General features: G+C 70.5%; 95 protein-coding genes and 2 pseudogenes (2 of these 97 only partly in view). 35 read left to right on the forward strand and 62 right to left on the reverse strand.

The genetic code is table 11. The annotated features are described in order from the left end of the window. The 3 genes from OG246_RS37360 to sucC form a co-directional block, all read right to left on the reverse strand. A protein-coding gene (locus tag OG246_RS37360) for an aldehyde dehydrogenase family protein (RefSeq protein WP_266473307.1) crosses the window boundary here: on the reverse strand, positions 1–569 show its 5' end (the start). The gene continues 988 nt to the left of window position 1, outside the view; 569 of the gene's 1,557 nt are visible here — the first part of the coding sequence; the start codon lies at positions 567–569; its stop codon lies off the left edge, out of view. A gap of 271 nt (positions 570–840) precedes the next feature. Then, complete coding sequence (sucD, locus tag OG246_RS37365) at positions 841–1,740, reverse strand: succinate--CoA ligase subunit alpha (protein WP_266473308.1); 900 nt, start codon at positions 1,738–1,740, stop codon at positions 841–843. A gap of 11 nt (positions 1,741–1,751) precedes the next feature. Further along, positions 1,752–2,882, reverse strand: a complete 1,131-nt coding sequence (gene sucC / locus OG246_RS37370; RefSeq protein ID WP_266474979.1) for an ADP-forming succinate--CoA ligase subunit beta — start codon at positions 2,880–2,882, stop codon at positions 1,752–1,754. 165 nt (positions 2,883–3,047) lie between these two features. Between sucC and frc the strand changes: the two genes are divergently transcribed. The 4 genes from frc to OG246_RS37390 all read left to right on the forward strand — a co-directional run bounded on the left by frc (position 3,048) and on the right by OG246_RS37390 (position 7,371). Then, positions 3,048–4,280 carry a formyl-CoA transferase gene (gene frc / locus OG246_RS37375; RefSeq protein ID WP_266473310.1) on the forward strand — a complete coding sequence of 411 codons (1,233 nt, stop codon included), beginning with the start codon at positions 3,048–3,050 and terminating at the stop codon, positions 4,278–4,280. Position 4,281: 1 nt separating this feature from the next. Beyond that, entirely contained in the window at positions 4,282–4,452 is a 171-nt protein-coding gene (locus OG246_RS37380; protein ID WP_266473311.1) for a hypothetical protein, read from the forward strand. Positions 4,453–4,570: 118 nt separating this feature from the next. Further along, positions 4,571–5,962 carry an OFA family MFS transporter gene (locus OG246_RS37385; RefSeq protein WP_266473313.1) on the forward strand — a complete coding sequence of 464 codons (1,392 nt, stop codon included), beginning with the start codon at positions 4,571–4,573 and terminating at the stop codon, positions 5,960–5,962. Further along, positions 5,962–7,371 carry an OFA family MFS transporter gene (locus OG246_RS37390; RefSeq protein WP_266473314.1) on the forward strand — a complete coding sequence of 470 codons (1,410 nt, stop codon included), beginning with the start codon at positions 5,962–5,964 and terminating at the stop codon, positions 7,369–7,371. Before OG246_RS37385 ends, OG246_RS37390 begins: the two co-directional genes overlap by 1 nt. Before the next feature lie 129 nt (positions 7,372–7,500). Here the strand turns inward: OG246_RS37390 and OG246_RS37395 are convergent, their stop codons facing one another. The 20 genes from OG246_RS37395 to OG246_RS37490 form a co-directional block, all read right to left on the reverse strand. Then, positions 7,501–8,679 carry a sugar phosphate isomerase/epimerase gene (locus tag OG246_RS37395; protein ID WP_266473316.1) on the reverse strand — a complete coding sequence of 393 codons (1,179 nt, stop codon included), beginning with the start codon at positions 8,677–8,679 and terminating at the stop codon, positions 7,501–7,503. Between the two features lie 106 nt (positions 8,680–8,785). After that, positions 8,786–10,210, reverse strand: coding sequence for a nucleotide pyrophosphatase/phosphodiesterase family protein (locus OG246_RS37400; protein WP_266473319.1), 1,425 nt, complete (start codon positions 10,208–10,210; stop codon positions 8,786–8,788). Continuing rightward, complete coding sequence (gene eboE / locus OG246_RS37405; protein WP_266473321.1) at positions 10,207–11,376, reverse strand: metabolite traffic protein EboE; 1,170 nt, start codon at positions 11,374–11,376, stop codon at positions 10,207–10,209. The genes OG246_RS37400 and eboE overlap by 4 nt, the downstream gene beginning before the upstream one ends. A gap of 3 nt (positions 11,377–11,379) precedes the next feature. Continuing rightward, positions 11,380–12,228, reverse strand: coding sequence for a TatD family hydrolase (locus tag OG246_RS37410; RefSeq protein ID WP_266473323.1), 849 nt, complete (start codon positions 12,226–12,228; stop codon positions 11,380–11,382). Further along, positions 12,228–12,914, reverse strand: coding sequence for an EboA domain-containing protein (locus OG246_RS37415; protein ID WP_266474981.1), 687 nt, complete (start codon positions 12,912–12,914; stop codon positions 12,228–12,230). The genes OG246_RS37410 and OG246_RS37415 overlap by 1 nt, the downstream gene beginning before the upstream one ends. A 29-nt stretch (positions 12,915–12,943) precedes the next feature. Continuing rightward, positions 12,944–13,876, reverse strand: a complete 933-nt coding sequence (locus OG246_RS37420) for a sugar phosphate isomerase/epimerase (protein WP_266473325.1) — start codon at positions 13,874–13,876, stop codon at positions 12,944–12,946. Next, positions 13,873–15,288 carry a UbiA family prenyltransferase gene (locus OG246_RS37425; protein ID WP_266473327.1) on the reverse strand — a complete coding sequence of 472 codons (1,416 nt, stop codon included), beginning with the start codon at positions 15,286–15,288 and terminating at the stop codon, positions 13,873–13,875. The genes OG246_RS37420 and OG246_RS37425 overlap by 4 nt, the downstream gene beginning before the upstream one ends. A 317-nt stretch (positions 15,289–15,605) precedes the next feature. Beyond that, positions 15,606–16,739, reverse strand: coding sequence for an inositol-3-phosphate synthase (locus OG246_RS37430; protein WP_266473329.1), 1,134 nt, complete (start codon positions 16,737–16,739; stop codon positions 15,606–15,608). A gap of 127 nt (positions 16,740–16,866) precedes the next feature. Continuing rightward, a complete protein-coding gene (locus OG246_RS37435; protein WP_266473332.1) occupies positions 16,867–18,219 on the reverse strand; it encodes a ThuA domain-containing protein in 1,353 nt (450 codons plus the stop codon). Between the two features lie 15 nt (positions 18,220–18,234). Next, on the reverse strand, positions 18,235–20,739 hold the full coding sequence (locus tag OG246_RS37440) for a PQQ-dependent sugar dehydrogenase (protein WP_266473334.1): 2,505 nt from the start codon (positions 20,737–20,739) through the stop codon (positions 18,235–18,237). Positions 20,740–20,912: 173 nt separating this feature from the next. Continuing rightward, entirely contained in the window at positions 20,913–21,917 is a 1,005-nt protein-coding gene (locus OG246_RS37445) for a sugar phosphate isomerase/epimerase (protein WP_266473337.1), read from the reverse strand. Between the two features lie 3 nt (positions 21,918–21,920). Then, positions 21,921–23,189: a Gfo/Idh/MocA family protein gene (locus OG246_RS37450; protein WP_266473339.1), complete on the reverse strand. Its 1,269-nt coding sequence runs from the start codon at positions 23,187–23,189 to the stop codon at positions 21,921–21,923. 79 nt (positions 23,190–23,268) lie between these two features. After that, a complete protein-coding gene (locus OG246_RS37455; RefSeq protein ID WP_266473342.1) occupies positions 23,269–24,309 on the reverse strand; it encodes a substrate-binding domain-containing protein in 1,041 nt (346 codons plus the stop codon). A gap of 17 nt (positions 24,310–24,326) precedes the next feature. Further along, positions 24,327–25,349, reverse strand: a complete 1,023-nt coding sequence (locus OG246_RS37460) for an ABC transporter permease (RefSeq protein ID WP_266473344.1) — start codon at positions 25,347–25,349, stop codon at positions 24,327–24,329. Further along, positions 25,346–26,863, reverse strand: a complete 1,518-nt coding sequence (locus tag OG246_RS37465; protein ID WP_266473346.1) for a sugar ABC transporter ATP-binding protein — start codon at positions 26,861–26,863, stop codon at positions 25,346–25,348. Before OG246_RS37465 ends, OG246_RS37460 begins: the two co-directional genes overlap by 4 nt. Before the next feature lie 98 nt (positions 26,864–26,961). Continuing rightward, positions 26,962–28,143 (reverse strand): ROK family transcriptional regulator, encoded by a 1,182-nt coding sequence (locus tag OG246_RS37470; RefSeq protein ID WP_266474984.1) that lies wholly within the window; start codon positions 28,141–28,143, stop codon positions 26,962–26,964. A gap of 233 nt (positions 28,144–28,376) precedes the next feature. Then, positions 28,377–29,051, reverse strand: coding sequence for a GntR family transcriptional regulator (locus OG246_RS37475; protein ID WP_266474985.1), 675 nt, complete (start codon positions 29,049–29,051; stop codon positions 28,377–28,379). Between the two features lie 135 nt (positions 29,052–29,186). Next, positions 29,187–30,125: a beta-ketoacyl-ACP synthase III gene (locus tag OG246_RS37480; protein ID WP_266473349.1), complete on the reverse strand. Its 939-nt coding sequence runs from the start codon at positions 30,123–30,125 to the stop codon at positions 29,187–29,189. A gap of 135 nt (positions 30,126–30,260) precedes the next feature. After that, on the reverse strand, positions 30,261–30,398 hold the full coding sequence (locus OG246_RS37485; protein WP_266473351.1) for a hypothetical protein: 138 nt from the start codon (positions 30,396–30,398) through the stop codon (positions 30,261–30,263). Further along, the gene (locus OG246_RS37490) at positions 30,373–31,698 is read right to left on the reverse strand and encodes an OFA family MFS transporter (protein ID WP_266473354.1); all 1,326 of its coding nucleotides are present in this window, start codon (positions 31,696–31,698) and stop codon (positions 30,373–30,375) included. The genes OG246_RS37485 and OG246_RS37490 overlap by 26 nt, the downstream gene beginning before the upstream one ends. 387 nt (positions 31,699–32,085) lie before the next feature. Between OG246_RS37490 and OG246_RS37495 the strand changes: the two genes are divergently transcribed. The 4 genes and pseudogenes from OG246_RS37495 to fdhD all read left to right on the forward strand — a co-directional run bounded on the left by OG246_RS37495 (position 32,086) and on the right by fdhD (position 34,842). After that, a complete protein-coding gene (locus tag OG246_RS37495) occupies positions 32,086–33,057 on the forward strand; it encodes a 2-dehydropantoate 2-reductase (RefSeq protein WP_266473356.1) in 972 nt (323 codons plus the stop codon). A 47-nt stretch (positions 33,058–33,104) separates the two neighbouring features. Continuing rightward, positions 33,105–33,866: pseudogene (locus OG246_RS37500) on the forward strand (molybdopterin dinucleotide binding domain-containing protein); the annotation flags it as partial. Then, positions 33,848–33,988, forward strand: a pseudogene (locus OG246_RS37505) (Fe-S-binding domain-containing protein); the annotation flags it as partial. The pseudogenes OG246_RS37500 and OG246_RS37505, both read left to right, overlap by 19 nt. A gap of 5 nt (positions 33,989–33,993) precedes the next feature. Further along, the gene (gene fdhD / locus OG246_RS37510) at positions 33,994–34,842 is read left to right on the forward strand and encodes a formate dehydrogenase accessory sulfurtransferase FdhD (protein ID WP_266473358.1); all 849 of its coding nucleotides are present in this window, start codon (positions 33,994–33,996) and stop codon (positions 34,840–34,842) included. Positions 34,843–34,935: 93 nt separating this feature from the next. On the opposite strand, the gene OG246_RS37515 is transcribed toward fdhD, so the two are convergent. Continuing rightward, positions 34,936–35,478, reverse strand: a complete 543-nt coding sequence (locus OG246_RS37515) for an isochorismatase family protein (RefSeq protein WP_266473359.1) — start codon at positions 35,476–35,478, stop codon at positions 34,936–34,938. A 19-nt stretch (positions 35,479–35,497) separates the two neighbouring features. Next, positions 35,498–35,932 carry a MarR family winged helix-turn-helix transcriptional regulator gene (locus OG246_RS37520; RefSeq protein WP_266473360.1) on the reverse strand — a complete coding sequence of 145 codons (435 nt, stop codon included), beginning with the start codon at positions 35,930–35,932 and terminating at the stop codon, positions 35,498–35,500. A gap of 186 nt (positions 35,933–36,118) precedes the next feature. Here OG246_RS37520 and OG246_RS37525 point away from each other — a divergent pair, with 186 nt between their 5' ends. Together OG246_RS37525 and OG246_RS37530 are read left to right on the forward strand one after the other, a co-directional pair. Continuing rightward, positions 36,119–37,999: a sialidase family protein gene (locus tag OG246_RS37525; RefSeq protein ID WP_266473361.1), complete on the forward strand. Its 1,881-nt coding sequence runs from the start codon at positions 36,119–36,121 to the stop codon at positions 37,997–37,999. Positions 38,000–38,009: 10 nt separating this feature from the next. Next, positions 38,010–39,245, forward strand: coding sequence for a DUF4185 domain-containing protein (locus OG246_RS37530; RefSeq protein ID WP_266473364.1), 1,236 nt, complete (start codon positions 38,010–38,012; stop codon positions 39,243–39,245). Here OG246_RS37530 and OG246_RS37535 read toward each other — a convergent pair. Beyond that, the gene (locus OG246_RS37535) at positions 39,181–40,218 is read right to left on the reverse strand and encodes a bile acid:sodium symporter family protein (protein WP_266473366.1); all 1,038 of its coding nucleotides are present in this window, start codon (positions 40,216–40,218) and stop codon (positions 39,181–39,183) included. The genes OG246_RS37530 and OG246_RS37535 overlap by 65 nt on opposite strands. Before the next feature lie 148 nt (positions 40,219–40,366). Between OG246_RS37535 and OG246_RS37540 the strand changes: the two genes are divergently transcribed. Next, on the forward strand, positions 40,367–41,236 hold the full coding sequence (locus OG246_RS37540; protein ID WP_266473369.1) for a LysR substrate-binding domain-containing protein: 870 nt from the start codon (positions 40,367–40,369) through the stop codon (positions 41,234–41,236). Between the two features lie 162 nt (positions 41,237–41,398). Here the strand turns inward: OG246_RS37540 and OG246_RS37545 are convergent, their stop codons facing one another. Then, entirely contained in the window at positions 41,399–42,379 is a 981-nt protein-coding gene (locus OG246_RS37545; protein WP_266473371.1) for an Lrp/AsnC family transcriptional regulator, read from the reverse strand. 113 nt (positions 42,380–42,492) lie between these two features. Between OG246_RS37545 and OG246_RS37550 the strand changes: the two genes are divergently transcribed. From OG246_RS37550 to OG246_RS37575, 6 genes are all read left to right on the forward strand, one after another. Next, positions 42,493–43,980, forward strand: coding sequence for an MFS transporter (locus OG246_RS37550; RefSeq protein ID WP_266473373.1), 1,488 nt, complete (start codon positions 42,493–42,495; stop codon positions 43,978–43,980). Positions 43,981–44,276: 296 nt separating this feature from the next. Beyond that, a complete protein-coding gene (locus tag OG246_RS37555; protein WP_266473376.1) occupies positions 44,277–46,103 on the forward strand; it encodes a long-chain fatty acid--CoA ligase in 1,827 nt (608 codons plus the stop codon). A gap of 208 nt (positions 46,104–46,311) precedes the next feature. Then, positions 46,312–47,568: an ABC transporter substrate-binding protein gene (locus tag OG246_RS37560; protein WP_266473379.1), complete on the forward strand. Its 1,257-nt coding sequence runs from the start codon at positions 46,312–46,314 to the stop codon at positions 47,566–47,568. Positions 47,569–47,590: 22 nt separating this feature from the next. Next, positions 47,591–50,317 (forward strand): ATP-binding cassette domain-containing protein, encoded by a 2,727-nt coding sequence (locus OG246_RS37565; protein WP_266473381.1) that lies wholly within the window; start codon positions 47,591–47,593, stop codon positions 50,315–50,317. Positions 50,318–50,352: 35 nt separating this feature from the next. Next, positions 50,353–51,228 (forward strand): ABC transporter ATP-binding protein, encoded by an 876-nt coding sequence (locus tag OG246_RS37570; RefSeq protein WP_266474986.1) that lies wholly within the window; start codon positions 50,353–50,355, stop codon positions 51,226–51,228. Positions 51,229–51,310: 82 nt separating this feature from the next. Then, positions 51,311–52,102 (forward strand): aldo/keto reductase, encoded by a 792-nt coding sequence (locus OG246_RS37575; RefSeq protein ID WP_266474987.1) that lies wholly within the window; start codon positions 51,311–51,313, stop codon positions 52,100–52,102. A gap of 72 nt (positions 52,103–52,174) precedes the next feature. Here OG246_RS37575 and OG246_RS37580 read toward each other — a convergent pair whose 3' ends face one another. Beyond that, a complete protein-coding gene (locus OG246_RS37580; RefSeq protein ID WP_266473384.1) occupies positions 52,175–52,876 on the reverse strand; it encodes an SDR family oxidoreductase in 702 nt (233 codons plus the stop codon). A 152-nt stretch (positions 52,877–53,028) separates the two neighbouring features. On the opposite strand from OG246_RS37580, the gene OG246_RS37585 reads away from it, so the two are divergent. Then, positions 53,029–53,979, forward strand: coding sequence for a GNAT family N-acetyltransferase (locus OG246_RS37585; RefSeq protein ID WP_266473385.1), 951 nt, complete (start codon positions 53,029–53,031; stop codon positions 53,977–53,979). Between the two features lie 65 nt (positions 53,980–54,044). Here OG246_RS37585 and OG246_RS37590 read toward each other — a convergent pair whose 3' ends face one another. The 3 genes from OG246_RS37590 to OG246_RS37600 form a co-directional block, all read right to left on the reverse strand. Further along, positions 54,045–54,944, reverse strand: a complete 900-nt coding sequence (locus tag OG246_RS37590; RefSeq protein WP_266473387.1) for a trans-aconitate 2-methyltransferase — start codon at positions 54,942–54,944, stop codon at positions 54,045–54,047. Positions 54,945–55,122: 178 nt separating this feature from the next. After that, complete coding sequence (locus tag OG246_RS37595) at positions 55,123–56,832, reverse strand: glycoside hydrolase family 6 protein (RefSeq protein WP_266473390.1); 1,710 nt, start codon at positions 56,830–56,832, stop codon at positions 55,123–55,125. 54 nt (positions 56,833–56,886) lie between these two features. Continuing rightward, positions 56,887–58,365 (reverse strand): cellulose binding domain-containing protein, encoded by a 1,479-nt coding sequence (locus OG246_RS37600; RefSeq protein WP_266473391.1) that lies wholly within the window; start codon positions 58,363–58,365, stop codon positions 56,887–56,889. A 253-nt stretch (positions 58,366–58,618) separates the two neighbouring features. On the opposite strand from OG246_RS37600, the gene OG246_RS37605 reads away from it, so the two are divergent. Then, positions 58,619–61,534, forward strand: coding sequence for a glycoside hydrolase family 48 protein (locus tag OG246_RS37605; RefSeq protein WP_266473393.1), 2,916 nt, complete (start codon positions 58,619–58,621; stop codon positions 61,532–61,534). 260 nt (positions 61,535–61,794) lie between these two features. Beyond that, positions 61,795–64,443, forward strand: a complete 2,649-nt coding sequence (locus OG246_RS37610) for a cellulose binding domain-containing protein (protein ID WP_266473395.1) — start codon at positions 61,795–61,797, stop codon at positions 64,441–64,443. Positions 64,444–64,494: 51 nt separating this feature from the next. On the opposite strand, the gene OG246_RS37615 is transcribed toward OG246_RS37610, so the two are convergent. Both OG246_RS37615 and OG246_RS37620 read right to left on the reverse strand, forming a co-directional pair. Next, positions 64,495–66,366: a rhamnogalacturonan lyase gene (locus OG246_RS37615; RefSeq protein WP_266473397.1), complete on the reverse strand. Its 1,872-nt coding sequence runs from the start codon at positions 66,364–66,366 to the stop codon at positions 64,495–64,497. A 39-nt stretch (positions 66,367–66,405) separates the two neighbouring features. Beyond that, positions 66,406–67,374 (reverse strand): YafY family protein, encoded by a 969-nt coding sequence (locus tag OG246_RS37620; protein ID WP_266473399.1) that lies wholly within the window; start codon positions 67,372–67,374, stop codon positions 66,406–66,408. 62 nt (positions 67,375–67,436) lie between these two features. Between OG246_RS37620 and OG246_RS37625 the strand changes: the two genes are divergently transcribed. Then, positions 67,437–67,916 carry a hypothetical protein gene (locus tag OG246_RS37625; protein ID WP_266473400.1) on the forward strand — a complete coding sequence of 160 codons (480 nt, stop codon included), beginning with the start codon at positions 67,437–67,439 and terminating at the stop codon, positions 67,914–67,916. Further along, positions 67,913–68,386, forward strand: a complete 474-nt coding sequence (locus OG246_RS37630) for a hypothetical protein (RefSeq protein WP_266473401.1) — start codon at positions 67,913–67,915, stop codon at positions 68,384–68,386. Before OG246_RS37625 ends, OG246_RS37630 begins: the two co-directional genes overlap by 4 nt. Here the strand turns inward: OG246_RS37630 and OG246_RS37635 are convergent. The 4 genes from OG246_RS37635 to OG246_RS37650 form a co-directional block, all read right to left on the reverse strand. Beyond that, positions 68,361–69,113: a class I SAM-dependent methyltransferase gene (locus tag OG246_RS37635; RefSeq protein ID WP_266473402.1), complete on the reverse strand. Its 753-nt coding sequence runs from the start codon at positions 69,111–69,113 to the stop codon at positions 68,361–68,363. The genes OG246_RS37630 and OG246_RS37635 overlap by 26 nt on opposite strands. Before the next feature lie 5 nt (positions 69,114–69,118). Then, a complete protein-coding gene (locus tag OG246_RS37640) occupies positions 69,119–69,424 on the reverse strand; it encodes a 4a-hydroxytetrahydrobiopterin dehydratase (protein ID WP_266473403.1) in 306 nt (101 codons plus the stop codon). 126 nt (positions 69,425–69,550) lie between these two features. After that, positions 69,551–70,729, reverse strand: a complete 1,179-nt coding sequence (locus tag OG246_RS37645) for a serine hydrolase (protein ID WP_266473404.1) — start codon at positions 70,727–70,729, stop codon at positions 69,551–69,553. 128 nt (positions 70,730–70,857) lie between these two features. Next, positions 70,858–71,925 carry an ADP-ribosylglycohydrolase family protein gene (locus OG246_RS37650; RefSeq protein ID WP_266474988.1) on the reverse strand — a complete coding sequence of 356 codons (1,068 nt, stop codon included), beginning with the start codon at positions 71,923–71,925 and terminating at the stop codon, positions 70,858–70,860. Positions 71,926–71,961: 36 nt separating this feature from the next. Between OG246_RS37650 and OG246_RS37655 the strand changes: the two genes are divergently transcribed. From OG246_RS37655 to OG246_RS37675, 5 genes are all read left to right on the forward strand, one after another. After that, the gene (locus OG246_RS37655; RefSeq protein WP_266473406.1) at positions 71,962–72,792 is read left to right on the forward strand and encodes a helix-turn-helix domain-containing protein; all 831 of its coding nucleotides are present in this window, start codon (positions 71,962–71,964) and stop codon (positions 72,790–72,792) included. A 91-nt stretch (positions 72,793–72,883) separates the two neighbouring features. Continuing rightward, entirely contained in the window at positions 72,884–73,207 is a 324-nt protein-coding gene (locus tag OG246_RS37660; protein WP_266473408.1) for a CU044_2847 family protein, read from the forward strand. Positions 73,208–73,216: 9 nt separating this feature from the next. After that, positions 73,217–77,815, forward strand: coding sequence for a serine protease (locus tag OG246_RS37665; RefSeq protein WP_266473410.1), 4,599 nt, complete (start codon positions 73,217–73,219; stop codon positions 77,813–77,815). A 72-nt stretch (positions 77,816–77,887) separates the two neighbouring features. Continuing rightward, a complete protein-coding gene (locus OG246_RS37670) occupies positions 77,888–78,751 on the forward strand; it encodes a helix-turn-helix transcriptional regulator (RefSeq protein WP_266473412.1) in 864 nt (287 codons plus the stop codon). A 92-nt stretch (positions 78,752–78,843) separates the two neighbouring features. Then, positions 78,844–79,659: an SAM-dependent methyltransferase gene (locus OG246_RS37675; RefSeq protein WP_266473415.1), complete on the forward strand. Its 816-nt coding sequence runs from the start codon at positions 78,844–78,846 to the stop codon at positions 79,657–79,659. Positions 79,660–79,723: 64 nt separating this feature from the next. Here the strand turns inward: OG246_RS37675 and OG246_RS37680 are convergent, their stop codons facing one another. From OG246_RS37680 to OG246_RS37710, 7 genes are all read right to left on the reverse strand, one after another. Next, the gene (locus tag OG246_RS37680; protein ID WP_266473417.1) at positions 79,724–80,938 is read right to left on the reverse strand and encodes an esterase-like activity of phytase family protein; all 1,215 of its coding nucleotides are present in this window, start codon (positions 80,936–80,938) and stop codon (positions 79,724–79,726) included. 66 nt (positions 80,939–81,004) lie between these two features. Continuing rightward, entirely contained in the window at positions 81,005–82,909 is a 1,905-nt protein-coding gene (dnaK, locus tag OG246_RS37685; RefSeq protein ID WP_266473418.1) for a molecular chaperone DnaK, read from the reverse strand. A gap of 180 nt (positions 82,910–83,089) precedes the next feature. After that, positions 83,090–83,518, reverse strand: coding sequence for an OsmC family protein (locus OG246_RS37690; protein ID WP_266473420.1), 429 nt, complete (start codon positions 83,516–83,518; stop codon positions 83,090–83,092). Positions 83,519–83,616: 98 nt separating this feature from the next. Next, on the reverse strand, positions 83,617–85,422 hold the full coding sequence (locus tag OG246_RS37695) for a hypothetical protein (RefSeq protein WP_266473421.1): 1,806 nt from the start codon (positions 85,420–85,422) through the stop codon (positions 83,617–83,619). Positions 85,423–85,450: 28 nt separating this feature from the next. Beyond that, positions 85,451–86,512, reverse strand: a complete 1,062-nt coding sequence (locus tag OG246_RS37700; protein ID WP_266473425.1) for an ATP-binding protein — start codon at positions 86,510–86,512, stop codon at positions 85,451–85,453. Between the two features lie 129 nt (positions 86,513–86,641). Beyond that, complete coding sequence (locus OG246_RS37705) at positions 86,642–88,726, reverse strand: phage holin family protein (protein WP_266473427.1); 2,085 nt, start codon at positions 88,724–88,726, stop codon at positions 86,642–86,644. A gap of 111 nt (positions 88,727–88,837) precedes the next feature. Beyond that, positions 88,838–89,305 carry a hypothetical protein gene (locus OG246_RS37710; RefSeq protein WP_266473428.1) on the reverse strand — a complete coding sequence of 156 codons (468 nt, stop codon included), beginning with the start codon at positions 89,303–89,305 and terminating at the stop codon, positions 88,838–88,840. An 86-nt stretch (positions 89,306–89,391) separates the two neighbouring features. On the opposite strand from OG246_RS37710, the gene OG246_RS37715 reads away from it, so the two are divergent. Both OG246_RS37715 and OG246_RS37720 read left to right on the forward strand, forming a co-directional pair. Continuing rightward, the gene (locus OG246_RS37715; RefSeq protein ID WP_266473430.1) at positions 89,392–90,165 is read left to right on the forward strand and encodes an MBL fold metallo-hydrolase; all 774 of its coding nucleotides are present in this window, start codon (positions 89,392–89,394) and stop codon (positions 90,163–90,165) included. Positions 90,166–90,226: 61 nt separating this feature from the next. Continuing rightward, the gene (locus tag OG246_RS37720; protein ID WP_266473433.1) at positions 90,227–90,850 is read left to right on the forward strand and encodes a DedA family protein; all 624 of its coding nucleotides are present in this window, start codon (positions 90,227–90,229) and stop codon (positions 90,848–90,850) included. A gap of 73 nt (positions 90,851–90,923) precedes the next feature. Here OG246_RS37720 and OG246_RS37725 read toward each other — a convergent pair whose 3' ends face one another. The 4 genes from OG246_RS37725 to OG246_RS37740 all read right to left on the reverse strand — a co-directional run bounded on the left by OG246_RS37725 (position 90,924) and on the right by OG246_RS37740 (position 95,116). Further along, on the reverse strand, positions 90,924–92,012 hold the full coding sequence (locus OG246_RS37725; RefSeq protein ID WP_266473436.1) for an MBL fold metallo-hydrolase: 1,089 nt from the start codon (positions 92,010–92,012) through the stop codon (positions 90,924–90,926). Further along, positions 92,009–93,256, reverse strand: coding sequence for an aminotransferase class I/II-fold pyridoxal phosphate-dependent enzyme (locus OG246_RS37730; RefSeq protein WP_266473438.1), 1,248 nt, complete (start codon positions 93,254–93,256; stop codon positions 92,009–92,011). Before OG246_RS37730 ends, OG246_RS37725 begins: the two co-directional genes overlap by 4 nt. 284 nt (positions 93,257–93,540) lie before the next feature. Next, positions 93,541–94,254 carry a hypothetical protein gene (locus OG246_RS37735; protein WP_266473440.1) on the reverse strand — a complete coding sequence of 238 codons (714 nt, stop codon included), beginning with the start codon at positions 94,252–94,254 and terminating at the stop codon, positions 93,541–93,543. Between the two features lie 145 nt (positions 94,255–94,399). After that, on the reverse strand, positions 94,400–95,116 hold the full coding sequence (locus OG246_RS37740; protein WP_266473441.1) for an ANTAR domain-containing response regulator: 717 nt from the start codon (positions 95,114–95,116) through the stop codon (positions 94,400–94,402). Between the two features lie 113 nt (positions 95,117–95,229). Between OG246_RS37740 and OG246_RS37745 the strand changes: the two genes are divergently transcribed. Beyond that, positions 95,230–96,444: a PAS domain-containing protein gene (locus tag OG246_RS37745; RefSeq protein ID WP_266473443.1), complete on the forward strand. Its 1,215-nt coding sequence runs from the start codon at positions 95,230–95,232 to the stop codon at positions 96,442–96,444. A 26-nt stretch (positions 96,445–96,470) separates the two neighbouring features. Here the strand turns inward: OG246_RS37745 and OG246_RS37750 are convergent, their stop codons facing one another. Next, the gene (locus OG246_RS37750) at positions 96,471–97,265 is read right to left on the reverse strand and encodes an RNA polymerase sigma factor SigF (protein ID WP_266473446.1); all 795 of its coding nucleotides are present in this window, start codon (positions 97,263–97,265) and stop codon (positions 96,471–96,473) included. A gap of 295 nt (positions 97,266–97,560) precedes the next feature. Between OG246_RS37750 and OG246_RS37755 the strand changes: the two genes are divergently transcribed. Further along, positions 97,561–98,004, forward strand: coding sequence for a CBS domain-containing protein (locus OG246_RS37755; protein WP_266473448.1), 444 nt, complete (start codon positions 97,561–97,563; stop codon positions 98,002–98,004). A gap of 29 nt (positions 98,005–98,033) precedes the next feature. On the opposite strand, the gene OG246_RS37760 is transcribed toward OG246_RS37755, so the two are convergent. Together OG246_RS37760 and OG246_RS37765 are read right to left on the reverse strand one after the other, a co-directional pair. Then, positions 98,034–98,267, reverse strand: coding sequence for a DUF6158 family protein (locus OG246_RS37760; RefSeq protein WP_266473450.1), 234 nt, complete (start codon positions 98,265–98,267; stop codon positions 98,034–98,036). 162 nt (positions 98,268–98,429) lie between these two features. Continuing rightward, entirely contained in the window at positions 98,430–100,049 is a 1,620-nt protein-coding gene (locus OG246_RS37765; protein WP_266473452.1) for an ATP-binding cassette domain-containing protein, read from the reverse strand. 327 nt (positions 100,050–100,376) lie between these two features. Between OG246_RS37765 and OG246_RS37770 the strand changes: the two genes are divergently transcribed. From OG246_RS37770 to OG246_RS37785, 4 genes are all read left to right on the forward strand, one after another. Beyond that, complete coding sequence (locus OG246_RS37770; protein ID WP_266473455.1) at positions 100,377–101,870, forward strand: bifunctional phosphatase PAP2/diacylglycerol kinase family protein; 1,494 nt, start codon at positions 100,377–100,379, stop codon at positions 101,868–101,870. Positions 101,871–101,974: 104 nt separating this feature from the next. Then, positions 101,975–102,796, forward strand: coding sequence for a class I SAM-dependent methyltransferase (locus OG246_RS37775; RefSeq protein WP_266473456.1), 822 nt, complete (start codon positions 101,975–101,977; stop codon positions 102,794–102,796). A 44-nt stretch (positions 102,797–102,840) separates the two neighbouring features. Beyond that, the gene (locus tag OG246_RS37780; protein ID WP_266473458.1) at positions 102,841–103,011 is read left to right on the forward strand and encodes a hydrophobic protein; all 171 of its coding nucleotides are present in this window, start codon (positions 102,841–102,843) and stop codon (positions 103,009–103,011) included. A gap of 70 nt (positions 103,012–103,081) precedes the next feature. Next, positions 103,082–103,435: a VOC family protein gene (locus OG246_RS37785; protein WP_266473459.1), complete on the forward strand. Its 354-nt coding sequence runs from the start codon at positions 103,082–103,084 to the stop codon at positions 103,433–103,435. A 149-nt stretch (positions 103,436–103,584) separates the two neighbouring features. On the opposite strand, the gene OG246_RS37790 is transcribed toward OG246_RS37785, so the two are convergent. The 11 genes from OG246_RS37790 to OG246_RS37840 form a co-directional block, all read right to left on the reverse strand. Next, positions 103,585–104,481 (reverse strand): arginase family protein, encoded by an 897-nt coding sequence (locus tag OG246_RS37790; RefSeq protein WP_266473461.1) that lies wholly within the window; start codon positions 104,479–104,481, stop codon positions 103,585–103,587. A gap of 33 nt (positions 104,482–104,514) precedes the next feature. Then, on the reverse strand, positions 104,515–105,066 hold the full coding sequence (locus tag OG246_RS37795) for a GNAT family N-acetyltransferase (protein ID WP_266473463.1): 552 nt from the start codon (positions 105,064–105,066) through the stop codon (positions 104,515–104,517). Positions 105,067–105,106: 40 nt separating this feature from the next. Further along, positions 105,107–105,355 carry a DUF1049 domain-containing protein gene (locus OG246_RS37800; RefSeq protein ID WP_266473465.1) on the reverse strand — a complete coding sequence of 83 codons (249 nt, stop codon included), beginning with the start codon at positions 105,353–105,355 and terminating at the stop codon, positions 105,107–105,109. Positions 105,356–105,432: 77 nt separating this feature from the next. Next, entirely contained in the window at positions 105,433–107,205 is a 1,773-nt protein-coding gene (locus OG246_RS37805; protein WP_266473466.1) for a CocE/NonD family hydrolase, read from the reverse strand. A 153-nt stretch (positions 107,206–107,358) separates the two neighbouring features. After that, complete coding sequence (locus tag OG246_RS37810; protein ID WP_266473467.1) at positions 107,359–108,288, reverse strand: LD-carboxypeptidase; 930 nt, start codon at positions 108,286–108,288, stop codon at positions 107,359–107,361. Positions 108,289–108,319: 31 nt separating this feature from the next. Then, positions 108,320–110,281 (reverse strand): prolyl oligopeptidase family serine peptidase, encoded by a 1,962-nt coding sequence (locus tag OG246_RS37815; protein ID WP_266473468.1) that lies wholly within the window; start codon positions 110,279–110,281, stop codon positions 108,320–108,322. A gap of 30 nt (positions 110,282–110,311) precedes the next feature. Next, on the reverse strand, positions 110,312–111,616 hold the full coding sequence (locus tag OG246_RS37820) for a M20/M25/M40 family metallo-hydrolase (protein WP_266473470.1): 1,305 nt from the start codon (positions 111,614–111,616) through the stop codon (positions 110,312–110,314). Further along, positions 111,609–112,442, reverse strand: coding sequence for a M55 family metallopeptidase (locus tag OG246_RS37825; RefSeq protein WP_266473471.1), 834 nt, complete (start codon positions 112,440–112,442; stop codon positions 111,609–111,611). Before OG246_RS37825 ends, OG246_RS37820 begins: the two co-directional genes overlap by 8 nt. Before the next feature lie 65 nt (positions 112,443–112,507). Then, the gene (locus OG246_RS37830) at positions 112,508–113,947 is read right to left on the reverse strand and encodes a gamma-aminobutyraldehyde dehydrogenase (protein ID WP_266473472.1); all 1,440 of its coding nucleotides are present in this window, start codon (positions 113,945–113,947) and stop codon (positions 112,508–112,510) included. A gap of 16 nt (positions 113,948–113,963) precedes the next feature. Further along, entirely contained in the window at positions 113,964–114,365 is a 402-nt protein-coding gene (locus OG246_RS37835; RefSeq protein WP_266473474.1) for a nuclear transport factor 2 family protein, read from the reverse strand. Positions 114,366–114,420: 55 nt separating this feature from the next. Continuing rightward, positions 114,421–115,343: the 3' portion of a cytosine permease gene (locus tag OG246_RS37840; RefSeq protein ID WP_266473476.1), read on the reverse strand. Its footprint extends 613 nt past the window's final position; only the last 923 of its 1,536 coding nucleotides appear in the window; its start codon lies off the right edge, out of view — the gene reads right to left on this strand; its stop codon occupies positions 114,421–114,423.

Consider the following 115,343-nt stretch of genomic DNA (forward strand, 5'->3'; position numbering starts at 1 on the left):
ATGACCGCGTTGCCTGCCAGTGCCTGTACCAGCATTGCGTGAACGAGCACGCTCATGGGGTAGTTCCAGCTCGCGATGTTGGACACGGGCCCATCGAGCGGGGTCCGGCCCTCCACCATGGGCTCGATGCCGTCGACGTACCAGCGCACGCCGTCGATCGCCCGGTCCACATCGGCCTGGGCGAGCCGCCAGGGCTTGCCGATCTCCCAGACCAGCAGGAGCGCGAGCAGTTCGCGGTGCTCGGTCAGCGCGTCGAGGGTCGCCGCGACGCGGGCCCGGCGCTCCGCGAGTGGCACATGGCGCCAGGCGCGGTGCTGGTCGAGTGAGGCGCGTACGGCCTGCTGGGCGGTCGCGCCGTCCAGGCGCGGCGGGCCCGCGATGGGGCTGCCGTCGACGGGGCTGGTGGCGGGCAGTGCCCGGCCGTCCGCCTGCCAGGCGGAGCCCCAGAGGTTGAGGACGCGGTCGTCGCGGAACGCCTCGGGCGCGACCTGGAGGCAGCGCTGCCAGGCATCGGCCCAGGTCGTACCGGACTTCACGACCAGGTTGGTGGTGTTGAGGGTGGTTGTCATTCGGTGTCTCCGCTCTCGGTGCACAGTCGGGGGCGGGGGGCCCGGCTTCTGCCGAACCGCAGGAAGCACGGGCCCGCGCGAGCAGTAGTCGCGTATGTACGGAGGAACGTGTGGACTGCTGAGTCCGTACGGAGGAACGTTTGGGGACTGCTCTGTCCGTACGGAGGGGCCTTGTGAGGCCGTTGCGTCCGCGCAGAGGAACCTTGTGAGGCTGCTTTGTCCGTACGGACGAACGTAGTGAGGCTGCGATGTCTCCGGCAGTCACCTCACGTCAACTATGAGTGACGTCACGTTCCGTTTCCAGCTGGGCCAGTACCAGCCGCGCCGTCTCGGTCGGGGTGCCGCCCACGCGCACTCCGACTGCCTCCAGGGCCTTCTTCTTCGCCTGGGCGGTGCCCGACGAGCCGGAGACGATGGCGCCCGCGTGCCCCATGGTCTTTCCTTCGGGGGCGGTGAATCCGGCGATGTAGCCGACGACGGGCTTGGAGATGTGGTCGCGGATGAACGCGGCCGCCCGTTCTTCGGCGTCGCCGCCTATCTCCCCGATGAGAACGATCAGTTCGGTGTCGGGGTCGTCCTGGAAGGCCGCCAGGCAGTCGATGTGGGTGGTGCCGACGACGGGGTCGCCGCCGATGCCGACACAGGTCGAGAAGCCGATGTCCCTCAGCTCGTACATGAGCTGGTAGGTGAGGGTGCCGGACTTGGAGACCAGGCCGATGCGGCCGGGTTTCGTGATGTCGGCGGGGATGATGCCCGCGTTCGACTCGCCGGGGCTGATCAGACCGGGGCAGTTGGGGCCGATGACGCGCGTGCCCTTGGTGGCGGCGTACGCGTGGAAGGCCACGGAGTCGTGGACCGGGATGCCCTCGGTGATGACGACGGCGAGCCCGATTCCGGCGTCGGCGGCCTCCCATACGGCCGCTTTGGCGAAGGCCGGCGGGACGAAGACGACGCTCACGTCCGCTCCGGTCGCCTCGATGCCTTCGCGCACCGATCCGAACACGGGCACGACGCGGTCGTCGAAGTCGACGCTCTGGCCCGCCTTGCGCGGGTTGACGCCGCCGACGACGTCCGTGCCGGCCGCGAGCATCCGCCGCGTGTGTTTCATGCCCTCGCCGCCCGTCATGCCCTGGACGAGGACCTTGGACTCCTTGGTGAGAAAGATGGCCATGTCCTCTTCCTTCAGCCGGTGTTCGCGAGTTGGGCGGCACGGAGCGCGGCGCCGTCCATGGTGGTGGCCTGCTGCACCAGGGGGTGCGCGTGGTCGTCGAGGATGGCGCGGCCGCGGACGGCGTTGTTGCCGTCGAGGCGGACCACGAGCGGCTTGGTCAGCCGGACGGTGTCCAGGGCCTGCACGATTCCGTCGGCGACCGCGTCGCAGGCGGTGATCCCGCCGAAGACGTTGACGAAGACGGACTTCACGTCCGGGTCGGAAAGGATGACGGACAGGCCGTCGGCCATGATCTGGGCGGACGCTCCGCCGCCGATGTCGAGGAAGTTGGCCGGGCGGGCGCCGCAGCCCGCGACCACGTCGAGTGTGGACATGACCAGGCCCGCGCCGTTGCCGATGACGCCGACCTCGCCGTCCAGCTTGACGTAGTTGAGGCCCTTGGCGGCGGCCGCCGCCTCCAGCGGGTCGTCGTGCGCGGCATCCTGCTCTCCCCAGCGCGCCTGCCGGAAGCGGGCGTTGTCGTCGAGGGTGACCTTGCCGTCCAGGGCCAGGATCTGCCCCTGGGCCGTGCGGACGAGGGGGTTCACCTCGACGAGGACGGCGTCCTCACGGGTCAGCACCTCCCAGAGTCGTACGAGCACGTCGACCGTCTGCGGTGGCAGGCCCGCGGCCTCGGCGATCTCGGTGGCCTTGGCCGAGGTGACGCCCACCGCGGGGTCTATGGGGATGCGTGCCACGGCCTCCGGCCTGCTCGCCGCCACCTCCTCGATGTCCATGCCCCCTTCAGCGGAGGCGATCGCGAGGAAGCGTCCGGCGGCGCGGTCGAGGACGTACGAGACGTAGAACTCGCTCTCGATGTCAACGGGTTGGGCCAGCATCACCGTGCGGACCGTGTGGCCCTTGATGTCCATGCCGAGGATCTGACGTGCCGTCAGTTCAGCGGCGGCCGGGTCGGCGGCAAACTTCACTCCGCCCGCCTTGCCGCGCCCCCCGGTCTTCACCTGGGCCTTTACGACGACGCGGCCACCGAGCCGGCGGGCGATCTCGCGCGCCGCCTTGGGTGAATCCGCGACTTCGGCCCGCGGCACCACGATGCCGTGCTCCTCGAAGAGTGCCCGTGCCTGGTGCTCATACAGGTCCATCATGAGGCTCCTGTCTTAAAAGTGCTGCACGCCCCCTGGACATCACCCACCGGATGCGGGATAACAATCTTCATACAGTATCCGTCGACTGTATGCAATGTGCCGAGCAGGCTCCACGCCCTGCGACGCCCGGGCGCTGGAAGCAACGGACAAGTGAGGTGACCTGTGACGACGAAGGCTCTCGAAGGCATCCGAGTCCTCGACATGACACATGTGCAGTCCGGTCCCTCAGCGACCCAGCTGCTGGCCTGGCTGGGCGCGGACGTCCTCAAGCTGGAGGCGCCGACCGGTGACATCACGCGCAAGCAACTGCGCGACATCCCGGACGTCGACTCCCTCTACTTCACGATGCTCAACAGCAACAAGCGCAGCATCACCCTCAACACCAAGACCGAACGCGGCAAGCAGCTCCTCACCGAACTGATCCGCAGCTCCGACGTGATGGTCGAGAACTTCGGACCCGGCGCCGTCGACCGCATGGGCTTCACCTGGGACCGCATCCGCGAGATCAACCCCCGCATCGTCTACGCCTCCATCAAGGGCTTCGGCGAAGGCCCGTACACCAACTACAAGGCGTACGAGGTCGTCGCCCAGGCCATGGGCGGAGCCATGGCGACCACCGGCTTCGAGGACGGCCCGCCCCTGGCGACCGGCGCCCAGATAGGAGACTCGGGCACCGGAATCCACGCTGTGGCGGGGATCCTCGCGGCGCTGTTCCAGCGGGAGAACACCGGCCGCGGCCAGCGGGTCAATGTGGCCATGCAGCATGCTGTGCTCAACCTCTGCCGGGTGAAGCTGCGCGATCAGCAGCGCCTGGCCCATGGTCCACTCGCCGAATATCCCAACGAGGACTTCGGCGACGAGGTTCCCAGGTCCGGGAACGCCTCCGGCGGCGGGCAGCCGGGCTGGGCGGTCAAGTGCGCCCCCGGCGGCCCCAACGACTACGTGTACGTGATCGTCCAGCCCGTCGGCTGGAAACCGATCACCGCGCTCCTGGGCCGGCCCGAGCTCGCGGACGACCCCGAGTGGGCCACCCCCGAAGCCCGGCTGCCCAAGCTCGGGAAGATGTTCCAGCTCATCGAGGAATGGACCAGCACCCTCCCCAAGATGGAGGTACTGGAGAGGCTCAACGCCCACCACATCCCTTGCGGCCCGATCCTCTCCACCAAGGAGATCATCGAGGACGAGTCGCTGGTCGCCAACGAGATGGTCGTACGGGTGCCGCACCCCGAACGGGGCGAGTTCGTGACCGTGGGCAGCCCTCTGAAGCTCTCCGACTCCCCCGTCGACGTGACCAGTCCGCCGCTGCTCGGCGAACACAACGAAGAGGTCTACGTCGGCGAACTCGGTCTCGGGGACGAGGAGCTGCGCCTCCTCAAGTCGAGCGGGGTGATCTGACGTGATCACCGACGCGTACGGGATCGCGGTCACCCACGAGGTGACCGTCCCGGACCACCAGCAGGAGGCCGCGGCCTCCCCGTACACGGCCGAGAGGCCCGTGGACGCACCCGGCGCACAGTGCCGCCGAGTGCGGGCCGCCCGGCTGTTGGGAGGCGGGTTCATGACCTAAGTCCGCGCGGGGGCTCCCAACGGTGCGCGTTGGCCGCCCCCGGGACCCGAGAGCGCACGAAAGGCATTTGGCAGGGGGCGCTGTCCAGATCTTTCGACGCAAGGGGTGTTTGACAAAGATGACAACCACCGACTTCACAACGTCCGTTCCCTATCGGGAGGTGACGGATGCCAACGGCCGCAAGTACCGCATCGGCGAGACCGATCGCGACATCATGGGCCGACCACGATGGACGATGGTGCTCTTCCCATGGATGGGCATGCTGGGCATCAGCTCCTCGGAGTACGCGTTCACCTCGGCCGAGGACACTCTGCACGAGGCCCACCTCTGGAGCAGCGGCCACATCTTCTGGCTGCTGGGTGTCTGGGTGTTCTTCCAGGCAGCAGTGGCCTTCCCTGCCGGGCAGCTGCGCGAGAGCGGAAAACTGCCCGCGCGGTACGCCATGTTCCTCGGCGCGCTCGGCACGATTCTCGGCTATCTCTCGCTGGCGTACGCGCCGCACGTGATCGTCGCGTACATCGGGTTCGGCATGTTCAGCGGCATCGGAGCCGGCCTCGTCTACGCAACCTGCGTGAACATGGTCGGTAAGTGGTATCCGGAGCGCAAGGGCGGCAAGACCGGCATGGTCAACGGCGGTTTCGCCTACGGCTCGGTGCCCTTCGTCTTCCTCTTCACCTCGTACATGGACATCAGCAACTACAAGACCGTCCTCGTGATGGTCGGTCTGATCTGCTGCGCCGTCGTCGCCTTCGCCGGGTGGTTCTTCAAGGACCCGCCCAAGGGCTGGTGGCCTGCGCACGCGGACCCGCTGAAGGTGTCGGACGACCCCAGGGTCCGGCGGGCGCTGGAGAAGAACCCGCCGGCGGTGAAGCAGTACACCCCCAAGGAAGCAGCACGCACACCCGTTCTCTGGATGATGTGGTTCTGTCTGCTCTGCACGGCCGGGATCAACATCTTCGGTATTTCCTTCCAGGTGCCGTTCGGCAAGGACATGGGCTTCGCAGGCGGGATCGTGGCCACGGCGATGTCCCTCAAGGCCATCGTCAACGGCACCGGACGCGGCGTCATCGGCTGGATATCCGACAAGTTCGGGCGCCGCAACACACTGATCATCGTGTGTCTGGTGCTGGGCACCGCGCAGTTCGGCGTGCTGGTCTCCGGCCAGATGGGCAGCATGCCGTTCTTCCTGTTCTGCTCCATGGTTTCCGGATTCGGCGGCGGGGCGATCTTCCCGCTGTTCGCGGCCATGACGGCGGACTACTTCGGCGAGAACAACAACGCCTCCAACTACGGAATGGTCTACAGCTCGAAACTGATCTCAGGCCTCGTGGGCGCCGGTATCGGCTCCGTCGTCGTCAATGCCTGGGACTACGAGGGAGCCTTCGTGATCGCGGGCTGCATCGGGTTGGGATCGGCTGTTCTCGCTGTGTTCCTCAAGGCCCCCGGTAGGCCGCAGGCCTCCCGGCTCATCAGTCCCAACCCGCAACCGCTTGGCGAGGAGATGGCGTAATGACGGCGGAACCTATCGCCGCGAAAGACTCGTCGGACAACCCCGACGCCTCGAACCGCGCATACCGTGAAGTCACCGATTCCCGGGGCCGTGTCTACCGGGTCGGCGAAACGGACCGGGACATCCTGGGCCACTCACGCAAGTTCATGGTGTATCTGCCATGGATAGCCATGATGGCCATCAGTGTCTTCGAGTACGCGTTCGGGTCGGCCGAGGACACCTTGTCCCACGCGCACGGCTGGACACAGAGCAACACCTTCTGGATTCTCAGCGTCTGGGTCTTCTTCCAGGCCGGTATCGCCTTCCCCGCGGGCTGGATGCGGGAGAAGGGGATACTGACCGCCCGAAACGCCATGTACATAGGGTCGGTCATGTGTCTCCTGGGCTTCCTCGCCCTCTCGCACATGGGCAACGTGGTGCTGGCGATCCTCGGCTTCGGTGTCATCGGAGGCATCGGGTCCGGGCTGGTGTACGCCACCTGCATCAACATGGTCGGCAAGTGGTTCCCCGAACGACGTGGTGCGAAGACCGGATTCGTCAACGGCGGATTCGCGTACGGCTCCCTGCCGTTCATCTTCATCTTCAACTACGCGTTCGACACGGCCAACTACCACCGCGTACTGGACCTCATCGGCCTCTACATCGTGGTCGTGGTGCTTGCCACCGCGTTCTTCTTCAAGGACCCGCCGAAGAACTGGTGGCCGGCGGACATCGACCCGCTGACCTACGGCGGTACGGAAAAGGGCGCGGCCAGCCTCGCCAAGAACCCTCCCGCGGTGAAGCAGTACACACCCAAGGAGGCCATCAGGACCGGAATGCTCCCTCTGATGTGGATCGCACTCGTCATGACCGCGGGCGTGTCCATCTTCGGTATCTCGTTCCAGGTCGACTTCGCCAAGGAGGTGGGCTTCGGCCCCCTCGTGGCGGCGTCGTCCATGGGCGTCATGGCCGTAATCAACGGCATCGGCCGGGGAGTGGTGGGCTGGCTGTCGGACATACTGGGCCGCAAACAGACCCTGGTGTTCGTCATCGTCGTGCTGGGTCTCGCCCAGTTCGGCATCATCTGGGCCGGCGACATCCACAGCGAGGCGCTGTTCCTGTTCTTCGCCTTCCTCTCCGGGTTCGGAGGTGGAGCCTTCTATCCGATGTTCGCGGCTCTGACTCCGGACTACTTCGGCGAGAACTACAACGCCTCCAACTACGGGCTGGTGTACAGCGGCAAGCTGATCAGCGGCCTGTTCGGTGGTGGCCTCGGCTCGATGGTGGTCGCAGCCTGGGGTTACAACGGCGCCTACGCGCTGGCCGGCGGCATCTCCATGGTGGCTGCGGCAATAGCGCTGTTCCTGCGGCAGCCCGGGCAGAACAGCAAGGTGAACACCTCTGTCCCACAGCCGCAACCAGTGGGCTGAGCAAGGAAGTTCCGGTCGGCTGAGCAAGCGATGAGCGATGCCGACCGGCTGAGCCAGAAGTCCGGACAACGGGCGGCCCTCCCCACGGTTCCAATCGCGGGGAGGGCCGCCCGTCTGTGCGGGTGGGGGCTACTTGCGCTTCTTGCGCAGGGCCGCGAGGTTGTCGTAGCCGATCTTCGCGTAGGTGAGCGACTGCGCGAGGTCGGTTGAGCTCGGGGCGTTGTCCTGCTCGACCATCGGGTTGTGGTAGTTCCTTTCGCCGACGCGCGAGAAGAACGTGGTGTAGTCGATGACGCCTGTACCGAACGGCACCATGTCGTACCCCATGCCGTTGGTCGTGTTGACCGTGCCGTCCTTCGCGTGGAACAGCGGGTAGCGCTTGTTGTTGCGGACGACGAGACCGGCGGGGTCGAAGACCTTCTCCCGAGTGGAGCCGTCGTGGGCGGTGTAGGTGTGGAACTTGTACTGGGCCACGTGCGCCCAGAAGATGTCCATCTCGAGCCAGACGAGTTTCGGGTCCGTGATCTTCAGGAAGTACTCGAGCTTACGGATGCCGGAGCTGCGGGTGGGGCGTCCCTGGGCGTCGAGCGGGCCTCCGTCGAGCAGGAATCCGTACGCCGCGTCGTGGTTGTGGGTGTACAGCTTGACGCCCTCGCGGCGGGCGATCGCGCCCAGCGCGTTCCACTTGTCGGCCGCCACGTCCCAGTCGGCCCGGTAGTTGCTGCCGGTGGGGTCGCCGCCGGTGCCCATGTGCGCGAGGCCCAGGATGTTGGCGATCTCCAGGTTGCGCTTGAAGTTGTCGAGGTCGGGTGTCGTGAGCGGCCAGGAAGGCGGTATGAAGCCGTGGTTGCCCTGCGCCCGCAGACCGTAGTCGTCGAGCCAGGAGCGCAGCAGTTTGGCGCCCGTCACGGACTCCAGATTCGCACCGCCCGGGGCGTTGGCGTGCTGGCCGTATCCCGCGAACTCCACCTGCCGGTAGCCGTATCGCGAGAGCTGCTTGAAGACCTCGCGGAAACCGGAGGGCAGATCGGTGGTGAGCGGGTCACGGCCGGTGGCGTCACGGACGGTGTAGAGGATGATGCCGCGCCTGTTGGCGGGTACGAGTACCTCGCCGCCGTGGTCGCCGCCTCTTCCCCCGTCCTGGGCCAGGGCGGGCGAGGCGCCGAGGACGGGTGCGGCGATCGCCGCGGTCGCGGCGGCGGTGCAGGTGCTCAGGAAACGGCGGCGGTTGACGCCCAGAGTGCGGCGCAGGGCCTCGTCGGTGCCGTCGACTCCGTCGGTTCTGGGGGTCTGCTGAAGGTCGGTCACGGGTGCCTCTCTTCGTGTCATTGCAGGTCAGACGCGTGCTGATCGTTCGCGGCACGCGTTGTCAGTGGCGCATGCTTCACTTTCCGTAGTTGCTCGTCACGGCTTGTCACGTCTCGTCAGGGAGGCCGGCCAGCGTGAGGAGCAGGGATTTCACTTCGGTGGCCGCGACGCGGCCGGTGACTGTGCGGGGGGTGGAGCAGATGATGAGCGGACCGTCTTCGTCGCTCAGAGGGAGGCGGCCGTGGCTGCCTCGAATAGGTGAGGGATCCAGGGGCACGACCGCCATGCGGTAGCGCATGCCGAGCTTCTTACGGGCCAGCGCGCCCGCGGCCTTGACCTTCACGTAGGGGTCGAGCGGGTCCATGAAGAGTTCGACCGGGTCGTAGCCGGGTTTGCGGTGGATCTCGACGAGCTGCGCGAAGTCGGGGGCGTGTGCGTCGTCGAGCCAGTAGTAGTACGTGAACCAGGCGTCCGGCTCTGCGACGGCGACGAGTTCGCCGGAGCGCGGATGGTCGAGGTGATGGGCCTTCTTGCCCTCGTCGTCGAGGAGTTGCTCGATGCCGGGCAGATCGGCGAGCGCCTCTTTGGTGGCCTCCAGGTCCTCGGGGCGGCGCACGTAGACATGGGCGATCTGGTGGTCGGCGACCGCGAAGGCGCGGGAGGCCATCGGGTCGAGGTACTCCATGCCGTCCTGCGTGTGCACTTCGAGGAGTCCGGCGCGGCGCAGGGCGCGGTTGATGTCGACGGGGCGGTTCACGCGGGTGATGCCGTACTCGGAGAGCGCGACGACGGTGCGGCCTTCGGCCTTCGCGTCGTCGAGGAGGGGGGCCATGGCCGCGTCGAGGTCGGCGGCTGCTTTGAGAGAGCGCGGGTCGTCGGGGCCGAAGCGCTGAAGGTCGTAGTCGAGGTGAGGGAGGTAGCAGAGGGTCAGGTCGGGGTGGCGGGTGCGGTTGATGTGGCGGGTCGCGTCGATGATCCAGCGGCTGGAGACGAGGTCGGCGCCGGGACCCCAGAAGTGGAACAGCGGGAACACGCCGAATTTCTCGGTGAGTTCGTCGTGCAGGGCCGGGGGCCGGGTGTAGCAGTCGGGTTCTTTGCGGCCGTCGGCGTAGTAGACGGGACGGGGAGTGACAGTGATGTCGGTGTCGGCGCCCATGGCGTACCACCAGCAGATATTGGCGACCGTGTAGCCGGGGTACGCGCGGCGGGCGGCGTCCCAGAGCTTGTCGCCGGACACCAGGCCGTTGTGCTGACGCCACAGGAGTACGTCGCCGAGCTCGCGGAAGTACCAGCCGTTGCCGACGATTCCGTGCTCGGCGGGGTGGGTGCCGGTCAGGAAGGTGGACTGGGCGGCGCAGGTGACGGCGGGCAGGACGGTGCCGAGGTGGGCACGGGAGCCGGACTGGCCGAGGGCCTTGAGGTGGGGCATGTGGTCGAGGAGACGAGGGGTGAGGCCTACGACGTCCAGGACGAGGAGAGGGGTGGGGCGGCCGGTGTGCTCCGGTGATGGGCTCGCGGGTGTTGTGCTCACGGCAGCTCCTTGAGGCCGAGGTCGGTCAACAGGTCGCGGGCGAGGGTGAGTTCGGCGGCGATGCCGTCGGCGAGCTGGGCGCGGGCACGGGGGCGCAGTTCGGGTGGGAGTGCCTGCCAGGTGTAGGTCTCGACCTCCAGGTGGCGGGTGAGCGGGTGCGGGCCGCCGACGAGGTGGGTCAGGGCGGTTCGGAGTACGGGGAGTGTGGAGGTGAGGGGCGCGGCGGGGGCCGCGTGCAGCGGGACGTGGAAGTGGGCGCGCCAGGGGGAGGCGTCGGGCAGGACTTCGCCGGCGAGGGCCTCGCCCAGGTCGTCGGTGCCGCGCAGGCCCATGGACGTCCGGGTGCGGGTCTGGTGCAGGAAGCGGGGTTCGTCGAAGGCGGCGAGGGCCCTGCGGACTTCGGGGAGATGGGGGTGTTCGGCGTGCAGGGCAGCTGAGAGCTGGGACTTGACGACGGGGACGCGGGCCTGGGTGAGCGCGTCCAGGGCGGTGTGCGGGTCTTCGAAGGAGGTGGCGAGGTGGCAGGTGTCGACGCAGATGCCGATGCGGTGGTGGCCGATGGCGGTGAGCGGGGCGATCGCGTCGTGCGTCGTCTCGACGGTGCAGCCGGGTTCCGGTTCCAGGCCGATGCGGATGGAGCGGCCGGTGAGTTCGTCGAGGGCGTCGAGGCGTTCGGCGAGCGTGGTCAGTGCGGTGTGGGCCGTCGCCGCCCGCTTGTCGTCGTACGCGGTGCGCCAGGCCAGCGGCAGCGTGGAGATGGTGCCTTCGGTGACGTCGTCGGGGAGGAGTTGGGCGAGGACGCGGGCCAGGTCGGTGGTGTGGGCGAGGCGTTCCGGGTCGGCCCAGTCGGGCTGGTAGACGCGGTACTTGACCTCTTCGGCGCCGAAGCCCTCGTAGGGGAAGCCGTTGAGGGTGACTACTTCGAGGCCGCGGCGGTCGAGTTCGGTGCGCAGGCCGCGCAGTGCGGACGGGTCGGTGACCAGGGCGTGTGCGGCGTCCTTGGCGAGCCACAGGCCGATGCCGAGGCGGTCGCGGCCGAGGCGTCGGCGGACGGGTTCGCAGTGGTCGCGGAGTTGGGCGAGGACACCGTCGAGGGTTTCGGCCGGGTGGACGTTGGTGCAGTAGGCGAGGTGGACGGTGGAGCCGTCGGGGTGGCGGAAGCGCATCCTTCACTCCCCGCCGCGGAGGATGGAGTTGCCTTCGTGGGTGGCGTCCGGGGACGTGATGTCGAGGTTCAACCGGCCGCTGAGTCCGTAGAAGGCCACGGGGTTGCGCCACAGCACCCGGTCGACCTCGTCGTCGGTGAACCCGGCAGCCAGCAGGGCGTCGCCGACCAGGCGGGTCTTGAGGGGATCGCTTCTCCCCCAGTCCGCGGCCGAGTTGACCAGCACCTTCTCCGGTCCGTACGCCCGCAGGATCGCGACCATCCGTTCCTCGTCCATCTTGGTGTCCGGATAGACGGAGAAGCCCAGCCAGCAGCCGCTGTCCTTGGCCTCTTTGACGGTGGTCTCGTTGAGGTGGTCGACCAGGACGTGGTCCGGGGGCAGTGCGGACTCCCGGACCACGTCGAGGGTGCGGCGCAGGCCGGCCAGTTTGTCCCGGTGCGGGGTGTGGACGAGCGCGGGCAGCTCGTGGTCGGCGGCGAGCTGGAGCTGGGCGGCCAGGGCGGTGTCCTCGGCGGGGGTCATCGAGTCGTAGCCGATCTCGCCGACGGCCACGACCTGGTCCTTGACCAGATAGCGGGGCAGTTCGTCGAGGACGGGGACGCAGCGGGGGTCGTTCGCCTCCTTGGGGTTGAGGGCGAGTGTGCAGTGGTGGGCGATGCCGTACTGGGCGGCGCGGAAGGGCTCCCAGCCGAGGAGCGAGTCGAAGTAGTCGAGGAAGGAGGCGGGTGAGGTGCGGGGCTGGCCGAGCCAGAAGGAGGGTTCGACGACGGCGCGGACGCCGGCCGCGTACATGGCCTCGTAGTCGTCGGTGGTCCGTGACGTCATGTGGATGTGGGGGTCGAAGATGCGCATCAGGACTCCTTGCCGGACGTACCGGAGGTCCCGGGTCGGCCAGGGCTGCCGGACGTGCCAGTGGGGGGGGCGGTGGGCTCGGTCAGGGTCAGGACGCGGTGGAGGTCCTCGGGTACGGGACGGCCCGCGGCGGTGCGTTCGTCGGCGTAGTCGGCGAGCATGCGGGCGAGTTCGGCGTCGGCGTGGGCACGCCGGGGCAGCTCGGCCACCTCGTCGACGGGCACACCGGTGAACAGGCACTTCAGTACGGCGTGGCGCCAGCTGTGGGGGTCGAGGTGGCGGGCCGCGTACGGGCCGACGGCGGCGGCGACGAGCCGGGTGTCGTTGGTGCGCAGGGCGTCCTCGATCAGAGGCAGGGCGTCGGGGCCTGCCACCAGGTGGGGCAGCGCGTGCAGGACGGCTCGGCGTTCGGCGGCGGTGCCCTGGCGGTAGACGCGGGCGAGGGCGTCCGGATCGGCGCGGGCGGCGTGCAGGAGGAGGACACGGGCGGCATCGGCGTGTTCGGGACCGCACCGGCGGCCGGCCTCGGCGATCCGCAGTTCCCAGACGGAGATGGGGCCGTGGATGCCGGGGTGGGCCCTGGCCTCGTCGAGGGCCTGGTCGAGCCAGGCGCGGGCGGCTCCGCCGAGTTGGGTGTTCAGGCGGGCGTGCAGTTCGGCGAGTGCGGGACGGGTGGTCTCGCTCACCGGTGCGTGGTGGGTGGGGTGCGGGTGGTTCACGAGATTCTCCCTTCGTGGCCGTTGGGGGTCGCCCGGGCCGCGCGGTGGAGGAACTGGAGGGACTGTTCGGCGAAGTGGGGGCCCGCGTGGGAGTGGCGGGGCAGTTCGACGACGGTGAGGGCCTGGTAGCCGGTGGCGGCCAGGGCTTCGAGTACGGGCGGGAAGTCGATCTCCCCGTCCCCGAACGGGAGGTGTTCGTGGACGCCGCGGCGCATGTCCTCGATCTGGACGTGGCGCAGCCAGGGAGCGGCGGCGCGTACGCAGTCGGCGGGTGAGAGGGGTTCCAGGCACTGGCAGTGACCGATGTCGAGGGTGAGACCGAGGGCGGCCGGGTCGCCGAGTGCTCGGCGGAGGTGGTGGAAATCGGCGAGGGAGGAGAGCAGATGGCCGGGTTCGGGTTCGACGGCGAGGGGGACGCCGGCACGGGTGGCGGCGTCCAGCACGGGGGCGAGCGCCTCGGCCAAGCGCTTCCAGGCCGTGTCCTCGTCCGTGCCGGCCGGGGTGACTCCGCTGAAGCAGTGCACGGCGTGCGCACCGAGGTCCGCGGCCACCCGCACGGCGCGGGTGAGCAGGTCGACACGGCGGGCACGGTCCTCCGGATCCGGGTCGAGGAGCGACGGACCGTGTTTGCGCCGTGGGTCGAGTACATAGCGGGCGCCTGTCTCCACGGTGACGCCGAGGCCCAGCGCCTGCAGTCTGCGGGCCACCTTGCCGGTACGAGCGGCGAGGTCCGGTGCCAGTGGATCGAGGTGCATGTGGTCGAGGGTCAGGCCGACGCCGTCATAGCCGAGGTCGGCGAGGAGGGTGAGGGCGTCGTCGAGACGGAGGTCGGCGAGGCCGTTGGTGCCGTAGCCGAAGCGGAGGGGGGCCGTAGGAGGCGAGGTCGGGTCGGCTCCCGTCCGCACGGTCCGGTGGGGGCTCGGGGTCATGTGACGCTCACCTTCCTCGCGAACTTGCGGGCCGCTGGGGCGAGTGCGGCGGTCAGGAGGGCGGTCACGGGGGCTCCCGCGCGGGCGGCGAGGGCGGCCTGGAGGGGGATCATGGCGCGGATTCCGCCGCCGACGGCTCGCTGGGTGAGGGGTGGTGAGGGGTTCAGAACGGCGTGGAAGAGGGGGCGGGCGAACGTCATGGCGTAGCCGAGGGCGAGGGCTCCGCGTAGGGCGGCTTCGGTGGAGTTCCGGGATGCGCCGAGGCCAGGGGCTCGGTTGAGCCACGCCCGGGGTACAGCCACGGGAACTCGGCCGCGCTGCGGGATCGATGCCTCGAATCGACCTCGGTCGGATGCCGGCCTCGATGCTTCAACAGGTCCTGGGTGAGGGGGTGTTGAGGTGAGGTCAGCAGGCTGTGGTGATACGGCCATGGGGCTGGCCCCCGGCTGCCCTGCGACCGTCGGCGCGCTCATCAGCCTCCAGGCCAGCGCGGCGGTCGTGGCCAGGGCGGCCAGCGGTGCGGCCGACGAACCGCCTTGCGTCTCTCTCCGGGACACCGCGGTCACCGCGAGGGTGTGGCCGGCCATGGTGAGGGCGGTGGGAAGGGCGTGACGGACGGAGGTGCGGCGGGGGGCGTTCGGGCCGGGGAGCGGGGGCGCGCCTCGGGGGGCACGGCTGGTGGTCGTCGCATCGAGGAGGACGTCCAGGCCTCGGGCGGCGGTACGACGTAGGGCGTTCGGGTCGGAGAGCGGGGGCGCGCCTCGGGGAGCGCGGCCGGTGGTCGTCGCATCGAGGAGGACGTCCAGGCCTCGGGCGGCGGTACGACGTAGGGGGCCGGGGAGCGGGGGCGCGCCCCGGGGAGCGCGGCCGGTGGTCGTCGCGCCGAGGAGGACGTCCAGGCCTCGGGCGGTGGCCATGGCCGCCGGGCCCGCGGGGGTTCGTTTGAGCACGAGGTCGTACGCCCAGACGGTGGCCGCGAGGGGTGCGGCGACCGCGAGGGAGGGGCCGCCCGCGCGGGCTGCCAGGGCGAGGCCCGCCGCCGTCAGGGCTCCGGCCGCCGCGAGCGCCGCGGCCGGGTGGATGCGGCCGGAGGGCAGCGGGCGGTGCGGGCGGTCCACGGCGTCCTCGGCACGGTCGGCCCAGTCGTTGAGGGCCATGCCGGCCTCGTACAGGCAGAGGGAGGAGCCGATGGCGAGGAGGGTGCGGGAGTTGGGGCGGGCACCGACCGCGGCGGCGCCCGCGAGGGCGTCTCCGGGGACGGTGAACAGGGCGGGCAGGCGCAGCAGTTCGGCCCAGGCCTTGCCCTTGGCCCTGGCCTTGGCCCTGGAGGCAGTCTCGGCACCGGCCTTGGCCCAGGTCTCGGACCCAGCCTCGACGCCAGCCTCACCACCGGCCTCGGACCTGGCTTGCACCCCCGTCCTGGCACCAGCCCTCCCCCACTGGCCAGTTCGCGGCGCATCAAACACGTCCGAGGGCCCCGACACATCGGAGGGACTCGACACGCTCGAGGGACCCGCCGCCTCGGAGCCGAGCGCCCCGCCCGATCCCCCGGCCCCCTCGCCCGTCCCGTCCGCCCTGAGCCGATCACTTGACCCGCCCGAGCTCAGCTGTCCGCGCGCCCCCAACGACTCGCCCGCCCTCGACGACCCGCCCGACCCCAGCCAGTCACCCATCCCCACCGAGCCCACCGCCCCCCACAACCTCGCAAACCGAGCCGACCGTCGCCCCCTCACAGCGCCTCCCCCGAGGACTCGGCAAGTCGCCCCGCCAGAGTCGCCAGAGCCGCGTACTGCTCCCCGAGTCCCGCGGGTGCCTCCCCCACCGGATCCTTGAAGTAGAAGGCCAGGTCGCTCAGCGGGCCGGAGAGGCCGGCGTCGTGGGCGCGGGTGACGATGCGGGCGAGGTCGAGGATCAGTGGGGCGGCGAGGGCGGAGTCGCAGCCCTGCCAGGTGGTCTGGAGGATCATGCGGGTGCCGAGGAAGCCGTCGAAGGCGATGTGGTCCCAGGCGGTCTTCCAGTCGCCGAGGGCGGGGACGTCGTCGATGTGGACCTCGCCCTCCGGTGCGGCGCCCAGGGTGTCCGCCAGCACCCGTTCCTTGCCGGCGTTCTTGGCCGCGGCGGCGGCAGGGTCGGCGAGGGACGCGCCGTCGCCACCACCGAGGAGATTCGTGCCGGACCAGGCCCGGACCGTCAGGGCCCGCTGGGCGAACATCGGGCCCAGCACGGAGCGGAGCAGCGTCTGGCCGGTCTTGCCGTCGCGACCCGCGTAGGGCAGGCCGCTGGATCGGGCCAGGGACGCCAGCGCCGGGTGGTGCAGTCCGGTGGAGGGGGTGAAGTTCACGTACGGGCAGCCGGCGCGCAAGGCCGCGGCGGCGTACAGCGAACTCGGCGGAAGTGCGGACCCGGTGGCCGCGGGCTCCGTGGAGGCCACGTTCACCACGACCGCGCGGGCCAGCCCGGATCGCCGTACGAAATCCCGTATGTCCGCCGCGAAGGCTTCGACGAGCTCGGCCGGGTCCCGGGTGTCGCCGGGGGCGGGGCCGCCCGGGCGGATCTCCCGGTCGGCGGCGGCCAGTTCGGCTTCCACCGCGGACGGGAGGCCGTAGGGCAGGACGCGCTCGGCGGCCAGCGTCTCCGCACGCTTGGGCAGCGGGCAGTCGACCGTGTCGTGGCCGCCGAAGACGAGGGAGGACAACGATGGCAGGCCGCAGTCGGAGAAGAGGGCGGTCTCGGTGACCATGCCCGTCGGGGCGTGCAGACCCGCGGTGACGGCCGCGCAGCCCGCGACGACGGTGGTGGCGACGGAGCCGCGTGCTCCGATCAGCCACACCCCCACCCGGGATTCGGAAAGGGACGCGGACATGGGCAGCCTCCTTGTCGTACGTCAACCACGGAGAACAGGAGTGAGGAATCAGCAATCAGCAGCGAGCAGGAGTGAAGAGAAGGCCAAGACGGCGGGCGGGAGTACGGCGTCTCCCGCCCGCCGCCGCTCAATCGCCCTTCACGGGCAGTTCCTTGATCCGGACGTCACGGAAGGACACCTGGTCGTCGGCCCCGTGGTTCTGGAGGCCGATGTGCCCGTCGCGCAGGCTCCGCACCGGATCGGTGTTGGTGAAATCGTTGATCTTCACGCCGTTGAGCCAGACGCGGAGCCGTTCGCCCTCCACGCGGATCTCGTACGTGTTCCACTCCCCCGGCGGGTTCAGCGCACGGTCGCGCTTCTTGATGTCGGCGGACTGGAAGCTGTACACGGCCCCAGTGGTGCGGTCGGGGGCGTCGGTCGCGTCGATCTGGATCTCGTAGCCGTTGTTCACGGCCGACCACGGGTCGTCGGAGGCCGGGAAGCCCACGAAGACACCGGAGTTGTCGTCCCCGGCCACCTGCCAGTCCAGCTTCAGCGAGTACGAACCGAAGCCGGGACCAGGATCGGAGCCGGACCCGGCGTACCAGAGCATCCCCAGTCCGCCGCTGGACGTCAGCGTTCCGTCCTCGCTCAGCGAGAACGAACCCGGGCCCGCCTGCCGCCACGCCGACAGCGACTCGGCGGTGCCGTCGAAGAGCGGCCGGTAGCCGTTCTCCGGGCGGCAGTCGGCCTGTGCGTCGCCGACGGCGTACTGGATTCCGCCCAACAGGTGCTGACGGAAGGCCGGGTCGGCGTACGACTCCTTGGTGTGGCCGGCCCCGGTGTAGAAGGCGCGGCCGCCCCGGTACTCCTGGCACCAGGCGATCGGATGGTCGCCGCTCATCGTGCCGCCGGTGTACGAGGACTCGTCGAGCGAGGCCAGGACGTGGGCGTGTTCCCGGGGATTGGAGCGGTAGTTGTACCACTCGTCGGTCCGGTTCCACGTGCTCGCAAGGCCCGAGGTCGCCGGGTGGGCCCGGTCCTCGACGTCGACCGTCGCGGGCTGGATCGCGGGGTGCGACTGGAAGTACGCCCCCGCGAGGCCGCCGTAGAAGGCCCAGTCGTATTCGGTGTCGGCGGCCGCGTGGATGCCCACATAGCCGCCGCCCCGCTTGATGTACCGCTCGAAGGCGCCCTGTTGGGCGGTGTCGAGGACATCGCCCGTGGTGGAGAGGAAGACGACGGCGTCGTAGCGGGCGAGGTTGCCGGTGGTGAAGGCTCCGGCGTCCTCCGTCGCGTCGACGGTGAAGCCGCCGGCCGCGCCCAACTCCCGTACAGCCGCGATCCCTTCGGGAATCGAGTCGTGCCGGAAGCCGGCGGTCTTGGAGAAGACCAGGACCCGCGTCTCATCGGCTCCCTTCGACGCGGCCGGTCCCGACACACAGCCGATGAGCACGGCCGCCGCCGCGGCGGACGTCATGACTCGCGCTGGTGCGCGCATCACAGCAACACCGCCTCAGCCGCTAGTCGTGAAGGTGAAGTCGTCCACGTCGTACAGCGCGCCGTTCCCGCTGCTCCCCTTGAAGACGAGGTAGAGCGAGGTCGTGCCGCGCGGGGCGCGGGACAGGTCGGCGCTCACGTCCTGGAAGGTCTCCCAGCCGCCGGTCACCGGCACGGTCGCCTTGCCCAGCACCCGGCCGGTCGGAGAGCCCGCGCGGACTTCGAGGGTGCCGCCCGCGCCGGCCGACGCGACCCGCGCCGTGATCTTCTGGGCGTTGCTCAGTACGTACGGCGTGAACGAGATCCAGTCGCCGTTGTCGATGTCGCCGACCGTCTCGCCGCCGTGCGCGGTCGCCTTCGAGATGACCGTGATCCCCGAGGACGTGCCGAAGTGCTCGGCCTGACGGTGCTTGGGCTGCACGACGGCCTGGTCGTGGCTGGTCAGCGGAGCCTGGCCACCGCCTCCGCCGTCCGTGTACTCGGCGTCGAAGACTCCGAAGATGTTCGCGTCGTCGTCGTGGCCGTCGCCCGCGCCGGTCTGGATGGTGCCGGTGCAGCCGTTGGCCGAGGTCAGCACATGGCCGTGACTGTCGTGTCCGAGGATGAAGTTGACCTTAACCTTGGCGCAGTCGATCGCCTTGCCGTCCTCCGGGTCGGTGACCTTCACCTTGAACGGAACGGCGTCGCCGAAGTTGAACAGCTGGCCGTCCTGAGGCAGTTGGAGCGTGACCGTGGGCGCGGTGTTGCCGACCACGATCTGCACGCTCGCGCTGCCGGTACGCCCGGTGGCGTCCTTGGCCGTCACCGTCGCCGTGTACGTGCCGTTCTTCTTGTACTTGTACGTCGGGTTCGCCGCGGTCGAGGTTCCGCCGTCGCCGAAGTCCCAGCTGTACGTGAGGGCGTCACCGTCGGCGTCGGTCGAACCGGCGGACGAGAACTTCACCTTCAGCGCGGCCTGTCCCGAGGTGCGGTCGGCCGCGGCCTGCGCGACCGGGGAGTGCCCGTCGGTGGCGTTCTCGATCCGGTACAGACCCGAGTGCTCGTCGCCGCCGAACCAGGCGGTGCCGTAGTCGAGGACGTACAGCGCTCCGTCGGGGCCGAACGCCATGTCCATGATCTGGGTGCCCGTCCAGGGGATGTCGTTGATGGACTGCACGGTGCCGTTGGCGTCCGACTCGATCCGCTTGATCCAGCGGCGGCCGAACTCGCCCGCGAAGAAGTCGCCGTCGTAGGCCTCCGGGAACTTCACCGGCGAGTCGAGCGAGGCGTCGTAGTGGTAGACCGGGCCACCCATCGGGGACTCCGAGCCGCTGCCGAACTCCGGGACGGACGCGCCGTCGTAGGGGATCCAGGCGGCCTGGGCCGGCGGCAGGTCGGTGAGACCGGTGTTGTTGGGCGAGGTGTTCTTGGGGGCGGCGCAGTCGAAGGCCGCGCCCGAGGTGCCGGTGGCGAAGTCGTAGTCCACGTAGGCGTCGTTGGCGCCGGTGCAGTACGGCCAGCCGAAGTTGCCGGGGGCGGTGACGCGAGCGAACTCGACCTGTCCGGCGGGGCCGCGTGTCGGGTCGGCGGCGCCGGCGTCGGGGCCGTACTCGCCGACGTACAGGATGCCTGTCGCCTTGTCGACGCTGAAGCGGAACGGGTTGCGGAAGCCCATCGCGTAGATCTCGGGGCGCGTCTTGTCCGTGCCGGGCGCGAAGAGGTTGCCGTCGGGGATGGCGTACGAGCCGTCGGCGTTCACCTTGATGCGCAGGATCTTGCCGCGCAGGTCGTTGGTGTTGCCGGCGGAACGCTGGGCGTCGAAGGCCGGGTTGCGGTCGGCGCGCTCGTCGATGGGCGTGAAGCCCTGCGACTGGAAGGGGTTGGAGTCGTCGCCGGTCGACAGGTAGAGGTTTCCGGCCGCGTCGAAGTCGATGTCGCCGCCGACGTGGCAGCAGATGCCGCGGGAGGCCTGGACGTCGAGGACCTTCGTCTCGCTCGCGTTGTTCAGGGTGCCGTCGGCGTTCAGGACGAACCGCGAGAGGCGGTTGACGCCGTCGAAAGGTGCGAAGTCGGCGGCCGTGCCGGTCTCGGGGGCGTCGCCCGCGGGGGTGTTCAGCGGAGGCGCGTAGTAGAGGTAGATGAAGCGGTTCTGGGCAAAGCCGGGGTCGAGGCCGATGCCCTGCAGGCCCTCCTCGTCGTGCGAGTACACGTCGATCTTGCCCGCGAGCTTGGTGTTGCCCGCGCTGTCGGTGAGACGGAGTTCGCCGTCGCGTGAGGTGGTCAGGACCGAGCGGTCCGGGAGCACGGCCAGCGACATGGGCTCGCCGACCTCGGGTTCGCCCTTGGCGAGGGTGACCTGCTGGAAGTCCTCGGCAGCGGCGGTGACTTCGGCGGGGTCGGCGACGGCTGCGCCGGCCGCGGGTGCGGTGAGGGTGAGAGAGGCGGCCGCGAGGATCGCGCCGCTCAGCAGGGCGAGTGCCCCGCGTAGTCTCGGGCGTCTTGTGTGGCTTCTGTTCTTCCTGTTACTGGCGTACGGGTGCACGAAATGCCTCCATGAAGGGGCTGGTCGTACGGGCGGGTGCCGCGGTGCGGCGATACGCCGGGGTGCGCCGTCACCCCGGAGAGCGGAACTCTGTGAACTGCGCGATGAAATCCGCGCCATGTGAGCCGCGCGATGTGAACTGCGCGATCCAAGCCGTGAATGTGCGATGCGGCCTAGTCGTTGCCGCCGAACGCCGCGTCGAACGATGCCGACGGTGGCTCGAAGTCGTATGCCTTGAGGCGGGTCAGGGCCTCGGGTGCGCCCTGGAGCCGGTCCATGCCGGCGTCCTCCCACTCCACGGAGATGGGGCCCGTGTAGTCGATGGACCGCAGCATGCGGAAGACGTCCTCCCAGGGGACATCGCCGTGGCCTGCGGAGACGAAGTCCCAGCCGCGGCGCGGGTCGCCCCAGGGCAGGTGCGAGCCGAGGCGGCCGTTGCGGCCGTCGAGCCGCTTGCGGGCTTCCTTGCAGTCGACGTGGTAGATCCGGTCGCGGAAGTCGTAGAGGAACCCGACGGGGTCGAGGTCCTGCCACACGAAGTGCGAGGGGTCGAAGTTCAGGCCGAAGGCGGGGCGGTGGCCGACTGCCTCCAGTGCCTTGTGAGTTGTCCAGTAGTCGTACGCGATCTCGCTGGGGTGGACCTCGTGCGCGAACCGCACGCCCTGCGCGTCGAAGACGTCCAGGATCGGGTTCCAGCGCTCGGCGAAGTCCTCGTAGCCGCGCTCGATCATCGACTCGGGAGCGGGCGGGAACATCGCGACCAGGTGCCAGATGGCGGAGCCGGTGAAGCCGATGACGGTGTCGACGCCGAAGGCGGCCGCCGCTCGTGCGGTGTCGGCGATCTCGGCGGCGGCCCGCTGCCGCACGCCCTCACCGTCACCGTCGCCCCAGATGCGGGCGGGCAGGATGGCCTTGTGGCGTTCGTCGATGATGGCGTCGCAGACGGCCTGGCCGACCAGGTGGTTGGAGATCGCCCAGCACTTGAGGCCGTACTTGTCGAGCAGTGCGTGCCGGGAGTCGATGTAGCCCGGGTCAGCGAGCGCCTTGTCGACCTCGAAGTGGTCGCCCCAGCAGGCGAGTTCGAGTCCGTCGTAGCCGAAGTCGCGGGCGAGGCGGCAGACTTCCTCGAGCGGCAGGTCGGCCCACTGGCCGGTGAAGAGTGTGAAGGTGCGCGGCATGGCTTAAAGGCCTCCTCGAACCGCTATGGGCGTATGGACCGCTATGGGGGTGTAGACGGAGTTCTTCTCTGCGCTCTCCTCCACCGCTGCCAGCACACGCTGCACTTGCAGCCCGTCGGCGAAGGACGGCACCGGACGGTGGCCGGCCGCGATGGCCTGCACCAGGTCGCGGGCCTGGTGCACGAAGGTGTGCTCGTAGCCGAGGCCGTGGCCCGGCGGCCACCAGGCGTCCAGGTAGGGGTGGTCGGGCTCGGTGACCAGGATGCGGCGGAAGCCCGCGTGCGCGCCGGGTTCGGTGTGGTCGTGGTACGAGAGTTCGTTGAGGCGTTCCAGGTCGAAGGCCAACGAGCCGCGCTCGCCGTTGAGTTCGATGCGCAGGGAGTTCTTGCGGCCGGTCGCGAACCGGGAGGCCTCGAAGGAGGCGAGGGCGCCGGAGGCGAAGCGGCCGGTGAAGAGGGCGGCGTCGTCGACGGTGACCGTGCCGACGCCACCGCCGGCTTCGGATGCCGCCGACAGGCCGCTCGTCGTCCCGCCGGGCAGCGGCCGCTCCCGTACGAACGTCTCGGTGAGCGCGGAGACCCCGACGACCGGCTCCCCCGCCAGATACTGCGCGAGGTCGATGATGTGCGCCCCCAGGTCCCCGAGCGCGCCCGAGCCGGCGACCTCCTTGCGCAGCCGCCAGGTGAGCGGGAACTCCGGGTCCACCAGCCAGTCCTGAAGGTACGTCACCCGGACGTGCCGCAGAGCTCCCAGGCGCCCTTCGGCGACCATCGACCGGGCCAGTGAAGTGGCGGGCAGCCGACGGTAGTTGAAGCCGACCATGGCCAACTGACCGCGCTGCTCGGCAGCTTCGGCGGCCTCCGTCATCACCTCCGCCTCCGCGACCGTGTTCGCGAGGGGCTTCTCGCACAGCACGTGTTTGCCCGCGGCCAGGGCGGCGACGGCGATCTCGGCGTGGCTGTCGCCGGGGGTGCAGATGTCGACGAGGTCGACGTCGTCCCGGGCGATCAGGGCGCGCCAGTCGGTCTCGGCCGCCGCCCAGCCGTGCCGGTCCGCCATCGCCCGCACGGCTTCGCCGTCACGCCCGCAGACCGCGGCGAGGACCGGTCGGCGCGGCAGGTCGAAGACGTGGCCCACGGTGCGCCAGCCCTGGGAGTGGGCGGCGCCCATGAAGGCGTAACCGACCATGCCCACGCCCAATGGCGGCTTCGCGGCCTCGGCCGGCGCCCCGGCGGCTGCCTCGACCTCGTCGCCCTGGTGCGGCTGTCCCATGCGGATGTCCTCCTCGTCGTCGTGGCGCAGTGGGGGGTGGGGGCCTGATCCGCAGGCCAGGCCCCTGGTACTGGGCGCCTCACTTGAAGCCGGTGGACATGTACTGGCCGACGTTCTCCTTGTCGACGACGGCCGAGTAGAGCGTGATGGAGGCCGGGATCTCGAACTCGGCGAGGCCGCCGATGCCCTTGGCCTGGCCGAGCGCGCGGGCGAGGTCGATGGCGGAGGCGGCCATGGTCGGCGGGTAGAGGACGGTGGCCTTGAGGACGCCGTCGTCCGCCTCGATGGCCTGCATGGCGGAGAGCGCGCCCGCGCCGCCGACCATCAGGAAGTCGTCACGCCCGGCCTGCTCGATGGCGCGCAGGGCGCCGACTCCCTGGTCGTCGTCGTGGTTCCACAGGGCGTCGAAGTTCGACTGGGCCTGCAGGAGCTGGGACATCTTGGCCTGCCCCGACTCGACGGTGAACTCGGCGGCCTGGCGGGCGACCTTCTTGATGTTCGGGTAGTTCTTCAGGGCGGCGTCGAAGCCCTGGGTGCGCTGCTGGGTCAGCTCCAGGTTGTCGAGCCCGGCGAGTTCGATGACCTTGGCGTTCTGCTTGTCCTTGAGCTTCTCGCCGATGTAGTGGCCGGCGTTGAGGCCCATGCCGTAGTTGTCGCCGCCTATCCAACAGCGGTACGCCTGGGGCGAGTTGAAGATCCGGTCGAGGTTGATGACCGGGATCCCGGCCCGCATGGCCTGCAGGCCCACCTGGGTGAGCGCCTTGCCGTCGGCGGGCAGTACGACCAGGACGTCGACCTTCTTGTTGATCAGGGTCTCGATCTGGCCGATCTGCGCGGCGGTGTCGTTGGAGCCCTCGGTGATCTCCAGCGTCACGTCCGAGTACTTCTTTGCACGGCTCTTGGCGTTGTCATTGATCGCGTTGAGCCAGCCGTGGTCGGCCTGTGGCCCGGCGAAGCCGATGGTGACCTCCTTGCCGGGTGTGTCGGAGGCGGCGGCCGGCTGGTCGTTCGCCGCGTTGTCGTCGTCGGACTCGTTGCTGGTGCAGCCGGCGAGCAGGACGCCGGCCCCGACGGCGGCGGTCCCGAAGAGCAGTCCCCTGCGGCTCGTGAGCTCTGGCATGGCGGTGGACCCTTCCCTCAAGTCGTGCTTGCGGTACGGCGCTGGACGAGCACGGCGGCCACGATGATCGCGCCCTTGGCGATCTGCTGGACGTCGCTCTGCAGGTTGTTGAGCGCGAAGATGTTGGTGATCGTGGTGAAGATCAGGACGCCGAGCACCGAGCCGACGATGGTGCCGCGGCCCCCGCTGAGCAGCGTGCCGCCGATGATCGCGGCCGCGATGGCGTCGAGTTCGTACAGGTTGCCGTTGGTGTTCTGGCCCGAGCCGGACAGGATGATCAGCAGGAACGCGGCGATACCGCAGCACAGTCCGGAGAGCAGATACAGATAGAGCCGCTGCCGTCGTACGTCGATGCCCGCGAGGCGTGCCGCCTCCGCGTTGCCGCCGACCGCGACCGTGCGGCGGCCGAAGGTGGTGCGGTTGAGGAGCAGCCAGCCGATGATCGTGACGACGGCGAAGACCATGACCAGCGGCGGAATACCGAGCACGTACGAGTCCCGCTCGCCGAGCTTCAGGATGCCGTCGATGTTGACGATCTGCGTCTTGCCGTCGGTGATCTGGAGGGCCAGTCCGCGGGCCGAGGCGAGCATGGCCAGTGTCGCAATGAACGGGACCATCGCGCCGTAGGCGATGAGCATTCCGTTGACCAGGCCGCAGGCGACGCCGACGAGCACGGCGGTGAAGAGGACGCCCGCGAAGCCGAAGTCCTGGGTGGCGACCGTAGTCGCCCAGACGGAGGCGAGGGCGACGATCGCGCCGACCGACAGGTCGATGCCGCCGGAGGTGATGACGAAGGTCATGCCGACGGTGACGACGCCGATCACCGAGGCCTGGGTGAGGACGAGTTGGAGGTTGCGGGTGTCGAGGAACTCGTCGGGCTTGGTGATGCCGCCGATGAGGATCAGGGCGGCGAGCACGCCGAGGAGGGAGAGCGTACGGACGTCGGCGCGGGCCCCGAGGGTCCGCCACGGGCTTGTCCGGTCCACCGGCGAGACCTTGCGGGTGTCACCGGGCCTGGGAGGTGACGCTGGCTGCGTCATGACGTTGACGTTCCTTCCATGACGAGGTCGAGGACGCGGTGTTCGTCGAGTTCCCGGGCCGGGGCCGTGTGGACGACCCGCCCCTCGCGCAGGACGAGCACCCGGTCGGCGAGGCCGAGCACTTCGGGCACTTCGCTGGAGACCAGCAGGACGGCGAGGCCTTCGTCGGCCAGCCGCCGGATGACGGCGTAGAGCTCGGCGCGGGCACCGACGTCGACGCCGCGGGTCGGCTCGTCGAGCAGCAGCACCCGGCAGCCGCGCAGCAGCCAGCGTGCGAGCACGGCCTTCTGCTGGTTGCCGCCGGACAGCGTCCGGATCAGGGCGGAGGGGTTGTCGGGACGCAGCGACAGCTCCCGCGTAGCGGCCTGCGCGGCTCCCCGCTCGGCACCCCGGTCGATCCAACCCCCGCGTGAGAAGCGGGACATGGACGACACCGACACATTGCGGGTGACGGACTCCAGCATCAGCAGGGCCTGCGCCTTGCGCTCCTCGGGGGCGAGCCCGAGACCCGCACGCACCGCCGCGCGTACGCTGCCGGGTCGCAACGGCCGTCCCTCGACGAGGACTTGGCCGTGCGTCGCCTTGCGCGCCCCGTAGATCGTCTCCAGGATCTCGGAGCGTCCTGAGCCGACGAGCCCGGCAAGTCCGACGATCTCGCCGGGCCGCAGGTCGAGGTCGAGCGCCTCGAACTCCCCTGCCCGGGCCAGGCCTTGGACCTGGAGAACAGGTTCGCCGGGAGGCCGCGTCACGGGCCGGTCAGGGAACACGTACTCGACATTGCGGCCCGTCATCAGCGCCACCACCTCGCGTGTCGGCGTGGACTTCGCGGGCAGCCCGCCCGCCACCGCGCGCCCGTCCTTCAGCACGGTCACGCGGTCGCCGATGCGGCGGATCTCCTCCAGGCGGTGCGAGATGTAGACGACGGCGACACCGTCCGCGGTGAGGTCGCCGACGATGCGGAAGAGGTTGTCGACCTCGTCGGGGTCGAGGGCCGCGGACGGCTCGTCCATGACGATGAGGCGTACGTCGTGGGAGAGCGCCCGCGCCATGGAGACGATCTGCTGCTGGGCGGCGGACAGTTCACCGACGAGCCGCGCGGGATCGATCTCCGAATGACCGAGTCGCTTGAGCAGCGCGGCGGTCGACTCCTTCGCCGCCTTTCCCCGTACGACGAAACCGGCGGCCGTGGGTTCATGTCCGAGGTGGACGTTCTCGGCCACCGACAGGCCCTCCACCAGGTCGAGTTCCTGGTAGATGGTGGCGATACCGAGGCGCATGGCGGCGATCGGCGACCGGAGGATGACGTGGTCGCCGCGCCAGGTGATGGTGCCGTCGTCGGGCTGGTGGGCGCCGGCCAGCACCTTGATGAGGGTGGACTTCCCGGCGCCGTTCTGGCCGAGCAGGCAGTGCACTTCGCCGGCCTGGACGTCGAGGTCGACGCCGTCGAGGGCCCGGACTCCGGGGAACGATTTGGTGATTCCGGACATGGTGAGCAGCGGTGGTTCTGATGCCATGGCTGTTCCCTTTGGCAGGCGTGCGGGCCGGTTTCAGGGCAGGGCGGAGCAGGGCGCTGTACGGGTGAGGTGACTCGAGGCCGAACGGGCCGCGAGCCTTACGCGGGTGAGAACAGGTGGTCGCTGATGAGCCGGGCCCCGCCGATGACTCCGGCGGTCGGGCCCAACTCCCCGAGAACGATGGGCAGGTTGCCGGTCGCCAGGGGCAGCGACTGGCGGTAGACCTGGGTGCGGATCGCGGCGAGCAGGGTGTGGCCGAGACCCGTCACCCCGCCGCCGATCACCACCAGGCCCGGATTGAAGAAGCTGACGAGGCCGGCGATGACCTGACCTGTTCGGTTTCCGCCTTCGCGGATCAGGTCGAGCGCGGTGGCGTCTCCCGCGGCGGCCGCGGCGGCGACATCGACGGCGCTCAGGCTGCCGTTCGCCTCCAGCCGGGTCGCGAGATCCGCCGAATGCCCTTGCTGGGCGGCCTCCGTGGCGTCGCGGGCGAGCGCGGCGCCGCTGAAGTGGGCCTCCAGGCAGCCCCGGTTGCCGCAGGCGCAGGGCCGGCCGTCGGGCACGGCCTGGATGTGCCCGATGTCGCCGGCGCTTCCCGTCGTACCGCGGTAGACCTCACCGCCGACGACGATGCCGCAGCCGATTCCCGTACCGATCTTGACGCAGAGGAAGTCGCCCACGGAGCGTGCTACGCCCGCGTGCTGCTCCCCCATGGCCATCAGGTTCACGTCGTTGTCGACCATGACGGGGCAGCCGAGATCCTGGCTGAGTGCCTCCCGGACGGGGAAGCCGTCCCAGCCGGGCATGATCGGCGGGGCGACGGGGATGCCTTCGGGGAACCGGACGGGTCCCGGTACGCCGATCCCGGCGCCGTCGAACCCCTCCGCAAGCCCCGAGGCCCTCAACTTGGCCGCCATGGCGAGGACTTGCTCGAAGACCGCGACCGGGCCCTCGCGTACGTCCATGGGCTGGTTGATGTGTCCGAGGACTTCCAGCTCGGCGTTGGTGACGGCCACGTCGATCGAGGTCGCGCCGATGTCGACGCCCAGGAAGCGCAGCGCCGGTGCGAGCCGGATGTTGTGGGAGCGGCGGCCACCGCGGGACGCGGCGAGTCCGTCGGCCACCACGAGCCCGGTCTCCAGGAGCCGTTCCACCTCGACGGCCAGCTTCGACCGCGAGAGGTCGACCTGATCGCCCAGCTGGGCCCGGGAGTTGGGGCCGCCGTCACGCAACAGCCGCAGCAGCCGGGCCTGGTGCGCGTTGGCGGGTCGTGCCGTCATACGTCTCACGAGCCCCTCCCCGCCTCAATTGGCTTGCGTCCACCAGTTCCGGCCACTTCGCCGGACCTGCTTTCGAGTGGAACGTAGCAGCGGCTGCCTGGGGTGGGAAGAAGTCGCGCACAGATTGCCGCCAACTTTCTCCACTGACAGGACAAAGGCGGGCCCCCGGGCATGAAAAACGGGCCACAGCCGAGACTGTGACCCGCTCTCCTGGTGTCCGTGACGCGGTCGGCCTACTTCTCCCGCTCGTGGTACATCTTCCGCGTGTGTTCCGTGTGGGTGCGCATGACCGCCGTGGCGCGCTGTTCGTCACGCTCCGCGATCGCCGCGATCAGCTCGCGGTGCTCGATCCAGGACTGCCGGCCGCGCTGCCTGGCGACCGGCGTGTAGTACCAGCGGACCCGCCGGTCGACCTGTGCGGCCAGCTCGGCGAGGACGGTGTTGCCCGCGAGTTCCATGACCTTCGCGTGCAGCCGGGCGTTCGTCGCGACCGCGCCGTCCACGTCATCGGCCGCGACCGCACGCTCACCCTCCGCACACAGCTCTTCGAGGGCGGCGATGGCCTCGGCGCCCGCGTTGGCGGCGGCGAGCCGGGCGGCCTCGGCCTCCAGGAGCGTACGCACCGTGAGGAGCTGGTCCGCCTCCTCCTCGGTCGGCTCGTGCACGAAGGCACCCTGGGCGGGTCGCAGATCCACCCACCCCTCGGTGCTGAGACGCTGCAGGGCCTCGCGCACCGGCTGCCGGGACACCCCGAGGTGCCCGGCGAGTTCACTCTCGACGAGATGCTGGCCCGGCGCCAGGGCGCGGGTGGTGATGAGTTCGAGCAGCGCCTCGTAGACGCGGTCGCGCAGCGGGCCGGGCCGTTCGAGCTTGGGTACCGCACCCTGCGGCAGTCCTGTCGACAACATCACGGTCCCCTCCTGGGCAGCGTTGTCGCTGCATTGCGAAAGCCAATTATGAATTGTCTTTCGCCTACAGTCTACGGCGCACAAAGGCCAGCAGGCACAGGAGTTGGGCTCTTCACACCATGATGAGAGAGCTGTTCACGGGCAACGGACGACCTGTCCGGCGTACGACAGGTTCCCACCGAAGCCGAACAGCAGGACGGGGTCGCCCGTGGAGAGTTCCCCGCGCTCCACGAGCTTGGAGAAGGCGAGCGGAATGCTCGCCGCGGAGGTGTTCCCGGATTCGACGACGTCACGCGCGACGACGGCGTTGACCGCGCCGATCTTCTCGGCGAGGGGCTCGATGATGCGCAGGTTCGCCTGGTGCAGGACGACCCCGGCGAGGTCCTCGGGGGCGAGTCCCGCGCGCTCGCAGGCCTTGCGGGCGATGGCCGGGAGCTGGGTCGTCGCCCAGCGGTAGACGCTCTGCCCCTCCTGCGCGAACCGCGAGGGCGTCCCCTCGATCCGCACCGCGTTCCCCATCTCGGGCACCGAGCCCCACAGCACCGGGCCGATCCCCGGCTCGTCGGTCGCCTCGACCACGGCGGCCCCCGCCCCGTCGCCGACGAGCACACAGGTCGTCCGGTCGCTCCAGTCCGCCACGTCGGACATCTTGTCGGCGCCGATGACGAGGGCGCGGGTCGCGGCGCCCGCGCGCACGGTGTGGTCCGCGGTGGCCAGCGCATGGGTGAAGCCCGCGCAGACGACGTTGATGTCCATCGCGGCGGGCGAGGGGATGCCGAGCCGGTTGGCGACCCGGGCGGCCATGTTCGGGGAGCGGTCGACCGCCGTGGACGTGGCGACCAGGACCAGGTCGATGTCACTGGGGGTCAGGCCGGCCGCGGCGAGCGCCTTGGCGGCGGCGTGCGCGGCCAGCTCGTCGACGGGCTCGTCCGGACCGGCGATGTGCCGCGTGCGGATGCCCACCCGGCTTCTGATCCACTCGTCGCTGGTGTCCACCAGGCCCGCCAGATCCTCATTGGTGAGCACCTTGGCGGGCTGGTAGTGACCGACGGCGGCGATCCGTGAGCCATTCATGGATGGGTCCCCCTCATTGTGGGTAGCGGGATCCTCCAGTCTGATCAGTGACCCATGGGTACGACGGCAGGTAATGCCACAGGATTGGGGCGCCAGGCTTGTCGGCTTCTGTCAGCCCGTCGGGCGCCCGAACGGTCATCCCGTGAACAGCTGAGTCGCCTTCTGTACGAGCTCGTACACCCCGTAGGCGAGCGGTGCCCCCACCCAGAGCCAGGCGAAGGCGATGAGGGGCCGCCGGTCAGGCGTGTCAGGCGGACTGCTGCTGCTGGACATCGGTGGCCTCCCTGGGGGCGGGGATGTGGTGCCGGACGTGGACGGGTCGTACGAGCTCATTGGCCACGAAGCCGACGGCGAGCAGGCCGATCATGATCAGGAACGACAGACCGTAGAGCGAGGAGCCGGACTTGCCCGCCTCCTCCTGCCGGTCGGCGATCCAGTTCACGATCAGCGGACCGAGGACACCCGCCGTGGACCAGGCGGTGAGCAGCCGGCCGTGGATCGCGCCGACCTGGTAGGTGCCGAAGAGGTCCTTCAGATAGGCGGGGATGGTCGCGAAGCCGCCGCCGTAGAAGGAGAGGATCACCAGCGCGCAGAGGATGAAGAGGGGCTTGGACGAGTCGCCGAACCAGGCGATGGACGCGTACATCAGCGCGCCGACACCGAGGTAGACGCGGTAGATGTTCTTGCGTCCGATCAGGTCGGACGTCGAGGACCAGCCGATACGGCCCGCCATGTTGGCCGCGGAGAGCAGGGCGACGAATCCGGCCGCGGCCGAGACCGACACCGGTGTGGAGGAATCCGCGAAGAAGTCCGTGATCATCGGGGCGGCCTTCTCCAGGATGCCGATGCCCGCGGTCACGTTCATGCAGAGGATCACCCACAGGCACCAGAACTGCGGGGTGCGTACGGCGTTCCGGGCGGAGACCTGCACACCTTCGAGGGCGCTCGGTCCTGCGGCGACGGGCTTCTCGCCGCGCGGCACGCGGACCAGCAGCACACCGAGCGACATGAAGACGGCGTACGTCAGCCCGTGCACGAGGAAGGCGAGCGCGATCCCGGAGGAGTCGGAGCCGAAGGACTCCAGCATCTGTGCGGACCACGGCGAGGCGATCAGCGCGCCGCCGCCGAAGCCCATGATCGCGATGCCGGTGGCCATGCCCGGCCTGTCCGGGAACCACTTGATCAGGGTCGAGACGGGTGAGATGTAGCCGATGCCGAGGCCGATGCCGCCGACGAATCCGTAGCCGAACACGATCAGCCAGTACTGCTCGGTGGCGGCGCCGAGCGCGGCGATCAGGAAGCCGGAGGAGAAGCAGACGAGGGCGACGGTCATCGCCCAGCGCGGCCCGTTGCGCTCCACGAGCGTGCCGCCGAACGCGGCGGACAGGCCGAGCATGACGATGCCGAGCTGGAAGGGCAGCGCGCTCTGGGTACCGCTGAGGTCGAGCGCGGATTCGAGCGGCGGCTTGAAGACGCTCCAGGCGTAGGCCTGGCCGATGGAAAGGTGGACGGACAGGGCCGCGGGCGGGACGAGCCAGCGGCTCCAGCCGGGGGGTGCGACAGGGGGGCTCATGATCCGGAACGATAGGAAGCGGTTGCGCGTTGGGGAACCCGCCCGGCAAAAACTCGTCGACGGTATGCGATGAGCGGTATGCCTGACGCGACGAGCGGCGACCGGGGCGGGGTGAACGGTCCCCCGGAGGTCGCACGGAAGCCAACGAAACCGAGCGCGAGAGCCGACCGGACAGGTCGCGGAAGCTGACGGAACGGGTACCGAGCGCCGACCGAACACCTCACGGCAGCCGGCCGACCGCCTCGCAAAAACCGCGCAAAAGCAGCGCAGGCCGCCACCCACGTGCTGTCCCAACCCTTGCCGCCCATCATTCCATCCTGTAGACAATATTTCGTCGACAGAGTTCGGCAGTTCCTCGGTACCCTCGACCGAACGGAGCGCCACACAGTGAAAGTCGCAGTTCTGGGCGCCGGTGCGATCGGCGCCTACGTCGGCGCCGCGCTGCACCGCGCAGGCGCCGATGTGCACCTCGTCGCCCGTGGACCGCATCTCGCGGCCATGAGGCAGCACGGAGTCCGCGTGCTCAGCCCCCGCGGTGACTTCACCGCGCGTGCCCACGCCACCGAAGACCCGGCCGAGATCGGTCCGGTCGACTACGTCTTCCTGGGCCTGAAGGCCAACTCGTACGCGGCGTGCGGGCCGCTGATCGAGCCACTGCTGCACGACAACACGGCGGTGATCGCCGCCCAGAACGGCATCCCCTGGTGGTACTTCCACCAGCACGGCGGGCCGCACGACGGCCAGCGCATCGAGAGTGTGGACCCCGACGGCGCGGTCAGTGCGGTGCTCGCGCCCGAACGGGCCATCGGATGCGTGGTCTATGCCGCGACGGAGCTGGAAGGACCGGGAGTCGTACGCCATCTCGAAGGCACCCGGTTCTCCATCGGCGAGCCCGACCGGTCGCTCTCGAAGCGCTGTCAGGAGTTCAGCGAGGCCATGCAGGAGGGCGGGCTCAAGTGCCCGGTCGAGCAGGACCTGCGCAACGACATCTGGCTCAAGCTGCTCGGCAACATCTCCTTCAACCCCATCAGCGCGCTGTCCCGCGCGACGATGCGGCAGATGTGCCTGCACGGCGGCACGCGCAAGGTCATCGAGATCATGATGGCCGAGACGCTGGCGGTCGCGGAGGCCCTCGGCTGCAAGGTGGGCATCTCCATCGAGCGGCGGCTCGCCGGAGCGGAACGCGTCGGCGACCACCGCACCTCCACGCTCCAGGACCTGGAGCGCGGCAAACCACTCGAACTCGACGTGCTGCTCGCGGCCGTCGTGGAGCTGGCGGAGATCACCGAGGTCCCGGTGCCGACGCTCCGTACCGTCCACGCCATCTCGGATCTGCTCGCGCTCAGGACCGCGGCATGAGGAGACCCGATCCGCAGGTCCACGCCAGGCCCGCCCACCCGCCGGTCCTGGACGTCGGCGCCGACATCGCGCTGGCCCACGCGGTCGGCCGCGAGATCATCCACGCCGACCTCGCCGACCAGGCGTTCATCGAGCGGGAGACGAGCGGTTTCGAGGAGTACAGACAGCTGGTGGAGCCGTGGACCCCGTCCCTTGCCGCGAAGGTGACGGGCGTACCGGCGTCCGCCGTACGGGAGTTGGCGCAGGCGTACGCGCGGGCACCCGGCACGGCCGAGCCGCCCGACGGCGCCGGCATGGACCATGTACGCGCACTCGCCAACCTGTCGCTGCTGACCGGGCACTTGGGCGTGGCCGGCGGTGCTCGCGCGCCCTTCGCACTCGTCCGGCACGACCCGCCCGTCGACCTGACGGACGAGCGGTACCCGATCCGGCTCACCACGGGACGCCGCCTCGACACCGCGGTGCGCGGCGGTTCCGCTCCGTCGCCGCGGCGGCGGAGCGGGTGCGTCGAGCTGTGCCCGGAGGACGCGGAGCGCTACGGCGTGGCCGTCGGCGAGGAGGTACGGGTCTCCTCGCGGCGGGGCTCGGTGGTGGTGCCGGTGTGGGTCGACACCGAGCTGCGGCCCGGACTCGCGTTCATGGCGGCCGCGCACGTTCCCGACGAGGTGGACACCGGCCTGCTGGCGGTCGGGGCGAACTGCCCCATCGCCGGCACGGCGGAGTTCACGGCTTCGGCGATCCGGATCGAGAGGCTGCCGGCCGGGACCCGGCGGCCCGCGGGCGAGGGGGTGGAGTGGGCCGCCGGCTGATCCTGCGCGTGCAGGACAATGGGACCGTGAAGGTCATCTCACCGCCCGTCGGTCCGGTGATCCACGGATACCTCCGCATCAAGGGCCGCTCAGGCCACCAGTACGTACAGAACCGGGGCTGATCAACATGGGACGAGTCACGGAACGACGCAAGGTGCTCCGAATACGGGACGGGGCCATCTCCACCCGGCCGGACACGCTCGTCGCCGAGGAACCCCTGGAGATCCGGCTCAACGGCAAACCCCTGGCCATCACGATGCGCACCCCGGGCGACGACTTCGCGCTGGCGGCGGGCTTCCTCGTCAGCGAGGGGGTGCTCGGCAGGGCGGACGAGCTGCAGAACATCGTGTACTGCGCGGGCGCCACGGTGGACGGCTCCAACACGTACAACATCGTCGACGTGCGGACGGCGCCGGGCCTGGTGATGCCCGACATCACGCTCGAACGCAATGTGTACACGACGTCCTCCTGCGGTCTGTGCGGCAAGGCGAGCCTGGACGCGGTCCGTACGACGGCCCGCTGGACGATCAACGACACTCCCCCGGTGCGGCTGGAGCCCGAGCTGCTCGCCCGCCTCCCCGACCGGCTGCGGGCGGCGCAGCAGGTCTTCGACCGGACCGGGGGTCTGCACGCGGCGGCGCTCTTCACCGAGGAGGGCGAGCTGGTCGACATTCGGGAGGACGTGGGCCGGCACAACGCGGTCGACAAGCTGGTCGGCCGCGCCCTGCAGAACGGCTCGCTTCCGCTGTCCCGGACGGTTCTGCTGGTCTCGGGGCGGGCCTCCTTCGAGCTGGCGCAGAAGGCGGTGATGGCGGGCATTCCGGTGCTCGCGGCGGTGTCGGCTCCGTCGTCCCTCGCCGTCGACCTGGCCGCCGAGACGGGCCTGACGCTGGTCGGGTTCCTGCGCGGCGCCTCCATGAACGTGTACGCGGGCGAGCACCGAATCGCCCTGCGGGCCGCGGCCACCCAGGGCTGACCGGTTCCCCCGCGGCACACGGCGGCGGGGCCTCGAACGGCGGGGAGCGCCCCCTGCGCCGGAGAGGCCCCGCCTCAGGCCTGAGCCCTGTCGTCACACAGCGGTGAAGCGCACCTCGGACGAGGTCACGACCGTGCCCAGGCGCGGGAAGTTCAGGCCCACCGCAGCCTCGTGCTCGGGTGAGGTGAGGGCGGCCATGGCGTTCTCGACGAAGACGAGGTCGTAGCCGAGGTCGCCTGCGGCGCGGGCGGTGGACTCGACGCCCAGATTGGTGGCGACGCCGCCGAACACCAGGGTGGTGACGGCGCGTTCACGCAGGCGCTCGTCGAGTCCGGTGCCCTGGAACGCGCCGATCGTCCGCTTCACGATCTCCACGTCGCCCTCTGCCGCGAGCCCGGCGGCGAGTTCACTGCCCGGCGGCTGACTGGGAATCCCGGGCCGCTCCACCCGGACGAGCACGACGAGCGCCCCCGCCTTGCGGAACTCGGCCGCCAACTCCTCGGCCACGGCGAGGACTTCGGTTCCCTTACGGGGTTCCAGGGGCAGCCCGACGATGCGGTCCATCAGATCGACGAGCACCAGGGCGGTGCGTGCGGGGTCGAGGGCCAGTCGGGGCTCGGCTTCGGGTGCGTTCATGACGGAACGTTAGCCCGGGTCAGCCGTCCGTACCGGAAATCCGGATCAACAAGCCCATGAACTGCTCCCGTTCGGCTGCCGAGAACGAGGCGAGGAGCTCGTCGTTCGCCTTGTGCGCCGCCTTCTCGCAGCGCTTCAGGAGGCGGTGCCCTTCCGCGGTGATCGACACCGCGTTCTTGCGGCGGTCCCCGGGGTCCGGTTCGCGGACGACGAGGCCGGCGGACTGCAGGTCGTTGAGGACGCCGACCAGGTCCTTGGGGTCGAGCCGGATACGGCGCCCCAGCTCCGCCTGGGCGAGGGGGCCGAGGTCGGAGACCGCGGACAGCGCCACGTGGTGCCACATCTTCATGCCCTCGGCGGCCAGCGCCTCGGCGACGAGCGCGCGGCCGTGGGCGGCGGCCCGGTCGAGGAGCCAGCTGGGGAGGACACGGATGGCGGACAGAGACGCAGACACACAACCATCCTATCCAATAATCATTGGACATCCCAATGATTCTCTGGATATCGTTGGGACTCCCAACGAATCACCACCTCAGGAGAACGCTGCGTGACCGCACCGCGGAGCAACCCCGGCACAGCGATACCCCTGCCCTGACACCTCGTCACCACATGTCCAGACGTACGAAGGGCAGGGCCGCACATGCCGTCGAGTCTCCGCGCTCGTCTCAGATTGACCCTCACCGCTGTGCTGACCAGCGCGTCGATGCTCGCGTTGGCGGTCCCGGCCGGGGCCGAACCGGCCGCGGCCACCGGCGAGTTCGAGCAGCAGGTGCTCTTCAAGGCTTCCCAGGATCCGGGCTACGCCTGCTTCCGCATCCCGGCCGTGGTGCGGACGGCCAAGGGCACGCTGCTGGCGTTCGCCGAGGGACGGGTCCTCAACTGCGGGGACGCGGCCGACGTCGACATCGTGGTCAAGCGGTCCACCGACGACGGGCGTACGTGGAGTCCCCTCCAGGTCGTCAACGAAGGCGACGGCGACACCCACGGCAACCCTGCGCCCGTCGTGGACCGCGAGACCGGCCGCATCCTCCTGGCCGAGACGTACAACACGGGCCGCACCGACAGCGCGAGCTGCGCCGTCCCCTGCGACCGCGCCCCGTACATGCAGCACAGCGACGACGACGGCCTCACCTGGTCGCGGCCGCGCGATCTGAGCGACGAACTCCTCCCGGCCAACTGGAACTCCTGGTACGCCACCGGTCCCGTGCACGGCCTCCAGCTGACCGGTGGCGGGCACCCGGGACGCCTGGTCTTCGGCGTCAACACCGAGACCTGGGAGGGCAACCGGCCCACCGCCAACCATGCCGCGTTGATCACCAGCGACGACGGCGGGAACCACTGGGACATCGGCGCGACGGACACCTGGCCCATCGCGGAGGACGGCACCTTCCGCCAGAAGCCGTCCGAGATCGCGCTCACGGAACGCGCGGACGGGTCCGTCCTGGTCAGCGGGCGCGAGCAGGACGGGGCCGACCTCGGGCACCGCACCCAGGCCGTCAGCCGCGACGGCGGCGACAGCTTCGAAGCACCCTTCAAGGACATCCCGGACCTCTACGCGCCCCAGGTCCAGGGTTCCCTGCTGCGCCTCGGCGACCGGCTGCTGCTGGCCTGCCCCGGCGACCCGGACCGCCGCCGGACGATGATGATCCGCTCCTCCTACGACGACGGGCTCACCTGGGAGAGCACGGACCGCGGCACGGTCGTCACGCCGGACTGGTCCGGATACTCGGACATGGTGGAGATCGGCGCTGACACCGTGGGCCTGCTGTACGAGGGCGGCACGGTCGACGCGCGCGACGAGATCCGCTTCGCCCGCTTCACCGAGGACTGGCTGACACCTAGCCGCGGTGCGGACCCGACGACATCCGACCTCGCGCCGGACGGCGAGCCCGCCACGGTCCTCGGCGGCGCCCGGGAGACGGCGGGCGTGTCGGGCGACGCGCTCCAGTTCGACGGCGCCGACGACGCCGTACGACTACCCTACCGGGAGCAACTCCCCCTCGGCACGAAGAACTTCACCGCCTCCCTGTGGTTCCGCTACACGGCGACCACCGGTGAGCAGCCGATGCTGTGGATGGGCGGGTCCGGGAACTCGCAACCGCAGGTGTGGCTGCGCGGCGAGCCCGAGTCCGGCCGGATCACCGGGCTGATCACCACCAGGGACGGCGCGGCGCCGCCGGCCACGACGTCCGTGCGCACCACGAGCGCGTACAACGACGGGCAGTGGCACCATCTGGCGCTGCGGCGCAGTGCGGGTCAGCTCACGCTGTTCATCGACGGTTCGGCGATCAGCACGCCGGACGTCCCCGGATCGGTCAGCCGGAACTCGCCGTTCGGGGTGCACATCGGCCAACGGATGGACGGCCGGGCGCACTTCACGGGAGCGATCGACGATGTGCGGGTGTACGCCCACGCGTTGAGCGACGCGGAGCTGACCGGTCTGAGCACGGGGAGCATCCTCCCTGTGACTCAGGACACCGTCCTGTGGCTGCCCATGGACCAGGTGAGCGGCGGCCGCTAACGTCCCGTGCGTGCCAGACGACGCCCGAGCACGACGGCAGAACGGGACCGGGCTCGGCATCCTGCTCGCCCTCGTCTGCGCGGCCGTACTCCTCACCGCCCTCCCGGACGACGACCGGGAGGGCGGCGGCGCGTGCACGGCTCGCACGCTCACGTCCTGGGCCGCCGAGGAGCGGCTCACGGACGAGTTCGCCCGGTACGGGGACGACGCCACCCGCACCGACGACTGGACCGGCGGCGACGGCACCCATTCGGTGCGGCTGCCGGACGGGCGGCTGCTGTGGCTGTTCTCGGACACGTATCTCGGCCAGGTGCACGGGCCTCCGAACCCGGTCGGTGAGTCCTACACCTGGCGGGACGCCGCGGCGCCGCTGGTGCGCAACTCGGCGGTGGTGATGTCGGAGTCAGGCCGCCTGGAGCGGACGCTGCCCACCCCCGTGTTCCCCGACCCGGCGCCGCAGCAGTGGCGCTGGCCGGTCGCGGCCCGGGTCGAGCCGCGCTCCCCCGGCTCCTCCGAGCAGGTCGTCCGTGTCCTGCTGTGGACCCGTGCGGCGGGCCAGAGCCCGTGGATCTACGGCGTGCCCACCGCCACCGAGGTCGCCACGCTCTCCCTCCCCGACCTGCGGCTCGAAGGGATCACGACGATCCTGGACCAGCGTGCCGTCGCGGATCCCTCCCGGCGCGTGCTGTTCGGCACCACGGCGGTCGACGCGGGCGACTGGACGTACGTCTTCGGCGGCGACGACGGACAGGCCGCCTCACGGCCCGCCTCGCAGGCGTACGTCGCCCGCGTGCCGCGCGGCGGTCTTGCCGAGCCGGGGGCCTGGGAGTACTGGGACGGCTCGCGCTGGGCGGTGCGGGCGGCTCCGAAACCGGTCCTCGGGGACGGGCGGAGCACGGGGGTGGGCAGCGCGTTCAGCGTGGTGCGCGACGACGGGACGTACGTCCTGTTCACGATGGCCGCCGGCGCGGCGGGCCTGACGACGGTCACCTCGTACTGGGCGTGTTCGCCGACAGGCCCGTGGCGCGGGCCCACCCGGAGCTTCAGCCCCTCGCTCCCCCAGGGCGAGGTGGCGGCGTACAACCCGCAGGTGCACCCCGAGCTGAGCGACGGGAACCGGCTCGTCCTGAGCTACGACGTCAACTGGCTGGACGCGACGGGCACTTCGGGGCAGGCGAACCTCAGCCGGAACGTGTCGCTGTACCGGCCGCGATTCGTGTCTCTGCGACTGGGATCCGCTCCCTGACCACCTCGGGATCGCGGGAGCGCCGCTTGGCGATCACCGCGCACACCATCAGCTGCATCTGGTGGAAGAGCATCAGCGGCAGTACGGCGAGTGAGGCGTGCGCGCCGAACAGCACGCTGGCCATGGGGAGTCCGGAGGCGAGGGACTTCTTCGACCCGGCGAACTGGATGGTGATCCGGTCCTCCCGGTTGAAGCCCAGGGCCTTGGCGCCGTACCAGGTGACCGCGAGCATCACGGCCAGCAGCACGGCCTCGACCACCAGGAGCCCGGCCAGCCGGACGGCGCTGACCTGGTGCCAGATGCCCTGCACCATGCCCTCGCTGAACGCCGTGTAGACGACCAGGAGGATCGAGCCGCGGTCGACGTATCCGAGGATCTTCTTGTGCCGTGCGATGAAGGTGCCGATCCAGCGCCGCAGCACCTGGCCCGCCAGGAACGGCACGAGCAGCTGGAGCACGATCTCGACGAGCGAGTCGGCGGAGAAGCCGCCGCCGGTGCCGCCGAGCAGCGACGCCGCGAGCAGCGGGGTGACGACGATGCCGGCGAGCGAGGAGAAGGAGCCCGCGCAGATCGCGGCGGGCACGTTGCCCCGGGCCATCGAGGTGAAGGCGATCGACGACTGGATGGTCGACGGGACGAGCGTGAGGAAGAGGAGGCCCTGGTAGAGCGGGTCCGTCAGGAACACCGGCACAAGGCCGCGCGAGGCGAGTCCGAGCAGCGGGAACACCAGGAAGGTGCAGGCGAGGACGGTGGTGTGCAGCCGCCAGTGGCGCAGCCCGTCCATCGCCTCACGGGTGGAAAGACGCGCGCCGTAGAGGAAGAACAGGAAGGCGATGGCGGCCGTGGACGCGCCCGAGGCGACGTCGGCGCCCGTACCCCGCGCCGGGAGCAGCGCGGCCAGGCCCACTGTCCCGAGCAACAGCAGGATGTACGGGTCGATCGGCATCCAACTCGGCCACTTCAGGCGTTTCACGGTGCTCCAGTACTCGGTTCTGTGCGGGGTTCAGTACGTCATCGTCTGAGGTCGGGTCGTGCCCTCTCCATCGTCCTCCTCCGAGCCGTGATCGGGAATCCTTCATACTGCTCTGACTGTCATCACGTTTCGCGATAACCTCTGGACCATGTACGACCCGTCCCAGCTGCGTACCTTTCTCGCGGTGGCGCAAACGCTGAGCTTCACGCAGGCCGCCCGGCGTCTCGGGCTGCGCCAGTCCACGGTCAGCCAGCACGTTCGCCGCCTGGAGGACACCGCCGGACGGCAGCTGTTCACGCGCGACACGCACTCCGTGGAGCTCACCGAGGACGGCGAGGCGATGCTCGGCTTCGCGCGCCGGCTGCTGGAGGTGCAGGACCAGGCGACGGCGTTCTTCACGGGGACGCGGCTGCGCGGCCGGCTGCGCTTCGGCGCCTCCGAGGACTTCGTCCTCACCCGGCTGACGGAGATCCTGGAGGGCTTCCGGTACCTCCATCCCGAAGTGGACCTGGAGCTGACCGTCGAACTCTCCGGCACCCTGCACGAACAGCTCGCGGCGGGGAAGCTCGACCTGGTGCTGGCGAAGCGGCGGCCCGAGGACCCGCGCGGCGAACTCGTACGGCACGACCGCCTCGTGTGGATCGGAGCGGAACGCCTCCGCCTCGACCCCGACCGCCCGGTCCCACTGATCGTCTATCCGCCACCGGGCATCACCCGTGCTCTGGCCCTGGAGGCCCTGGAACGCGAGGGCCGGTCCTGGCGCATCGCCTGCACGAGCGGCAGCCTCAACGGACTCATCGCGGCCGCCCGGGCGGGGCTGGGCGTCATGGCCCACTCCAGGGGGTTCGTGCCACCCGGCCTGGTCCGGGTCCCGGAGCGGGCCGGACTTCCGGAGTTGGGCGAGGTCGACTTCGTCCTGGTGCACGGGCGCCGACGGACGGCGGCGCAGGGTGCGGCGGACGCGCTGGCGGCGGCGATCCTCGGGGGCGGGGACCGGTTGCGGCGGGACAGGGCTTAAGCGCTCCGCCCGGAATGCGGCTCGTTCGTCGCAGGCCGGTGGCGCGGCTCCCCGCGCTCCGCAGAGGGCTCCTTTGCTGCGGGCCGGTGGGGGCTGGTCGCGCAGTTCCCCGCGCCCCTTGCGGGGCGCGGTTGTGCACCTGGCTTTGCCGGGTCCGGCCGGCTAGCGCACGGGCCTTGCGTAGGTGAGTTGTTTCACCTTGCGCAGGAACGGTGTCGTCTCGACGTGCCGGACGCCTTTCAGGTTGCCGAGTCTGCCGCTCAGGTAGGCGTAGAGATCGGCGGTGTCGCGGGCGACGGCGGTCGCGACGATGTTCGAGGCGCCCGCCGTCGCCGAGGCGAAGGCGATCTCGGGGTGGGTGGCCAGGGCCTGGCCGACGGAGTGGAGGGCGGCGGGGTCGGTCGTGATCCACAGGCAGGCGGCGAGCGGATAGCCGAGGACCTCCGAGTGGTACTCGACGTCGATGTACACGGCTCCTGAGGCGAACAGCGCGGCGAGGCGGCGTTTGACGGCGGACTCGGAGTGGCCGGTGGCCCGCTGGAGTTCGGGGTAGGTGGCCCGCCCGTCGCGTTCGAGGGCGGCGATCAGCGGCTCGTCCTCCGGGGCGATCCGGGCGGGCCCGGAGGCCGTCACGGGTTCGGGGCGCAGGGCGGCGGCCTGCTCGTGCGTGAGCACCTCGAACTTGGCGGTCCAGCCCGTCGGTCCGCCGTAGAAGCGGTGCAGCAGCTGGTGGGCGCGGATCTCCATGACGCTCGGGGTGCGCGGCAGCTTGCCGAGCAGCAGCTCGTCGTGGTCACCGGGGCGGCGCGGGCGCGAGATGCAGAGCACCTCGGTGCCGCCCGAAGCGAGCCCGATCCAGGCGGTGTCGGGTCGCTTGGCGAGCGCGTCGGCGATGGTGCCCGCGTTGTCGGGGGCACAGCGCAGCCGCAGGATCCACTGGTCCTGGCCCAGCCGTTCGGCATCGCGTACGGCGACGACGCGGAGCCCGCCCTCGGCGCACAGCCTGCGGTAGCGCCGCGCGATCGTCTGGTCGGAGACACCGAGCACGGCCGCGATCCGGCTGAAGGGAGCGCGGCCGTCCGCCTCCAGGGCGGACAGCAGCTGGAGGTCGAGCCGGTCGAAGGTGTCGGATTCCACGCGCATCAGGACCACCCCTGTCGGATTCCGGTACTCCGGCGTCCACGGCCGCCGTGATCGTCCGGCACGACCCCATCGTACGGAGGCATACGCATCGGTGACACAGGGGAGTTGAGGACATGCGTACATGGGGGCCGCTCACAGCGGTGTGCCTGGGGTCGTTCATGTTGTTGCTGGACGTGACGATCGCGATCGTCGCGCTGCCGGACATGGCGCGGGCGCTGCACGCGTCGCTGAGTGATCTGCAGTGGGTGATCGACGGCTACGCGCTCGCACTGGCCGCGCTGCTGCTTGGAGTCGGTGCGGCGGCCGACATCCTCGGCCGGCGCCGGGTGCATGTGGCGGGCGTCGTGCTGTTCGCGGTGGCGTCGCTGCTGTGCGGGCTGGCTCCGGGGCCCGGGATGCTGGTGGCCGCGCGCGCCCTGCAGGGGGTGGGCGCGGCGGCGATGCTCGCGACCACCCTGCCGCTGCTCGGCTCGGCCTATCAGGGGCGGCAGCGGTCGGCGGCGCTCGGTGTGTGGGGAGCCGTGAGCGGCAGCGCGGCGGCGGTCGGTCCTGTGCTCGGCGGACTGCTCACCGAGGGGCCCGGCTGGCGGTGGATCTTCTTCGTCAACCTGCCGGTGAGCGTGGCGTCGGTGTGGCTGACCCTGCGGGTGGTGCCGGAGTCGCGTGGCCCGCGCGGGATGACCGTCGACTGGGCGGGCACGGTGGCGTTCGCGTGCTTCGCGGGGGCGACGACGTACGGGGTGGTGCGGGCCGGGGCCGACGGCTGGACGTCGGCGGTCCCGGCGGGCTCGTTCGTCCTCGCGGCGCTCTCACTGCTCGCGTTCGTGCTGGTGGAGCGGCGGGTGGCGCACCCGCTGCTGGATCTCTCGCTGCTGCGCAAGCCGGCGTTCGTGGGCGTGATGGCGGGTGCGCTCGCCTTCAACGGGGTCGCCTTCGGGGTGCTCGCCTACGTTTCGATCTGGGCGCAGACGGTGCTGGGCCTGAGCCCGGTGCACGGCGGGCTCGTGCTGCTGCCGCTGACGGGGGCGTCGGTCGTGGTCGCGATCCTCGGCGGGCGGCTGCTGCACGGCGTTCCGGCGTGGCTGACCATCGGCGGCGGGCTGCTGCTGATCGGCTCGGGCAGCTGCTGCCAGGCGGTTCTCGACGCCGGCGCGAGCTGGACGGCGCTGGTGCCGGGCCTGGTCCTGGTGGGCATCGGCACCGGGCTCGTCGCCCCGGCGATCGCAGGCGCGGCGCTCGCCGCGGTACCGGCCGAGCGGGCGGGCATGGCGGGCGGCGCGGTCAACACGGCCCGGCAGCTGGGGTACGCGCTCGGCGTTGCCGTGTTCGGCACGGTGCTGACCTCCCGTATGCAGGACACCCTGTCGCACGACGCGGCCCACACCCTGGCGGGCGGTGGCGCCGGGGCACTGCGGGGCGCGCTGTCCGAACAGACGCTGCGGGCCGCGTTCGCGTCGGGGCTCAATTCGGCGTCGATGGCGGCGGGTGTGACGGGGTTGATCGCCGGTGCGCTGGTACTGGTGTTGGTGCGGACGCCGCGTGCCGTGACGGGCGGGGCCGAGAAGCCGGTGGAGCAGCAGGTGGGAGCGGATCTGGGGTGACGTCTGCGGTGCCGGTCCCCGAGCCCCGGGGACCGGCCGATGTCACGCTTTGTGGTCGGAATCGGAACTTCCACATCCGGTTTACGGCTCGGTATGGCTCGTACAGATTCGGTGGAGATTACGGGACGGAAACCTACGGAACCGTAGGCGATTGTGTCCGGCCCTTCCCCATGTGAGGGCATTTCCGCGACTGACCAGTAGGTATGTCGCGCTCTCCGGCGTCCCCGCCCCCTCCCGCCCCACCGTCCGGTGGGGTAGCTTTCACGGCGCTGTGCGGAGCGCCACTAGGAGCGGGATTGCGCGAGTTCACCAACCCTCCGTTGGCGTCGGCGCCGCCGGTGGGCGGTTTGGCCGACGTCGTCTTCGACCATGCCCTCGAAGACCCGCTCCACATCGCCCTCGGCCGCAAGGACGAACAGGGGCAGTGGCGCGATGTGACCGCCGCCGAGTTCCGCGACGAGGTGCTCGCACTGGCCAAGGGGCTGCTCGCCCAGGGGGTCCGGTTCGGGGACCGGGTCGCGATCATGTGCCGTACGCGCTACGAGTGGACGCTCTTCGACTACGCGCTGTGGACGATCGGCGCCCAGGTCGTGCCCGTCTACTCCACCTCCTCCGCCGAGCAGGTCTTCTGGATGCTGCACGACGCCCAGGTGTCGGCCGTCATGGTGGAGCACGAGGACCACGCGATGACGATCGCCACGGTCGTCGACCGGCTGCCGCAGCTGCACAAGCTGTGGCAGCTCGACGTGGGCGCGGTGCATGAGCTGTACGAGGCGGGCGCGCACATCGACGACGAGGTGGTGCACCGGCACCGGCGCGCGGTCACACCCGAGTCGATCGCCACGATCATCTACACCTCCGGCACCACCGGGCGGCCCAAGGGCTGTGTCATCTCCCACGCGAACTTCATGTTCGAGGCGGACACCGTCATCGAGCGCTGGGAGCCGGTCTTCCACTCCAAGCGGGGCGACGAGGCGGCCACGCTGCTCTTCCTGCCGCTCGCGCATGTCTTCGGGCGCATGGTGCAGGTCGCCGCGATCCGCGGGCGGGTCAAGTTCGGGCACCAGCCGCAGCTGAACGCGGCGGCCCTGCTCCCGGACCTGGCCGCGTTCCAGCCGACGTTCTTCCTCGCGGTGCCGTACATCTTCGAGAAGGTCTTCAACGCGGCCCGCCGCAAGGCCGAGAAGGAAGGCAGGTCGGGCCCCTTCGAGAAGGCCGTCGACATCGCCGTGCGGTACGCGGAGGCCATCGAGGAGAAGGCCTGGGGCATCGGACCCGGCCCCTCGGCGGGTCTGCGCGTACAGCACCAGGTCTTCGACAAGCTCGTCTACTCCAAGGTCCGGGCCGCGATGGGCGGCCGGGTGAAGCACGCGATGTCCGGCGGCTCGGCGATGGACCGGCGGCTCGGGCTGTTCTTCGCGGGCGCGGGCGTCTTCATCTACGAGGGGTACGGGCTCACCGAGACCACGGCGGCCGCGACGGCCAACCCGCCCGAGCGCACCCGGTTCGGCACCGTCGGACAGGCCATCCCCGGCACCACCGTGCACATCGCGGACGACGGCGAGATCTGGCTGCGCGGCGACAACCTCTTCCAGGGCTATCTCAACGACCCCAAGGCCACCGACGCCACCCTGCACGACGGCTGGCTCGCCACCGGCGACCTGGGCGCGCTCGACGAGGACGGCTACCTCACCATCACCGGGCGCAAGAAGGAGATCCTGGTGACCTCCGGCGGCAAGAGCGTCTCGCCCGGGGTCCTCGAGGAGCGCGTACGCGACCATCCGCTGGTCGCTCAGTGCATCGTGGTCGGCAACGACCGGCCCTACATCGCGGCGCTCGTCACCCTCGACTCCGAGGCCGTCGACCACTGGCTCCAGATGCGCGACAAGGCACAGATGCCCCCGGGCGACCTCGTGCGCGATCCCGACCTGGAGACCGAGGTACGGCGCGCGGTGGTCGCCGCGAACACGCTGGTGTCGCAGGCCGAGTCGATCCGTACGTTCCGGATACTGGCCCACCAGTTCACCGAGGAGCACGGGCTGCTCACCCCTTCGCTGAAGCTGAAGCGGAAGGCGATCGAGAACGCGTACGCGTCGGAGGTCGAGGCGCTGTACAGGGCGTGAGCGCTGCTTGATGTCGTTCCGGCAGGGCATGAGCCCTGCTTGGAGTCGTTCCGGCGGGGGCATGCGCCCTGCCTGAAGTCGTTCCGGCAGAGCGTGCGCCCTGCCAGAAGTCTCTCTGACGCCTCGTCACTTATCGACGCGTCAGATATTGACGCTCCGTCAGATCCCACGCACACTTTCGGTCACTCGCTACGGAGGGGGACCGACCGTGTCGCGACCGATCCGCACCATCACCGCCGCCATCGCCGCGCTGCTGCTCGCCGCCACCGCCTGCAACTCGGCCTCCAGTGGCGGGAGTTCGGGCAAGGCGGGCAGCTCCGTGCGCGGGGTGACCGACGACTCGATCAAGGTCGGTGGGATCGTCTCGATGACGACCGCCACGGGATACTCCAAGAAGGACACCGACCTCGGCGCGAAGGCCCGCTTCGACCGGGCGAACGCGGAAGGCGGCGTCAACGGCCGCACCATCGACTACCTGGGCGCCGAGGACGACGGGCAGGACCCGGCCAAGAACCTGGCCGCCGCGCGCAAACTCGTGCAGCAGGACAAGGTGTTCGCGATCGCGCCGATGAGCTCGACGACGTTCTCGGGCTCCGACTTCCTGCAGCAGCAGAAGGTCCCCACCTTCGGCTGGGGCACACTGCCCTCCTTCTGCGGACCCACCTACATCTACGGCTTCGGCGGCTGCATGGTGCCGATGCCTGGCGGCACCATCTCGCAGACCTGGCCCGAAGGACTCAAGCAGGTGACGGGCGGCGCAGAGGGCAAGTCCGTGGCGATCCTGGCCAACGACAGCGACGCCGGCACCTTCGCCATCCGCACCTACAAGCAGAGCTTCGCCTCCGCCGGCTACAAGGTGACGTTCGCGAAGTCGTCCGTGCCCGCCGGCGCCGTGCCGAGCGACTGGTCCGCCTACACGAAGGAGATCCTGCGCAGCAACGGCGGCAAGGCGCCGGACGCCGTCGTCTCCGTGATGCAGACCCCGTACAACATCGGCCTGTTCACGGCGCTCAAGCGCACCGGATACGACGGTCTGCTCACCGACCCCACCGACTACGACCCCTCACTGCTCGCCAACAGCGCGACGAAGAAGGCGCTCGACGGGGTGCACATCCTGCTGTCGTTCCAGCCGTTCGAGCAGGACAGCGCGGCGATGACGCAGTTCAAGGAGGACATCAGGCAGGCGGCCGGGAAGGATGTGCCCTTGAACATGCACATGATGACCGGCTATATGTCCGCCGACCTCTTCCTCTCCATCGCCGAGAAGGCGGGCAAGGACCTGACGGTGGCGTCCTTCCAGAAGGCCGCACAGGGTTTCTCCGACACGGACACGATGGTCGGCGACCGCGCCGAACCCCGGGGCCAGAAGGAGTCGTTCGGCTGCGGAGCGCTCGTGCAGCTCAAGGACGGGAAGTACGTGGTGTCGGCGCCCTTCAAGTGCTACACGCCGATTCCCTTCAAGTAGCCGGACAGCAGAGGGACTCGGGATGTCGGACCTGCTGGGATTCGTGCTGAGCGGACTGGTCTCGGGGGCGCTGTACGCCCTGCTCGCGACCGGACTCGTGCTGTCCTACTCGGCCTCGGGTCTGTTCAACTTCGCGCACGGCGCCACCGCTTATCTGTGCGCGCTCGTCTTCTACGAACTGCACTCGGGCCTCGACTGGCCCGCCGTACCGACCGCCGTGCTGGTGATCGGGGTGCTGGCGCCGGCGCTGGGCTGGGGCCTTGACCGGCTGATGTTCCGCAAGCTGGCGCGGGTGGGCGAGACGGCTCAAATCGTGGCCACCATCGGCCTGTTGGTGGCGCTGCCCGCACTGGGGCTCTGGATCGTGGAACTCCTGGAGGACGCGGGGGTGTCCGTCAAGCCCGCCGAGAACCAGTTCGGTCTCCCCGGGGTCGGGCCGAGCCCGGCGAAGTCCTGGCAGCTGATGGACGGGGTCGGCGTCGACTCCGACCAGTTGATCACCTGGGTGGCGACCGCCGTCGTCGCCGTCGGCCTGTGGATCCTGATGCGGCACACACCGCTCGGGCTGCAACTCCGGGCAGCGGTGGACAACCGGTCCCTCGTGGAGCTGCGCGGGATGAGCGCGGACCGGCTGTCGACCATCGCGTGGATGCTGTCCTCGGCGCTCGCCGGACTCGCGGGCGTCCTCGCCACTCCCCTACTCGGCCTGTCCGCCCACGACTTCACCCTCTTCCTCTTCGTCTCCGCCACCGCCGCGGTCCTCGGCCGCTTCGTCTCGATCCCGCTCGCCTTCGCGGGCGGCCTCGGCCTCGGAGTGCTGCAGAACCTGGTCGCCGGGTACGCGACGTTCGCCGAGCGCATCACCGGATTCCGTACGGCAGTCCCGTTCCTGATCCTCTTCGCCGGGCTGCTGGTGCTGACGCGACGGCAGCGGACGGCGGGCACGGCGGCGGCCATGGACCCGCCGCCGGTGGACTACTTGGCGGGGCGGTCATGGGTACGGCGCTGGGGGCCCTGGGCGGCGGCCGCCCTGGTCCTCGCCACCGCCTTCTACACCGTCACGACCCCCTTCTGGAGCGGCATCCTCGCCCAAGGGCTCGCCCTGTCACTGGTGTTCATCTCGTTCACCGTGGTGACGGGGCTCGGCGCGATGGTGTCACTGGCGCAGGCGACCTTCGTGACGGGCGCGGCGCTGGTGGCGGGGCTGCTGATGAGCCATGGGTGGCCGTTCGTGGCGGCCGCCGCGGTGGGTACCTGCGCGGCCGCCGTGCTGGGCGCCCTTGTGGCGCTTCCCGCTCTGCGGGTGGGCGGCCGCTCCCTCGCACTCGCCACCCTCGCGCTGGCCTTCCTCGCCGACCAAGTCCTCTTCCAGATGGGCTGGTTGAGGAACGGAGACACCGGCTGGGCGATCCCGCGTCCGGTGTTCGGGCCGGTGGACCTGAGCGACGACCGCGCGATGGGCGTGGCGATGATCGTGCTCGTCGCGCTGGCCGTGGCGGCGCTCAGCGCACTGCGGGACTCGCCGTCCGGGCGGGCGATGCTCGCGGTCCGCTCGGCACCGGCGGCGGCGATGGCCTCGGGCGTGTCGGTGATCCGCACCAAGCTGATGCTGTTCACGCTGTCGGCGGGGCTCGCGGGCTTCGGCGGCGTGATGTACGCGTCGTACAGCACCCGCATCACCGCGACCGACTTCACCGCGATGACCGGGCTGATCTGGCTCGCGGTGGTCGTGGCGGCCGGGGTACGCCGCCCGCAGTTCGCCGTGGTCGCGGGGCTCGTCTTCGCCGTCGTACCGCATCTGCTGTCCGACTACGTCACCGAGTCCGTCCACCTGCCGGTGGTCCTGTTCGGCCTGGCGGGCCTGGCACTGGCCAACGACCCGGACGGCTACGCGGCGGCGGTGTCCACCCGGCTGCACCGCAGGCGCACGACGCCGACGCCGCGTACAGCCCCCGAAGCACCCCCGGCCACCGCACCGCGAACGCCTGCCGAGGCACCGACCCCGGCCGCCCTCGAACTGCGCGCCGTGCGCGCCGGCTACGACGGCGCCCCCGTCCTGCACGGCGTCGACCTCGCCGTACGCCCCGGCGAGATCCTCGCCCTCCTCGGCCCCAACGGCGCCGGAAAGTCCACCACCTGCCGCGTCGCCGCCGGGCTCCTGGCCCCGCTCAGCGGCCAGGTGTACGTCGCCGGACGCGACGCCACCCGCGAGCGGGCCGTCGGACGGTCACGGGCCGGGGTCGTGCTCGCGCCCGAGGGACGCGGGATCTTCCCCTCCCTCACCGTCGAGGAGAACCTCGCCCTGCGGCTGCGCGCCCGGGACGAGCGTGACGCCGTGTACGCCCGTTTCCCGGTCCTCGCGGCCCGCCACGGCGTCCTCGCCGGCTCCCTCTCCGGCGGCGAGCAGCAGATCCTCGCGCTCGCGCCCCTCCTCCAGCGCCCGCCGGACGTGCTGATCGCGGACGAGCCCTCGCTCGGACTCGCCCCGCGCGTCGTCGAGGAGGTGTTCCGGCTGCTGACCGAGCTGAAGGAGGCGGGCACGGCACTGCTGCTCGTCGAGGAGAAGGCGGCGGAGGTCCTCGGGGTCGCGGACACGGTCGCCTATCTCTCGCGGGGGCGGGTGACGTGGTGCGGTCCGCGCGAGGAGGTGGAGGCGGACCGGCTGACGGAGGCGTACCTCGGAATCGGTGCCGGCACCGGCGGCTCCCCGCAGCACGGCCCCCGGCCCGAAGGGATGGTGCGGCCATGAACGACCGCACAATAGCCACGGACGATGGTCCGGCCATGAACGGCAGCACAGCGGCCACGGGCGACGACACGCCCGTCCTCGAAGCCGTCGGCATCGGGGTCCGCTTCGGTGGCGTCCGCGCCCTGGACGGAGTGAGCCTCGCCCTGCGCCCCGGGGAGGTCTGCGGGCTCATCGGCCCGAACGGCGCCGGAAAGACCACTCTCTTCGACGCCCTGTCGGGCATCCGCCGCCCCGACGAGGGACGCATCCTGCTCGACGGCACGGACGTCACCCGCCGCTCCCCCGTCTGGCGCGCCCGCCACGGCATGCGCCGCACCTTCCAGCGGCAGCAGCTCTTCGGCCAGCTCACAGTGGCCGACAACCTGGTGGTGGCCCAGGAGTGGCGCGGGGGCGGCGGCGGTCTGGTGGCCGATCTGGTGGCCGCACCCACACGGCGTACGTATGAGAAGGGCCGCCGGGAACGCGCGGGAGCCGTTCTACGGAGCTGCGGCCTCGACGGCATCGGCGGTGCGTACGCCGGAGCCCTGCCCGTCGGCCAGGCTCGCATGGTCGAGCTGGCCCGTGCGGTCGCGGAGCCGCCCAGGGTGCTGCTCCTTGACGAGCCCGCGAGTGGAATGACGGATGACGAAATCGGTCATCTGTTATCTGTCATCCGTTATCTGTCAGTCGAAGAGGGCTGTGCCGTGCTCCTCGTCGAGCACAATGTCGCCTTCGTCATGAAACTCTCCGCCCGCGTCGTCGTCCTGGACCTCGGCCATGTCCTGGCCGAGGGAACGCCCGCCGAAGTCCACGCCGACCCGAAGGTCAGAGACGCCTACCTCGGAACCGTTTCCGGCCAATCTCCGGCTCGCACCGTCGGTCCGCGCGGCGATTCCTCCGGTCAGGAATGCAACACGGCCCGTGATCGTTGACGATGGGAGTTCCACCCGACGACTTAAGGATCGAGAGCTCGTGAGCAAGGTCCCCCCGATCATCCTGAACAACGGCGTCGAGATGCCGCAGCTTGGTTTCGGCGTCTGGCAGGTGCCGGACGACGAAGCGGAACGGGCGGTTTCCACCGCGCTGGAGGCCGGGTACCGCAGCATCGACACAGCGGCGGCCTACAACAATGAAGAGGGCACCGGCAAGGCCATCGCGACCTCCGGAGTCGCCCGCAAGGACCTCTTCGTCACCACCAAGCTCTGGAACAGCGACCATGGGTACGACTCGACGCTACGCGCGTTCGACACGTCCCTGGAGAAGCTCGGCCTGGAGTACCTGGATCTGTACCTGATCCACTGGCCGACGCCGGCGCGGGGCAAGTACATCGACACGTACAAGGCCTTCGAGAAGATCTACGCGGACGGCCGCGCCAAGGCGATCGGTGTCTCCAACTTCCCTCCGGAGCAGCTGGAGTCGCTGATCGAGGCGACGTCCGTCATCCCGGCCGTCAACCAGATCGAGCTGCACCCGCAGCTCCAGCAGATCGCGGCGCGTGAGTACCACGCGGAGCAGGGCATCGCCACCGAGGCGTGGTCCCCGCTCGGCTCGGGCAGGGGCCTCCTCGAGGTCCCGGCGATCATCGCCATCGCCCAGAAGCACGGCCGTACGCCTGCCCAGGTCGTCCTGCGCTGGCACCTCCAGCTGGGGAACGTGGTGATCCCCAAGTCCGTGACCCCGTCCCGGATCAAGGAGAACATCGAGGTCTTCGACTTCTCCCTGGACACCGAGGACATCGCGGCGATCGCCGCCCTGAACGAGAACCGCCGTCTGGGTCCCGACCCGGCGACGTTCAACCAGGCCTGACCTGTACTGACACCGGCGCCGGCCCGGACGCGTGGATCGCGTCCGGGCCGGCGCCGTTCTCCGTCAGGCGCTTCAGACGGGCTGGCCGATCGGCCGCACCACCACGGTGTTCACATCGACACCGGCCGGCTGCTCGATCGCCCAGACGATCGACTCGGCGAGCTGGTCCGCGGTCAGCAGCAGGCCCGGCGGCAGGCTGCCGTAGCTGTCCCAGAACGGGGTCTCCACGCGTCCGGGCGAGATCAGCGTGACGCCGACTCCGAACTCGGTGACCTGGCGGCGGGTGTTCTCGGCGAGCCCGGTCACGGCCCACTTCGTCGCCCCGTAGATGTTGCCGGGTCCGTGGATGTGGCCCGCGACGCTGCCGACCAGCACGATCCGGCCCCGCGTCTCCTTCAGGGCGTCGATGGAGGCCCTGATCAGCAGCGCCGGACCGAGCACGTTGGTGAGCACCATCTCGGACCACCCGGCGGGGTCGCCCTCGGCGACGGTGTCGTGCGTGGCGAAGCCGGCGTTGGCGATGACAGTGTCGAGCCGCCCGAACTCCTTGAGCGTCGCCTCGACCGCCGCCTGCACGTGGTCGTACTCGGCCGCGTTCCCGGCGATCGTCAACAGGCCCTCGGGGCGGCCGAGTTCCTCGGCGAATCCGCGCAGCCGCTCCTCACCCCGCCCCGTGACGGTCACTCGCTGCCCTGCGTCGAGAAGCCGCCGTGCGACCGCGGCGCCGATACCGCTGCCACCGCCGGTGATGAGCGTCACTGGTGAGTCGGTCATGGTTACCCCCATACGTTTCCGGTGAACGCCGGGAGTCCATCACTTGGAGCGCTCTCGAAGTCAAGGGCCTCACCCCCCGGCCGGACGGCGGCTGCCGGCACCAGGGGAAAACTCCGTTGCGTGCCCGCCCGGCACCAACGGACAGTGGATCCATGAGCATGCCCACCCCTCCGGCCGGCCTGACCGTGCGCCCGGCGACCTTCGACGACGCGGCGGCGGTGTGCGCGCTGCTCAACGAGATCGACCTGCTGGAGATCGGTCGCGCCGACACCGAACTGTCCGAGATCCAGACGGACTTGAAGCACCCCGAGACGGATCTGGAGCGCGACTCCTGGCTGCTCTTCGACGGCGGCCGACTGATCGGATACGGCCTGCTGTGGGACGAGTCCGGCGGCGAGCGCATCGACATGGACGTCTACACGCTGCCCGACCGGCCGGACGGGGACCAGTACTTGTTCGACCTGATGGAGGCCCGGGCCGCCGAGCGCGCGGTCTCCAACGGGGCGGCACGAGCGGTGGTGCACCTGCATCTCAACACTGCCCCCACCTTGGACCTGCGGGCGCTGCGCGGACGGGGCTGGCGTCCGGTCCGCCGCTACAACGTGATGGCCCGTCACCTGTCCGGCGACACGGACCGGTTGCCCGCCCCGCCCCCTGGTGTGACGCTGCGCCCCTGCTCGACCGAGCCGGACCGCCGACTCGCCCACGCGTTGCTGCAAGAATCCTTCGCCGACCACTTCGACTTCCAGCCGCGTACCTACGAGCAGTGGCTGGACGACATCGACGCCGAGCGTGCCGACTGGTCACTGATCTGGATCGCGCACCTCGACGGCTTCGGGGACGCGGCGGCGCTGCGCAGCCACGACAACCGTGCCTCGATGGCCTGGATCGCCAGCCTCGGCGTCCTGCGCAAGGCCCGGGGCCAGGGCCTTGGCAGTTACCTGCTGCGCCACGCCTTCGGGCACTACGCGGCGCGGGGCCGCGACCGCATCGGCCTGGGTGTGGACACGGACAACAGCACTGGGGCGCTCGCGCTGTACGAACGGCACGGTATGACTCTCGACTTCGGTGTGGACACCTGGGAGTTGATCCGCCCGGTCTGAGGGAGCGCTTCGCCGTCCGGTTCGAGGACGAGACGCCGACCGAGGGCGAGACGCCGGCCGAGGGGCTACTCCGGCTTCACTCCGACGTACACGGTGTGCGCCGTCAGCAGGAATGTGTCCGGGCGGTGGTGCACGCTCGCCTTGTCGTCCGGGTCGAGGAGCCGGTCCAGGGTGGCGAGATCGTCGGCGTCGAGGTGTTCGCCGAGGCCCTCGCGGCGGTGGGTGAGGGCGGAGACGACGAAGGCGCGGGCCTCGTCCGAGAGGGGGGCGGGAAGGTCGAGGAGGAACGTGCGGGTGGCGACGTGGCGCAGACCGACGGCGTGCATCAGGGCGGGCCAGTCCTCCGTCTCGGTCACCGCGCCGGGCAGCTCGGCCCGCATCTTGGCGAACCACTCCTCCTGGATCGCGTCGATACGGGACTGCAGGCCGGGGCGGCCGATCCCGATGTCGCGCGGGAAGTAGCGCGCGGGCAGTCCGCCTTCCAGGAGAGCCACGGCGCCGCCGGGGGCGAGCGCCCGCGCGAAGCCCTCGAGTGCGGTCCGCTGGTCGCCGACGTGGTGCAGGGACCTGCTGGCCCACAGCAGGTCGGCGGGGTACTCCAGGTCACCGAGCCCGTCGTCGAGGTCGGTCCGCAGGGTGCTGAAGCGGTCGGCGACGCCGAGCCGGTCGGCGTGCTCGCGGGCCCGCTCCAGGAGGGGTGCCACGCCGTCCACGGCGACGACCCGCGCCTGCGGGAAGGTGTGGGCGAGGAGGCAGGAGACGATGCCGGGGCCGCTGCCGGCGTCCACGATCATCTCGGGTTCGGGCTGCCACTCCCGCAGCCAGGCCGCCGCGCTCGCGTAGAGAGGGGAGGTGAGCTCGGCCTCCTGTTCCAGGTAGGGGACCATGTCGGCGAAGTCCATGTGGGTGTGGCCGTCGTGCGCGTGGTCGTGGGGTGCGTGGTCGTCGTCGTGGTCGTGTGCCATGGTTCCGAGCCTCTCGTCCGGGTGTGCACAGCCTGCGCCGCCACTCCCGGAAACGGCCACTCATGTTGCTCATACAGCAAAACGGGCGTACGACGGCGGGCCGGAAAACATGGGGTTCGCGATCCGCCAGGGGCTGGGGAAGCGGAGCTGTCCCCTGGCGGATCGCGTCAGCCGGCGGTCACAGCGCCGGGTAGGCGTTCCTCATGAGTTCCTGGAACTGGGCGGAGAACCAGTGCCCCGACAGCGGAGCGTTCGCCAGCGCGCCGGACATGTTGTTGTTGTTCCGCGGGTTGCCGGTGTACGTCGGGTCGCACATCCGGTCGAAGCCCTTGCCCTCGTCGTTCGGGATGGCCGTGCTGGAGCCGTCCGACTCACCCGGGGGCTTGATCCACACGTACGCGTCGATCCCGGCCGCCGGGGCCGCCTTCGGGCGTTCGCCGAGGCCGGCGCCGGACTGGTTGCACCAGTTGCCGAGGTGGATGCGCCGGTCGTAGCGGCCGCCGTCGACGTAGGTGTCCACGGTGGTGGTCGCGCCGGGTCCGGTGGGCCTGGCGGTGCCGCCCCAGCCGTTGCGGGAGGTGTCGATCAGCATGCCGATGCCGGAGTCGAAGCCGATGGAGACGAGCTGGTTCCGCATGGCCTGCGCGTACGACAGTTCGTCGACGTAGCGGTTCCAGTCGACCCACTTGGACAGGCGGACCGACGTACCGTTCACGGTGTCGTTGATGGTGAAGTAGTCCTCCTTGAGGGCGCTGTAGTTGGCCGTGTTGACGATGAAGCCGTGCACGTCGGCGACGGTCGCGCCCTCTGCGGTGGCGGCCAGCTTGAACATGTCGGCGGAGGCACCGAAGTTGTCGTCCCAGCCGAGCCAGCCGTGGTGTCCGGCGTCCACGTAGTTGTAGACGTTGGGCACGTCGCCGAGCTTGTTCAGGGCGTAGCCGACGCCCTTGATGTAGTTGCCGTTGGCCTTCATCGTGTCGCAGTTGGCGGTCACGGTGGGGCGCGGGGTGACGTTGGTGACGAGGTTCGGCAGCGAGTCGATCTCGACCGTCGTCACGATCCGCAGGGCGGCGTACTTCGGGTCGGCGAGGATCGCGGCGATCGGGTCGATGTAGGCGGTCTTGTACCTGTCGATCTCGGTCGCGCCGAGTTCGCCGTTGGAGGCGAGGGCCGCGCAGTCACGGCCTGGGAGGTTGTAGATGACGAGCTGGACGGCCAGTTCGCCGGTGCCCTTCTGCTCCAGGGCCTCGTCGAGGTGGTCGCGCAGCCCCATGCCGCCGTTCACGCCGTTGATGGCGGCGATCCGGTCCAGCCAGACTCCGGTCGGCTGGTTGGAGATGCGGCTGCCGCCCGGCTCGGCGGCGGCCTTCGCGGCCCACTCGGGGTTCACGTACACCTTGGCACCGGCGTACGGGTTGTCGACCTTGGTGCCGGTGGGCGGGTCCGTCGGATCGCCGCCTCCGCCTCCGTCGTCGACGTTGCAGGTCACCCCGTCGAGCGTGAAGGTGGTGGGCAGGGCGTTGGTTCCACTGTACGAGGCGTTGAAGCCGAAGCTGACCGAACCTCCGCTCGGCAGGGAGGCGTTGTAGCTCTCGTTGGCGGCGGTGACGGCTGTGCCGCTCTGGCTGATCTTCGCGTTCCAGCCCGAAGTGACCTGCTGGTTCCCGGCGTACGACCACTTCACCGCCCAGGAGGTCTTGGCGGCGCTGTTGTTGGTGACGGTGACGGCTGCGGTGAAGCCGGTGCCCCACTGGTTCTGCACCTTGTAGTCGACGGTGCAGGGGATGGCGGCGGTGCCGATGTCGGCCGGGATCGCGGCGGCTGCGGCTCCTGCCGTTGCGGCGACCATGGCGAGGGCGGCGAGTAACGCTGTTCTGGTACGGCTCATGAGTGCGGGTTCCTATTCGTTGACGAACGACCGGGGTCAACTCACGGGTGGCGCTTATCCGTTGAGGGCGAGGAGGTGGTCGCGCAGCCCGATGCCGAACGGCGTGGGAGTGCCGTCGTAGTTGGAGATCAGGGCGGGACCGGAGGAGCAGTCCCAGGTGTTCCAGGTCCAGCCGAGGTAGGAGAGACCCCGCGCGTCGAACCACGCCATGACGCGATCGATGAAGGAGTGTGCGCAGGTGTTCTCGCCGATCTCGCCCGCCACGAGCGGGACTTGGGCCGCGACGGGGGCGAGCGTGGAGTCCCAGCAGCTCTCACTGGAGCAGGTGTTGAAGTTGTAGACGTGCCAGGCGGCGACGAGATTGCCCGTCGGGTCGCTGGGTCGGTACGTCAGCCACTGGCTCAGATCGTTCGAGTACGCGAGCCCGCCGGCCAGGATCAGGTTCTGGGCGCCGGTGCCCCGTACCGCGTCGACGAGGTCCTGCATTCCGGCGACCTCGTAGCCGATGCCGGGGCAGTTGCCGCCGTCCCGCCAGCAGGTCCACGCCTGGGTGGTCGTGGAGGTCGCGCGGTCCGGGTAGGGCTCGTTGAACAGGTCGAACGCGACGGCCCTGTCGTCCTTGAAGGTGCTCGCGACGGAGGTCCAGAAGGACGGCGTGTACTGGGCGTTCGGCATCGGTTTCTGGCAGCTGGCGTGCACGTCCGAGCAGCCGGCGGAGTTGCCCGTGTACTGGCCGTAGGACCAGTGCAGTTCGAGCATCGGCGTCATGCCGTGCGCCTCGACCTTCGCCACCAGGTCCTTGACGGCGGCGATGTAGTTGGCGCCGGCGTACTCGGGCTTGATGTTGGACAGGCCGAGCCAGCACTCCTCGTTCAGCGGGATGCGGACGGTGTTGGCGTTCCAGTCGGCGATGGCCTTGACCGAGGCGTCGTCGACCGGCCCGTCGAAGATGCCGTAGCCCTGGACGCACATGTACTCGCCGCCGGAGCGGTTGACGCCGAGCAGTCTGCGGGTGGCGCCGTCCGCGTCGAGGAGTTTGTTGCCCGAGACGTGCAGTTCGGGTGCTTCGCCGGTGTCAGGCGGTGGCTCGGTCGGGGTGGGCGTGGGCGTCGGCTCGGCGTCCACGTTGCACGTCGTTCCGTTGAGCTTGAACGAGGTCGGTACGGCGTTGCTCCCCGACCACGAGGCGAGGAAACCGGCGCTGACACTGGCCCCTGTGCCCAGCGAACCGTTCCAGCTCTCGTTGGCGGCGGTGACCGTCGTACCGGACTGGGACCACTTGGCGTTCCAGCCCTGGGTGACCTTCTGACCACTCGCGAAGTCGAAGCCGACGGTCCAACTGCTCAGCGCGGCCATGTTGTTGGTGACTTTGACGGCGCCCTGGAAGCCGGTGTCCCACTGGCCGGTGACGGAGTACTCCACCGTGCACGCGGGTGCGGCTCCCGAAGCCGTGACGACCGGCGCGATCGCGGTGCCGATGAGGGCTGCCGCGGCGCCGAGAACCAAAATGCCTAATCGCGGGGGATGTCTCATGAAGCGACTCCTTGCAGCTCTGACGTGTCGTGACGGACGCGTCGACTGATGGAACCGCTCCCACTGGTGCGGATGAAGCTAGCGCCAAGTGACGGCAAAGGACAGAGCAGTTGCACTGTTGATCAATCGAATCATTTCGACTCTTCAAGCACCTTGACCCCCCTCACCCCTCTCATCAGTATGGGAGCGCTCCCACTGGTTCAAGGCTTGTTGCTCCTCCCCCCTTCTCCGAGCCGCAAGGAGGAACCAGCACATGCATCCCAGACGGAGACGTCGCACCGCGCGGCGGCTGTGGACGGCTGTCGTGGCGGCCCTCGCCCTTCCGCTGACCATGCTCACGACCGGCACAACTCCCGCCCACGCGGCGGTAGTTCAGTGCAGCGTCGACTATCGGACCAACGACTGGGGCTCCGGCTTCACCGCGGATCTGACGATCACCAACCGGGGTACGGACGCGATCAGCGGCTGGACCCTGACGTACGGCTACGCGGGCAACCAGACCCTCACCAACGGCTGGAACGGCACCTGGTCCCAGTCCGGCAAGGCGGTCACCGTGCAGAACGCCTCCTGGAACGGCACGATCGCCGCCGGGGCCGCCGTCACCACCGGCGCCCAGTTCACCTACAGCGGCACGAACACCGCCCCGACCTCCTTCGCGGTCAACGGCACCACCTGCGCCGGCGCGCACCAGCCGCCGGTCACCGTGCTGACCAGCCCGGCTCCGGGCGCCGTCTACACCCAGGGCAGCGCGGTCCCGCTGGCCGCGACGGCGGCGGCAGCCGACAGCGCGACCATCAGCAGGATCGAGTTCTACGACGACACGACCCTGCTCGGCACGGACACCAGCTCGCCCTACACGCTGTCGGTCAGCAGCCTGACCGTGGGCAGCCACTCCCTGGTCGCGAAGGCGTACGACAGCCTTGGCGCGTCGGCGGACTCCACGCCGGTCGGCATCACGGTCGCCTCGGGTCCCGCCGTGGTGGCGTCACCCGATCAACTCGGCGTCCAGCAGGGCAAGTCGGGCACCTTCGACGTGAAGCTGTCGACGCAGCCGAGCGCGAATACGACCGTCTCCGTGGCCCGCACCGCAGGCAACACGGGCCTGTCCGTCACCGGCGGCGCCTCGCTCACCTTCACGCCGTCCAACTGGAACACGGCGCAGCAGGTGACCATCACCGCCGATGCCTCCGGCACGGGCTCGGCGACCTTCACGGCGTCCGCGACCGGCCATGCCCCGGCCACGGTCACCGTGACGGAGCTGGCCGCGTCGAAGGCGTACGACGCCCGTTTCCTGGACCTGTACGGCAAGATCACCAACCCGGCGAACGGCTACTTCTCCCCCGAGGGAATTCCGTACCACTCGGTGGAGACGCTGATCGTCGAGGCGCCGGACCAGGGCCATGAGACGACCTCGGAGGCGTACAGCTATCTGATCTGGCTGCAGGCGATGTACGGGAAGGTCACCGGCGACTGGTCCAAGTTCAACGCCGCGTGGACGACCATGGAGACGTACATGATCCCCACGCACGCCGACCAGCCGACGAACTCCTTCTACAACGCCTCGAAGCCGGCGACGTACGCACCCGAGTACGACACCCCGAACCAGTACCCGGCCCAGCTCGACACCGGTGTGTCGGTCGGTCCCGATCCGATCGCCGCCGAGCTGAAGAGCGCGTACGGCACGGACGACGTGTACGGGATGCACTGGCTCCAGGACGTGGACAACGTCTACGGCTACGGCAACTCGCCCGGCAAGTGCGAGGCGGGGCCGGCGGACACCGGCCCTTCGTACATCAACACCTTCCAGCGCGGCCCGCAGGAGTCGGTGTGGGAGACGGTCCCGCAGCCCACCTGTGACGCCTTCAAGTACGGCGGCACGAACGGGTACTTGGACCTCTTCACCGGGGACGCCTCGTACGCGAAGCAGTGGAAGTTCACCAACGCGCCGGACGCCGACGCGCGGGCCGTGCAGGCCGCGTACTGGGCCGACGTGTGGGCCGAGCAGCAGGGCAAGGGCGCCGATGTCTCGGCGACCGTGGGCAAGGCCGCGAAGATGGGCGACTATCTGCGCTACTCCATGTACGACAAGTACTTCAAGAAAATAGGGAACTGCGTCGGTCCCTCGGCCTGCGCGGCCGGTACCGGCAAGGACGCCTCGCACTATCTGATGTCCTGGTACTACGCCTGGGGCGGCGCCACCGACACCTCGGCGGGCTGGGCCTGGCGCATCGGCTCCAGCCACACCCACGGCGGCTACCAGAACCCCCTGGCGGCGTACGCGCTCAGCTCGTACGCCGATCTGAAGCCCAAGTCCTCGACAGGGCAGGCGGATTGGGCCACCTCCCTGGGCAGGCAGCTGGAGTTCTACCGCTGGCTGCAGTCGAACGAGGGCGCCATCGCGGGCGGTGCGACCAACAGCTGGGCGGGCCGTTACGCGGCTCCCCCGGCCGGGACACCGACCTTCTACGGCATGTACTACGACGAGAAGCCCGTGTACCACGACCCGCCGTCCAACCAGTGGTTCGGCTTCCAGGCGTGGTCCATGGAGCGTGTCGCCGAGTACTACCAGCAGACGGGGAACGCGAGCGCGAAGGCGGTCCTCGACAAGTGGGTCGACTGGGCGCTGTCCAAGACCACGATCAACCCGGACGGCACCTACCTGATCCCCTCCACCCTCCAGTGGTCCGGCGCCCCGGACACCTGGAACGTCTCAAGTCCGGGAGCCAACAGCGGACTTCACGTCACCGTCGCCGACTACACCAACGACGTCGGTGTGGCGGCCGCGTACGCCAAGACCCTGACGTACTACGCCGACAGGTCCGGTGACACGCAGGCCGCGACGACCGCGAAGGCGCTGCTCGACGGCATGTGGGGCAACTACCAGGACGGCCTGGGCATCGCCGTCCCGGAGACCCGCGCCGACTACAACCGCTTCGACGACGGCCTGTACGTCCCGAGCGGCTGGAGCGGCACGATGCCGAACGGGGACGCGATCAACTCCTCGTCGACCTTCGACTCGATCCGCTCCTTCTACGAGGACGACCCCGCGTGGTCGAAGATCGAGTCCTATCTGGCGGGCGGAGCCGCGCCCTCCTTCACGTACCACCGGTTCTGGGCCCAGGCGGACATCGCCTTGGCCATGGGGTCGTACGCGGAGCTTCTCGAATAGTCCCCGCCGGGCGCTCCGCGGGTCGGGCCGTGTTTTGACTGCGGGTCCGTTGTGGCTGGTCGCGCAGTTCCCCGCGCCCCTGAAGGGGCGCTCCGCTACACGGTGTTTCCTCGGAACCGCCTGAAAGCTTCGCGTGCTCGGTCCCGTCACCTGACGACGGGGCCAACCGGCCGGGCGGCCCTCTCCCGCACTGAGGGCCGCCCGGCACTCACGGCTCATGGAGAAAGCGCTTGCCCTCACCCTCCGGAAAGGACCCCCCCGTGCGAAGAACCCGCATCCTCACGGCGGTGCTGGCACTGGCGGCCGGCCTGCTCGCGGGCACGCCGCCCGCGCTGGCCGCGCCCGCCTCCGCCAAGGCGGTCATCGCCGCCGACACGTACACCTGGAAGAACGCCCGGATCGACGGCGGCGGTTTCGTCCCCGGCATCGTCTTCAACCGCTCCGAGAAGAACCTCGCCTACGCCCGTACCGACATCGGCGGCGCCTACCGCTGGGTGGAGTCGTCGAAGACCTGGACCCCGCTGCTCGACTCGGTCGGCTGGAACGACTGGGGGCACACCGGGGTCGTCAGCCTCGCCTCCGACTCCGTCGACCCGGACAAGGTGTACGCGGCTGTCGGCACGTACACCAACAGCTGGGACCCGGGCAGCGGTGCCGTGCTGCGCTCCGCCGACCGGGGCGCCAGCTGGCAGAAGGCGGATCTGCCCTTCAAGCTGGGCGGGAACATGCCGGGCCGTGGCATGGGCGAGCGGCTCGCCGTCGACCCGAACAGGAACAGCGTGCTGTATCTCGGCGCGCCCAGCGGCAAGGGGCTGTGGCGGTCGACGGACTCGGGCGTCTCGTGGTCCCAGGTCACCGGCTTCCCCAACGTCGGCAACTACGTGCAGGATCCGACCGACACCAGCGGCTACGCCTCCGACAACCAGGGCATCGCGTGGGTCACCTTCGACGAGTCGACCGGTTCGTCCGGGAGCGCCACCCAGACCGTCTACGTCGGGGTCGCCGACAAGGACAACGCGGTCTACCGCTCGACGGACGCGGGCGCGACCTGGTCCCGGCTCCCCGGCCAGCCCACCGGCTACCTGTCCCACAAGGGCGTCCTCGACGCGACGAACGGCTATCTCTACCTCGCGTACAGCGACAAGGGCGGCCCGTACGACGGAGGCAAGGGCCAACTGTGGCGGTACGCGACGAGGACCGGGACCTGGACGAACATCAGCCCGGTCGCCGAGGCCGACACCTACTACGGCTTCAGCGGGCTGACCGTCGACCGGCAGCATCCGGGCACCGTGATGGCGACGGCGTACAGCTCCTGGTGGCCGGACACCCAGCTCTTCCGGTCCACCGACAGCGGCGGTACCTGGACGAAGGCCTGGGACTACACCTCGTACCCCAACCGGTCGAACCGCTTCACGATGGACGTGTCGTCCGCGCCCTGGCTGACCTTCGGCGCGAACCCCTCACCGCCCGAGCAGTCCCCCAAACTCGGCTGGATGACCGAGGCGTTGGAGATCGACCCGTTCAACTCCGCCCGGATGATGTACGGAACGGGCGCGACGGTCTACGGCACGGAGAACCTCACCAACTGGGACAGCGGAAGCCAGTTCACCATCAAACCGATGGTGCAGGGTCTGGAGGAGACGGCCGTCAACGACCTCGCCTCTCCCCCGTCGGGCGCCCCGCTGCTCAGCGCCCTCGGGGACATCGGCGGCTTCCGGCACACGGACCTCACCAAGGTGCCGCCGATGATGTACACCTCGCCGAACTTCACCTCGACGACGAGCCTCGACTACGCCGAGTCCACTCCGAACACGGTGGTGCGGGCCGGCAACCTCGACTCGGGTCCGCACATCGCGTTCTCGACGGACAACGGGGCCAACTGGTTCGCCGGGACCGACCCTTCGGGGGTGAGCGGCGGCGGCACGGTCGCGTCCGCCTCGGACGGCAGCCGCTTCGTGTGGAGCCCGGCCGGTACCGGCGTGCAGTACACGACCGGTTTCGGAACGTCGTGGTCGGCGTCGAGCGGGATCCCGGCCGGCGCGATCGTCGAATCGGACCGGGTCGACCCGAAGACCTTCTACGGCTTCAAGTCGGGGAAGTTCTACGTCAGTTCGGACGGTGGAGCGACCTTCACCGCGTCCGCCGCCAGTGGACTGCCGGGCGGTGACAGCGTGCGCTTCAAGGCCCTGTCCGGTACGAAGGGTGATGTGTGGCTGGCGGGCGGCGCGAGCGACGGCGCGTACGGGCTGTGGCACTCGACGGACGGCGGCGCGACCTTCGCCAAGCTGCCGGGCATCGAGGAGGCCGACACGATCGGCTTCGGCAAGGCGGCGCCCGCAGCCTCGTACCAGACGCTCTACGCGAGCGCCAAGATCGGCGGCGTACGCGGGATCTTCAGGTCGACGGACAAGGGCGTGAGCTGGACGCGGATCAACGACGATGCCCACCAGTGGGGTTGGACGGGCGCGGCCATCACCGGTGATCCGCGGGTGTACGGGCGCGTGTACGTGTCGACGAACGGGCGCGGGATCGTCTACGGCGACACGGCGGGCACTCCCGACGACGGCGGTGGAGGCGGTGGTGGTTCCGGGGCCTGCTCGGTGACGTACGGCATCACGAGCCAGTGGTCGGGCGGCTTCCAGGGCGACGTGAAACTCACCAACACGGGTGCCAGTGCCTGGGACGGATGGACGCTGAACTGGTCCTTCGCGGACGGACAGCGGATCACACAGCTCTGGAACGCCGAGTACACGCAGTCCGGTGCGGCCGTCACGGCGAAGAACGTGAGCTGGAACGGGAAGGTGGCGGCGGGTTCCTCGGTGAGTTTCGGCTTCACGGGGAGCTGGTCGGGGGCCAACAGCGAACCGGCCGCCTTCAAGCTGGGTGAGCAGAGCTGCGCGGTGAGTTGAGTTGAGCGGCGGAGGGCACGTGCCGGGCCCGGCACGCGCCCTCCTGTTCGGTTATGGCGTGTAGACCGCCGGGCGCGGCGCCGTCGCCATCCCGTTGCCGATGAAGAAACTCGGGTGCGGTGGCTGGTTGTAGGCGGTGTTCTGCCAGGCCAGGCCTGTGCGGTACATCGTGTCGTGGAGCAGGGTGGTGATCCTGGTGGTCGTCTCGGTCGGGGTCGAGTAGATGCGCAGGGCCGTGTTGGCCGAGGTCGGCCAGACGACCTCCTCGCGCCAGTCGCCGAAGAGGTCGCCGGACAGGGACGGGGTGGCCTTGGTGCTGTTGTTGGAGTGGACCGAGGCGCCGGTCAGCAGGCGGGTGTCGGACGACGTGCCGTACTTGTCGATGTGGGTGCCGTCGAGGAGTTCGCGGGTGGTGTCTCCGTCCCACCAGGACAGGAAGTTGACGGAGGACGGTTCGCGGCCCTTGGTGGCGCCGGCCTCGTCGCGGATGGAGGTGTCGGAGGCCGACCACATCTCGGCGCCGTCGTTGCCGGCGTAGATGTCCCCGGCCACTCCCCTGCCGTTGTCGCAGCAGGCCGCGAGGCTCCAGTTCACGGTCCCGTTGGCCGGGTTGATGTACAGCTCCGCCGGCTGGCCGCTCGACTCCGACACCTTGAAGTACTCCAGGCCCGCGTGCGAGGGGTCCAGGTCGCCCAGGTGCTGGGCGTCGCCGTGGCCGGTCTTCGTGGTCCACAGCCCGTTGCCGTTGTCGTCGACGGCCATCGCCCCGTAGACGATCTCGTCCTTGCCGTCGCCGTCGACGTCACCGACGGACAGGCTGTGCGAGCCCTGGCCGTCGAATCCCTTGCCGCTGTTGGTGGAGGAGTTGGTGTCGAAGGTCCAGCGGCGCGTGAACGCCCCGTTCCGCCAGTCCCAGGCGGCGATCACGGTACGGGTGTAGTAGCCGCGCGCCATGATGAGCGAGGGCCGGGCGCCGTCCAAGTAGGCGGTGCCCGCGAGGAATCGGTCGACTCGGTTGCCGTACGAGTCGCCCCAGGACGAGACCGTGCCGCGCGCCGGGACGTAGTCGACGGTGCCCATGGCGGCGCCCGTCTGCCCGTTGAACATGGTCAGGAACTCGGGTCCGGAGAGCACGTACCCGCTCGAGTTCCGGTAGTCGGCGGACGAACTGCCGATCACCGTGCCCCGGCCGTCCGTCGTTCCGTCCGCCGTCTTCAGGGCGACCTCCGCCTTGCCGTCGCCGTCGTAGTCGTACACCTGGAACTGCGTGTAGTGCGCGCCCGAGCGGATGTTCCTGCCGAGGTCGATGCGCCACAGACGGGTGCCGTCGAGCTTGACGCCGTCGATGATCGTGTTGCCGGTGTAGCCGGACTGGGAGTTGTCCTTGGCGTTCGTCGGCTGCCATTTGAGGACGAAGTCGAGTGCGCCGTCGCCGTCGAGCTCTCCGACGGAGGCGTCGTTGGCCTCGTAGGTGTAGGCGACTCCGTCCGGAGTCGTGCCGCCCGCGGGCGGGGTGATGGGCACGTCCTTGTATCCGGTGCGGAACTGGATCGCGTGCACCGAGTCGCCCTGCTCGACGCCGCCCACGACCGCGCGGACCGTGTAGTCGGCCGAGTTGGGCGCACCGGAGTGGAAGTAGTTCGTGGAGCCGGTGATCGGGGTCGAGTTGACCTTCGTACCTGCGCGGTAGACGTTGAACGACACGTCGTTCGGGTCGGTGCCGAGCCAGCGCCAGCTGACGAGATTGCCACTGCCCGTATAGACGCTGACAACGCCTCGGTCGAGGGCCTCGACCTGGCGGGCGGTGGCGGCCTCGGCGGTGCCCGGGGTGAGCGCGGTGAGTCCGGCGGCGACTAGGGCCGCCGTGGCGATCACGGCCGAGAGTGCGGCTCTTCGGGTGCTGTGCGGATGCGGGTGCTGCACGTGACGTACCTCCTGAGAGGACGGACGGTTTCCGAACCCTCAGTCGTCGCCGCTCACCGCGGAGTTGCCGTATCTCTCGGCCAGTTCCACGGCCGTCCGGGCGATCCGCTCGCGCAGCTCGGCCGGTGCCAGGACCTCGATGTCCGTGCCCAGCCGCAGGAACTCGGCGTGCGCGTGGCCGATCGACTCGATGGGGACGGTGGCCTGAACCCAACCGTCCCGGTCCGGGCGGCCGTTGGCCTCGGCGGCGCGGCCGGCCGGGCCCGTCAGCTGTACTCCCGGCGCGATGCGGACGACGGCCTCGCCCTGGTGCAGGCGGTCGTGGAAGTCCCTCTGGTACGCGGTCCAGTACGCGGCGAGACCGAAGTCCTCGGGGCGGGTGAACTCCTCGTCGGAGACTGCCAGTTCGAGGATCTGGTCGACCCGGAACGTACGCGGTCCCGGGCCCGCGACGACATACCAGCGGCCCGCTTTCAGGACGAGGCCGTACGGCTCCAGGCGGCGCCGCACGTCGGTGGGTGTGCGCCAGCGGCGGTAGCGGATGTGCAGGACGCGGCTGTTCCACACGGCGTCGGCGACGGCGGGGAGGTACGGGGTCTCGTCGGCGTCCGCGTACCAGCCGGGCGCGTCCAGGTGGAAGCGGCCGCTGATCCGGTCGGCGTGCGCGCGCAGCTCGCCCGGGAGTGCGGCGCGCACTTTCAGCTGGGCGGCGGCGAGGACCGAGCCGAGTCCGAGTTCGGCGGCGGGTCCGGGGACGCCGGCGAGGAACAGTGCCTCGGCCTCTCCCTCGGTGAGCCCGGTGAGACGGAGGCGGTAGCCGTCCAGGAGCTGGTAGCCGCCCGCGTGCCCGGCGTCCCCGTACAGCGGCACGCCCGCCGTGTGCAGCGCGTCCACGTCCCGGTACACGGTTCGCACCGACACCTCCAGCTCCTTGGCGAGCTGGCTGGCGGTCATCCGGCCGCGGGTCTGGAGGAGCAGGAGGATCGAGACGAGGCGCGCTGATTTCACCTCTCCAGAATCCCAGACTTCACTGACAGAAGGTGTCAGTGGAGTGGGCCTAGCTTGCTCGCATGGCCTTCAGGGAGAAACTGCTGACCGTTCCGCCGCCGATCGAGGTGGCGGGCCGGCGGATCAAGCGCTACCACGTGACCACCGACCCGGCCGGCATCACGCCCGACGTGGAGAAGGCGGCGTACGCGATGCTGCCCGCACTGCTCCCGGAGCCGGACAACACCCCGCCCGCGACCTTTGTCGTGCTGCACCGGGGCGGCGACGACGGCGCCTACCTCAACGCGTACAGCTGGGTGTGGGACAACGTCCTGCACTTCCGGGGCGCGTCGGCGGGTCAGCCGGTCCTCGGCTGCCCGGACCGGGACCCGACGCACTTCATCACACCCGACCTCCCGTGGATCGGCTGCGTCTGGGAACTGCCGCCGATCCTGCACGAACGCGACGCCTGGGTACGGCACTTGCTCGCGCCCGAAGTACCCGATCTCGACGCCTACATCCACGACACCCTCCCCGAGGGCACCACAGGAGACCGCTCATGAGCACCGCGCACGACTTCGACTTCTTCCACGGCGAGTGGGACGTCCGCCACCGCCGCCGCACCGACTTCCTCGACGCGGACAGCGACTGGGAGGAGTTCGCGGCGACGAACCGTGGCTGGAGCCTCTTCGACGGAGCCGGGAACATCGACGAGATGGACGTTGCCGTCCAGGACTGGAAGGCGCTCACCCTTCGGCTCTTCGACCCCGCGACGGAGGAGTGGTCGCTGAACTGGTCCACCAACCGCACCGGCAAGCTGTTCCCTCCGGTGACCGGACGGTTCGGGCCCGACGGACGGGGCGAGTTCTACGGGGACGACACGCATGACGGCAAGGACGTACGGGTGCGGTTCGTGTGGTCGGGGATCTCCGACAGCACGGCGCGCTGGGAGCAGGCCTTCTCCGTGGACGGGCAGCGGACGTGGGTGACCAACTGGGTCATGGACTTCACGCGGAGGGCTTCGGTTTCCTGAAGGCCAGCAGGGTGAACTCCGGGTCGGGACGCGGGAGTCGCTGACGAGGGAGCGCCGCGAGGCGGGTGGCGAACCGCTCGGTCACGGGGTCGTCCGGCGCCAGTTGCGTGAACCAGCCGCGCCGCAGGTCCGCCACCGTACTGTGCGGGCTGCGCCCCTGGCCGTGGCCCCGGAACCGGGCCCGGCCCGCCGGGACGAGTCCGTGCCCGAGGGCGTACGACTCGACGCGCTCGGCGCCGTCCTGGGCGGGGCGGCGCGGACGCGGGGCGAGTACGGCGTCGATGTCGCTGCCGACGTCGTGCGCGGCGGCCTTGTCGACGGTGGTGACGTACACCCCGCCCGGCCGCAGCACCCTCGTGCACTCGGCGACGATGGCCCGGACGTCCTCGGGGCCGTCGACCAGATGAAGCAGCCACACGCTGGTCACGGCGTCGAACTCCCCGTCGGGGAAGGGCAGTCGGCGGCTGTCGGCGAGGACCACGGCGCCCGGCATCCGCGCCGCCGCCATCCGCGCCATCCCGTACGCGGCGTCCACGCCCGTCACCCGCAGGCCCGGCCTCCCGGCGGCCAGGCGCCGGGTCACGATCCCGGTGCCGCAGGCGACGTCGAGCAGTGTGCGGGTGTCTTCGGGGACGAGGCCGAGTACGGCATCGGCGGCCGCCGTGGCCCTCGGCTCACCGCCTCGCGTGGCGTCGTACTCGTCGGCTTCCTTGTCGTAGTCCAGCATGCGGATCAGTGCGCACCGTGCCCGGGAGCCAGGTCCTCCACCCTGCGGGCGAGCGTGAGGTCGAGCTCGGTGACCGCGCCGCCGACGCTGTGCGTGTTCACGGTGAGGGAGACGGTGTTGTAGCCGAGGGTGAGGTCGGAGTGGTGGTCCAGTTCGTCCTGCACCTGGGCGATGTGCACGACGAGCGCGGTCGCCGCGAAGTGCGAACCGAGCCGGTAGGTGCGGGCGAGCCGGTCGCCGTCCAGGGACCAGCCCGGCAGGTCCGCCAACTGATCCTCGATCTCCTTCTGCGACAGCGGTTCGACGGGCATGACCTGGCTCCATTCGTACGACGAGGGGGCGCGCGGGGCTGTTTCCCAGCGTGCCACAGACGCCGGAACTCGGCTCCGGGGGCTCGGAGAACTCGGCCGCCCTGAGCCTCGCGCCGACGCCTCCGCTCACGGGCTGCTGGGGTCCCCGGCGCACAGTGCGTGGTCGATCAGGGCACTGGCCGCGTTCTCCTGGGCCAGGATGTGTTCCGGGGTGTCGCCGCGTGCCTCGGACATCGAGACCACGGCGCTCCGACGGCCGTCGTCGGTGACGCCGTTGAGGGTGATGTAGCCGCCGTCCCCGCCCTCATGGCTCCAGTAGGTTCCTCCGCAGGTCAGGGGGCGTTCGACCAGGCCGAGCCCGTATCGGCCGCCCGGCCACCACTGCTGGAGGTCCGCGCTCACGGGGACGGTCTGCTTCATCTCGGCGAGCTGCCGCGGCGGCAGCAGGCGGCCCGCGAGCAGCGCGCGGAGGAGGCGGTTCTCATCCCGCGTGGTCGTGGCGAACGAGATCTCGTGGCCCACCGCGACCTGATCGGTGACGTTCACCAGGGAGCCGGGGCCGAAGAGCTGGTAGGCCTCGGCGTGCGGCCGGGGCAGGGCGGAGGAAGTGCCGGTCCACCGGGTCCGGTCGAGGCCGAGCGGGCGCAGGACGCGCTCTTCGATCTCCTGGTGGGCGGGTTGACCGGTGACCGTCTGGATGATCATGCCGAGCAGGACGTAGTCGGTGTTGGAGTACGCCCAGCCCTCGCCGGGCGGGAAGTCCGGCGCGTGGGCCATGGCGCGGGCGACCAGCTGCTCGGAACTGTGGACGTCGTGGCGCTGCTGGTAGTACTCCTCCGGTGTGGTGTATCCGGGCAGGTCGTCGTGGATGCCGCTGGTGTGCTGGAGCAGTTGGCGGAGGGTGATCCGGCTGCCGTCGTTGCCGTTGCCCCGCACCACTCCCGGCAGCCAGTGGTCGACGGTGTCGTCCAGGGACAGCCCGCCCTCGGCCTCCAGTTGGAGGACCACGGTGGCGACCAGCGTCTTGGCCGTGCTGGCCATGCGGAAGTAGCCGTCGGAAGGGACCGGGCGGCCGGTGCGCAGGTCGGCCGTGCCGCTGGTGGCGACCGACTGCCGGCCGTCAGGTGCGACCGCGCGGGCCTGCACTCCGCTGACACCGAGGGCGTGGATCGCCTCGGTGTCCCGGCGTAACCGGTCTGTGGCGGAGGAACCCGCGGGCCGGGCCACGGCGGTGGCCGCCTCGGCGGCGAGCAGCATGGCGGTGGCCAGAACCAAGGCGAGGCGCGTGCGCGAAGTCGGAGTCATGGCCGAACGCTAGGTCCGTCCCCGGGGCGGAGACGATCCGGCAGGCCTCAGGATCGGAACGGGGGATATCCCCCAGTGGGGAGGGAAGGGCTCCCGCCGGACGAAGCCCGCCGCGCCACCCCTGCGGCTCAGCGCCGTACGCACTCCGCCGCGAATTCGTCCGCCAGGACGGTGATCGTGGCGCGCCCCTCGATCCGCTCCAGCCACTCCTGCGGGAGCCCGTGGTCGCCGTGCCGGGCGCCGAGGAGGTTGCCGCAGATGGAGCCGGTGGAGTCGCTGTCTCCGGAGTGGTTGACGGAGAGGAGGAGGGCGTCGGCGACGTCGGGGGTGGCGAGGGCGCTGTAGACGCCCATGGCCAGGGCCTCCTCGGCGATCCAGCCGGCGCCGAGAAACTCGAGCTTCTCGGCGGTCGGGGCGCCTTCGGAGGCCAGGTCGAGGGCCCTGGTCAGGGCGGCGGTGGTCTCCTCGTGCCCGGGGTGGCGGGCCAGCAGCCGCAGGGCGCGCAGCACGGCGCTCTCCAGGGACTCCCCGGCGACCAGACGGACGACGATCGCGGCGAGCGCTCCGGCGGCGTAGTACCCGGTGGGGTGGCCGTGGGTCATCCGGGCGCACCGCGCGGCCATCCCGAAGGCGAAGTCGTCCGAGGTGGGGGCCAGCCCGAAGGGTGCCGAGCGCATCACGGTCCCGCACCCCTTGGAGCCGGGGTTGACGGGTCCGGGCGGGCCGAGCTCGGTCATCGGGTCGGGAACGTGGTCCTGCTCCTGGAGCCCGGAGAGGCAGGCGTTGCCGGGCGCCCGGCGTGCGTACAGCCAGCTCTGCGCGGCGAGTCCCCCGTGGACGTCCGCGGCGGGCCCGGGCTGCGTCTGGGTGTCCAGCCACCGTCCGTACGCCCACCGCACCAGCCGCGGCCAGCCGCCCCCGATGCCCTTGAGCCGTTCACGCGCGTGCGCCTGCTGGAGGCCCTCCACCGTGAACAGGGTCATCTGTGTGTCGTCGCTGACGCGTCCCACGACCCCGTCGCCGTCGGGGACCAGTCCGGTCACTCCGCGGGGGCCGTGCGCCGCGCGGATCCGGTCCAGTGAGTCGAACTCGATCGGATAGCCGAGCGCGTCGCCGATCGCCCCGCCCAGCAGACAGCCCCGTACCCGTGCCCGGTAGACCGCCTCGGCCTCCCAGCCCAGCCGCCCGTTCTTCATGTCGTTCACGCACCGCTCCTCGACTACCGTCCTCGTATGAGCATTGTCGCTTCCGGTGCCTCCGCGCTCCCAAGTGCCCCCGACGGCAAGGGCATCGGCCCGCTTCTGCGCGGCTGGCGGGAGCAGCGGCGGGTGAGTCAGCTGGAGCTGGCGCTGCGGGCCGGTTCGTCGGCCCGGCACATCAGCTTCATCGAGACGGGCCGCTCCCGCCCGAGCGAGGAGATGGTGCTGCGCCTCGCCGAGCACCTGGAGGTCCCTGTCCGGGAACGCAACGCGCTGCTGCTGGCCGCCGGCTACGCGCCCCACTACCCGGAGACCCCCCTCGACGACCCGGCGATGGACGCCCTGCGCGAGGGCATGGAGCGACTGATCCAGGGCTACGAGCCGTACCCGGCGCTGGTGGTCGACGCCACGTACAACGTCCTCGCCGCGAACCGGGGCATCGTCATGCTCCTGGACGGTGTCCCCGAAGCCCTTCTCGCGCCCCCGCTGAACGCGATGCGTCTGACCCTGCACCCGCAGGGCATGGCTCCGCGCATCCGCAATCACCGCGCATGGCGCGACCACCTGCTCGCGCAGATGGACCGGCAGATCGCCCTGCGCCGCTCGGAGCCGCTGCGCGCCCTGTACGAGGAGGTGGCCGCGTACCCGGTCCCGGACCCCACCCCGGAGGACCAGCCCCTCGACGCCGTCCCCTACTTCGCGCTCCCGATGCGGATCGAGCACGACGGCCGGATCCTGTCCTTCATCTCGTCCATCTCGACCTTCAACACCCCGATGGACGTGACGGTCTCCGAGCTGGCCATCGAGACGTTTCTCCCCGCGGACCCGGCGACGGCCAAGTACCTTCAGAATCTGCATTCTTGACGTGACATCAACTACCGTTTTCCCGGTCGGCCTTCAACGCCCAAGGCCTTCCACGGCCGGAATGCGGGAACCGCACATCAGGGGGAATCGCATGGCAGAGCCCGTAGACCAGGCCTCGACCGGTGTACTCGTCCAAGTCGTGGATCTTGAGAGCGGTCGCGAGATCGCCTGGGGATCCAATGTCGCCGAGACGTTGAGAAACCGGCTGGGCGATATTCGGGACGCCATCCATGCGGGGGCTGAATCGGTCGCCGGCGGTCTCGGCAATCTGCCCGGTCGGGAGGGCTGGGAAGTCGGCGAGGTTTCGGCCACCTTCGGAATCACACTCACGGCCGAGGCCGGGGTGATCCTTTCGAAGGCGTCCACCGAGGCGACGTTCGAGGTGGCGATCACTTTCCGCCGCCGTGAGGGATAGAGCACCGCCATGCACGGCCAAGTCCTCGTCGGCGAGCGTTTCAATGGTGGGGGCTGCGCGGTGTCGCCCCGGGCCGTGCTCACGGCTCGTCATGTGATCCGTGACCGCAAGGACGCCCGACTGGGATTCCGGCTGCCGACGGGACGTACGGTCGAAGTCATCCGCACCGAGGACGACGAGCAACTCGACATAGCGGTCCTCCATCTGGCGGAGGACGTCGACGCCACGTACATCACCACGGCCGTCGCGGGAGACGAATGGCGGGTACTCCGTCCGCCTCCGGCGGGAAACGACCCCGAACTGTCCGGCACGGTGACCAGTGCCGCGCGACGGATCAAGAACGCACAGGGCCACGAGGTCGAGGTCGTCCAATTGCTCGTCGACGAGGACATGCGCGAGTTCTCCGGCTACTCCGGCAGCGCGGTCGTCCTTCCCGCCTCCGGCGGGGTCGCGGCGATCCTGGTCGAACAAGTGCATTGGCGTACCAAGACAGCGGGGCAGAAACCTGCCGCGTCGAACGTCCTCTACGCCGTACCCGTGCGCACGGCCTTGGCACGCTTCGGCTTGACCGGCGTGATCTCGGTCAGCGCCGGCCTGCCCCTGGACACTCCGATCGCCAACCTGATGGACGCGGCCCTCGGGAGTGCGCAGGAGCCGGTCCCCTTCGGCGGCAGGAGTGCCGAACTGGCGGACCTCACCGACTGGCTGCGAGACCCCCTGGCGAACGGACGCCTGCTGGTCACCGCCGCGGCGGGTCGTGGCAAGTCCTCGTTGCTCATCAGGTGGGTCGACTCGCTGTCCCGTTCTGCGGAATGGGCGGACGGGCTGTCCGTCGTCTTCGTGCCGATCAGCATCGCCTTCGAGGTGGCGACCCAGGACGTGGTGTACCGGGCGCTGGTGTCCCGCGTCGCACGTGTCTACCGGACGCCGGTCGTCGTCTCCGGCCGGGGAGCGGAGGAACTCAGGGATGAACTGGCACGCCTCCTGCACGATCGTCCGCCGTCAGGCCGGCTCCTCATCGTCGTCGACGGGCTCGACGAGGCGGTCGGCTGGGATCCGGGGCCGCACTTTCTGCCACATGACTTGGCGGACGGCGTACGCGTGGTCCTGTCCGCCCGGCACACGGCGGACCGTCCCACGGCACGGGACTGGCGTGACCGGATCGGCTGGCGCAGGGCCCGGACCCTGGAACTGTCCGGACTCACCGAAGAGGGCGTTCGTGATGTGCTGGCGCGACAGCCCGGCCTGCGGGACGGGTTGCCGGATCCCGAGGGTGTGGCCGCGGAACTGCACCGGGTGTCCGACGGGGAGCCGGTGGTTCTCAGGCTCTACGTCGACGAGATGACCGAACTCCTCCAGGAGAAGGGACGGATCCCCGAACCAGCCACACTGCGCTCCGTGGAACGGGGCCTCACCGCCTATTTCACACGCTGGTGGAGCGACCAGGAAGTGCAGTGGCGGTCCGGAACGGGGCCACCCTCCGCCGATGTGGGCGCGCTGCTGGACACCTTGGCGATGGCGCACGGCCCACTGACGCGAGGCGAGGCCGCACAGGTGATGCGCCGCCTGTCCGACGCGTCCCCACCGCACATGTCGACGGGCGACAGGCTCGACCAGGCACTCGTCGCCCTGCGCCGCTTTCTGACCCGGCGCGAGGGCGATCACGCTCTCATGCTGGCCCATCCGCGCTATGCGGCCGAGCGTCAGCGCCGGCTCCGCGAGGACGACGACTTCACACGGGTGGACCGCGCCTATCTCACCTGGGCCCGGGAGTCCCTTCGAGACGTGCGCAAGGGTCGCGCGACCGCCGACGGCATTCCGACGTATCTCGTGAGACACCTTGGACAGCATCTCGACCGGTCGGGGGCCACCGAACGCGGACTCCTGCTCTCGCTCGGCTCGTCCGAGTGGCGGCTCGCGTGGGACACGAAGGCGGAGGAGGTACACGGCCATCTGCCGGACGTTCAACGGGCGTTGGACGGGCTGATCACCCATGCGCGACGCGAGATCCCGCACCGGGCCGGAACGCTTCCGGTCGCCGCGGCCCTCGGCGTCGCCGCCTCACGGGCCGACACCAGCGCCCAGGCCGACTGCCTCTCACCCGAACTGGCCGTCGAACTCGTCCGCTGGGGCATCTGGAGTGAGAGCCGGGCGATCGGGTATGTCCGCGGCCGGGTGTCGGACGAGGAGCGCGCCACGGCCGTGGGACTGCTGATTCCGGTGCTGAACAATACGAGGCGCGCCGAGATCGACGCCCTCCTGGACAGCGCACGGCCTGCCGCGAACCTCGAATTCGCCGAAGCCCTTTCCGCATACACGGTGTATCTGGCCCGGACCGCGTCACCGAGCGAGGCGGTGCGAGTGGCCGAACACCAAGTCGAGCCTCCCACCTCGTACTCGGCGGGCGGTAGGAGACGCACCTATGAGGAGGCGTACGCGCTCGTCGGCCTCGTGTCGCAGGTGGACGACGGCCTCGCCGTGGAGACATGCCGGAAGGCCGTCGAACGCATCCACGAGTTGGGGGGCAGCCGACCGGATCTCCTACGCAAACTGACCGCCACGGTGCCCTCCCACCAGGCGGCGCGGATCACTGCGGCGCTCGGCTATCGCGATCCCGAACAGGCCGCGGCGCACTGGCTGCTGGGAGACCGAGCTCTGGGCAGCGGAAGGCTCCACGAGGTCGATCTCCTTGCCGGAGCGGTGACGGTGACCGCTCCCTGGCTGTCCGACCGCGTCCGCGCCGAGCGGCTGTCCGGCATGCTGGACGACCCACCGGACTCGATGTGGCTGTGGGCAGAAGTACTCAAGGAAGTGGCCGACCATCTGACGCCCGAACTGTGCCGTCGCGTGCGGTCCATGGCGCCGTCGCCCACGCCATCCGACCAGTGCAGGGTCTACGCGGCCCTGAGCAGAAACTCGTGCCCACCCGATGAACACCGGCAGATCGTGGACTTCCTGACCGCACACGCCGAGACAGCACTCAACGGCGGAGCCAGTGACGCGAGGCGCACCCTGACCGACATGGCGAGGGGCGGACTCGGGGGGCTCGCCCTTCGCATCATCGGCCGGGCCGAGGACCGCGACAGATTCTGGGGTGCGCTGGAGGCTGTCGCTCCGGCGCTGGGCGAGGAACTGATTCCCGAAGCGCTACGCGTCGCCACGACGGAAGCCGACGCGGGAAGACCTCTGGGTCTCCGAGCGGTGCTGGCGCGTTGGGCAGGCTTCGGGGTCCATGCGGCGCAGGCGGCGCTGGCCGCGACGTACCGTCCACACCTCACAGAAACATCGGTGGAGGCACTGCGGGCGAGCCTTGCCACCGAGCCTCCCGTCAGAGGGTGGACCGACACTCTCCGCGCTCTCGAAAACGGCGCTCTGAGGTTCGCGGCGCTGGCCGGAATCAGCGCACGTTTCCCCGTTCCGGCCGCAGAGGTACGGCAGTTGACGGCCCCCCTGCCATCCTGGATGAGGGATGCGGCGCGACGCACCGCATGCGCCGCAATGTCCCGCGAGCTCGATCAGGACACGGTCTCCCAGCTCATCTCCGACTACGGCCAAGAGCACGAGGACTGGCAGACTCCGGGCACGGGGCGCGTCTTCCACGACTACTTCGTCCCCCTCATCGAAACCGCCGGCCTCTCGGCCGCACTGGCCTGCGCCGAGCGCAACGGCAGCCCGTTCGCCATGGCCTGCGCAGTGTCGGCGGCCGGATCCGGACTGTCGCCCATGCTGATGTTCCAGATGAAGGCGGACGCGCGCCGACGACTGGCGAACTCTTCGGGCCACGCCAGCCGGACCAAGTCCGCCTGGCGCGCGGCGAACATTCTCACCGCCCTCCTCTCGTCGGTGCCCACCGCCGAGGCGGAGCGGCTCTGGGAGGAAGTGGAGACGTGCCTCCATGCCGAGAGGGCCGAGCATCCGTCGAATCTGGCCTGGGCGGCACAGCTCTTCCACCACGTTCCCGAGGGCCTTCGCGACAGGGCGTGGGATCTGCTCCTGCCACGCGGCTTCGCCGAGGGCGCGAGCGCGTACCCCGACGACGGCGACCGGGACAGCATTCCCGTCGGGTGGACCACCGACGTCTCGGCACTCATCGACGCCTTCGACCACGATCGTCTGGCCGTGCTGGCCGAGACCGCGGAAAGGCGGGTCGACAGCGCCGGAGAGCGCGATCGGCTCCGCGCTGCCATCGCGGTCCGCTCCGCGCGGCTCGGCGACATGGACCAGGCACTCCACATGCTCGGCCGATGCGGATGGGACCCGGTCTGCGCGGCAGCCGCCATGGACATCGCCGGCGAGATGCGCCCCGAGAGTCTGCGGGAGTGGATTCCCGCCGTCCTGAACCGGTTCTCCCGCGCGGGGAATCCCACTCTCAAGGCCGCCGTCCTGGCCAGCAGCAGCGCATTGCAGGCGTCGATGCCGCTGTCGACGGCAGCGGAAGTCACCAGTCGCTGGCTCGCCGAGAGACAGTGGCTGCACCGGCGCGAACTCGCCGCGGAAGCCATCGGACTGGCGCCCATGCTGCTCCGTCTCACCGAGGACGGCGACGCACTGCTCGCCGCCCTGCGGGGTGACACGTCTCTGAAAGCGCTGCGCGGACTGCTGGTATGAGGCCGAACCTGTGAGGGTCGTGGGGGAACATGACACACTGCGCGTGTACTTCGGCGCGTGGGGAGGCGTGGCGTGAGTGAGCGGCGGGCTGCGCCCACCGTGGGGCAGGTGGTTCTGGGGCGGCGGCTCCAGGAGTTGCGGGAGACCGCGGGGCTGAAGCGGGAAGAGGCCGCGCGTGTGCTGCGCGTTGCCCCGGCGACCGTACGGCGGATGGAGATGGCGGAGGTCGCCCTCAAAATCCCGTACGTACAGGTGCTGTTGACGACCTACGGCGTGGCCGACGACGAGGTGGCCGCCTTCATCGGGCTGGCCGAGGAGGCCAACCGGCCGGGGTGGTGGCAGCGGTTCCACGATGTGCTGCCGGAGTGGTTCAGCATGCACGTCAGCCTGGAGGGCGCCGCCCAGCTGATCCGCTCGTACGAACCGCACTTCATTCCCGGACTGCTGCAGACCGAGGAGTACGCGCGGGCCGTGCTGGAGGCCGGGACGGTCGGGCAGACGGGTCCCGAGTCCATCGAGCGGCATGTGGCACTGCGCATGAACCGGCAGGAGCTGCTCACCCGCGAGAACGCGCCCCACCTCTGGGTGATCATGGACGAGACGGCGCTGCGGCGCCCCGTGAGCATCGACAGCAAGGTCATGCGCGACCAGATCGACCGGCTCTTGGAAGCCGTCGAGCACGATCACATCACGCTCCAGATCGCCGAGTTCGAGAACGGCCCGCACCCGGGGACGTACACGTCCTTCGCGCTGTTCCGCTTCGCGGAGCCGGAGCTGCCCGACATGGTCTACAGCGAGTACGTGACCGGTGCCCTCTACCTCGACTCGCGCGCCGAGGTGGCCCTGCACCTGGAGGTCCTGGACCACATGTCGGCCCACGCGGCGTCCGCGCAGCGCACCAAGGAGATCCTCCAGGAGTTCCGGACGAGCTTCTGAGCCGCGAAGACGTAGCCGCCGCTTGAGCCTTGAAGACATTCGCAGACATCCGCAGACATTCGAAGGCCTTGAGAACACCGAGGAGCATCGCTGTGACCGGAAGTGACGCCGCGCCCACCCGTATCGACACCAGCCGTCCGCATCCCGCCCGTGTCTACGACTGGTGGCTGGGCGGCAAGGACAACTACCCGGTGGACGAGGAGCTGGCCCGGAAGATCGCCGCCGCGGACGAGGCCGCCGTGCGCAGTGCGCGCTCCAATCGCCGGTTCATGCACCGGGCCACCCGTGTCGTCGCGCAGGCCGGGATCCACCAGTTCCTGGACATAGGCACGGGCATCCCCACCGAGCCCAACCTCCACCAGGTCGCCCAGGAGATCGTTCCGGCGGCGAAGGTGGTGTACGCCGACAACGACCCGATCGTCCTGCGGCATGCCGAGGCGCTGCTGCGGGGCACCGCGGAGGGCGCCACCGACTATGTGCACGCCGACTTCCGCGACCCCGACACCATCCTGCGCCTGGCAGCCGAGCACCTGGACTTCGACCGGCCCGTCGCCCTGTCGCTGGTCGCGCTCACCCACTACCTCGACGACGCCCCCGACGGCGACGACGTGTACGGCCTGCTCGAGGGGTACGTCACCGCGCTCGCGCCCGGCAGCTTCGTGATCCTGTCCCAGGTCACCCCCGACCTCAGCCCCGAGACCATCGCGAAGGTCACGGGGCTCTTCCGGGCGAGCGGCACGCCCTTCCATCCGCGCACCCGCGCCGAGTTCACCCGCTTCCTCGACGGCCTGGAACTGCTGGCGCCGGGCGTGGTCCCGGCCGTCGACTGGCGTCCGGGACCGGGGGACGTGGCCGCCAAGGCCGAGGGAATCGTGCCCCTGTACGCGGCAGTGGCCCGCAAGCCCTGAGCGGGTGTGACACAGCCGCGGCCCGAAACCGTTCGGGCCGCGGCCGAGGCGGGCTTGCACACCCCTAGCGGAGGGCGCGCTTGTCCGCCTTCAGGCTCTGCGAGAGCTTGATGGTGATGAACTCGTTGTTGTCCGCCTTGCCCGGCGTACGGCCGGAGGAGAACGGGAAGTTGTTGTCGTTCAGGACGGCAAGCGTCCGGTTGTCGAGGAGGACCACGTCCTCGATCGTGGTGAACGGGAAGGTGAACGTCTCGCCGAAGCCGCCGAGGCCCTTCGGGTTCGCGATGTTCATCAGGTCGGCCACGAGGGTCTTGTCCATGGCCCCGTCGCCGTTGCGGTCACGGGTGTCGGCAAGGTAGATCCGCTTGAACTTGGCGTCGGCGCCCTGGCCGCCGTCGCGCTCGATGACCAGGAAGCGGTTCTTGTCGACGGCGATGGCGTCACCGATGGCGTTCGAGGGCGACTCGAGTCGGTAGGTGAAGCGCTTCCCGGTGTACTCGCCCGACTTCAGGTCGAACTCGCTGAAGCGCAGGTCGCCGGCGGTGTCACCGTTGACCGTGCCTTCGAGGAGCGGGTAGAGGTGACGGCCGTCGACCCCGCGGACCATGCCCTCGAAGCCCTTGCTGCTGCCGGTGGTGGGCTGGGCGCCGTTCAGGTACGGGTTCTCCGGCGCCTGCACTCCGTCGAGGGAGATCGGGGCCTCGAGAAGCTTGCCGGTCGGCGAGAAGTGCAGCAGGAACGGGCCGAACTCGTCGCCCAGCCAGTACGAGCCGTCGTACGCCCGCACGATGGACTCGACGTCGAAGTCGGCGCCGGTCAGCACCCGGTCGGCCCGGGTGAGCGGGAACGGCACCTTGTGGTACGGGTCGCTGAGGTTGAAGCCGCCCAGGACCTTGACCTTGCCGGTCTTCGTGTCCGGCTTGACGCGGTGCACGCGGAGCAGGAAGTCGGCGCTGTTGGCCTTGTTGCCGTAACCGTTGTCGGACAGCACGTCGTAGCTGCCGTCGTGGCGGTTGACGGCGCCGCTGAAGCCCTGGACGGGCTGGTCGGCGAACGGGCCGGTGATGCCGTTGAACGGGCCCGCTCCGATGGCCGAGCCGGACGGCTCGCTGTTCGGGACGAACGTCTCGGCCGGAAGCGAGGCGAAGCCGGTCAGTGTGGCCTGGCCGAAGGCCGTGGTGGCCTGACCGTAGTCCTTGGAGTCGCGGTCGGCCATGGCGGGCGACGCGAGTCCGACGGTCAGCGCGAGGGCGCCGACCGTGATCGAAAGTCTCTTCATGGCCCGCACGTTAGGGACCCCGGGTGACGGGCGGTCGAACACCAGACGAAGCGGGGCACCGGGATACTAGGCGGCACCGCCCTTCGCGTCCCTGCCCCTGTCCGCATCTCCACCCCTTTCCCTCTCTTCGTCCACGATCTCCGCGTCCACCACGCCTTCCTCCTCGCTCGGGGCATGCTCGGTGGCCGGCTCCTGCGGGGGCGTCTGCTCGGGCGCCTGCTGGGCCTGCGCGTACATCGCCTGCCCCATCCGCTGGCTCACCGTGGCGAGCTTCTCGACGCCGGCCCGCAGCTCGCTCGTGTCGGCGGGCTCCTCCAGGAGTTCCTTCAGCTCCGCGATGGCCGACTCGACGTCCGGCAGGGAGCCGGGCGGAATGCGCTCCTCGTTCTCGCGGATGAACTTCTCGGTCTGGTAGACGAGTTGCTCGGCCTGGTTGCGGGTCTCGGCGGCCTCGCGACGCTCCCGGTCCTCGTCGGCGTACTGCTCGGCCTCGCGCATCATGCGGTCGATGTCGTTCTTGGGGAGCGCGGAGCCGCCGGTGACGGTCATCTTCTGCTCGCGGCCGGTAGCGAGGTCCTTCGCGGAGACGTGCATGATCCCGTTGGCGTCGATGTCGAAGGCGACCTCGATCTGCGGCACCCCGCGCGGCGCGGGCGGCAGCCCGGTGAGGTCGAAGACGCCGAGCTTCTTGTTGTACGCGGCGATCTCGCGCTCGCCCTGGTAGACCTGGATGCCGACGGAGGGTTGGTTGTCCACGGCGGTGGTGAAGATCTCCGAACGCCGGGTCGGGATCGTGGTGTTGCGCTCGATGAGCTTGGTCATGATGCCGCCCTTGGTCTCGATGCCGAGGGACAGCGGGGTGACGTCGAGCAGGAGGACGTCCTTGACGTCGCCGCGGATGACACCCGCTTGGAGCGCGGCGCCCACGGCCACGACCTCGTCCGGGTTGACGCCCTTGTGCGGGTCCTTGCCGGTGAGTTCCTTCACGAGGTCGGTGACGGCGGGCATCCGGGTCGAGCCGCCGACCAGGATGACGCGGTCGACCGCGGACAGCTTCACGCCCGCGTCCTTCACCGCCTGGTGGAAGGGGTTCTTGCAGCGGTCGAGCAAGTCGGCGGTCAGCTCCTGGAACTGAGCGCGCGTCAGCTTCTCGTCGAGGTGCAGCGGTCCGTCGGCGGTGGCGGTGATGTAGGGCAGGTTGACGGTCGTCTCTGAGGCGCTGGACAGTTCGATCTTGGCCTTCTCGGCTCCCTCGCGCAGCCGTTGCAGCGCCATCTTGTCGTGGCCGAGGTCGATGCCGTGCGAGGCCTTGAACCGCTGGGCGAGGTGCTCGACGACCCGCTGGTCCCAGTCGTCGCCGCCGAGTTTGGTGTCTCCGTTGGTCGCCTTGACCTCGATCACGCCGTCGCCGATCTCGAGGAGCGAGACGTCGAAGGTCCCGCCGCCCAGGTCGAAGACGAGTACGGTCTGCTCCTCGCCACGGTCGAGCCCGTACGCGAGGGCGGCGGCCGTCGGCTCGTTGATGATCCGCAGGACCTTGAGGCCCGCGATCTCACCGGCCTCCTTGGTGGCCTGGCGCTGGGCGTCGTCGAAATAGGCGGGCACGGTGATCACGGCGTCCGTGACGTCCTCGCCGAGATACGCCTCGGCGTCCCGCTTCAGCTTCTGCAGCACGCGCGCGGCCAGTTCCTGCGCGCGGTACCGGGTGCCGTCGATGGCGCCCGTCTCGGGGAAGCGCCAGCTCGTCTCCCCCATGTGCCGCTTCGCGGAACGCGCGGTGCGCTCCACGTTGGTCACCGCCTGCCGTTTGGCGACCTCGCCGACGAGCACCTCGCCGTTCTTGGCGAAGGCCACCACCGAGGGCGTGGTGCGCGCGCCCTCCGCGTTGACGACGACCGTGGGGTCGCCGCCCTCCAGAACAGCGACCACCGAGTTCGTCGTACCGAGATCGATCCCGACCGCACGTGCCATGTCCATCCCCTTCCGCCCGCCTCTGACCGATCTGCCCGCCCCCAAGCACAAAACTTGAGTGAGCATCTGTCAATGGGGCGGTGCCCTGTGCTTCAAGGAGGCGGGGCCCCTGCGCGGGCCCGGACATGACGGCGCCGCGGCCCCCTCAGGGGGACCGCGGCGGCGCATTGTGCATCCGTGTCAGGCGAGCTTCGCCGACAGCGTGATCGTCGTGCCGGTGAGCGCCTGGCTGACCGGGCAGTTCTTCTTGGCGTCCTCGGCCGCGGCGAGGAAGGCGTCCTCTTCGATGCCCGGCACCGTGCCCTCGACGGTGAGGTGGATGCCGGTGATGCCCTCGCCGGGCTGGAAGGAGACGTCGGCGGAGGTGACGAGCTTGGTGGGCGGGGTACCGGCCCCCGCGAGGGCGTGCGAGAACGCCATGGAGAAGCAGCTGGAGTGGGCGGCCGCGATCAGCTCTTCGGGGCTGGTCTTGCCGTTCGCGTCCTGGGCGCGCGACGCCCACGTCACGGGCTGCTCGTCGATGGCGCCGGAGGAGTCGAAGGTGACGACGCCGTTGCCCTCGAGCAGGTTGCCTTCCCAGACGGTGTGTGCAGAGCGCGTGGTTGCCACGATGGGTCCTTTCGGGTGTGGTCCCGTTCCCGGGGTTCCGTACGCCCCATCCGATCACACCTCGGCCCGGAGCACCCAGTTGATGGGGCCGCGCCCGCTCAACTCACCCGGAACACCGGCCCCCGCGCGGTGAACGGCAGCCGCGCGCCCTGCGGAATCAGATACGCGTGCTCGCGCCGCACCCGCAGGACGTCGCACCAGCCGTCCGTGATCACCAGCATGGGCGCGCCCGGCGGGAAGTCGTCCGCGCGGTGCAGCAGGTCGACGCCCGGCTGCAGGACCGTACCGCCGCGCCCACGCACCCGTACCCGTCCGGCGATCTCCGTCACCGGCAGATAGCCCGCGTCGTGCGGGGCGGCGTCGCAGAAGACGACGCGCGCGGCCGGTACGTCACGGGCCTCGGCGTACGAGGCGATCGCGCCCAGCGCCTTGCCGAGCAGCGTGCGGTCCATGGACGCGGAGGTGTCGAGGACCACGCCGAAGGTGCAGCGGGCGATCTCCTCGGGCGGGAAGTAGCGGCCCGCGCGGGGGATGTCGGGGGTCGCCGCCTGGCGGCGCGAGGGGCGCGCGTATGTCCGCAGGGGCTCGGGGCGGGGCACGAACTCGTCGAACCAGCGGGCCAGTTGGGCGTCCCAGGCGAGCGGCGGATGGCTGAGCGCGCGGATCTCCTCGACCAGGCCGCCGGGCAGGAAGCCGCGCTCCTGCCGCTGGTGCAGGTCGAGTCCCTGACCGAGGCCCCGGCGGTAGAACTCGTCGAGGTCGACGTAGTCGCGAGGCGAGCCGAGCGGGCCGCCGAGCATGTCGCCGACGCCCTTGCCGCGCAGTGTGGACAGGCGGCGTATCCGGCGCAGGTCCGTCGCGATCCTGTCGTACACCTCCTCCGCCGACAGATCCCTCAACTCCACGTCGTACAGGAGCCCTTCGGGCATCACGCCGACCTGCATCTCGTTCAGCCAGCCGTTGATGACGTAGTCCGCGGCGATGTTGAAGAGGTACGGGTCGCGGGTGCCGCAGCGGTCGCTGTGGCGCAGGGCGGCGTGCAGCATCTCGTGGGCGAGGACGAACCGCCATTCCTCGTCGTCGAACTCGCGCAGCGGGTTGATGTAGATCTCGGCCGCCTCCGCGTTCACCGCGGCGATGGAAATGCCGTGGGCGCGGGCGAGTTCGGCGTCGGCGACGACGGTGATGCCGGCCGCGATGCCGCCGAGGAGGGGGTAGGAGGACACGAACCAGCTCAGCGCCTTCTCCCAGGGCTGCAACCGGGTGGGTCCACCGCGCATGGAGGCGCGGCGGCCGCCCGCCATGTCCATCGCCGCGGCCATGGTCCGGGTCAGCGCGTGCGCGAAGGCGAGCTGCCAGTCGGGCGCGGTGCCGCCGCTCCAGGTGTGCCAGGTCACGAGCAGCTGGTCCGGTTCACCGCCCGCCGTGCCGCACCGCTCGTACGCCGCCGGAATCCCGTCGCGGCGCCAGCGCGCGGCGAGCTGCTCCTCGTCGCCGGCGGGGTAGGACTCCGGCAGGTCCTCGGGGGTCAGGCCGACCGGGAAGCCGAGCAGGAAGCGGTTGACCACGGCGCAGCGGGCGGCGAGGTCGAAGCGGTCGGGCTGCACCCGTTCGCCGGTCGCCGCCGGGACATGGCCGAAGCCGAGGTGGATGATGGCGTGCGCGGCTGCCCAGGCCCATTCGGCGGGCTCGGCGCGGCGGGTGGGGTGCACATGCAGAACTCCGCTGGAGTCGACACGGACGAGGCCGTCACGGGGCCCGGCAGCGCAGTCCTTCTGACGGCAGGTGCTGAACCCGATGGCGGCAAGGGCGCGGTTGGCCCGCACCAGCCGCATCCCCTCGGCGAAGGCCTCGGCGGCCGGGTCCGGCTTCTCCTTGTCGCCCTGCTTGCGCTTGCGGCTCATCGCGGCGCCTCCGCCTCGCACGTGCGGTTCATCGCCGCGCCTCCACCAGACGCGGCATGTCCCGCGCCGCCTCCACCAGGAACCAGGCGGGCAGTACGGGATTGCCGTCGGCGTCGGACGCGATGACGCTCTGGGCGACCTCGACGGAGATCTCGGCGAGCTGGACGAGGAGCGACTTGGCGCGGAACGCGGTCTGCCGCCCGTGCTCCGAGGTGTGCTCCTTGCTGGCGGGCAGCTCCTTGACGAGCCGGCCGCGGAAGGACTCGGCGAGGTAGTAGAGCAGGTCGCGGTCCTCCATGCGGCTGGGCCAGCGGGCCTCGCCCTTGATGATGGCCTCGATGCCGAACCGGCTGCGCACGATCTTGACGTAGCCGCAGAAGGCGACCGCGTGCGCGGGAGTCAGCGTGCCGTGCGCGATCACCTTCAGGGTGTCCTCGTCGAGGTCCGGGCCGAAGGAGCGCAGGGCGTCGGAGAGCATGTGCCAGGAGCGGGGCGTGGAGAAGGGCTCCTCCGTCTTGGGCGGCTTGGACCACAGGTGGTCGGGGCGGTCGGTGAGGTGGTCCAGGATCCACGGGTGGATGTCGTTGGCGGCGGCCCACACCAGCCAGTCCTTCGGGGACGCCTCCAGGTGCACATGGGCGAGGCGGTTGATCAGCGCGGAGGCGATGGGACGCGCGAGGGCGTTGTCCGTGGCGCGGTTGCCCGCGCCGATCACGATCGAGCCCTGCGGCAGTTCGTAGTTGCCGATACGCCGGTCCAGGATGAGCGAGTAGAACGCCTTCTGCACGTCCGGCGTCGCCGCGTTCAGTTCGTCCAGGAACAGGCAGTACGGCTCGTCGCGGGCGATCGCCTCCGGTGGGCAGAACACCGAGCGCCCGTCGCGGATCTGCGGCACGCCGATGAGGTCCTCGGGCGCCAGCTGCGTACCGAGCAGGCTCACGCACTCCAGGCCGAGCGACTCGGCGAACTCCCTTACCAGGGAGGACTTTCCGATGCCGGGAGCGCCCCAGAGGAAGACCGGCTGAACGGTCGCGAGACCGAGCAGCAGCTCGGGTATCCGGGCGGGAGTGACGGTGACGGCTGCCTGCACGCAGGGACTCCAGGGGCGTTCGGGTAGGACGCGCAGGTGTGCGGTGTCCGATGCGGCCAGTGTGTGCGCGGGAGCCGCCTACCGCAGCCCATTTTCCGGCGCGCCCAGGCGCGTGCCCCTGGCGCGTGACTACGCGGCCCGCTCGTCCGACCGTGCAGTCACCGGCACTTGAGGCCCGTCGCACTCGCCCAGCCACCGCCGCAGTACGTGGTGCACCTCCTCCGCGCCGACCAGTTCGGCGCCGTCCTCGACCGGCGCGGACAGCGCGAGGGGCGACAGCAGGAAGGGCCGTCCCTGGGCGCCGCCGAGTCCGCCGTGCGAGCCGATCTGCTCCTCGAAGGCGAGGACTTCGCCCTCCTCGGGGTCGTACCAGGAGTTGACCATGATGTCCGCGACGTGCGGGAAGGAGTGCGTCCGCCGTACGGCGTCGGCGGCGCCGGGGCCGAAGTCGGCCAGCGGGCCCGGGTGTTCGTCGTCGAGCTCGTCCACCGGAACCTCCGCTCCGTGCGCGCCGAGGACGAGCCCGCCGTGCTCCTCGCTGCGTACGAGCACGAAGCCGACGCCGGGATGGTTGGCGAGCGTGGAGAGCAGCGCGGGATGGCGCCGGTCGATCTCCTCGCGGCTCATCCGGTGCGGCACGTCGGGAAAGGAGACGAGTCCGAGGTTCCCGGAGGCCAGCACGATGGGCTCGGAGCGGCGCGCGGGCCGGTGCTGCTCGCCGCCCTCCTCGACGGGCCTGCGCAGCGCCGCCCGCACCGCCGCCCGGGCCTCGGCGCCACTGTGGGTGCGGCGTGCCTTGCGCGGCACGGGCAGCCCGCAGCCGGCCCGGACGAGGTTGCCGAGGCTGAGCCCGTAGCGGGTCAGGAAGGTCTCGCCGGGGCTCTGGCCGTGGTCGGAGAGCAGCACGATCCGGTAGGGCCTGGGCGCGTGCTCGGCGACCTTCGCGATCAGCGCGAGCGAGCGGTCGAGCCGAGCGAGGACCTTCTCGGTGTCCCGGCCGCGCGGGCCGGAGTGGTGTGCCACTTCGTCGTACGCCACCAGGTCCGCGTAGACCGAGTTGCGCCCGGCGAGCATGTCGCCGATCACCGCGGCGACGACGACGTCACGCTCGATGACGGTCGCGAAGGCGCGGATGAAGGGGTACAGCCCGCCGCGTTTGACGCGCGGCCGCTGCTTCCTGGCACGGCACCGGGTGGACTGCCCGATCTCCCGGAAGACCTCGGCGACGAAGGACATGGCGGTGCGGACGGCGTTGGCGGGGTCGATGAAGTACGTGAAGTAGCCCGCCCGGTCGCGGTTCTCCTTCCCCCTCCTGGCGGCCATGGACAGCACGAGGGCCAGCTGGTCGGCGCCGCCGCTGAACAGGTTGCCGCGGCTGGCGCCGTCGACGGTGAGCAGTCCTCCGTCGCCGGTGTACTCGATGGCCCGGCGCTGGAGTTCGGCGGCGCTGCTGGGCCGGTTGCAGACCATGACCTCCTGGCTGTCCTTCTCGTACCAACGGAAGGCCGGGACGTCGTGGTTACTGCCGTGCAGGATGCCGAGCTGGCTGGCGCCGGTCTGGCTGGACCAGTCGGTGCGCCAGGCGGTGAGCCGGTGGGTGGGTCGCGCTCTCGCCCCGCCGCCGCCCAGCCACTGGGCCACGGTCGGCATGAGTCCCTTGCCGACCGCCTCCTCCAGTACCTCGTGGCCCACGCCGTCGAGCTGGAGGAAGACGGCGCCGGGGGTCGATGGGCCGGCCTGTCCGGGGGCGCGCCTGCGGCGCCGGTCGGCGAGCCGGTACAGCCTGCGCCGGTAGGCGTCGTCGTCCCGTACGGCGAGGGCACCACCGGTGGCCGAGGCGACGGCGGACATCACGGCGGCGACGACCACCGCGGTCTCGGGGGCGGCCTCGCCCTGCCCGGAGGGGTTGATCCGCAGGGCGATCAGCAGCAGGGACCCGTTGAGGAAGAAGACGAGCAGCCCGAGCACGAGCGCGGGCACCAGGAGCAGCGCCCTGACGAGCAGCGGCCACACCAGCGAGGACAGCAGACCGAAGACGGCCGCGCCGACCCCGGCGGTGACGCCGATCCGCGTGGCGCTGTCACCGGTCTCCGACTGCAGCTTGAAGTCGGGCAGCACACCGGCGAGAACGAGCATCGTGACCGTGGACACGGCCCACACCGCGATACTCCGCCACACCGCGCTGAGGACCCGCCGCCAACGCCCTCCACCCACGCCCTGTCCACCTCACGTCCCGGCCCGCCCGGTCCGCGAGGCCTGCTCCCACCCTGTCACAACGGGTGGGCGGAGCCGGTTGTCCCCCGGTCACAGTTCCAGGTCAGCGGCTCAGCGGCCGTCGTACCCCGCGGTCGGCATCGACAGGCGGCGGTGGACCCGGGCCTTCATCTGGGCGTCGTACGAGGGTTCCGCGCAGCCGACCGTCTCGACCCGTACGCCACGGCGTACGCACTCGGCGGTGAACTCGTCGACGGAGGCGAGGGCGCGCTCCAGGACGCGGTGGCTGGGCGCGACGAATAAGTCGACGAGGCCCGCCTCGACATCGGCCCACAGGGTGCGGTGGTCGGGGCGCAGTCCTCGTACGAGGAGTTCCCGTGTGACGACATAGCCGTGTTCGGCGGCCCAGCGGGCGCACATCGCGTGCTGGCTGCGGGAGTCCACCAGGAAGGGGTCCGCGTCCAGTTCCTCCAGGGGCGTCAGGCTCGCGATCGCCGTGACGCGCAGCGATGTCGGCCCCTGCGGGCCGGGCGGGCACCTGAGGGCGTGGGTGCCGGTGGCACCGCGCACTTCTCCCATGGCGTCCCCCCTCACCTCCGGGTTTCGTCCGCCGACCATACTCCTGCCCGTAGGCTCGGGGGGAGTCGCGCGAGGGAGGCAAAGAAGTGCCGGTGGAGATCACCTGGTGGGGGCACGCCACCTGCACGCTGGAGGACTCCGGCACACGCGTGCTCACGGACCCGCTCTTCGCGCGCCGGCTCGCGCACCTCCGGCGCAGGCGCGGGGCGCCGCCCCCTCCCGAGGCGGCGGTGGCCGACGTCGCGCTGGTCTCGCATCTGCACTCCGACCATCTGCATCTGCCCTCGCTGGCGCGGCTCGCGCCGGGCACACGCGTGCTCGTGCCCCGGGGCGCGCCGCGTGCGGTGCCCGCCCTGCGCAGGCTGGACCATCTGCGGCTCACCGAGGTGGCGCCCGGCGACCGGACGGACGTCGGCGCCCTGGTCGTACGCACCGTGTCGGCGCGCCATGACGGGCGGCGGCTGCCGCTCGGTCCGCACCGGGCGCCCGCCCTGGGGTTCGTGGTCGAGGGCGAGGCCCGCACGTACTTCGCCGGGGACACCGGGCTGTTCGACTCGATGGCCGAGGAGGTCGGGCCGGTCGACGTGGCTCTGTTGCCGGTCGGCGGATGGGGTCCGTATCTCGGGGAAGAACATCTGGACGCGGGGCGCGCGGCAGAGGCGCTCGCCCGGCTGATGCCCCGGAGCGCTGTGCCGGTGCACTACGGCACGTACTGGCCGATCGGAATGGACGCTGTGCGCCCCCATGAATTCCACGCGCCGGGTGAGGAGTTCGTGCGCCTCGCCGCCGAGCGCGCGCCTCAGGTCGCGGTGCACCGGCTCGGACACGGCGAGAGCGTACGGCCGGAGGTCGCGAAGTGACGCCCCTGTCCGCCGCGGCCTCAGGGGCCGCGAGCCTGTCCGTGCGTCCGGCGGTGGTCCGGTGAGTTTCCTGGCCGCGGCCTCGACCACGGCGCCGGAGTCCACGCAGCAGGCGATCGGGTATCCGACGCTCTTCCTGCTGGTACTGATCGGCGCGCTGGTGCCGGTGGTGCCGACGGGTGCGCTGGTGAGTTCGGCGGCCGTGGTGGCCTTTCATCAGACGGCGCCGTTCGCGCTGCTGCTGGTCTTCGTGGTGGCGGCGCTCGCGGCGTTCCTCGGCGACGTCTCGCTGTACTGGCTGGGGCAGCGCGGGATGCGCTCCAAGAACGGCTCGCGCTGGCTGGAGGCCCTCCGCGCCCGCGCCCCCGAGGACCGCCTCACCCGGGCGCAGGAGAAACTCGGCGACCACGGCATCGCCGTACTCGTCCTCTCGCGCCTCGTCCCGGCCGGCCGCATTCCGGTGATGCTCGCCTGCCTGCTGGCGAAGATGCCCCTGCGCACCTTCGCCCGCGGCGACATCCCCGCCTGCCTGGCCTGGGCGGTGACCTACCAGCTCATCGGCATCCTCGGCGGCTCCCTCTTCAACGAGCCCTGGGAGGGTGTGGTGGCGGCGGTGGTCCTGACGGTGGTGATCAGCCTGGCGCCGAGTGTGTGGCGCCGGATGCGCAGAACGGCCCCCCAGTAGGGCGTAGCCCTATGGGGGCGCGGGGAACTGCGCGAGCAACCCAGAACAGCCCGCAGTCACCCAACAACCGGAATCACCCCAGAACCCGGGACCCCCCCACCGGCAGATCCCAAAGGTCCTCCCGATCCAACCCCGCCTTCTCCCAGGCCGCCCGGACCCGGGTCAGCGGTTCGAGAACCGGCTCGGCGGAGAGAACGAAGGTGCCCCAGTGCATGGGCGCCATCCGCCGGGCCCCCAGATCGACGGCGGCTCGAACGGCCTCGTCCGGGTCGCAGTGGACGTCACTCAGCCACCACCGGGGGTCATACGCACCGATGGGAAGCAGCGCGAGGTCGATGCCCGGGTAGCGCAGCCCGATCTGGGCGAACCAGTGGCCGTACCCCGTGTCGCCCGCGAAGTACACGCGCTGTCCGTCGGAGGCGGTGAGGACCCAGCCGCCCCAGAGGGTGCGGCAGGTGTCGGTGAGGCTGCGCTTGGACCAGTGATGGGCAGGCACGAAGTCGAAGCGGACGCCGCCCAGTTCGGCCGCTTCCCACCAGTCCAGCTCGGTGACCTGGGTGAACCGGCGGCGCCTGAACCAGCGCGCGAGGCCCGCCGGTACGAACACCGGTGTGTCGCGCGGGAGCCGGCGCAGGGTCGGCGCGTCCAGGTGGTCGTAGTGGTTGTGGCTGATGACGACCGCGTCGACGCGCGGCAGCGCGCTCCAGGCCACGCCGACGGGTGTGATCCGGGCCGGGGTGCCGAGGATCTTGCGGGACCAGACCGGGTCGGTGAGGACGGTGAGCCCGCCGACGCGGATCACCCAACTCGCGTGCCCCGCCCAGGAGACGGCGACGGTGTGCACGCCCGCCTGCGGCAGCGGCCCCGGTTCGAACGGCAGCGCCGGGATGTCGGCGAGACCGTCGGGCCCCGGCCGCAGCGCGCCCTCGCGGGCGAACCGCGCGAAGGCCCGCAGCCCCGGCAGCGGCGCCGTCAGCCGGTCCGCGAAGGTCCGCGGCCAGACACGCTTCTCGCCGAGCGGACGGGGCTCGGCGAGCGGGAGGAGCGGAGACAGGGCCCCGGTCGGTGCCGGGGCCGACGAGGACGCCGGTTCGTCCGCGTCCTGTGTGGTCGTGGTGGTGGACCTGCTCGTGCTCGTGGTCGACTCGGACTGCTGCGTCATCGAGGAGGCTCCCATCGCTGAGCGTCATCTCGGAGATCGTCGAAGGCCGACCCCAACAGGGCCAACGCGCGTTGCACATGCGGCAGTTCCAACGGCGAGGGTGACGTGAGGCATTCCGCCCGCTCTTCATCCGTCCGGCCGAGCAGCGGCCCGGTGGCCAGCCGCACCCGGAGCGCCGCGAGTTCGTCGCCGAACCGGTGGCCGCCCGGCGCGGGCAGGCCGAGCCGGGCGGTGAGGAAGTCCTCCAGGTCCTGTGCGTCGCCGACCCCGTGCGCGCCGAGTGCGGAGCGCAGCGGGCCGAGGTCCACGTACAGGTGTCTGCCGGCCCGCGGAGGTCGCGCGAGGGCGCCCGAGCCGACCACCGCGTGGTGCACGGCGGTGGCCACGCGCGCGTGGAGGCGTACGGAGGCCGCGAGCCGCCCGGTGATCCCGTCGCCCTCGCCGAGCGCGTACGCGGCCGCCGCGGCGACCGGTTCGGCGACCCGGGCGCCGAGCACGGTGAGCACGTCGAGGACACGGGAGCGCAGCCGGACACCGGAGTCGTTGTCGGTGAAGCGGGCGACGGCGGCGGGCCAGCCCTGCGGCAGGAAGGGGCCGGCGAGGTCCGTGAGGACGGTGACCTCGCCGGGGAGCATCTCGGCGGGGCTGAGCAGCACGGTGTCGTGCGGCTGGTGCAGGGTGTCGCGCCAGGTCTCGTCGCTGACGATGTGCAGTCCCTCGCTCACCGCGGCCTCGACGGTCTCGTGGACCACTTCGGGGGGCGCGACGGTGGCGGTGGGATCGTCGGCGACGGAGAGGACGAGCAGCCGCGGGTCGCCGCCTTCGGCGCGCACTCTGCGCACGGTCTCCAGGAGGGCGTACGGATCCGGTACGCCGCCGCACTCCGCGGGCGTCGCCACATGGAACACGGATCTTCCCAGCAGGCGTGCCTGCGGCGCCCACCACGCGGCGCACGGGCGCGGCACCAGGACGTCGCCGCCGAGCGCGCCGGTCAGCGCGAGGAGCAGCGCGGGGGCGCCTGGGGCGGCGGCCACCCGGTCGGGTGCGGTGGTCAGTCCGCGCCGGGACCAGTAGTCGCAGGCCGCGTTCAGGATCTCCGGTCCGCCGCCCGAGGGCTCGGCGTGGGCCCGGTCCGCGGCGGCGGCGAGCACGGCGCGCAGCTCCGGCAGCACCGGCAGCCCCTGATCGGGAAGCGGCGGCCCGTAGCGGACGGGCCCATGCCCTTCCGGATCCGTCCGCCGCATTGGTGCCTCCGCGCAGTCCGTGGTGCAGTGCCGTGCTCGGGGCAGGTGGCCCGGTGACCGGTCCCGGCCTTCGGCTCCAGGGCCGGTGACCCCGTCGCCCGTAACGCTCAGCCCGAGCCGCCGGTGCCATCCCCGGTTCCGGGGTCTCCGTCTGCGTACAGCTTCCTCTGCTCCTGTCTCACAACTCGTCCAGCTCCGCTCGATCTCGTCCAGTCCCGCTCGAGCCCCTGTCCCTCTGTACCCGGGGTCTTGTCACCCCACGGGCGGTTGCCTCCGTCGCGGCGTCAGCTGTCCGCCGACGCGTCCTTGTTCCGCAGGCGGTACACGGCCGCGCCCAGCGCGCCGGTGATCAGGGCGCCGCCGGCGATCAGGGCCGGGAGGGAGTCGGTGAAGGCGCCGCCCTCGCCGGCTCGGACGCCGCGCTGGACCGGGGCGGGGCGCTCCACGGTGCCGCGGGCGGTGGCGGTGCCACGGGCCACGGTGTACTTGGCGGTCCACTGTTTCTCGCGGCCGCCGGGTGCCACGGGGCACACGCCGTCGACGCCCCACTCGTTCTCGGGGCCCACGGCGGCGCCGCCGTCGGGGCCTGCGTCGGAGCCGCCCGAGCCGGGGCCCACTGCGGCGCCGCCCGAGTCGGGGTTCTCGCCGGGCGGGATACGGGCCGTACCGCTGTACGCGGCCGCCGCCGCCACGCTTCCGTCGTTGCCCGCGCCCCCGTCGCTGCCCGGGCCCCCGTCGCTGCCCGGGCCCCCGTCGTTGCCCGCGACCCGGCGCAGCTGGACCTTGCCCTCCTCGAAGCCCTGCGAGATGGCGTCGATGAAGTCGGGCGGGGCTCCGCCGATCGCGTCGCAGGTGACGGAGATGGTGACGGTGCCGCCGGGCTCGACGGAGCCCGGGGTGACCTCCGCGGCCGGATCCGCGGACGCGGCCGAGGCGGCGGCCCCGAGGGCGATGCCGGCCAGGGCGGTGGCGGACAGGACACGGGCGGTACGGCGCATGGTCTTGGCTCCTTCGGCGGGGCGCGGAAGGGGGCACGGCCGTCGTGCCCCCGGAGCCCATCACAGCCCGCCGGGGCGCCGGGCGCCCGCCGCCGGGCACCATTCGCGCTACCCGCACCGCCGGGTGGGTGACGGTGCGGGGCCGTCAGTTGTGGAGCGAGACCAGTTCCGTCTCCAGGCCGCGGCCGCGCTTGTCCACGACGGCCGCCGCGACCTCGGACAGTTTGCGGTTGGTGCCCTGGGAGATCCGGCGCAGCACCCCGAAGGCGGTGTCCGCGTCGCAGCCCAGTACATGCATGACGATGCCGCAGGCCTGGTCGACGATGGGCCGGGAGCGCAGTGCGGCACCCAGCTGGTCGACCTCGGTGAGCGCGGCCCGGTAGGAGCGGTCGCGGACCAGGCAGCTCGCGGCGAGGTCGCCGAGCGCGCGGGCGGGGCCGTGCGGGGCGTCCTCCAGGGCGCCGGGGCGGAAGCTGTAGAGGCTGAGGGTCACGGTCAGCCCGGAGCGCCGGAAGGGGATGGTGACGCTGGAGCGCACGCCCGCGTCGAGGGCCATGGCGCGGTACTCCGGCCAGCGCTCGTCGCTGAGCAGGTCCGCCGAGTCGACGGGCGCACCGCGTTCCAGTGCGGCCGGGATCGGTCCGTCGCCGGAGCGCAGCTGCACCGAGACGAGTCCGGCGAGGTCGGGGTGGGTGACCGCGGCGGGCCGTTCCGGGCCGCCTTCGGCCATCATGCTGCTGGCGCCGCAGCAGTCGGTGGTGCAGCGGGCGGCCTGCTCGACGAGTTCCGACAGCCTCCTGCCGGGGTGCGCGGACTCGGGTGATTCCGTTCCCAGATGGCCGAGTTGCTCGGATTCCGGCATGGTTCACTCCTTCGTCTTCTCGTCGCCTTCCCGCTCGCCTGCGTGGAAAACTGGTTCTGTGGGTTCCACCCCCCGCCGCACCCGGAACCTCAGGTTCGGGTTACGTTCATCGCATGGCGGAGACGGACGAATTCGGTGAAGAACTCGCGGATTTCGTGCGCCGTGTCGCGGAGTTGAAGTCGGCACGGTCCGTGCCCGCCGACGAGCTTCCGACGGTGCTCGACGCGGCCATCTTCGAACTGGACCATGTGGCCGACCAGTTGTGGCCGAGGTTCCAGCGGCTGTCCTCCGACGGTCCGTCCGGCATCGCCTCGACCGACCGCCAGGAGCAGCAGCTTCTCAAGGCACTTTTCCAGCGGGTGCCGGTGCCGGTCGCGCTGGTGGACCGCGAGACGGTGGTGCGCAGGCTGAACTTCGCGGCGGCTTCCTTCACCGGTGTCCGGGCCGGCTATGCGACGGGCCGGCCGCTGACCGGGTTCCTCGCGCACGCCGACCGTGCCGCGTTCCGCTCCCAGGCGGCGGCGGTGGCACGCGGCGACGGCGACCGGAGTCTCACCGTGCACCTCCAGCAGCAGCCCTCGGCGCCCGTACGCGCGACCCTCACCGCGCTGCGGCCGAGCGGCGAACCGCGGTCCGCCGTCCTCGTCGTACTGCAGCCCGCGGATTCCCGGGTGCCGTCGGGCGCGAACACTCCGGGCCCGGCGCCGAACCTCACCGAGACCACCCGGCACACGGTGCTGATGGACCTGGTGGACGCCATGACCACGACGCTGCTGAGCGCCCCGGGCGAGGGCCGGTCCGCGGTTCCCGAACGGGCGGCCGAGGTGCTTCACGAGCGGTTCGCGGACTGGGTGGTGGTGGACACCGGGGCCGCGCGCCTGTCCCGTACGACCGTCCTGGGACCGTCGGACACCACGGGACCGCCGGGCGCCCCGGGGCTGTCGGACACCCCCGGACCGTCGGACATCCAGGGACCGTCGGAAGGCCGGCGGCCATCGGCGTACGCCGAGGTGGTCGCGGCTCTGGCCGCGCAGGATCCCGCCGCGTGCCCCCTCGTCGTCGAGGCGGCACGCGGCGGTTCCACGGCCCTGCAGGTGCGTCCCGAGGACCCGGACGTCTTCGGCCGGGACACCTCGGGCGACCCCTTCCTCGTACGCGCCAATGTGACGTCGCTGCTCTGCGTGCCCCTGACCACCGCGTCCGGACCCGTGCGGGGGGTCCTCACACTGTTCAGGAGCGGCGGCCGGCTGGCGTTCTCGATGGCCGAGGCGCAGGCGATGGACATGATGTCCCGTCATATCGCCCTGGCGATGGCGCGGTTGAACTAGCGCCCCTGCTCACTGGGCCGCATCTGTTAGGCCGCGTCGCGCATGACCTGGTCGCGCAGTCGGTCGCAGCAGCGGCTGATCAGCCGGGAGACGTGCATCTGTGAGATGCCGAGCTCCTCGGCGATGCTGCTCTGGGTCATGTCGCCGAAGAACCGCATGTAGAGGATGGCGCGTTCACGCTCGGGCAGGGCGCGCAGCCGGGGCTTGACGGCCTCGCGGTCGATGACGGTGTCCAGTGCCGGGTCGGCCGAGCCGAGGGAGTCGCTGAGCGAGTAGCCGTCCTCGCTGCCCGGGAACTCGGCGTCGAGGGAGAGCGCGGTGAAGCTCTCCAGGGCCTCCATGCCGGTCCGGACGTCCTCCTCGCTCATCCGGGCGTGCTCGGCGACCTCGGCGACGGTGGGCCTGCGGCCCGTGATGGTTCCCGCCAGATCCTGGTTCGCGGACCGCACGCGGTTGCGCAGATCCTGGACGCGGCGCGGTACGTGCAGGGTCCACATGTGATCGCGGAAGTGCCGCTTGATCTCACCGGTGATGGTCGGCACGGCGTAGCTCTCGAAGGCGTTGCCGAGCTCGGGGTCGTAGCGGTGAACGGCCTTGACCAGGCCGAGTGCCGCGACCTGGCGCAGGTCGTCGAAGCTCTCGCCACGGTTGCGGAACCGTCCCGCGATCCGTTCGGCCATCGGCAGCCAGGCTTCGACGATCTCCTCGCGGAGTGTGTCGCGCTCTCGGCCGGGGGGAAGCGTGGCGAGCCTGCGGAATGACCCCGCGGTGTCGGGGGCGTCGTCGTACGGATGGCGCTTCGCGCTCGCTCGAGTTCGCATGATGCGTCGCAACTCCCTTACAGGTGCCCTGGGTTGGACAGTCACCGTGGGAGTGCATCCGTACGCCGGACAGGCACACCCGGGGCGCGTGACACACCGCTCCCACGGACGTGCCTCCTGTCCGAAGCACTGATACTGCGCCTGCCCCGGCGTATGCGGAACAAACACTCAAGAGCCCGGCAAGGAAGCCGAAGGCAAAGCATGGGCGCCCGGCTCACGGGTACCCCGGGCCTCGTCACACCGGCGTACCCGCACCCCCGCAGCCGGAGAACGCAGGAAGGCAGGCCAAGCAGCCATGTCAGATTTCGTCAGGGAAGTCATGACTCCGGGCGTCGTCGCGGTCCGCCCGGACGCCTCGCTCGTGGAGGCCGCGCAGCTGATGCGCGCCCAGGGCACCGGCGGGGTCCTGGTGGTCGGCCACCACCGGGTGATCGGGGTCCTCACCGACCGTGACATCGCGCTGCGTGCCGTCGCCGACGGTGCCGATCCGCTGACCGTGAGCGCCGAGGCCGTGTGCACCCGCGATCCGGTGGTGATCGGCCCGGAGGAGGCCGTGTCGGCCGCGGCGAAGCTGATGCGCGACCACGCGGTACACCGGCTCCCGGTCGTCGAGGACGGCAGGCCGGTGGGGATGGTCAGCCTCGGGGACCTCGCGGTGGCGGCGGACCCGGGCCCGCGGAGCGCACCGATGTACGCGCACGACCGGTGGCAAGGGCCCCCGACCACCCCTGAGGGCTGACCTGTTCGGCCTTCGGCAACAGGCTCGGGTCACTCCCCGGCAGGGCCCCGCTCGCGGGCTCCCTCACGCGTCCGGCCCGCGGTGATCGGGCGGCGCGGGTGGCGGCGCAGGTACTCGCCCTCCAGTCGCGCCATGCGGTCGTTGTGGGTCCGCAGCGCGTCGTTCGAACCGTGCAGCAGCGTGTCGTGGCGCGTGCGGTGGATCGTCTCCAGCTCTTTCATCAGCTGCTGGTCGTCCAGCCGGTCCGGGTCGACTCCGGTCATGGTGGTACCCCGCTCGTCGTGGCCTTCGGCGCGGTCCGGAGACCCGCCCGGCGAGCTTGCCCCGAGCGGCGTCCGGGAGGGAGCCGTGGATCCCGCCGTCTCCCTCCACTCTACGAACATCCGGGGCCCCGGTCCTCCGGACCCGACCCCTGATTCCAGGCGCTACCGGGCCCGCTCCACGCGCCGCTCGTCCCAGACCGGCTCCTGGGTCTCGCGCACCCGGCCGTCGGAGCCGAAGACCAGGTACCGGTCGAAGGAGCGCGCGAACCAGCGGTCGTGGGTGACCGCGAGGACCGTCCCCTCGTACGCCTCCAGGCCCTCCTGGAGAGCCTCCGCGGAGTCCAGGTCGAGGTTGTCGGTCGGCTCGTCGAGGAGCAGGGCCGTGGAGCCCGCCAGCTCGAGCAGGAGGATCTGGAAACGGGCCTGCTGGCCGCCGGAGAGCTTCTCGAAACGCTGCTCGGCCTGCGCGGTCAGCTCGTAGCGGCGCAGTCGGGACATGGCGGCGCCGCGGTCCTGGGCGTGCTCGCTCCACAGGATGTCGAGCAGCGCCCGGCCCTCGAGCTCCGGGTGGGCGTGCGTCTGCGCGAAGTGGCCCGCCACGACGCGGGCGCCGAGCTTCCACTCCCCCGTGTGCGCGACGGTGTCGCCGGCGAGCAGCCGCAGGAAGTGCGACTTCCCCGAGCCGTTGGAGCCGAGGACTGCGACCCGTTCGCCGTAGAAGACCTCAAGGTCGAAGGGGTTCATCAGGCCGGTCAGCTCAAGTCCCTTGCAGGTGACGGCCCGTACGCCGGTACGCCCGCCGTGCAGCCGCATCTTGATGTCCTGCTCGCGCGGCGGCTCCGGAGGCGGCCCGGCCTCCTCGAACTTCCGCAGCCTGGTCTGCGCGGCCTGGTAGCGGGACGCCAGCTCATGGCTGATGGAAGCCGCCTGACGCAGATTCAGTACCAGCTTCTTCAACTGGGCGTGCTTCTCGTCCCAGCGCCTGCGCAGCTCCTCGAACCGGGCGAACCGCTCCCGCCGCGCCTCGTGGTACGTCGCGAAACCGCCGCCGTGCACCCAGGCGTCCGCTCCTGCGGGGCTGGGCTCGACGCTGACGATCTTCTCGGCGGCGCGGGCCAGCAGCTCCCGGTCGTGGGAGACGAACAGGACGGTCTTGCGGGTCTCCTTGAGCCGCTCCTCCAGCCAGCGCTTTCCGGGTACGTCGAGATAGTTGTCCGGCTCGTCCAGGAGCAGCACCTCGTCGGTGCCGCGCAGCAGGGCTTCGAGCACGAGCCGCTTCTGCTCACCGCCGGAGAGCGTTCGCACCTGGCGCCACTGCGCCTTCTCGTACGGGATGCCGAGCGCGGCCACGGTGCACATGTCCCAGAGGGTCTCCGACTCGTATCCGCGCACCTCGGCCCAGTCGGACAGCGCCTGCGCGTACCCGAGCTGCGCGGCCTCGTCGTCGACGGTCATCATCGCGTGCTCGGCCGCGTCCACGGCCTTCGCGGCCTGCTGGATCCGGTGCGGTGCCACGGACACGAGCAGTTCCCGTACGGTCGTCTCGTCCCGTACGGATCCCACGAACTGGCGCATCACTCCCAGGCCGCCCCCTACGGTGACGGTCCCCCCGTGCGCCTTCAGCTCCCCCGAGATCAGCCGCAGCAGCGTCGTCTTCCCGGCCCCGTTGGGCCCGACCAGGGCGACGACGGCCCCTTCCCCCACCCGAAACGACACATCGCCGAGCAGCGCCCTCCCGTCGGGAAGGTAGTACTCAAGATGTGCGGCTTCGAGGTGTCCCATGGGGGTGCATTCTCCGGGGACGGGCCGTACTGGGCAAACGCGTTTCTTCGCCCCCTCCGCCCCTGCCCGTCCCGTACCTGGGGGCTGCCGCCCCCAGACCCCCGCATCGCGCTGACGCGCTCGTCCTCAAACGCCGGACAGGCTGAAAGATCTCCCCCGGCCGGAACTGAAAGGCTCTCCGGCCGGGGCGAAAGATTTCAGCGCCGGCCGGGGAAAGATTCAGCCCCTCCGGCGTTTGAGGAGCGGGGTCTGGGGCGGAGCCCCAGGAACAAGGGACGGGTAGGGGCGGAGGGGGCGAAAAACCCGGCCCTGGGTACACGCACCCCCATGACCCCGATCCCAGACGTGGACCTCACTCTCCGCCCCCCGGGCCCCCGCATCCTCCGGGACCGGCTCCTGAGCGCCGACTCCCGCCTCTTCGAGGCCGTGGCGACCCGCCACTGGCCGGGCGCCGACCGCCTCCTGCCACGGCTCACCCACAGCGCGAACCACGGCGTCCTGTGGTTCGCCGCAGCCACGGCGATCGCGGCGACCCGCACCCCGAGGGCCCGCACCGCCGCCGCCCGAGGCCTCGCCTCGCTGACCCTCGCCTCGGTCACGATCAACACCGTCGGCAAGCGCTCGGTACGACGCCCCCGCCCCGCCCTGGACCCCGTACCGCTGATCCGGCAGCTCAGGCGCCAGCCGATCACCACGTCGTTCCCGTCGGGCCACGCCGCCTCGGCCGCGGCCTTCGCGACGGGCGTGGCGCTGGAGTCCCGAGGCTGGGGCGCCGCCGTGGCCCCGCTCGCCACCGCGGTCGTCGTGTCCCGCGTGTACACGGGCGTCCACTTCCCGAGCGATGTCCTCGCGGGCGCGGCCCTGGGTGTGGGCGCCGCGTACGCCGTACGGGCCCTGGTTCCGACCCGCGACCAGGTTCCCCGGCCCGACCGGCCCGGCGCGGACGCGCCCGCGCTGTCCGAGGGGGAGGGCCTCGTGATGGTGGCCAACACCGGCGCGGGCACTCCGGGCCAGATGGACGCCCTGCGCGACGCCCTGCCGCTTGCGGAGACCGTGGAGTGCGAACCGGCCGACATCGAGGCCGAGTTGGAGAAGGCCGCGATCCGCGCCCGGGTGCTCGGCGTGTGCGGCGGCGACGGCACCGTGAACACCGCCGCCCGGGTCGCCCTGCGCCACGGCCTCCCCCTCGCCGTCCTGCCGGGCGGCACCCTGAACCACTTCGCCCACGACCTGGGCGTGGAGGGCCCGCGCGATCTGATCCGCGCCCTCCAGGAGGGCAACGCCATACGCGTGGACGTGGGCCGGTTCTCGTCGGGCGGCACGGAGGGCATCTTCCTCAACACCTGCAGCCTGGGGGTCTACCCGGAGCTGGTGCGGGAACGGGAGCGATGGTCCCGGCGCATCGGCGAATGGCCGGCCGGGGTGCTCGGCGTCCTGCGCGTCCTGCGCACGGACGGCCATCCCCTGCAGGCCGAACTCGGCGGCCGCACCCACCCGTTGTGGCTGCTGTTCGCCGGCAACGGCACCTATCACCGCATGGGTCTCGCCCCCGCCCGCCGCTACGACCTCGCGGACGGACGCCTCGACGTACGGGTCGTGCACGGTGGCCGCCGCCCCGCCGCCCGCCTGCTGGCCGCGGCCCTCGCGGGCCCGCTCACCCGTTCCCCCGCCCACGCGGCCGTACGGGTGCGCCGTCTGCGAGTGGACGGTGTCGCGCCCGGCACCCTCCTCGCGTACGACGGTGAAGTCACGGAGGTGGAGGGCGAGGTGACGCTCCAGAAGATCCCCGAGGCACTGACCGTGTACCGCCCGCACCCCTGACCGGCTGTCCATATCCCAAGACGCAGGTCTCACCATTCGACATGAACGCGTACGGTGAATGCGTACCCGACGAGAAGTCGATGAGGACGAGAAGGGGAACGGTCATGTCGAAGTCCCAGGAGACCGCCGTCTACACCCACGGCCACCACGAGTCCGTGCTGCGCTCGCACGTCTGGCGCACCGCCGCCAACTCGGCGGCGTACCTCCTCGACTCGCTGAAGCCCCACATGAAGATCCTGGACATCGGCTGCGGCCCGGGCACCATCACCGCCGACCTGGCGGAGCTGGTTCCCGACGGCCATGTCACCGCCGTCGACCACGCGCCGGGAATCCTGGACCAGGCCCGCGCCACCGCCGCCGAACGCGGCCTGGACAACGTCGAGTTCGCGGTCGCGGACGTGCACGCGCTGGACTATCCGGACGACACGTTCTGCGTGGTCCACGCCCACCAGGTGCTCCAGCACGTGGGCGACCCGGTCCAGGCGCTGCGCGAGATGTACCGGGTGACCAAGCCTGGCGGGTACATCGCCGTCCGCGACGGGGACTACGAAGCGATGACCTGGTATCCCGAGGTGCCGGGCATGACCGACTGGCAGGACCTGTACGTGCGCGTCGCCCGCGCCAACGGGGGCGAGCCGGCCGCCGGGCGGCGTCTCAAGTCCTGGGCACTGGCGGCCGGCATCCGGGACATCACGGCCACGTCGAGCACCTGGACCTTCGCCACCGAGGACGAGCGGGACTGGTGGGGCGGCCTGTGGGCGGACCGCACGCTGGCCTCGGCGTACGCGGACCGCGCCACGGAGGGCGGTCACGCGAACGCCGAGCAGTTGCGGGCCGTGTCGGACGCCTGGCGGGAGTGGGCACGGCAGGAGGACGGCTGGTTCTCCGTACTGCACGGAGAGATCCTCTGCCGAAAGGACGTCTGATCCGCCTGCTTCGGGAAACCCGGGAATGCAGGAGGTCGAAAACTATGGTTCCCATCCTGCTGGTACTGCTTCTGGCCCTGATTCTTTTCGGCGCCGGATTCGCGGTGAAGATTCTCTGGTGGATCGCTCTGATCGTTCTCGCCGTATGGCTGCTGGGCTTCCTGGTCCGCGGAACGAGCGCCGCCGGATCCCGGGGTCGCTGGTATCGGTGGTAGCCCCGTTCCGTGTGGCCCGAGGTCCGTATTCAGGACCTCGGGCCACTGCTCGACAACTAGGCTCGTGGGTATGGAGATTCTGGGAGCCACGCTGCGTATCTGCGTCGACGACCTGGAGGCTTCGGTCCCGTTCTACGAGAGACTCGCGGGTGGGCAGGCCCTGCGGTTCGACCGCGGCGGTGTCTCGGTCGCCGCGGTCGGCTGCTTCCTCCTCATGAGCGGGCCCGCGGCCGAACTGGACGTCCTCCGCAAGGTCACCGCCACCATCGCCGTCAAGGACGTCGAGGAAGCCCACCGCGTGCTCAGCGACTCGGGCGCCCGCATCCTCGCGGGCCCGGTTGCGACCCCGGTGGGACGCAACCTCATCGCGATGCATCCCGACGGTGCGGTGTACGAGTACGTGGACCGCCGCGCCGGGGAGTAGCAGGGAGTTCTTTCGCCCCCTCCGCCCCTACCCATTCCCGTCACTTGGGGGCTCCGCCCCCAAACCCCCGCTCCTCAAACGCCGGAGGGGCTGAAACCGGGCGTAGCCCGGAAGCACGGGACGGGAAGGGGCGGAGGGGGCGAAAAACCTCAGGCCCCGACCACCGCCCCCACCACAACATCCGCCAGCACCGCCCCCGCCACCCCCTCCGGATCCAGATCGGGATCGTAGATGGTGACGTTGAGCCCGGCGCAACGCGGAGACCGTAGCAACGGACGCAGCAGCGCGAGGAGTTCGGCCGGGAGCAGCCCGTCGGGATCGGGACTGTCGACGGCGGGCATCACGGACGGATCGAGACAGTCGGCATCGAGGTGCACCCAGAAACCGGCAAGGTGCGGATGCTCCAGCGTCTGCAAGGCAGCCCGCGCAACCGCGTCCGCACCCCACTCCCGCAACTCCCCCACAGTCACCACAGGGATCTTCAGCGCGGCAAGCTCATCCCGCTCGGTGTCGTAGTCCCGGATACCGAAGAGCCGTACGTCCTCGTCCCGAAGGTAGGGCCTCAGGCCTTCGAGGTTCGTGAGGTCCTCCTGCCCGCGCCCGGTCGCGAGCGCGAGTTCCTCACCGCCCGCAGCCCCGATCCGCTCCGAGTTCCCGGGATGCCGGAAGTCGGCCGAGCCGTCGACGGCGGCCAGCCCGAACCGCCCGATGCGCCGCAGCGCGAGCGAGGCACCGAGCTGGATGGAGCAGTCCCCGCCGAGCACGACCGGCAGGTCCCCGGCACGGACGTGGTTCTCGATCCGGTCGGCGAGCCTGCGGGTGTACGAGGCGATGGCGGCCGCGTTGAAGACCCCGTCGCCCTCCTGCCAGTCCCCCCGGTCGTAGCGCGGCGGTACGACGACCCCGCCCTCCAGCGCCCCGAGCCGCCGTACGATCCGCTGCTCGCGCAGGGCGCCGGCGAGCTTGTAGCAGCCGGGAACAGTACCGGGCGCGGGCGGCCGCAAGCCGAGGTTGGAGGGGGCGTCCAGGACGACGATGTTACGCATGGGCCACATACTCGCCGACGCGGCCGAGCGGCGTCAGCGGGACCGGGTCATCTCCGCGGTGATCGCCCACCGCTCGTGGTCGCGCCAGGCCCCGTCCATGTAGATGAAGTCCGGCGAGAACCCCTCGAGCCGGAATCCGCACCGCCGGGCGAGCGCGATCGAGGCGGCGTTGCCGGGCTGCACATTGATCTCGAGCCGGTGCAGCCCCATCTTTCCGAAGGCGTACCGGACCACGAGTCCGAGCCCCTCACCCATCAGCCCCCGCCCGGCCGCGTGCGCGAAGGCGCCGTACCCCAGCGCCCCGCTCAGAAAGCCGCCCTCGACGATGTTGTTGATGTTGATGAACCCGGCGATTGCTCCGCCGTCCCGTTCGCACACCAGGAACCCGGCCTTCGTCGGATCCTGGATGAGCCGCCCCGCGTACGCGGCGTAGGCGTCGGCGCTGCCGGGCGGAAACAGCCACGGCTGGTGCAGATCCTTGCTCTCCCGGGTCCGGGCGGTGAACTCCGTGCCGTCCGCGTACGTGAAGTGCCGTATGCCCACGCGGGGTCCTGCGGCGAGATACTCGGGGGCGTTTTCAGGCATCCGGCAACACTACGCGACGGTGTATCGGGGTATCCGGCGCTCACCTTCGGCGCTTCATGAAGTACGCCCCGCACAGCGCGCCGATCACCGCGGTGCCAAGGAGCGCCATCCACAGGGGCATGGTGACTTCCGGGATCAGCAGCCTGATCTTGGTGCTCCGGGTGTTCTCGAAGATGAAGATCAGAGCGAGCAGGGCCAGCGCGACCACGCTGACCCTGGTGGGCGTCAGCAGCCCGCCGCGGCTCTTCCCGCCACCCGCACCGGCGCTTTCGGAGGTCTTCGGGCTCATGCGCTCAGCATGAGCCGCGAGGCGACAGCACGCGCGGCGGGAGGTTCCTCCGGGTGACTGCCTGAGACTCCAGGGGCTCAGCGCCTGACGACCGGCAGCTCCAGCACCCCGGTGTTCCGCGGCCCGCTGGTGATGGTCACCGGCTTGATCCCCTTGTTCCCGAAGTACGCGTCATCGCTGGCCGCGACGACGAACTGGAGCCGGTGCCCGGCCTCGTACCGATGGACGATCCCCGGCAGCGAGACGGTGAAGCTCTTCGTCACGTCCGGTACCCGTACCGGTGCCACCAGTCGGTGCACCAGCGTCTTGGTGCCGTCGGGCGCCACGTCGTACAGCTTGGCAAAGAGGACCAGCTTGTCGGCGGCGTCGCCGGAGTTCTGCACCGCCTCGGTCTTCGGCGAGACCACCTTCAGTGTGGCCTTGGGCGCACCGACGACATCGATCGAGCGGGTCAGGGGCTCGCTCGTCCAGCCGAGGTAGGTGCCCTCCGTGTCGTACGGCGCCGGATCGGGCACCCCGACCCAGCCGGCGAGTGAGCTCTCGGAGTGGCTGGTGGGCCCCGGTGCGTTGGTGTACTCGCGGCTGCCGCGCACGACCTTCTTGCGGTTGTCGACGAGCTTGCCGTCCCCGGAGAGGTAGAGCTTCTCGCTGAGTGCGGGTACCCGCGAGGCCGTGTCGTAGGTGCTGTTCGGGTCGGTGATCCAGTCGCGGTAGTACGCGAAGGAGGGTCCGGTGTCGACGCCCTTGCGGTGCTGGAGGTAGCGGTCGAACCAGGCGAGGATCCGCCTGCCGACGTAACTCGTCTCCAAGTTGCCCTGGCTCAGGTTGAGTTCACCGGTCGACGGGTCGGTGAGCCCGCCGCTGTGCCCCCACGACTGCCAGATCATCTTCGTCGTGGTGCCCTGCGCCTTGAGGGTCTTGTACGTCGCGGTCGCCTCGTTGAGGTTGAAGAGGGTGTCGGCCTGTCCCTGGACCAGGAGGGTCGGCGCCTTCACCTTGCTGAGGTAGGAGACGGGCGACACGCTGCGGGAGTAGCTGAGCAGGGGGCCGGTCTTGGCGGCCGGGTAGCTCCCCGAGTTCAGCGTCCGGATGGTCGCGCAGGCGTCGCTCGCGAAGTGCAGGCAGGTGCCGGAGTTGATGCGGGAGGGGTCCAGGTTCGCCAGGGTCAGCGGCAGGCTCTCGCCGATCAGGTAGAAGCCGTTGGTCCACTGCCACTTGAAGGCTCCGGGCACGGAACGGGCGCCGGCGGCGTTGTTCGGGTCGAGGGCGTACGACAGGTCGTTCCAGGTGATCATCGGGACGAGTGCGTCGACGCGGTGGTCCACGGCGGCGGTGGCCATCTGGACGGCACCCCCGTAGGAGCCGCCGATCATGCCGACGCGCGGGTCGCCCTTGCCGTCGCGGGTGACATAGTCGGCCTTCGTTCCGTCGTCGGCGGCGCGCGTGCCGGCCAGGAAGTCGACGAGGCGGGAGGCGGCCATTCCGTCCACGCGTGGGTCGTCGAGGGAGATCAGGCAGCCGGACCGGCCGAAGCCGAGCCCCGAGTAGACGAGTCCGACGTATCCACGGGCGGCGAACGCCTTGCCGATGGCGTCCGTCGAGCCGTCCGACTTGCTTCCGCCGAAGCCGTTGGTGGCGAGCACGGCGGGGGCGGTGTGACGGCGGTCCACACCTGCGGGCCGGTAGACGTCGGCGTCGATCGTGCAGGTGCTGCCACCGGCCTGGACGGTGAACTTCAGGGCGGTGACGGTGTACTGACCGGTGGCCGAGGCGGCGGGCGCGGTGATCGTGAGTGGCACCGTGAGCGCGGCGCCCACGACCAGAGCCAGCGATGCACGAGATCTGGGCACACGGGAACGACGGGACACAAAGACCTCCACGCTGAGGACAACCCGACTGCGTCGGGCGGTACTTACCGACCAGTAATCATGTTGTGACGCGTGTCAGCCGTGGTCAACCACCGCGCCGGGTGTTTCTCGACGGATGTTCGGCGTGCTGCGGCGCTAGGCGAGAGCGGGCTCCTCCAAGGTCAACGTCCCGGCGTCGGCGTCGAGTTCGGCCCTGACTCCGAGGGGCATCGTCAGCGCGCCCGCTCCGTGGCCGAACCCGAACTCCTCGAGGATCGGCACCCCGAGCCCGCCGAGCCGGTCGGCCAGCAGCGCCCGCACCTCCGCGGAGGGGCCGCAGTCCGCCCAGGAGCCGAGCAGGATCCCGGCGACCCCGTCGAACCATCCTGCGCGCAGGAGTTGGGTGAGATACCGGTCGAGCCGGTACGTCTCCTCACCCACGTCCTCCAGGCAGAGCAGCCCGCCCCGCGCGGAGGTCCGGGCGTACGGCGTGCCCAGTTCCGCGGCGAGCAGGCAGAGGCACCCGCCGAGCAGCACTCCGCCGGCCCGCCCCGGTACGAGAGCGCCGCGACGGCTGGACGAGGCGATGGTCCGCACGGTCTCCGGCTCAAAGAGCGTCGCCCGCAGATGCTCCTGCGCCTTCGCGTTCTTGAGGAAGTCGGCAGAGGCCGCCATCGGCCCGTGCAGGGTCACCAGGCCCACGCGGGTCGCGAACGCCTCGTGCAGCGCCGTGATGTCGCTGTAGCCGAGGAACACCTTGGGTCCGGCGGCCCGTATCGCGTCCCAGTCGAGGAGGTCGACCATGCGCTGCACACCGTATCCGCCGCGGGCGCACAGCACCGCGTCCACATCCGGGTCGCACCAGGCGGCCTGGAAGTCGGCGGCCCGGTCGGCGTCCGTGCCCGCGAGATAGTCGAACTCCGCGTGCCGGTCCAGGACATGGGGTGCCACGAAGGGGTCGAGGTCCCAGCCGCGCAGGATGTCGAGGCCGGTCCGCAGCCGTTCCTCGGGTACGGGCCCGCTGGGCGCGACGACGGCGACGCGGGAACCGGGAACGAGACGCGCGGGGCGGGTCAGTGGCTTCACTGGGCGGACTCCGTGGTGTGGACGGCAGGCTTCATTTGGCGAGTTCCAATGTCGGGACACCGGGCGGATTCAGCCCGAAGACCTGTGCGTACAGGGAGAGTTCGGCCTCCAGGACCCGCACCGTCGTCTCGGCCCGCCGGAAGCCGTGCCCCTCTCCCTCGAAGGCGATGTAGGCGTGCGGAACGCGTCGTCCCTCCGCCTCGAGCCTGGCGAGGAACCGCTCGCACTGCGCGGGCGGACAGATGACGTCGTCGAGGCCCTGGAGCAGCAGGAAGGGTGCGCCGATGCGGTCGGCATGCAGGGTGGGCGACCGCTGCGCGTACCGGGCCGGCACCTCGGTGAGCGGCCCGATCAGGGTCTCCAGGTACTGCGACTCGAAGTCGTGGGTCTCTCCCGAGGCCCAGGCGGCGAGGTCGAGGATCGGGTAGAGGATCGTGCCGCAGGCGTACACGTCGGTGCTCGTCAGGGACGCGGCCGTCGTCCAGCCGCCCGCGCTGCCTCCGCGGATGGCGAGCCGCCGCCGGTCCGCGGTGCCCTCGTCCGCCAGCGAGAGCGCGACGGCCGTGCAGTCCTCGACGTCGACGACGCCCCACTGTTCCCGCAGCCGGTTGCGGTACTCCCGCCCGTGCCCCGTCGATCCTCCGTAGTTGACCTCGGCGACGCCGATGCCCCGAGAGGTGAAGTAGGCGATCTCCAGGTCGAGCACGAGCGGGGCCCGGCTGGTGGGGCCGCCGTGCGCCCGGACGACGTACGGCGGCAGTTCGTCGTCGGGTGCCATGTGGCCGGGGTGGTGCGGCGGATAGATGTGTGCGTGGATCTCGCGTCCGGCGGGGCCGGTGAAGGTGCGGATCTGGGGCTCCGGGTAGTACGAGGGGTCCACCGGGTCGTCGTGCGCGGCGCCGGTGATCCGGGCGCGGCCGGTGCGGGCGTCCAGTTCGACGACCTCGTACGCGCTGCGGGGGCTGGCCCCGATGCCCAGGATGCGGCTGCCGTGCGCGGCGAGCGTGGGGGCGAACTCGGTCCAGGGGCCCGCCGCGTCGACGACCTCGCCGGTCTCCGGGTCCAGGATGCCGAGCGCGGTGGCGCCCCGCCCGTGCACGACGGCGATCAGCCCGTCCTCCAGCGGTGCGAACCAGCGTTGGCCGATCTTCCACAGCGGCCCGCCGAACTCCTCCTCGCGGGGGCACACGGGCACCCCGTCGCGGTACAGGTTCCACCAGCCGGTGCGATCACTGGCGTACAGCAGGGCGCCGTCGATGCCCCACTCGGCCTGGGCGATCGACTCGTCGGGGCCGCCGGCCACCGTGCGGGCCTCCAGAAGCGTCCCGTCGTCGGCCACCTCGGCGACAATCAGTTCCGTGCCGTCCCACGGCATCCGCGGATGGTCCCAGGCGAGCCAGGCCGCGCGTCCGCCGTCGGGCGAGAGGCGGGGCCCGGTGACGAACCGGTGGCGTGCGTCGGTGAGTTCACGTACGGCGTCCCGGTCCTGCGCCGCCGAACCGTCCAGTGGCACCGCGGCGAGGACCCGCCGTACGTCGGTCGGCCCGTCCCCGGTGAACTCCTCGAGTACGCACCACACTTCGCCCCGCTCCACCCGCAACTGCGGGTCCACCCAGCGCAGTCCGCCGCCGACGAGCGAGACCGGAGTCAACGGGCGTGGTTCACGGCCTGCTTCGTACAGATACAGCCGCTGGTCGGCGAAATCTACAAACACCACCAGCGGCCCTTCGGGGCGCATCTCCCCGGCCCATGCCTGCCCGCCGTACTCGATGACCCGGCTGCGCACGTTCCACGGGGCGGGCAGCACCGACTCCTCCGTACCGTCGGCCTTCCGCCGTACGAGGGTGCGCCGCCCGCCCTCCGTGGGCCGGGGTTCCGTCCACCACGACTCGTCGCCGACGAAGCCGACGGAGTCGGGGTGCCCGTCGTGCGCGGCGGCGAGGGTAGCGTCGATGGGTGAGGGCCACGATCCGTACGCCAAGGTCTGCACCATGTCCCCCACTATCCCCGCATCCCTACACGTCTAGGCCGTGCGCAGGAAACGGTCCAGGACGCGGACGCCGAAGTGGAGCGCCTCGACCGGGACGCGCTCGTCGACGCCGTGGAAGAGGGCCTGGTAGTCGAGACCCTCCGGGAGCTTCAGCGGCGTGAATCCGTAGCCGGTGATGCCGAGGCGCGAGAACTGCTTGGCGTCCGTGCCGCCCGACATGCAGTACGGCACCACATGTCCCTCGGGCGCGAACTCCTCGACGGCGGCGCGCATCCTCGCGTACGTCGCCGACTCCAGCGGCGCCTGCAGGGCCACCTCGCGGTGCTCGAACTCCCACTCCACGTCCGGTCCGGTGAGCCGGTCGAGGGTGGCGCGGAACTCGTCCTCGTGTCCGTACAGATACCGGCCGTCGACGTGCGCGACGGCCTCCCCCGGAATCACGTTGATCTTGTAACCGGCGCTGAGCATGGTCGGGTTGGCGCTGTTGCGCACGGTCGACTCGACGAGCGTGGCGGCGGGACCGAGCTTGGCCAGCAGGCCGTCGACGTCCTCGAAGTCGGCGTCGACGCCGTACACGGCGGCGAGTTCGGTGAGCGCCGCGCGCACGGTCGGAGTGAGCCGCAGCGGCCACTCGTGCGCGCCGATCCGCGCGACCGCCTCGGCCAGCCGCGTCACCGCGTTGCTCCGGTTCACCTTGGAGCCGTGCCCCGCCCGGCCGCGCGCGGTGAGCTTGAGCCAGCCGGTGCCGCGCTCGCCCGCCGCGATCGGGTACAGCTCGCGCCCGCTGCCGTCGTGGAAGGTGAACGCCCCGGACTCGCTGACGCCTTCGGTGCATCCCTCGAAGAGCCCCGGGTGATGGTCGGCGAGGAAACCCGAGCCGTCGACGGCGCTCGCCTCCTCGTCGGCGGTGAACGCGATCACGAGGTCACGCCGGGGCCGTACGCCCGTACGCGCCCAGGCCCGCACGACCGCCAGGATCATCGCGTCCATGTTCTTCATGTCGATGGCGCCGCGCCCCCAGACGACCCCGTCGCGGACCTCCCCGGAGAACGGGTGCACGCTCCAGTCCTCGGCCTGCGCGGGCACGACGTCCAGGTGACCGTGCACGAGCAGCGCGTCGGCCGAGGGGTCGGTGCCTTCGAGGCGGGCGACGACGTTCGTACGTCCCTTGGTGCGCTCGAGGAGGGTGGGCTCCAGGCCCGCCTCGGCCAGCAGGGCGGCGGCGTACTCGGCGGCCGGGCGCTCCTGGCAGTCCCCGCCGCCCCGGTTGGTGGTGTCGATGCGGATGAGGTCGGAGGTGAACCGGACTACCTCGTCCAGCGCCTGCGCGTCAGCCATACTGCTCCTCCACCGCGGCCGACACGATCGTCGTGACCGCCTTGAACGTGCGGATTCCCTCGTACATGGTGCCGCTGGTGTACGCCACCTGCCGCTCCCCGACACGCTCGACGCCCGGCACCACGGTCGCCGCCATCGACAGGTGCTCGGCGTCGAACTCCAGCATCACGGTGAACGGGCCGCCCACGAACGGTTCCTGACGGACCGCCAGGGACGCTGCCTCCTTGGCCGCGGCGCGGATGTCGGCGGCGGTCCTGGAGGGCGTACGGCACACGGCCGCGTACCGGGACACATGGTCCTTGACGGCGACCTTCAGTGCCCCGGGCGCGTAGCCGAGCGCGTCCTCGCAGGCCAGGTCGTCCCCGGTGACGAGCACGACGGGCACGCCGTACTCGGCGACCACATGGGAGTTGAGGAGCCCCTCACTGGCGCGTACGTCGTTCACCCACACGCCGGTGATGGAGTTCGCGAGATAGGTGTGGGCGAGGACGCCCTCCATGCCGGCGCCCGCGTGGTAACCGACGAAGGCGATCCCGTCCACGTCACCGTGCTGCACGCCCTCCACCATGGACAGCGACTTGTGCCGCCCGGTGAGCATCTCCGCTCTCCCGTCCAGCTGTTCGAGCAGCAGATTCCGCATGGTCCAGTGGGCCTCGTTGATCAGCACCTCGTCGGCGCCGCCGTCGAAGAAGCCGAGGACGGCGGCGTTGACGTCCGAGGTGAACATCGCACGGCACCGCTCCCACTGCGGTGTCCCGGGCAGCACGTCGGCGGGCCAGGTCACCCCGGTGGCGCCTTCCATGTCGGCGCTGATGAGGATCTTCATGGTGCGTCACGTTACGCATCGACGCGGAAACTCGCCACGAAGAGGCGGCGACGCACGCCATGGTGTCAGAGCGACGTCATGACGTGCTTGATCCGGGTGTAGTCCTCGAAGCCATACGCGGAGAGGTCCTTGCCGTAGCCGGACTTCTTGAACCCGCCGTGCGGCATCTCGGCGACGAGGGCCATGTGGGTGTTGATCCACACGCAGCCGAAGTCCAGGTTCTTCGACATCCGCATCGCCCGGGCGTGGTCCTTGGTCCACACCGAGGAGGCCAGTGCGTAGTCGACGCCGTTGGCGTACTGCACGGCCTGGGCCTCGTCCGTGAAGGACTGGACGGTCATGACCGGGCCGAAGACCTCGTTCTGGATGATCTCGTCGTCCTGGCGGAGGCCGGAGACCACGGTCGGGGCGTAGAAGTAGCCCTTGTCGCCGACCCGGTGGCCGCCCGCCTCGACCTTGGCGTGCTCGGGGAGGCGCTCGATGAAGCCGCTGACCTGGGCGAGCTGACCCGCGTTGTTGAGCGGTCCGTACAGCACGTCCTCGTCGTCCGGCTGCCCGGTCCTCGTGTCGGCCGCGGCCTTGGCGAGCGCGGCGACGAACTCCTCGTGGACCGACTCGTGGACCAGGACGCGGGTCGCGGCCGTGCAGTCCTGACCGGCGTTGAAGAAGCCGCCCACCACCAGGTCCTCGACCGCCTTCGCCAGGTCGGCGTCCTCGAAGACCACCGCCGGGGCCTTGCCGCCGAGCTCCAGGTGGACCCGCTTGACGTCCTTGGCCGCGCTCTGGGCGACCTGGATGCCGGCGCGTACCGAACCGGTGATGGAGGCCATCGCCGGGGTCGGGTGCTCCACCATCAGGCGGCCGGTCTCACGGTCGCCGCAGACCACGTTGAAGATGCCGCGGGGCAGCGCCAGCTCCTCCAGGACACCGCCGATGATCTCGGCGATCAGCACCGTGGAAGCCGGGGTGGTGTCGGAGGGCTTGAGGACCACCGCGTTGCCCGCCGCGAGCGCCGGAGCGAACTTCCACACCGCCATCAGCAGGGGGTAGTTCCACGGCGCGACCTGTGCGCACACACCGACCGGCTCGCGGCGGATGATGGACGTCATCCCCTCCATGTACTCGCCGGCCGAGCGGCCCTCGAGCATCCTCGCCGCGCCGGCGAAGAAGCGGACCTGGTCGATGGCGGGGGCGAGTTCCTCGCCGCGGGTGAGGTGGAGCGGCTTGCCGGTGTCGCGGCTCTCCGCGGCGACCAGTTCGTCGGCCCGTGCCTCCATCGCGTCGGCGATCTTCAGCAGTGTGCGCTGGCGCACGGACGGTGTGGTGTCGCGCCAGACGGGGAACGCCGCGGCCGCGGCCGCCATCGCCGCGTCGACGTCCGCCGCCCCCGAGAGCGGGGAGGTCGCGTAGACGTCACCGGTGGTGGGGTCCACCACATCGAGTGTGCGGCCGTCCGAGGCGTCGGCGAACGCACCGTCGATGTAGTTGCGGAACGTGCTGCTCATGGAACGTCTCTCCTGGTCAGGCGGCGGTGCGGGCGGACAGGTGCTCGTGGACGGCCGTCCAGCCGCCGTCGTCGGCACGGGCGAAGACGATGGTCTCCCGCTCGTGGACCGTCTCCTCGCCGGCGTGGGTGGCGACCCGGGTCTCGACGTCGTGGCTGAAGACGGCCGTGTCGCCGAAGGGCTGGATCAGCTGTGCGGACGAGGTGCAGCCGAGGATGCGGAAGCCGTCCTGCTCCACCCACTGCTGCCAGAGCACGCGGTACTCGGCCGTGGAGCCGAGCCGCTGCGGGGTGGTGTGGAAGACGAAGGTCGCGTCCGGGGCGAAGGCGCCGAAGTAGTCCTCGATGCGGCCCTCGGCGAAGGCGGCGACGAGCGCGTCCGCGGCGGCCCGGACTTCCTGGACGGTGGTGGTACTCATGCACGGCTCCTGGTCGTGGATGAACGCGCGGCGTTCGGCTTCGGGGGGCGAGGGCTCAGTGGACCGCGGCGGGCTCGGTGACGGTCTCGTCGGTGCCGCCGGTGATCGGCGGCACGGGGGCGTCCGAGGCTCGGACGAAGCGGGGTCCGGCCGGTCCGTACACGGCGCGCGGCTCGGGGAACAGGGCGAGCAGGGCGAGGTAGAGCACGGTCGCGAGGACGAGGCCGACGGGCAGCGAGATGTCCGTGCCGTTGGCCAGGTCGCCGAGCGGGCCGACGAACTGGCCGGGCAGGTTGGTGAAGAGGAGCGCCACGACGGCGGAGACGAGCCAGGTGGACATGCCGCGCCAGTTCCAGCCGTGCGTGAACCAGTAGCGGCCACCGCGCTGGCGGCGGTTGAAGACCTGCAGCGCCTCCGGGTCGTACCAGCCGCGCCGGGTGACATAGCCGAGCGCCATGACGATCATCCACGGTGCGGTGCAGGTGATGATCAGCGTGGCGAAGGTGGAGATGGACTGCGCGAGGTTGAGCGCGAAGCGGCCGACGAAGATGAACGCGATGGACAGGGCGCCGATGAAGAAGGTGGCCTGGACGCGGCTGAAGCGCGTGAAGACGCTGGAGAAGTCGAGACCCGTGCCGTACAGGGCCGTCGTGCCGGTGGAGAGGCCGCCGATCAGAGCGATCAGGCAGAGCGGCAGGAAGTACCAGCCGGGCGAGATCGCGAGCAGTCCGCCCACGTAGTTGGGGGCGGCCGGGTCGACGTACTTCGCGGCCTTCGTCGCGATGATCGACGCGGTGGCCAGGCCGAAGAGGAACGGCAGCAGGGTGGCGATCTGGGCGAGGAACGCGGCCCCCATCACCCGGCGGCGCGGGGCCCCGGCCGGGATGTAGCGGGACCAGTCGCCGAGGAACGCGCCGAAGGAGACCGGGTTGGAGAGCACGATCAGCGCGGCGCCGATGAACGACGGCCAGAACAGCG

The sequence above is a fragment of the Streptomyces sp. NBC_00620 genome (genome assembly GCF_026341825.1).
Taxonomy (GTDB): Bacteria; Actinomycetota; Actinomycetes; order Streptomycetales; family Streptomycetaceae; genus Streptomyces.

Coding starts and splice junctions, on each gene's coding strand:
- sucD (WP_266473308.1), bottom strand. CDS start 1,740: ATGGCCATCTTTCTCACCAAGGAGTCCAAGGTCCTCGTCCAGGGCATG.
- sucC (WP_266474979.1), bottom strand. CDS start 2,882: ATGGACCTGTATGAGCACCAGGCACGGGCACTCTTCGAGGAGCACGGC.
- OG246_RS37385 (WP_266473313.1), top strand. CDS start 4,571: ATGACAACCACCGACTTCACAACGTCCGTTCCCTATCGGGAGGTGACG.
- OG246_RS37390 (WP_266473314.1), top strand. CDS start 5,962: ATGACGGCGGAACCTATCGCCGCGAAAGACTCGTCGGACAACCCCGAC.
- eboE (WP_266473321.1), bottom strand. CDS start 11,376: ATGCGCTTCCGCCACCCCGACGGCTCCACCGTCCACCTCGCCTACTGC.
- OG246_RS37410 (WP_266473323.1), bottom strand. CDS start 12,228: ATGCGCATCTTCGACCCCCACATCCACATGACGTCACGGACCACCGAC.
- OG246_RS37420 (WP_266473325.1), bottom strand. CDS start 13,876: ATGACCCCGAGCCCCCACCGGACCGTGCGGACGGGAGCCGACCCGACC.
- OG246_RS37430 (WP_266473329.1), bottom strand. CDS start 16,739: ATGTCCGCGTCCCTTTCCGAATCCCGGGTGGGGGTGTGGCTGATCGGA.
- OG246_RS37435 (WP_266473332.1), bottom strand. CDS start 18,219: ATGCGCGCACCAGCGCGAGTCATGACGTCCGCCGCGGCGGCGGCCGTG.
- OG246_RS37445 (WP_266473337.1), bottom strand. CDS start 21,917: ATGCCGCGCACCTTCACACTCTTCACCGGCCAGTGGGCCGACCTGCCG.
- OG246_RS37450 (WP_266473339.1), bottom strand. CDS start 23,189: ATGGGACAGCCGCACCAGGGCGACGAGGTCGAGGCAGCCGCCGGGGCG.
- OG246_RS37455 (WP_266473342.1), bottom strand. CDS start 24,309: ATGCCAGAGCTCACGAGCCGCAGGGGACTGCTCTTCGGGACCGCCGCC.
- OG246_RS37460 (WP_266473344.1), bottom strand. CDS start 25,349: ATGACGCAGCCAGCGTCACCTCCCAGGCCCGGTGACACCCGCAAGGTC.
- OG246_RS37465 (WP_266473346.1), bottom strand. CDS start 26,863: ATGGCATCAGAACCACCGCTGCTCACCATGTCCGGAATCACCAAATCG.
- OG246_RS37470 (WP_266474984.1), bottom strand. CDS start 28,143: ATGACGGCACGACCCGCCAACGCGCACCAGGCCCGGCTGCTGCGGCTG.
- OG246_RS37475 (WP_266474985.1), bottom strand. CDS start 29,051: ATGTTGTCGACAGGACTGCCGCAGGGTGCGGTACCCAAGCTCGAACGG.
- OG246_RS37480 (WP_266473349.1), bottom strand. CDS start 30,125: ATGAATGGCTCACGGATCGCCGCCGTCGGTCACTACCAGCCCGCCAAG.
- OG246_RS37485 (WP_266473351.1), bottom strand. CDS start 30,398: ATGTCCAGCAGCAGCAGTCCGCCTGACACGCCTGACCGGCGGCCCCTC.
- OG246_RS37490 (WP_266473354.1), bottom strand. CDS start 31,698: ATGAGCCCCCCTGTCGCACCCCCCGGCTGGAGCCGCTGGCTCGTCCCG.
- fdhD (WP_266473358.1), top strand. CDS start 33,994: ATGGGACGAGTCACGGAACGACGCAAGGTGCTCCGAATACGGGACGGG.
- OG246_RS37515 (WP_266473359.1), bottom strand. CDS start 35,478: ATGAACGCACCCGAAGCCGAGCCCCGACTGGCCCTCGACCCCGCACGC.
- OG246_RS37525 (WP_266473361.1), top strand. CDS start 36,119: ATGCCGTCGAGTCTCCGCGCTCGTCTCAGATTGACCCTCACCGCTGTG.
- OG246_RS37540 (WP_266473369.1), top strand. CDS start 40,367: ATGTACGACCCGTCCCAGCTGCGTACCTTTCTCGCGGTGGCGCAAACG.
- OG246_RS37545 (WP_266473371.1), bottom strand. CDS start 42,379: ATGCGCGTGGAATCCGACACCTTCGACCGGCTCGACCTCCAGCTGCTG.
- OG246_RS37550 (WP_266473373.1), top strand. CDS start 42,493: ATGCGTACATGGGGGCCGCTCACAGCGGTGTGCCTGGGGTCGTTCATG.
- OG246_RS37565 (WP_266473381.1), top strand. CDS start 47,591: ATGTCGGACCTGCTGGGATTCGTGCTGAGCGGACTGGTCTCGGGGGCG.
- OG246_RS37570 (WP_266474986.1), top strand. CDS start 50,353: ATGAACGGCAGCACAGCGGCCACGGGCGACGACACGCCCGTCCTCGAA.
- OG246_RS37575 (WP_266474987.1), top strand. CDS start 51,311: ATGCCGCAGCTTGGTTTCGGCGTCTGGCAGGTGCCGGACGACGAAGCG.
- OG246_RS37580 (WP_266473384.1), bottom strand. CDS start 52,876: ATGACCGACTCACCAGTGACGCTCATCACCGGCGGTGGCAGCGGTATC.
- OG246_RS37585 (WP_266473385.1), top strand. CDS start 53,029: ATGAGCATGCCCACCCCTCCGGCCGGCCTGACCGTGCGCCCGGCGACC.
- OG246_RS37590 (WP_266473387.1), bottom strand. CDS start 54,944: ATGGCACACGACCACGACGACGACCACGCACCCCACGACCACGCGCAC.
- OG246_RS37595 (WP_266473390.1), bottom strand. CDS start 56,832: ATGAGCCGTACCAGAACAGCGTTACTCGCCGCCCTCGCCATGGTCGCC.
- OG246_RS37600 (WP_266473391.1), bottom strand. CDS start 58,365: ATGAGACATCCCCCGCGATTAGGCATTTTGGTTCTCGGCGCCGCGGCA.
- OG246_RS37605 (WP_266473393.1), top strand. CDS start 58,619: ATGCATCCCAGACGGAGACGTCGCACCGCGCGGCGGCTGTGGACGGCT.
- OG246_RS37625 (WP_266473400.1), top strand. CDS start 67,437: ATGGCCTTCAGGGAGAAACTGCTGACCGTTCCGCCGCCGATCGAGGTG.
- OG246_RS37630 (WP_266473401.1), top strand. CDS start 67,913: ATGAGCACCGCGCACGACTTCGACTTCTTCCACGGCGAGTGGGACGTC.
- OG246_RS37635 (WP_266473402.1), bottom strand. CDS start 69,113: ATGCTGGACTACGACAAGGAAGCCGACGAGTACGACGCCACGCGAGGC.
- OG246_RS37640 (WP_266473403.1), bottom strand. CDS start 69,424: ATGCCCGTCGAACCGCTGTCGCAGAAGGAGATCGAGGATCAGTTGGCG.
- OG246_RS37645 (WP_266473404.1), bottom strand. CDS start 70,729: ATGACTCCGACTTCGCGCACGCGCCTCGCCTTGGTTCTGGCCACCGCC.
- OG246_RS37650 (WP_266474988.1), bottom strand. CDS start 71,925: ATGAAGAACGGGCGGCTGGGCTGGGAGGCCGAGGCGGTCTACCGGGCA.
- OG246_RS37655 (WP_266473406.1), top strand. CDS start 71,962: ATGAGCATTGTCGCTTCCGGTGCCTCCGCGCTCCCAAGTGCCCCCGAC.
- OG246_RS37660 (WP_266473408.1), top strand. CDS start 72,884: ATGGCAGAGCCCGTAGACCAGGCCTCGACCGGTGTACTCGTCCAAGTC.
- OG246_RS37665 (WP_266473410.1), top strand. CDS start 73,217: ATGCACGGCCAAGTCCTCGTCGGCGAGCGTTTCAATGGTGGGGGCTGC.
- OG246_RS37680 (WP_266473417.1), bottom strand. CDS start 80,938: ATGAAGAGACTTTCGATCACGGTCGGCGCCCTCGCGCTGACCGTCGGA.
- dnaK (WP_266473418.1), bottom strand. CDS start 82,909: ATGGCACGTGCGGTCGGGATCGATCTCGGTACGACGAACTCGGTGGTC.
- OG246_RS37695 (WP_266473421.1), bottom strand. CDS start 85,422: ATGAGCCGCAAGCGCAAGCAGGGCGACAAGGAGAAGCCGGACCCGGCC.
- OG246_RS37710 (WP_266473428.1), bottom strand. CDS start 89,305: ATGGGAGAAGTGCGCGGTGCCACCGGCACCCACGCCCTCAGGTGCCCG.
- OG246_RS37725 (WP_266473436.1), bottom strand. CDS start 92,012: ATGACGCAGCAGTCCGAGTCGACCACGAGCACGAGCAGGTCCACCACC.
- OG246_RS37730 (WP_266473438.1), bottom strand. CDS start 93,256: ATGCGGCGGACGGATCCGGAAGGGCATGGGCCCGTCCGCTACGGGCCG.
- OG246_RS37735 (WP_266473440.1), bottom strand. CDS start 94,254: ATGCGCCGTACCGCCCGTGTCCTGTCCGCCACCGCCCTGGCCGGCATC.
- OG246_RS37740 (WP_266473441.1), bottom strand. CDS start 95,116: ATGCCGGAATCCGAGCAACTCGGCCATCTGGGAACGGAATCACCCGAG.
- OG246_RS37745 (WP_266473443.1), top strand. CDS start 95,230: ATGGCGGAGACGGACGAATTCGGTGAAGAACTCGCGGATTTCGTGCGC.
- OG246_RS37750 (WP_266473446.1), bottom strand. CDS start 97,265: ATGCGAACTCGAGCGAGCGCGAAGCGCCATCCGTACGACGACGCCCCC.
- OG246_RS37755 (WP_266473448.1), top strand. CDS start 97,561: ATGTCAGATTTCGTCAGGGAAGTCATGACTCCGGGCGTCGTCGCGGTC.
- OG246_RS37760 (WP_266473450.1), bottom strand. CDS start 98,267: ATGACCGGAGTCGACCCGGACCGGCTGGACGACCAGCAGCTGATGAAA.
- OG246_RS37765 (WP_266473452.1), bottom strand. CDS start 100,049: ATGGGACACCTCGAAGCCGCACATCTTGAGTACTACCTTCCCGACGGG.
- OG246_RS37770 (WP_266473455.1), top strand. CDS start 100,377: ATGACCCCGATCCCAGACGTGGACCTCACTCTCCGCCCCCCGGGCCCC.
- OG246_RS37775 (WP_266473456.1), top strand. CDS start 101,975: ATGTCGAAGTCCCAGGAGACCGCCGTCTACACCCACGGCCACCACGAG.
- OG246_RS37780 (WP_266473458.1), top strand. CDS start 102,841: ATGGTTCCCATCCTGCTGGTACTGCTTCTGGCCCTGATTCTTTTCGGC.
- OG246_RS37785 (WP_266473459.1), top strand. CDS start 103,082: ATGGAGATTCTGGGAGCCACGCTGCGTATCTGCGTCGACGACCTGGAG.
- OG246_RS37790 (WP_266473461.1), bottom strand. CDS start 104,481: ATGCGTAACATCGTCGTCCTGGACGCCCCCTCCAACCTCGGCTTGCGG.
- OG246_RS37795 (WP_266473463.1), bottom strand. CDS start 105,066: ATGCCTGAAAACGCCCCCGAGTATCTCGCCGCAGGACCCCGCGTGGGC.
- OG246_RS37800 (WP_266473465.1), bottom strand. CDS start 105,355: ATGAGCCCGAAGACCTCCGAAAGCGCCGGTGCGGGTGGCGGGAAGAGC.
- OG246_RS37815 (WP_266473468.1), bottom strand. CDS start 110,281: ATGGTGCAGACCTTGGCGTACGGATCGTGGCCCTCACCCATCGACGCT.
- OG246_RS37820 (WP_266473470.1), bottom strand. CDS start 111,616: ATGGCTGACGCGCAGGCGCTGGACGAGGTAGTCCGGTTCACCTCCGAC.
- OG246_RS37825 (WP_266473471.1), bottom strand. CDS start 112,442: ATGAAGATCCTCATCAGCGCCGACATGGAAGGCGCCACCGGGGTGACC.
- OG246_RS37830 (WP_266473472.1), bottom strand. CDS start 113,947: ATGAGCAGCACGTTCCGCAACTACATCGACGGTGCGTTCGCCGACGCC.
- OG246_RS37835 (WP_266473474.1), bottom strand. CDS start 114,365: ATGAGTACCACCACCGTCCAGGAAGTCCGGGCCGCCGCGGACGCGCTC.